Source organism: Chitinophaga sp. CCNWYY40 (assembly GCF_037483205.1).
Classification (GTDB): domain Bacteria; phylum Bacteroidota; class Bacteroidia; order Chitinophagales; family Chitinophagaceae; genus Chitinophaga; species Chitinophaga ginsengisegetis.
This window is the reverse complement of sequence record NZ_JBBHLF010000004.1, coordinates 49,398-164,740: the sequence shown is the minus strand read 5'-3', so window position 1 is coordinate 164,740 and position 115,343 is coordinate 49,398. Positions and strand designations below refer to the sequence as shown.

General features: G+C 47.7%; 94 protein-coding genes, 1 tRNA gene and 1 riboswitch (1 of these 96 only partly in view). Of the genes, 53 read left to right on the top strand and 42 right to left on the bottom strand.

Going from position 1 to position 115,343, the window contains the following annotated elements:
• Window positions 1–1,333, bottom strand: partial view of a TonB-dependent receptor gene (locus V7S65_RS15585; RefSeq protein ID WP_336387201.1) — the 5' portion only. The gene continues 1,043 nt to the left of window position 1, outside the view; the window shows 1,333 of its 2,376 coding nt (coding positions 1–1,333); the start codon lies at window positions 1,331–1,333; its stop codon lies beyond the left edge, outside the window.
• Window positions 1,334–1,572: 239 nt separating this feature from the next.
• On the opposite strand from V7S65_RS15585, the gene V7S65_RS15580 reads away from it, so the two are divergent.
• The 5 genes from V7S65_RS15580 to V7S65_RS15560 all read left to right on the top strand — a co-directional run bounded on the left by V7S65_RS15580 (window position 1,573) and on the right by V7S65_RS15560 (window position 4,825).
• Window positions 1,573–1,980, top strand: coding sequence for a single-stranded DNA-binding protein (locus tag V7S65_RS15580; RefSeq protein WP_079468985.1), 408 nt, complete (start codon window positions 1,573–1,575; stop codon window positions 1,978–1,980).
• A 111-nt stretch (window positions 1,981–2,091) separates the two neighbouring features.
• Window positions 2,092–2,163, top strand: a tRNA-Met gene (locus tag V7S65_RS15575).
• Between the two features lie 113 nt (window positions 2,164–2,276).
• On the top strand, window positions 2,277–3,146 hold the full coding sequence (gene era, locus V7S65_RS15570; RefSeq protein ID WP_336387200.1) for a GTPase Era: 870 nt from the start codon (window positions 2,277–2,279) through the stop codon (window positions 3,144–3,146).
• A 57-nt stretch (window positions 3,147–3,203) separates the two neighbouring features.
• Entirely contained in the window at window positions 3,204–4,517 is a 1,314-nt protein-coding gene (gene der, locus V7S65_RS15565) for a ribosome biogenesis GTPase Der (protein ID WP_079468983.1), read from the top strand.
• An 89-nt stretch (window positions 4,518–4,606) separates the two neighbouring features.
• Window positions 4,607–4,825, top strand: a complete 219-nt coding sequence (locus V7S65_RS15560; protein ID WP_079468982.1) for a hypothetical protein — start codon at window positions 4,607–4,609, stop codon at window positions 4,823–4,825.
• 95 nt (window positions 4,826–4,920) lie between these two features.
• Here V7S65_RS15560 and V7S65_RS15555 read toward each other — a convergent pair whose 3' ends face one another.
• Window positions 4,921–5,793, bottom strand: a complete 873-nt coding sequence (locus V7S65_RS15555) for a transglutaminase-like domain-containing protein (protein WP_079468981.1) — start codon at window positions 5,791–5,793, stop codon at window positions 4,921–4,923.
• A gap of 127 nt (window positions 5,794–5,920) precedes the next feature.
• Window positions 5,921–8,272 carry a type I DNA topoisomerase gene (gene topA, locus V7S65_RS15550; protein WP_079468980.1) on the bottom strand — a complete coding sequence of 784 codons (2,352 nt, stop codon included), beginning with the start codon at window positions 8,270–8,272 and terminating at the stop codon, window positions 5,921–5,923.
• 226 nt (window positions 8,273–8,498) lie between these two features.
• Between topA and V7S65_RS15545 the strand changes: the two genes are divergently transcribed.
• Genes V7S65_RS15545 through V7S65_RS15530 form a run of 4 tightly spaced genes read left to right on the top strand, consistent with a single transcriptional unit; the run spans window position 8,499 to window position 11,356 of the window.
• Window positions 8,499–9,263: a Rossmann-like and DUF2520 domain-containing protein gene (locus V7S65_RS15545; protein WP_079468979.1), complete on the top strand. Its 765-nt coding sequence runs from the start codon at window positions 8,499–8,501 to the stop codon at window positions 9,261–9,263.
• Between the two features lie 43 nt (window positions 9,264–9,306).
• Window positions 9,307–9,828, top strand: coding sequence for a KdsC family phosphatase (locus V7S65_RS15540; RefSeq protein WP_079470014.1), 522 nt, complete (start codon window positions 9,307–9,309; stop codon window positions 9,826–9,828).
• A 14-nt stretch (window positions 9,829–9,842) separates the two neighbouring features.
• Window positions 9,843–10,784 carry a geranylgeranylglycerol-phosphate geranylgeranyltransferase gene (locus tag V7S65_RS15535; RefSeq protein ID WP_111579459.1) on the top strand — a complete coding sequence of 314 codons (942 nt, stop codon included), beginning with the start codon at window positions 9,843–9,845 and terminating at the stop codon, window positions 10,782–10,784.
• 2 nt (window positions 10,785–10,786) lie between these two features.
• Window positions 10,787–11,356: a Maf family protein gene (locus V7S65_RS15530; protein WP_079468977.1), complete on the top strand. Its 570-nt coding sequence runs from the start codon at window positions 10,787–10,789 to the stop codon at window positions 11,354–11,356.
• A 63-nt stretch (window positions 11,357–11,419) separates the two neighbouring features.
• Here the strand turns inward: V7S65_RS15530 and V7S65_RS15525 are convergent, their stop codons facing one another.
• The gene (locus V7S65_RS15525; protein ID WP_111579460.1) at window positions 11,420–12,601 is read right to left on the bottom strand and encodes a homoserine dehydrogenase; all 1,182 of its coding nucleotides are present in this window, start codon (window positions 12,599–12,601) and stop codon (window positions 11,420–11,422) included.
• Window positions 12,602–12,698: 97 nt separating this feature from the next.
• Complete coding sequence (locus V7S65_RS15520; protein WP_079468975.1) at window positions 12,699–13,877, bottom strand: trans-sulfuration enzyme family protein; 1,179 nt, start codon at window positions 13,875–13,877, stop codon at window positions 12,699–12,701.
• Between the two features lie 185 nt (window positions 13,878–14,062).
• A riboswitch (SAM riboswitch) is annotated at window positions 14,063–14,182 on the bottom strand.
• A 127-nt stretch (window positions 14,183–14,309) separates the two neighbouring features.
• On the opposite strand from V7S65_RS15520, the gene V7S65_RS15515 reads away from it, so the two are divergent.
• Window positions 14,310–15,593: a DUF2851 family protein gene (locus tag V7S65_RS15515; RefSeq protein ID WP_336387199.1), complete on the top strand. Its 1,284-nt coding sequence runs from the start codon at window positions 14,310–14,312 to the stop codon at window positions 15,591–15,593.
• Between the two features lie 57 nt (window positions 15,594–15,650).
• Here V7S65_RS15515 and V7S65_RS15510 read toward each other — a convergent pair whose 3' ends face one another.
• Complete coding sequence (locus tag V7S65_RS15510) at window positions 15,651–16,058, bottom strand: OsmC family protein (RefSeq protein ID WP_079468973.1); 408 nt, start codon at window positions 16,056–16,058, stop codon at window positions 15,651–15,653.
• Between the two features lie 166 nt (window positions 16,059–16,224).
• On the opposite strand from V7S65_RS15510, the gene V7S65_RS15505 reads away from it, so the two are divergent.
• The 5 genes from V7S65_RS15505 (at window position 16,225) to V7S65_RS15485 (ending at window position 24,087) form a co-directional block, all read left to right on the top strand.
• Window positions 16,225–17,055: a hypothetical protein gene (locus V7S65_RS15505; protein ID WP_079468972.1), complete on the top strand. Its 831-nt coding sequence runs from the start codon at window positions 16,225–16,227 to the stop codon at window positions 17,053–17,055.
• A 36-nt stretch (window positions 17,056–17,091) separates the two neighbouring features.
• Window positions 17,092–17,991: a lipoyl synthase gene (gene lipA / locus V7S65_RS15500; protein WP_079468971.1), complete on the top strand. Its 900-nt coding sequence runs from the start codon at window positions 17,092–17,094 to the stop codon at window positions 17,989–17,991.
• 397 nt (window positions 17,992–18,388) lie between these two features.
• The gene (locus V7S65_RS15495) at window positions 18,389–19,723 is read left to right on the top strand and encodes a TolC family protein (RefSeq protein ID WP_336387198.1); all 1,335 of its coding nucleotides are present in this window, start codon (window positions 18,389–18,391) and stop codon (window positions 19,721–19,723) included.
• Between the two features lie 27 nt (window positions 19,724–19,750).
• Complete coding sequence (locus V7S65_RS15490; RefSeq protein ID WP_227024652.1) at window positions 19,751–20,875, top strand: efflux RND transporter periplasmic adaptor subunit; 1,125 nt, start codon at window positions 19,751–19,753, stop codon at window positions 20,873–20,875.
• A 29-nt stretch (window positions 20,876–20,904) separates the two neighbouring features.
• The gene (locus V7S65_RS15485; protein ID WP_336387197.1) at window positions 20,905–24,087 is read left to right on the top strand and encodes an efflux RND transporter permease subunit; all 3,183 of its coding nucleotides are present in this window, start codon (window positions 20,905–20,907) and stop codon (window positions 24,085–24,087) included.
• 67 nt (window positions 24,088–24,154) lie between these two features.
• On the opposite strand, the gene V7S65_RS15480 is transcribed toward V7S65_RS15485, so the two are convergent.
• A complete protein-coding gene (locus tag V7S65_RS15480) occupies window positions 24,155–24,538 on the bottom strand; it encodes an SdpI family protein (protein WP_336387196.1) in 384 nt (127 codons plus the stop codon).
• 95 nt (window positions 24,539–24,633) lie between these two features.
• The gene (locus V7S65_RS15475) at window positions 24,634–27,336 is read right to left on the bottom strand and encodes an AsmA family protein (protein WP_336387195.1); all 2,703 of its coding nucleotides are present in this window, start codon (window positions 27,334–27,336) and stop codon (window positions 24,634–24,636) included.
• A gap of 108 nt (window positions 27,337–27,444) precedes the next feature.
• Between V7S65_RS15475 and V7S65_RS15470 the strand changes: the two genes are divergently transcribed.
• Together V7S65_RS15470 and V7S65_RS15465 are read left to right on the top strand one after the other, a co-directional pair.
• Window positions 27,445–28,050 (top strand): TrmH family RNA methyltransferase, encoded by a 606-nt coding sequence (locus tag V7S65_RS15470; RefSeq protein WP_079468965.1) that lies wholly within the window; start codon window positions 27,445–27,447, stop codon window positions 28,048–28,050.
• A gap of 9 nt (window positions 28,051–28,059) precedes the next feature.
• Window positions 28,060–28,878 carry an AraC family transcriptional regulator gene (locus tag V7S65_RS15465; protein WP_336387194.1) on the top strand — a complete coding sequence of 273 codons (819 nt, stop codon included), beginning with the start codon at window positions 28,060–28,062 and terminating at the stop codon, window positions 28,876–28,878.
• A 58-nt stretch (window positions 28,879–28,936) separates the two neighbouring features.
• Here the strand turns inward: V7S65_RS15465 and V7S65_RS15460 are convergent, their stop codons facing one another.
• On the bottom strand, window positions 28,937–31,309 hold the full coding sequence (locus tag V7S65_RS15460; protein WP_336387193.1) for a ribonucleoside-diphosphate reductase subunit alpha: 2,373 nt from the start codon (window positions 31,307–31,309) through the stop codon (window positions 28,937–28,939).
• Window positions 31,310–31,347: 38 nt separating this feature from the next.
• A complete protein-coding gene (locus tag V7S65_RS15455) occupies window positions 31,348–32,322 on the bottom strand; it encodes a ribonucleoside-diphosphate reductase small subunit (protein WP_079468962.1) in 975 nt (324 codons plus the stop codon).
• Between the two features lie 444 nt (window positions 32,323–32,766).
• Here V7S65_RS15455 and V7S65_RS15450 point away from each other — a divergent pair, with 444 nt between their 5' ends.
• Both V7S65_RS15450 and V7S65_RS15445 read left to right on the top strand, forming a co-directional pair.
• Window positions 32,767–33,408 carry an ABC transporter ATP-binding protein gene (locus V7S65_RS15450; protein ID WP_079468961.1) on the top strand — a complete coding sequence of 214 codons (642 nt, stop codon included), beginning with the start codon at window positions 32,767–32,769 and terminating at the stop codon, window positions 33,406–33,408.
• A 1-nt stretch (window position 33,409) separates the two neighbouring features.
• On the top strand, window positions 33,410–34,537 hold the full coding sequence (locus V7S65_RS15445) for a hypothetical protein (RefSeq protein ID WP_079468960.1): 1,128 nt from the start codon (window positions 33,410–33,412) through the stop codon (window positions 34,535–34,537).
• Here V7S65_RS15445 and V7S65_RS15440 read toward each other — a convergent pair.
• Complete coding sequence (locus V7S65_RS15440) at window positions 34,516–35,094, bottom strand: NADPH-dependent FMN reductase (protein WP_336387192.1); 579 nt, start codon at window positions 35,092–35,094, stop codon at window positions 34,516–34,518. The two genes, V7S65_RS15445 and V7S65_RS15440, sit on opposite strands and share 22 nt — an antisense overlap.
• A 16-nt stretch (window positions 35,095–35,110) precedes the next feature.
• Window positions 35,111–36,664, bottom strand: a complete 1,554-nt coding sequence (locus V7S65_RS15435) for a hypothetical protein (RefSeq protein ID WP_336387191.1) — start codon at window positions 36,662–36,664, stop codon at window positions 35,111–35,113.
• Between the two features lie 153 nt (window positions 36,665–36,817).
• Between V7S65_RS15435 and leuC the strand changes: the two genes are divergently transcribed.
• The 6 genes from leuC to V7S65_RS15405 all read left to right on the top strand — a co-directional run bounded on the left by leuC (window position 36,818) and on the right by V7S65_RS15405 (window position 42,741).
• Window positions 36,818–38,221, top strand: coding sequence for a 3-isopropylmalate dehydratase large subunit (leuC, locus tag V7S65_RS15430; RefSeq protein ID WP_111579470.1), 1,404 nt, complete (start codon window positions 36,818–36,820; stop codon window positions 38,219–38,221).
• A 32-nt stretch (window positions 38,222–38,253) separates the two neighbouring features.
• Entirely contained in the window at window positions 38,254–39,003 is a 750-nt protein-coding gene (locus tag V7S65_RS15425) for a methyltransferase domain-containing protein (RefSeq protein ID WP_336387190.1), read from the top strand.
• Between the two features lie 14 nt (window positions 39,004–39,017).
• The gene (gene leuD / locus V7S65_RS15420) at window positions 39,018–39,617 is read left to right on the top strand and encodes a 3-isopropylmalate dehydratase small subunit (protein WP_079468955.1); all 600 of its coding nucleotides are present in this window, start codon (window positions 39,018–39,020) and stop codon (window positions 39,615–39,617) included.
• A 38-nt stretch (window positions 39,618–39,655) separates the two neighbouring features.
• A complete protein-coding gene (leuB, locus tag V7S65_RS15415) occupies window positions 39,656–40,735 on the top strand; it encodes a 3-isopropylmalate dehydrogenase (RefSeq protein WP_079468954.1) in 1,080 nt (359 codons plus the stop codon).
• A gap of 26 nt (window positions 40,736–40,761) precedes the next feature.
• A complete protein-coding gene (locus V7S65_RS15410) occupies window positions 40,762–42,267 on the top strand; it encodes a 2-isopropylmalate synthase (protein WP_079468953.1) in 1,506 nt (501 codons plus the stop codon).
• A gap of 84 nt (window positions 42,268–42,351) precedes the next feature.
• Entirely contained in the window at window positions 42,352–42,741 is a 390-nt protein-coding gene (locus V7S65_RS15405) for a hypothetical protein (RefSeq protein ID WP_336387189.1), read from the top strand.
• A 2-nt stretch (window positions 42,742–42,743) separates the two neighbouring features.
• Here the strand turns inward: V7S65_RS15405 and V7S65_RS15400 are convergent, their stop codons facing one another.
• Window positions 42,744–43,421, bottom strand: a complete 678-nt coding sequence (locus V7S65_RS15400; RefSeq protein WP_111579475.1) for a M15 family metallopeptidase — start codon at window positions 43,419–43,421, stop codon at window positions 42,744–42,746.
• Between the two features lie 147 nt (window positions 43,422–43,568).
• Here V7S65_RS15400 and V7S65_RS15395 point away from each other — a divergent pair, with 147 nt between their 5' ends.
• From V7S65_RS15395 to V7S65_RS15355, 9 genes are all read left to right on the top strand, one after another.
• Entirely contained in the window at window positions 43,569–44,351 is a 783-nt protein-coding gene (locus V7S65_RS15395) for an SDR family NAD(P)-dependent oxidoreductase (protein ID WP_200817216.1), read from the top strand.
• 82 nt (window positions 44,352–44,433) lie between these two features.
• The gene (locus V7S65_RS15390) at window positions 44,434–45,180 is read left to right on the top strand and encodes a hypothetical protein (RefSeq protein WP_079468950.1); all 747 of its coding nucleotides are present in this window, start codon (window positions 44,434–44,436) and stop codon (window positions 45,178–45,180) included.
• Window positions 45,181–45,204: 24 nt separating this feature from the next.
• Complete coding sequence (locus tag V7S65_RS15385; protein WP_336387188.1) at window positions 45,205–46,056, top strand: fumarylacetoacetate hydrolase family protein; 852 nt, start codon at window positions 45,205–45,207, stop codon at window positions 46,054–46,056.
• Between the two features lie 5 nt (window positions 46,057–46,061).
• The gene (locus V7S65_RS15380; protein ID WP_079468948.1) at window positions 46,062–46,391 is read left to right on the top strand and encodes an L-rhamnose mutarotase; all 330 of its coding nucleotides are present in this window, start codon (window positions 46,062–46,064) and stop codon (window positions 46,389–46,391) included.
• A gap of 51 nt (window positions 46,392–46,442) precedes the next feature.
• Window positions 46,443–47,270, top strand: coding sequence for an amidohydrolase family protein (locus V7S65_RS15375; protein WP_336387187.1), 828 nt, complete (start codon window positions 46,443–46,445; stop codon window positions 47,268–47,270).
• Between the two features lie 20 nt (window positions 47,271–47,290).
• The gene (locus V7S65_RS15370) at window positions 47,291–48,073 is read left to right on the top strand and encodes an SDR family oxidoreductase (protein WP_079468946.1); all 783 of its coding nucleotides are present in this window, start codon (window positions 47,291–47,293) and stop codon (window positions 48,071–48,073) included.
• 59 nt (window positions 48,074–48,132) lie between these two features.
• Window positions 48,133–49,371 carry a sugar MFS transporter gene (locus V7S65_RS15365; RefSeq protein ID WP_336387186.1) on the top strand — a complete coding sequence of 413 codons (1,239 nt, stop codon included), beginning with the start codon at window positions 48,133–48,135 and terminating at the stop codon, window positions 49,369–49,371.
• Window positions 49,372–49,439: 68 nt separating this feature from the next.
• Window positions 49,440–50,195 carry an MbnP family protein gene (locus tag V7S65_RS15360; protein ID WP_336387185.1) on the top strand — a complete coding sequence of 252 codons (756 nt, stop codon included), beginning with the start codon at window positions 49,440–49,442 and terminating at the stop codon, window positions 50,193–50,195.
• A gap of 7 nt (window positions 50,196–50,202) precedes the next feature.
• Window positions 50,203–51,252, top strand: a complete 1,050-nt coding sequence (locus V7S65_RS15355; RefSeq protein WP_336387184.1) for a cytochrome-c peroxidase — start codon at window positions 50,203–50,205, stop codon at window positions 51,250–51,252.
• Between the two features lie 28 nt (window positions 51,253–51,280).
• Here the strand turns inward: V7S65_RS15355 and V7S65_RS15350 are convergent, their stop codons facing one another.
• The 4 genes from V7S65_RS15350 to V7S65_RS15335 form a co-directional block, all read right to left on the bottom strand.
• Window positions 51,281–51,856 (bottom strand): DNA-3-methyladenine glycosylase I, encoded by a 576-nt coding sequence (locus V7S65_RS15350; RefSeq protein ID WP_336387183.1) that lies wholly within the window; start codon window positions 51,854–51,856, stop codon window positions 51,281–51,283.
• Window positions 51,844–54,045 carry a DUF4954 family protein gene (locus tag V7S65_RS15345; RefSeq protein WP_079468941.1) on the bottom strand — a complete coding sequence of 734 codons (2,202 nt, stop codon included), beginning with the start codon at window positions 54,043–54,045 and terminating at the stop codon, window positions 51,844–51,846. The genes V7S65_RS15350 and V7S65_RS15345 overlap by 13 nt, the downstream gene beginning before the upstream one ends.
• Window positions 54,046–54,135: 90 nt before the next feature.
• A complete protein-coding gene (glmS, locus tag V7S65_RS15340) occupies window positions 54,136–55,971 on the bottom strand; it encodes a glutamine--fructose-6-phosphate transaminase (isomerizing) (RefSeq protein WP_079468940.1) in 1,836 nt (611 codons plus the stop codon).
• Between the two features lie 263 nt (window positions 55,972–56,234).
• Window positions 56,235–58,607 (bottom strand): S9 family peptidase, encoded by a 2,373-nt coding sequence (locus V7S65_RS15335; RefSeq protein WP_336387182.1) that lies wholly within the window; start codon window positions 58,605–58,607, stop codon window positions 56,235–56,237.
• Between the two features lie 102 nt (window positions 58,608–58,709).
• Here V7S65_RS15335 and V7S65_RS15330 point away from each other — a divergent pair, with 102 nt between their 5' ends.
• Window positions 58,710–59,243, top strand: coding sequence for a histidine phosphatase family protein (locus V7S65_RS15330; RefSeq protein ID WP_079468938.1), 534 nt, complete (start codon window positions 58,710–58,712; stop codon window positions 59,241–59,243).
• A gap of 35 nt (window positions 59,244–59,278) precedes the next feature.
• Here V7S65_RS15330 and mgtE read toward each other — a convergent pair whose 3' ends face one another.
• Together mgtE and V7S65_RS15320 are read right to left on the bottom strand one after the other, a co-directional pair.
• Window positions 59,279–60,655 (bottom strand): magnesium transporter, encoded by a 1,377-nt coding sequence (gene mgtE, locus V7S65_RS15325; protein ID WP_079468937.1) that lies wholly within the window; start codon window positions 60,653–60,655, stop codon window positions 59,279–59,281.
• Between the two features lie 55 nt (window positions 60,656–60,710).
• Complete coding sequence (locus V7S65_RS15320) at window positions 60,711–61,589, bottom strand: bestrophin family ion channel (RefSeq protein WP_111579483.1); 879 nt, start codon at window positions 61,587–61,589, stop codon at window positions 60,711–60,713.
• Between the two features lie 125 nt (window positions 61,590–61,714).
• Between V7S65_RS15320 and V7S65_RS15315 the strand changes: the two genes are divergently transcribed.
• The 6 genes from V7S65_RS15315 (at window position 61,715) to hutG (ending at window position 68,235) form a co-directional block, all read left to right on the top strand.
• A complete protein-coding gene (locus V7S65_RS15315) occupies window positions 61,715–62,119 on the top strand; it encodes an SET domain-containing protein (protein WP_079468935.1) in 405 nt (134 codons plus the stop codon).
• A 131-nt stretch (window positions 62,120–62,250) separates the two neighbouring features.
• Window positions 62,251–62,730 (top strand): MarR family transcriptional regulator, encoded by a 480-nt coding sequence (locus V7S65_RS15310; RefSeq protein ID WP_111579484.1) that lies wholly within the window; start codon window positions 62,251–62,253, stop codon window positions 62,728–62,730.
• Window positions 62,731–62,760: 30 nt separating this feature from the next.
• The gene (gene hutH / locus V7S65_RS15305) at window positions 62,761–64,329 is read left to right on the top strand and encodes a histidine ammonia-lyase (protein ID WP_336387181.1); all 1,569 of its coding nucleotides are present in this window, start codon (window positions 62,761–62,763) and stop codon (window positions 64,327–64,329) included.
• Window positions 64,307–65,977, top strand: a complete 1,671-nt coding sequence (gene hutU, locus V7S65_RS15300) for a urocanate hydratase (protein ID WP_336387180.1) — start codon at window positions 64,307–64,309, stop codon at window positions 65,975–65,977. The genes hutH and hutU overlap by 23 nt, the downstream gene beginning before the upstream one ends.
• Before the next feature lie 30 nt (window positions 65,978–66,007).
• Window positions 66,008–67,234 carry an imidazolonepropionase gene (gene hutI, locus V7S65_RS15295; RefSeq protein ID WP_336387179.1) on the top strand — a complete coding sequence of 409 codons (1,227 nt, stop codon included), beginning with the start codon at window positions 66,008–66,010 and terminating at the stop codon, window positions 67,232–67,234.
• Window positions 67,231–68,235 (top strand): formimidoylglutamase, encoded by a 1,005-nt coding sequence (gene hutG, locus V7S65_RS15290; protein ID WP_111579487.1) that lies wholly within the window; start codon window positions 67,231–67,233, stop codon window positions 68,233–68,235. Before hutI ends, hutG begins: the two co-directional genes overlap by 4 nt.
• A gap of 30 nt (window positions 68,236–68,265) precedes the next feature.
• On the opposite strand, the gene V7S65_RS15285 is transcribed toward hutG, so the two are convergent.
• Both V7S65_RS15285 and purU read right to left on the bottom strand, forming a co-directional pair.
• Window positions 68,266–69,099, bottom strand: a complete 834-nt coding sequence (locus V7S65_RS15285; RefSeq protein WP_336387178.1) for a CHAD domain-containing protein — start codon at window positions 69,097–69,099, stop codon at window positions 68,266–68,268.
• A gap of 33 nt (window positions 69,100–69,132) precedes the next feature.
• Window positions 69,133–70,002 carry a formyltetrahydrofolate deformylase gene (gene purU / locus V7S65_RS15280; protein ID WP_079468928.1) on the bottom strand — a complete coding sequence of 290 codons (870 nt, stop codon included), beginning with the start codon at window positions 70,000–70,002 and terminating at the stop codon, window positions 69,133–69,135.
• A 56-nt stretch (window positions 70,003–70,058) separates the two neighbouring features.
• Here purU and V7S65_RS15275 point away from each other — a divergent pair, with 56 nt between their 5' ends.
• Both V7S65_RS15275 and V7S65_RS15270 read left to right on the top strand, forming a co-directional pair.
• The gene (locus tag V7S65_RS15275) at window positions 70,059–70,529 is read left to right on the top strand and encodes a metallophosphoesterase family protein (protein WP_262488100.1); all 471 of its coding nucleotides are present in this window, start codon (window positions 70,059–70,061) and stop codon (window positions 70,527–70,529) included.
• Between the two features lie 32 nt (window positions 70,530–70,561).
• Entirely contained in the window at window positions 70,562–71,611 is a 1,050-nt protein-coding gene (locus V7S65_RS15270) for a DUF4421 domain-containing protein (RefSeq protein ID WP_079468926.1), read from the top strand.
• On the opposite strand, the gene V7S65_RS15265 is transcribed toward V7S65_RS15270, so the two are convergent.
• The 3 genes from V7S65_RS15265 to V7S65_RS15255 all read right to left on the bottom strand — a co-directional run bounded on the left by V7S65_RS15265 (window position 71,608) and on the right by V7S65_RS15255 (window position 75,170).
• On the bottom strand, window positions 71,608–72,189 hold the full coding sequence (locus V7S65_RS15265) for an LOG family protein (RefSeq protein WP_336387177.1): 582 nt from the start codon (window positions 72,187–72,189) through the stop codon (window positions 71,608–71,610). The genes V7S65_RS15270 and V7S65_RS15265 overlap by 4 nt on opposite strands.
• 9 nt (window positions 72,190–72,198) lie before the next feature.
• Window positions 72,199–72,816: an HD domain-containing protein gene (locus V7S65_RS15260; protein ID WP_336387176.1), complete on the bottom strand. Its 618-nt coding sequence runs from the start codon at window positions 72,814–72,816 to the stop codon at window positions 72,199–72,201.
• An 83-nt stretch (window positions 72,817–72,899) separates the two neighbouring features.
• The gene (locus tag V7S65_RS15255) at window positions 72,900–75,170 is read right to left on the bottom strand and encodes an aconitate hydratase (RefSeq protein WP_079468923.1); all 2,271 of its coding nucleotides are present in this window, start codon (window positions 75,168–75,170) and stop codon (window positions 72,900–72,902) included.
• 210 nt (window positions 75,171–75,380) lie between these two features.
• Here V7S65_RS15255 and V7S65_RS15250 point away from each other — a divergent pair, with 210 nt between their 5' ends.
• A complete protein-coding gene (locus V7S65_RS15250; protein ID WP_079468922.1) occupies window positions 75,381–75,602 on the top strand; it encodes a PspC domain-containing protein in 222 nt (73 codons plus the stop codon).
• Between the two features lie 72 nt (window positions 75,603–75,674).
• Here the strand turns inward: V7S65_RS15250 and V7S65_RS15245 are convergent, their stop codons facing one another.
• Together V7S65_RS15245 and kdsA are read right to left on the bottom strand one after the other, a co-directional pair.
• Complete coding sequence (locus V7S65_RS15245) at window positions 75,675–76,076, bottom strand: hypothetical protein (RefSeq protein ID WP_111579493.1); 402 nt, start codon at window positions 76,074–76,076, stop codon at window positions 75,675–75,677.
• A gap of 118 nt (window positions 76,077–76,194) precedes the next feature.
• Entirely contained in the window at window positions 76,195–77,016 is an 822-nt protein-coding gene (gene kdsA, locus V7S65_RS15240) for a 3-deoxy-8-phosphooctulonate synthase (RefSeq protein ID WP_181785016.1), read from the bottom strand.
• 245 nt (window positions 77,017–77,261) lie between these two features.
• Between kdsA and V7S65_RS15235 the strand changes: the two genes are divergently transcribed.
• Entirely contained in the window at window positions 77,262–78,200 is a 939-nt protein-coding gene (locus V7S65_RS15235) for an NAD-dependent epimerase/dehydratase family protein (RefSeq protein WP_079468920.1), read from the top strand.
• A 71-nt stretch (window positions 78,201–78,271) separates the two neighbouring features.
• Here the strand turns inward: V7S65_RS15235 and V7S65_RS15230 are convergent, their stop codons facing one another.
• The 9 genes from V7S65_RS15230 to V7S65_RS15190 all read right to left on the bottom strand — a co-directional run bounded on the left by V7S65_RS15230 (window position 78,272) and on the right by V7S65_RS15190 (window position 86,149).
• Window positions 78,272–79,519, bottom strand: a complete 1,248-nt coding sequence (locus V7S65_RS15230; protein ID WP_336387175.1) for a sulfate adenylyltransferase subunit 1 — start codon at window positions 79,517–79,519, stop codon at window positions 78,272–78,274.
• 81 nt (window positions 79,520–79,600) lie between these two features.
• Entirely contained in the window at window positions 79,601–80,509 is a 909-nt protein-coding gene (cysD, locus tag V7S65_RS15225; protein ID WP_079468918.1) for a sulfate adenylyltransferase subunit CysD, read from the bottom strand.
• Window positions 80,510–80,544: 35 nt separating this feature from the next.
• Complete coding sequence (locus V7S65_RS15220) at window positions 80,545–81,228, bottom strand: phosphoadenylyl-sulfate reductase (RefSeq protein ID WP_079468917.1); 684 nt, start codon at window positions 81,226–81,228, stop codon at window positions 80,545–80,547.
• Window positions 81,229–81,645: 417 nt separating this feature from the next.
• Window positions 81,646–82,065: an RrF2 family transcriptional regulator gene (locus tag V7S65_RS15215; RefSeq protein ID WP_079468916.1), complete on the bottom strand. Its 420-nt coding sequence runs from the start codon at window positions 82,063–82,065 to the stop codon at window positions 81,646–81,648.
• A 151-nt stretch (window positions 82,066–82,216) separates the two neighbouring features.
• Complete coding sequence (gene dapB / locus V7S65_RS15210; protein ID WP_079468915.1) at window positions 82,217–82,936, bottom strand: 4-hydroxy-tetrahydrodipicolinate reductase; 720 nt, start codon at window positions 82,934–82,936, stop codon at window positions 82,217–82,219.
• A gap of 42 nt (window positions 82,937–82,978) precedes the next feature.
• Window positions 82,979–83,611 (bottom strand): DUF5683 domain-containing protein, encoded by a 633-nt coding sequence (locus tag V7S65_RS15205; RefSeq protein ID WP_079468914.1) that lies wholly within the window; start codon window positions 83,609–83,611, stop codon window positions 82,979–82,981.
• Between the two features lie 67 nt (window positions 83,612–83,678).
• Window positions 83,679–84,596: a ParB/RepB/Spo0J family partition protein gene (locus tag V7S65_RS15200; RefSeq protein WP_079468913.1), complete on the bottom strand. Its 918-nt coding sequence runs from the start codon at window positions 84,594–84,596 to the stop codon at window positions 83,679–83,681.
• Complete coding sequence (locus V7S65_RS15195) at window positions 84,580–85,401, bottom strand: ParA family protein (protein WP_079468912.1); 822 nt, start codon at window positions 85,399–85,401, stop codon at window positions 84,580–84,582. Before V7S65_RS15195 ends, V7S65_RS15200 begins: the two co-directional genes overlap by 17 nt.
• A gap of 67 nt (window positions 85,402–85,468) precedes the next feature.
• Window positions 85,469–86,149 carry a metal-dependent hydrolase gene (locus V7S65_RS15190; RefSeq protein WP_079468911.1) on the bottom strand — a complete coding sequence of 227 codons (681 nt, stop codon included), beginning with the start codon at window positions 86,147–86,149 and terminating at the stop codon, window positions 85,469–85,471.
• A gap of 451 nt (window positions 86,150–86,600) precedes the next feature.
• On the opposite strand from V7S65_RS15190, the gene V7S65_RS15185 reads away from it, so the two are divergent.
• From V7S65_RS15185 to lon, 4 genes are all read left to right on the top strand, one after another.
• Window positions 86,601–87,866 carry a metallophosphoesterase gene (locus V7S65_RS15185; RefSeq protein WP_336387174.1) on the top strand — a complete coding sequence of 422 codons (1,266 nt, stop codon included), beginning with the start codon at window positions 86,601–86,603 and terminating at the stop codon, window positions 87,864–87,866.
• A gap of 124 nt (window positions 87,867–87,990) precedes the next feature.
• A complete protein-coding gene (locus V7S65_RS15180) occupies window positions 87,991–88,899 on the top strand; it encodes a hypothetical protein (protein ID WP_336387173.1) in 909 nt (302 codons plus the stop codon).
• A gap of 113 nt (window positions 88,900–89,012) precedes the next feature.
• Window positions 89,013–89,630: a porin family protein gene (locus V7S65_RS15175; protein WP_079468908.1), complete on the top strand. Its 618-nt coding sequence runs from the start codon at window positions 89,013–89,015 to the stop codon at window positions 89,628–89,630.
• A 222-nt stretch (window positions 89,631–89,852) separates the two neighbouring features.
• Window positions 89,853–92,255, top strand: coding sequence for an endopeptidase La (gene lon / locus V7S65_RS15170; protein WP_079468907.1), 2,403 nt, complete (start codon window positions 89,853–89,855; stop codon window positions 92,253–92,255).
• A gap of 127 nt (window positions 92,256–92,382) precedes the next feature.
• On the opposite strand, the gene V7S65_RS15165 is transcribed toward lon, so the two are convergent.
• Together V7S65_RS15165 and ahcY are read right to left on the bottom strand one after the other, a co-directional pair.
• Window positions 92,383–93,114, bottom strand: coding sequence for a pyridoxine 5'-phosphate synthase (locus tag V7S65_RS15165; RefSeq protein ID WP_079468906.1), 732 nt, complete (start codon window positions 93,112–93,114; stop codon window positions 92,383–92,385).
• A 97-nt stretch (window positions 93,115–93,211) separates the two neighbouring features.
• Window positions 93,212–94,540: an adenosylhomocysteinase gene (ahcY, locus tag V7S65_RS15160; RefSeq protein ID WP_079468905.1), complete on the bottom strand. Its 1,329-nt coding sequence runs from the start codon at window positions 94,538–94,540 to the stop codon at window positions 93,212–93,214.
• Window positions 94,541–95,057: 517 nt separating this feature from the next.
• Between ahcY and V7S65_RS15155 the strand changes: the two genes are divergently transcribed.
• Genes V7S65_RS15155 through V7S65_RS15140 form a run of 4 tightly spaced genes read left to right on the top strand, consistent with a single transcriptional unit; the run spans window position 95,058 to window position 111,044 of the window.
• Entirely contained in the window at window positions 95,058–105,374 is a 10,317-nt protein-coding gene (locus V7S65_RS15155) for a Calx-beta domain-containing protein (protein ID WP_336387172.1), read from the top strand.
• A gap of 58 nt (window positions 105,375–105,432) precedes the next feature.
• A complete protein-coding gene (locus V7S65_RS15150) occupies window positions 105,433–106,347 on the top strand; it encodes a PorP/SprF family type IX secretion system membrane protein (RefSeq protein WP_079468904.1) in 915 nt (304 codons plus the stop codon).
• Window positions 106,348–106,366: 19 nt separating this feature from the next.
• Window positions 106,367–108,517, top strand: coding sequence for an OmpA family protein (locus V7S65_RS15145; RefSeq protein WP_336387171.1), 2,151 nt, complete (start codon window positions 106,367–106,369; stop codon window positions 108,515–108,517).
• A 43-nt stretch (window positions 108,518–108,560) separates the two neighbouring features.
• Window positions 108,561–111,044 (top strand): Calx-beta domain-containing protein, encoded by a 2,484-nt coding sequence (locus tag V7S65_RS15140; protein ID WP_336387170.1) that lies wholly within the window; start codon window positions 108,561–108,563, stop codon window positions 111,042–111,044.
• A 273-nt stretch (window positions 111,045–111,317) separates the two neighbouring features.
• Here the strand turns inward: V7S65_RS15140 and V7S65_RS15135 are convergent, their stop codons facing one another.
• The 5 genes from V7S65_RS15135 to V7S65_RS15115 form a co-directional block, all read right to left on the bottom strand.
• Window positions 111,318–111,812 (bottom strand): GNAT family N-acetyltransferase, encoded by a 495-nt coding sequence (locus V7S65_RS15135; RefSeq protein ID WP_079468901.1) that lies wholly within the window; start codon window positions 111,810–111,812, stop codon window positions 111,318–111,320.
• A 4-nt stretch (window positions 111,813–111,816) separates the two neighbouring features.
• Window positions 111,817–112,452: a DsbA family protein gene (locus V7S65_RS15130; protein ID WP_079468900.1), complete on the bottom strand. Its 636-nt coding sequence runs from the start codon at window positions 112,450–112,452 to the stop codon at window positions 111,817–111,819.
• 60 nt (window positions 112,453–112,512) lie between these two features.
• Window positions 112,513–113,217, bottom strand: coding sequence for a PrsW family intramembrane metalloprotease (locus tag V7S65_RS15125; protein ID WP_336387168.1), 705 nt, complete (start codon window positions 113,215–113,217; stop codon window positions 112,513–112,515).
• Window positions 113,214–114,902, bottom strand: coding sequence for a helix-hairpin-helix domain-containing protein (locus V7S65_RS15120; RefSeq protein ID WP_336387167.1), 1,689 nt, complete (start codon window positions 114,900–114,902; stop codon window positions 113,214–113,216). The genes V7S65_RS15125 and V7S65_RS15120 overlap by 4 nt, the downstream gene beginning before the upstream one ends.
• A 120-nt stretch (window positions 114,903–115,022) precedes the next feature.
• On the bottom strand, window positions 115,023–115,343 hold a 321-nt coding region (locus tag V7S65_RS15115; RefSeq protein ID WP_339545954.1), incomplete at its 5' end, for a hypothetical protein.

The following is a 115,343-nucleotide window of genomic DNA, read 5'->3' as shown; positions in this document are numbered from 1 at the left end:
AGCGGTTCCAGCCGCCGCCCAGGCTCCAGTTGAATTTGTTGCCGGTGCGGTTTACGGAAAATACGGAACCATAGAAGTAATTATCCAGCCACAGCTGCCGGACAAGGTCGGTGGTATCCACCTGTTTACCGTTGATCACTGGTCCTGTCAATCCGTATTCCGAGAAGGCCTGCTGCGCTTTATATTGTTCGTAGTAGCCGCGTCCGCGGGTGAGATGGAAGGCTACGTTAAAGTTGAGATGTGAATTTACTTCCTGGTTCAGGAATAGCTGGTAATGATCCTGTTGATAGTTATCCGTTTCATTATCGTAGGGAGTGCCTGGTTTATCGGTACCGGCAGAATTGTAGGTGCGGTCTGTTTCCAGGAGTGCCTGTGGTACGCCATTCCATGCCTGGTATGTTTTTTCTTTTCCGGAGAAGACATTGAGCCTGATGGCTGTTTTGGCAGAAACATAGGCGGCGGAAGTATAGAAAGAGCGCAGATCGGAAGTGGCGCGGTCGATATACCCGTCTGATGATATTTTGGAGAGGCGGGCATCAATGGTGAAGTGATCGTTGATGAGGCCGGAACCTGCTTTCACCGTATGTTTCCAGCTATTGAAAGAACCGTAGCTGTTGCTGATTTCGCCGTATGCTTTTTCATTGAATTCGTTGGTGCTGAGGTTCAGCGTGGCGCCAAAAGCGGCGGCGCCGTTGGTAGAGGTACCTACGCCGCGTTGCAGCTGAACGCTGCTAACGGACGATGCAAAGTCGGGCATGTTTACAAAAAACGTTCCCTGCGATTCTGCATCGTTTACCGGGATACCATTTACCGTAACGTTGATACGGGTGATATCGGACCCGCGTACACGCATGCCGGTGTAGCCGATACCGGTACCCGCGTCAGAGTTGGTTACCACGCCGGGCTGCTGATCCAGCAGTATGGGCAGATCCTGACCGAGGTTTTGTTTTTTAATATCCGCCGCTGTTAAAGTGGTGTTTACGAAAGGCGAATTTTTACCGGCGCGTAAGCTGCTGATCTCCACCGGCTTTACAAACAGTGCGGTTGTTTCCAGTGCAATGTCCGTCAGTTGCGTGGTATTATTCGCCGTGATGGTAGTAGTAAATGTTTTGAAGCCGATGTAGCTGGCGGTTAAGGGATAGTTTCCTTTTTTAGGAAGATGAATACTGTAGTGGCCTCTGCTGTCGGTAACAGCGCCGGTTTGGTTGACGGAGATGGTAACACCCTCCAGTGGCTGGCCGCTGGCTTTACTGGTAACGGTACCGGTAACCAGGGATTGTGCATGTAAAGCGCCTGCTATAGATAGCAGCACTAATAACATTAGCTGTTTCATTTTAAGTATGTCTGTTTTCTGTTAGTTCATTCCTAACCAGCATTACCTGGTCCAGGTTCATTGGGTGTGATCTCAGCCTGAAAGTAAGGCACCCCATGTGTTGTGTTAATGCAAAGGTATACTTGTATCTATAATAAATCAGAAATTATTTTTTGGGAGAAGGAAAAAGGTGTAATTTTCAGAGATACTTCTCTCAGTCATCTTTTATAAATTTTTAATCATTTAAATCTTTATTTCTGATGATGAAACTTCAGTTTATCGGGCATCTTGGCCGCGATGTAGTGAAAAAAGAAGTCAACGGCGCCACTGTTTTCAATTTTCCGGTAGCGGTAAATGAGCGTTTTAAAAACGCGCAGGGCATACTGGAAGAAAGAACCACCTGGGTGGATTGCTCGCTCTGGGACAAGGCCAATGTAGCTCCTTATTTAACGCAGGGTGTAATGGTGTACGTAGAAGGCGCTCCAAAACTGGAGGCTTATGTGAGTACCGCTACCGGTGCGTTATGCGGGGCCATCAGGCTCCGGGTGTTTTCGCTGCAGTTACTCAGCCGTAAGGATGAGGAAAAGCGGAAGACACCGGTTGCTGAAATGACCGTACCCGAGGCAGAGCCCGTTCAGGAGCAGCCCGCTGACGATCTTCCATTCTAACAATGTATGAAGCATTCCAATATGAAAGCCAACCAGTTACGGTTGGCTTTTTGTGTTTCTTTTAAAAAAGATTTGGAGTGGATTGAAATATTTGTATCTTTGCACCCTCATTGCGAGGTAGAGCAGAGGTAGCTCGTCGGGCTCATAACCCGAAGGTCAGTGGTTCGAATCCGCTCCTCGCTACAAAATAGGACTGAGGAGTCCATAAAAAAGATTAAGAGCCGAAGAAATTCGGCTTTTTTTATTTCGGTAAGTTTGAGTTGTGAAAGCAACATCACCAGGTTTTAAATGTCATCATGCATAAGGCAGGTTTTGTAAATATTTTTGGTAAGCCCAATGCGGGAAAAAGCACGTTGCTGAACGCCATTATCGGCGAGAAGCTGGCTATTATTTCCCCCAAAGTGCAAACCACGCGGCACCGTATTACAGGCGTATTAACGGATCCTGCGTATCAGATCGTTTTTTCTGACACGCCGGGTATCATTGATCCCAAATACAAGCTGCACGAGAAAATGATGGGTGCGGTTAAATCGGCCCTCGAAGATGCGGATGTGGCTTTGCTGATCATGGATTCGAAAGATTCTATGGAAGAAAACCTGGAATTGTTTGATTCACTGAAACTGAAAGTACCGATTGTTCTTATCCTTAATAAAATGGATAATATCCTCAAAGAGGATATGGAAGTTTTAGTAGAACGCGTCAAAGCCTGGGGCAAGGCAGCAGCGGTAGTACCGGTATCTGCCATGCAGAAGAAGGGTATTAAGGAGTTGCTGGCTGAAATAATAAAGCTGCTGCCTGATGGCAACCCGTTCTACCCGGATGATACACTAACGGATAAGTCTACACGCTTTTTAGTAGCAGAAATGATCCGTGAAAAAGTATTCCAGCTGTTTGAAGAAGAGATTCCTTATCACACCACGGTAATTGTTACACAATTCCAGGAGAAGGAAACACTGACGAAGATCACTGCTGAAATCATCGTAACCCGCGACACCCAGAAAGGAATTATCCTCGGTGAAAAGGGCAAATCCATCCGCGAGCTGGGAACATTAGCCCGGCAGGAGATAGAGAAATTTATTGAGCGGAAAGTATTCCTGGAACTGTTTGTGAAGGTACGCGGCAAATGGCGCGACAACGACACTTTCCTGAAGGAATACGGATATTAATCATTGAAAAATTCCTGGATGTATTATCCAGGTTAGTACGACAAAATATAATAAAAAATGGCAGGATTTACAGTAGCTATAGTGGGTCGCCCCAACGTAGGCAAGTCAACGTTGTTCAATCGTTTACTGGAACAACGGAAGGCCATCGTGGATGACCAGAGCGGTGTAACCCGCGATCGTCAATACGGTATTGCCGACTGGAACGGCAAAACCTTCAACGTAATCGATACTGGCGGATTTGTAACCAACAGTGATGATGTATTTGAGCGGGAGATTCGCAAGCAGGCAAAAGTGGCAATGGAAGAGGCCAATGTAATCATCTTCATGTGTGATGTAACCACCGGTATTACCGACCTGGATGCAGACGTGGCAAATATCCTGCGTCGTACTTCCAAACCGGTTTTCCTGGTAGTAAATAAAGTAGATAACAGTCAGCGTCAGCTGGAAGCCACAGAATTTTACAGTATGGGCTTCGATCATATCCACTTCCTTTCTTCCATGACCGGTAGCGGTACCGGCGAATTGCTCGACGACGTGGTAAGCTTTATTACCCCGGAGATGGAAGACGCAAGACTGGATACAGATATTCCTAAAATAGCGATCATTGGTCAGCCTAACGTAGGGAAATCATCCCTGCTGAATGCATTGGTAGGCGTAGAGCGTAATATCGTTTCCGATATTGCCGGTACTACCCGCGATACCATTCACACCCGCTATAATATGTTCCAGAAAGATTTCATGCTGATTGATACCGCAGGTATCCGTCGTAAAACAAAGGTGCATGAAGACCTGGAATTTTATTCCGTGATCCGGGCCATCAAGGCGGTAGATGAATCTGATGTAGTAATGCTGTTGCTGGATGCTGAAAAAGGTATCACTGCACAGGATCTCAGCATTTTCAGTCTCGCTGCCCGTAAAGGCAAAGGCGTAGTGGTACTGGTGAACAAATGGGACCTTGTGGAAAAAGGCACCAACACCGCGAGGGATTATGAAAAAACGCTGAAAGAGCGACTGGCGCCATTCTCTGATGTGCCCATCATCTTCACTTCCGTAACTGAAAAGCAGCGTATTTTCAAGGCTATTGAAACAGCGCTCGATGTATACGAAAACCGTAAACGCCGGATCCAGACTTCCGTACTGAATGATGTGTTGCTGAAAGCGATTGAAGCATATCACCCACCGGTGGTAAGGGGTATTCCTATCCGTATCAAGTACGTAACGCAGATTCCTACGCATACGCCGGCATTTGCCTTTTTCTGTAACCTCCCGGATGATGTGAAAACACCATACCGTAACTACCTGGAGAACCAGATCCGTACGAAATTTAATTTCACGGGTGTGCCTTTGAAAATCTTCTTCAGAAAAAAATAAATACTTACCGGAAAAAAGGAGTGCAGATTTTGTATTTTATAATTTTTGCATACCTTTGCGGCGGTTTTAAAAATAAAACAACCTAAAAAATGAAAAAATTATTCGTATTCGCTGTTGCCGCTGGCATGTTCTTCGTTGCTTGTAACGGTGGTAGCACTCCTGCTACTGATTCTGTTGCAACTGCACCAGTAGACACTATGAACGCTGCTCCAGTAGCAACTGCTCCAGTTGATTCTGCTGCTCACGTTGATTCTGCTGCTGTAACTGCTCCAGTTGATTCTGCTGCTGCTGCAACTCCAGCTAAGTAAGAGATTATTATAACAATAATATCTTTTCTTGCAAGAAATTAAAAAGCCCATCGCTTATGCGGTGGGCTTTTTAGTGATGTATACCGGTAACAGGATTAATCTTCGAGTATGCTTGCCAGGTTGATCAGCTCATCCTGTTTGTAAGCGTCTTTGTCGTCCCGGAAGCATTTGGATAATTCTTCCAGTAAGAACTGCACAATGCGTTTGTTGGATTGTGGTTTGAAGTAAGAAGGCACCGGTGGCACGGATACTCTTTTCAGATAGGTATCCACATCCTGCTGGGTGTAGATCTGGCCCTGTATGGGATCTATAAAGAAGAGGATCCGGTGGTCGTCAGGTTCTACCGGGGTGGAAAAATCAATGTAGCTGTCGAAATACGCCAGGATAAACTGCCGGGGGATATTCACCGCATACACCGGTAAATCCAGCATGGCGCACAGGCTCTGATAGATGATCCCATTAGTAACGGGGTTACCTTTTTTGGATTCTATCACCTGGTTAATAAAAAATTGATTTTTACGCTGGTAGGAAACTTCTTCTCCTTTGAGGCCAAAGTAGTTATAGATCATGCTGTTCAGCACATTGATCTGTTCCAGTGGTGTAAGATAATTGTTGAGTTCCAGCCAGATATTACGTTTGATCCGGTCTATTTCCGCGATGATCTGTGCATCCATGAGATCGGGAAACTGGTACCGGGCGGCCAGTATGGCGCCCTGCATCAGGTCCTGTGTTTCTGAAAGTCCCCATACACGTAACGCCGCCTGCAAATCCTGGTAATGTACCCGGTGAATGAGCAGTTCTATCCTTTCCTGAATAGCCTCGTCAATTGTATTCTCCCACAAATTCTCCAGGTTCGGAATGATATCTTTACCGTACAGTAATATTTTACTGGCAACCGTATCAAATACCTCCAGATCCGGATCATCCAACAGGTGGAACAAAGCGTTTATTTCTCTGTTTTCGTTCATACCATTATTATGATCATGTGGTAATCATTAAATAATGTGATCCTGTCGGCAAATTAAATAATAAGCATACCCTTCACACTGCAGTTATTATCATTGCCCCATTTTTCAGCATATTCTTACCACAGTGTTATTCAGCTTTCTTCTTTCTGGGAGGCGCCTTTTTCTTCGGTGGATTGGCTTTAACGTCTTCAATGATCGCTTTGGCATCTTCCACTGTTAAATCAGCTGCGTTATCTATTTTCTCCTTTGGTATCTTATAGTTCTTCAGGCCTTGCTTAATATAAGGACCATATGGGCCCTTCAGGATCTGAATTTTCTCTTTTTCAAATATCTTAATGGTCCGTTCGTCTTTGGCAGTGCGTTTCTCCGCAATCAGCGGCGCTACTTCATCCAGTTCCACGGTGTAAGGGTCCATTTCCTTTTTCAGGGAATAAAACTTCTTATCGTGCTGTGCATAAGGACCAAAACGGCCAATGTTTACAATTACGTCGGAGTCCTCAAACTGCCCCAGATTACGAGGCAATTTAAACAATTCCATCGCTTCATCCATCGTGATGGTTTCGATACTTTGTGTGGACTTTAATTTGGCAAAGCGTGGCTTTTCCTCATCTTCCACACTGCCTATCTGGATCATCGGGCCATAGCGGCCCATACGGGCTACGATTGGCTTACCGCTGGCGGCATCGGTACCCAGCGGGCGTTCTCCTTTTACACGTTCTGCATTTTCCAGGGTGTTTTCCACATCTTTGTGGAAAGGAGAATAAAATTCGCTGATCATCGTGTTCCACACCTTCTTACCGCTGGCAATTTCATCAAATTCCCCTTCAATTTTGGCGGTAAAGCCGTAGTCCATTACATTATTAAAATACTGGTTCAGGAAGTCGGTTACAATCATTCCCAGATCGGTAGGGAATAATTTTGATTTTTCCGCGCCGGTATTTTCTGCATCGGTTTGTTTAGTGATCTTATCTGCCTTGAGGGTCAGGATACGGAAATCTCTTTTTATTCCTTCCTTATCTCTTTTTTCTACATAATTACGCTTCTGGATAGTGGTAATAGTAGGTGCGTAGGTAGATGGACGGCCAATGCCCAGTTCTTCCAGTTTCTTTACCAGGCTGGCTTCCGTGTAACGTGGAGCCGGGCGGGAGAACCTTTCGGTGGCTTTCATTTCTTTCAGGTCCAGCGATTGTTTTACTGCCAGTGGCGGTAAGGAGCCTTCCTGTTCTTCTTCTGTTTCATCCTCATCGTCGTGGCTCTCCATATATACTTTCAGGAAGCCGTCGAATTTCAGTACTTCCCCGCTGGCGCTCAGCTCTTCGTGGTTGGTAGAGATATCGATTTTGGCGGTGGTTTTTTCCAGTTCCGCATCCGCCATCTGGCTGGCGATGGTACGTTTCCAGATCAGTTCGTACAGTTTGCGGGTATCGCTGTCATCTACCGTGGTGTTTTCCATGTAGGTAGGACGGATGGCCTCATGCGCTTCCTGTGCGGACTCATTTTTATTTTTGAATTTCCGGTGTTGATGGTATTTGTCACCGAAACTGGTTTTAATTGCTTTTTCAATTTCACTGATGGCGGTATCCGACAGGTTTACGGAGTCCGTACGCATGTAGGTGATATTACCGCTTTCATACAGCTTCTGGGCCAGCAACATGGTTTTGGAAACGCTGTAGCCTAATTTGCGGCTGGCTTCCTGTTGCAGGGTGGAAGTGGTAAAAGGCGCTGCGGGCGATTTTTTACCTGGTTTAACCTGTATGTCTTTTACGGTATAGGCAGCTCCAACGCATTGTTCCAGGAATTTCTCCGCATCTTCCGCGGTTTTGAATTTACCGGGGCCATCTGCCTTGAAAGAAATGCTTTTACCATTTATATCCTTACCGGTGAAATAGGCTTCCACTTTAAAGGTGCTCACTGAAGTAAAGGTATTGATCTCTCTTTCCCTTTCTACGATCAGTCGTACTGCCACGGATTGTACGCGGCCGGCGGACAGGGAGTTGCGCATACTCATTTTGCGCCACAGTACCGGGGAGATTTCAAAACCTACGATGCGATCCAGGATACGGCGGGCCTGCTGTGCGTTTACACGGTCCATATCCAGTTTGCGTGGATGCTGTACTGCGTTTTCTATAGCCGGCTTGGTGATTTCATGGAAAACAATACGTTTGGTCGTTTTAGGGTCCAGGTTCAACACCTCACACAGATGCCAGGAAATGGCCTCCCCTTCACGGTCCTCATCCGTTGCCAGCCATACCTCATCGGTATCCTTCGCCAGCTTCTTCAGCTCTTTCACCACCTTTTCCTTATCTTCCGGGATCACATACTTAGGCTTGAAGTTATTTTCAATGTCTATCCCCATGTCATCCTTCTCCAGGTCACGTATGTGACCGAAGCAGGACCTGACTTCGAAGTCTTTGCCCAATATTTTTTCTATGGTCTTGGCTTTCGCCGGGGACTCAACTATAACTAAATTTTTTGCCATGTATGCTTCTTTATTGTGCTGCTAAATACGCAAAATTCTGTAAAATAATTACTTCAATGAATTCCGCAATAATATAAAAGTACCTTCAAATTAAAAAATAAGGCCACTTTTAAACGTTAAAATACGTTGTAATGTAATGAAAAAAACGGGGACCCGCTAAAACACGTATATTAGAAACCACGAATCAGATGGATACCGGCGGTTTGTTATTTTAAAATTAATTATAATGGATGTAGTTATCGTTGGCACTGGCAATGTTGCGCATTGTTTCGGACACCTCTTAAAAATTCATGGTCACCAGGTAAAACAGGTGCTGAGCCGGAACAAGGAACACGCCAGGGAACTGGGAGAAATGCTCCACGCAGGTTATACAGATGATCTGCAGGATATAAATATGGACGCAGATGTGTACCTGCTCGCGGTAAGTGATGCTGCCATCCCCGAACTGAACGACCAGCTGCGCTTAGGAAAGCGTATGGTGGCGCATACAGCAGGGGCTGTACCCCTGGCAGCTATCTCCCGGATATCGTCTAATACCGGCGTGGTATACCCCTTACAATCGATCCGTAAGGAGGTGAAGAGCTATCCGCCTATCCCGGTGATGCTGGAAGCCAGCAACGATGAAGTGCTGCGGCGGCTGCAATCGCTGGCCCAGAGCATTTCCGGCAGCGTTACCATTACTACTTCGGAACAGCGGCTGAAATATCACCTCACGGCTGTATTGTGTAATAATTTTACCAATCACCTGATTGCGCAGGCAAAGGCGTATTGTGAAAAAGAGCAGCTTGACTTTAATTTACTGCAACCTATTATAAAGGAAACTTTCGACCGGCTGGAAAAATTTGCACCGGAGTCGGTACAAACCGGTCCGGCGCTGCGCCAGGATGAAACCACCATGAGCCTCCACCGCGAATTGCTGGCCGGTGATCCCTATCTGCAACTGGTTTACCAGGTGATGTCTGACGCCATTTACCAGTTCCATAATAAATAGAGAATAAGCGATTGTTAATGCGTAATTGGCTATTTTTGGCCCCATGAACGTATTGGCTTTATTTAAATCTATCACCACCTTTGTGCTGGACGTGGATGGTGTACTCACCGATGGCACCCTGCAATTGCTGCCGGGTGGCGAAATGTCCCGCAGAATGAACATTAAGGATGGTTATGCTTTACAGCTGGCGGTAAAAAAGGGTTATCGTGTGGTGATCATCTCCGGAGGAAAATCAGAAAGTGTGGTGAGCAGGTTACAGGGACTTGGTATAAAAGATATCTTCACCGGTGTACACGATAAGCAGGAGAAGCTGCAGGATTATGTTTTTGAAAATGATCTTCGCTGGGAAGAGATATTATATATGGGAGATGATATCCCGGATTATCTGCCTATGCAACTGGTGGCTTTGCCCACCTGCCCCGCAGATGCGGCGGCTGAAATAAAAAGTATTTCCAGGTACGTGTCCCCATTGCCCGGAGGCCACGGCTGCGTGAGGGAAGTCATGGAAAAAGTATTGAAACTGAACGGACATTGGTTAATGGATGAAGGAATAGCATCGAAATAATAAAAGAGAAAACTATGAAGCTCTGGGCTGCATTTTTTAAACTGATCAGGTACCCGAATCTGATATATATTGGCCTCACCCAGTTTTTACTGCAATATTGCGTAGTAGAGCCGGTTTTACGCAGCTCCGGCGAAGAGCCGTCACTGCCGGTTCCCCAATTTATTTTACTGAGCCTGTCTACCGTACTGGTGGCTGCTGCCGGCTATATTATCAACGACTATTTTGATATCAACATAGACATTGTTAATAAGCCGGATAAAATGGTGCTGGACAAAATTATCAGCCGCCGCTGGGCAATGGCCTGGCACACCATGCTTAACCTGGCCGGCGTGTCGCTGGGTTTCCTGGTAGCATGGAAAACAGGACAGTTTTACCTCGGCTTCACCCAGGTGATCTGTTCCCTGCTACTCTGGTTTTATTCTACTTCTTTTAAAAGACAGGTGCTGATCGGAAATGTGGTTATTTCGTTACTAACTGCCCTGGCAGTAGTGGTGGTAGGATTTTATGAAAAACAGATCTATCATAGTTTTGAAGCTATCATGTCGCCCACCGGCAGAAAGCTGATCCAGATCATCGGGGTGTATGCGCTGTTTGCGTTCCTCATTTCTATGGTCAGGGAAATTGTGAAAGACCTGGAAGATATGATGGGCGACAGCAAAGACGGATGCCGCACCCTGCCCATTGCCTGGGGAGTGCTGGCCGCCAAACGTTTTTGTAATGCGCTGCTGCTGGCGCTGATCATTATTATTCTCCTGGTGGAGATCCGCGTATGGATCCTGGGCTGGTATGTTGCTATCGGTTATTTACTGCTGTTTGTACAGGTGCCCTGCGTATATATTTACCTGGTGCTAAAAAAAGCAAACCTCCCGGAACATTATCACAGGGTGAGTTCCCTGGTAAAGGTGATTATGCTCACCGGTATTTTATCCATGATATTTTTTAAACTTTATTTATAAAGATGTATAACCGCGCACCCGTTATCCTGGCCTCGCAGTCGCCGCGCAGAAAGCAGCTGCTGGAGCAGGCCGGCATCCCTTTCCAGGTGAAGGTGGTAGAAACCGCAGAAACTTTTCCTCCCGAACTGGCCATACCGGATATTCCTGTTCATATTGCGCGTCAGAAAGCGGCCGCTGTGCAGGAGCTGTGTGAAGCCGGCGATATTATCATTGCTGCCGATACGGTAGTGGTACTGGATAACAATATTATCGGCAAGCCCAAAGACCGTGAAGACGCCATTGACATTTTATCACGCCTCAGCGGACGTGAACATCGTGTAGTCACCGGCGTTATAATCCAGCAGGGGGAAAAGGAAGTTGCTTTTTCCAAAACAACGGCTGTACATTTCAAGGCGTTAACTACCGGTCAGATCACTTTTTACGTGGATAAGTACAAACCTTTTGATAAAGCCGGCGCTTATGCGATCCAGGAATGGATCGGCGCTGTGGGTATAGACAGTATTAACGGTTGCTTCTATAATGTAATGGGGCTGCCCGTAAGCAGGGTAGTGGAAGAACTGGAAAATTTTTAAGCAACAGGAACGGCGCAGGGAACTGCGCCGTTTTCATGATTGGTTTTTGCTTATTACATTTCTTTATTCCAATACGAGAATATTCACATCTTTATTTTTCAGCCAGCCGGCTTCTCTCAGTTTCTGTAAGTTGATAGTACCTACCACATAACGCCATTCAGTAGATTCATATTTTTCAGAGATATTAAAGAACTCTGCCAGATCTACCTGGTCGGGTGTTTTGTAGCGCAGGTATACTTTCAGTTTTACATCATTGGTAAAGCTGGGCTGATTGTTTTGTTTGATCTTTTTGTACTCGTAGCGGTAGTTGTATAACAGGGCAGAGATATCGGATAATACAGCGCTGCCTGTAGCAGTGCCGCCGGCGCCTTTACCTACAAAGAACTGTTTATCGGTGAATGCGCTTTCCAGCAGGATGCCATTGTATTCGTTATACACATCGTAGAGCAGGTTGTGTTCCTTAATGAGATGCGGCAATACGTATGCAAATACGTGACCGTTCTGACGGCGGCATTGTGCAATCAGTTTGATGGTACAGTTTCTTTGTTTGGCAAACTGTATATCAAAATCATTGAGGTGATGAATCCCGAAGTTGAATACTTCTTCCGGTTTCACAAAGGTGCCGAATGCGTGCAGCAGCAGGATCACTATTTTGAATTTCGGGTCATATCCTTCGATGTCGAGTGTAGGATCTGTTTCCGCGAAACCCAGGTCCTGGGCCTGTTGCAGGGCAGTGGCAAAGCTGAGGTTCTCTTCAAATATTTTAGTAAGAATATAATTCGTAGATCCGTTACAGATACCTTCTACGGCATTGAGCAGGTCGTTGTCATAATATTCTTCCAGGTTGCGGATAATGGGAATACTCGCACAGCTGGACGCTTCATACAGGAATGGCACTTTGTTTTCTGCCTGCAGCTGGTAGAGTGCGGGCAGGTTTTCAGCGATCATACGTTTGCTGGCGCTTACTACGGCTTTGCCGTTGCGGAGCGCTTTGCTCACTATTTCAAAAGCTGCTTCAGTGTCATTGATCAGTTCTACTACTACGTCAATGGTAGGATCTTCGAGGATTTCATTTTTATCTGTCGTAAAGTAACTGCTATCGATAGGTCTTGATTTATTAGGGTCTTTAATACAGATTTTTTTGATCCGTGCATTAATACCTTTTGTTCTGTTCAAAACTTCATAGAGTCCTTGTCCTACGACGCCGAATCCGAAAATGCCTAAATTGATGATCTTGTTTTCCATACTTTTTTTTGAGCTTTCAGCCGTAGTAGTCAGTCTTTCGCTGTGCAGAGATGATCAGGTTCTGAACATTGAAAGGGATGTGCTAACCGCCAGCGGCTTATTGTAAAACAGTAATTTGCTTGCCGGCCGGATGGTTTAATTTATCCAGCGCCTGTTTCAGGTCGTTGATCAGGTCATCGGCATCTTCGATGCCTACTGATAAACGGATGCAGGAGTCCTGCAGACCTGTTTTTCTCCGGAATTCTTCCGGAATGGTACGATGCGTCATGGTGGCTGGATGGGCCAGCATGCTTTTCACGCCGCCAAAGCTTTCTGCCAGTTTAAATAATTTGGTGGCGTTTACGATACGGATCGCATTTTTGATATTGTCGCTTTTCAGGGAAAAGCTCACCAGTGCGCCGTAATTTTTTTGTTGTTTACGGGCAATGTGATGATTTTTATGTGTGGCCAGTCCGGGATAAAACACTTTATCCACCGCGGGATGTGCGGCCAGCCAGTTGGCGATGGCATTGGCGTTGCTGCATTGTTTTTCCAGGCGCAGGTATAATGTTTCAATACCGCGTATGGTGAGCCATGCTTCAAACGGGCTGAGGATACTACCGGAAATATTCTGGTTATACCGGATCTGGTCTGCCAGTGTTTTTGAGTTTACTACTACGAGGCCGGCAATCACATCACAGTGTCCTGCGAGGTATTTGGAAGCGCTGTGGATCACCAGGTCGGCGCCCAGCGTTAACGGCTGTTGCAGTAATGGTGTGCTGAAGGTATTGTCTACCGCCAGCAGGATATTATGTTGTTTAGCGATTTTGCTGATAGATTTGATATCAGAAACGCGTAAAGTAGGATTGGTAGGAGATTCCAGCCAGATGATTTTTGTATTGGGCGTAATGGCGGCCAATACTTTATCGAGGTTGCTGGTATCTACAAAATTTACTTTGATGCCAAAGCGTTCAAACATGTGGTTAAAGATCTGGAAGATGCCACCGTAGGTGTCTTCCACGGCCATGATTTCATCGCCGGTCTTTAACAGCTTCAGCACCGCATCTATGGCCGACATGCCGCTGGCAAACGCAAATCCGGCAAACCCTTCTTCCAGGTTGCAGATGAGGTCTTCCAGCACTTTTCTCGTGGGATTGTTTGCCCGCGAAAACTCAAAGCCTTTATTGATGCCGGGTGATTCCTGCACGAAAGTGGACGTTTGATAGATAGGCACAGAAATGGCGCCTGTCAGTTCGTCTACCGGTATGCTATGAATCAGTTGTGTAGCTGTTTTCATGTTATAAATTATTTTTAATGATGTTCAATGTGCACAATTGCCAACTGCAACGATATCATTAAAGATCAACTTAAACAACAACAAATCCATGAAAGGGGTGGGGAGGGGGCATAAAAAAAGCTCTCCCGATTGTTGGAAGAGCTCCTTTAGAAAGTTATATATATCTGTGAAGTATTATCTCTGCCAACTTATCTTTCCCCGATTTGCACCGGGGCAGGAATTAGCACCTTTTTCCTGATTGTAATAATCAGGAAAGGTTGCTAAGGCATCGCAGGGCCAAGTCCCTCCGCCTTTCTGGATAAGTGATGTGTAAGAACTGGCGCAAAGGTAATATCACTTTGAGCAGATTTCCAAATTGGAGTTGGAATTTATTTATTAATCGATGTTTTATTACCTTTGGATGATATTATTTTGTACCCAACCATATCTCTTATGTTTGTTAACCCGTTGCTCTCAGAAGAGCTGTTCCAGCACATCTGGGCATTCCGGCTATTTAAGCAGGATCATCTAACCACTACCGGCGGAGAATCAGTACAGGTACTGTTTCCCGGTATTCACAACCACAATGGCGGGCCGGATTTTTCGGCCGCAAAAATCAGGATCGGGGCTACCCTGTGGGTAGGCCAGGTGGAGCTGCACCTGCGTACATCCGACTGGTTCCGGCATGGACACCAGCACAATCCCCAATACGGGCGTATCATCCTGCACGTGGTGTTTGTTCACGACATGCCCGCCGTCGGGATCAGGGAGGCGCCCTGCCTGGAACTGCAGCAGCATATTCCCAAGCTGCTCCTGCAGCGGTATGAGGAGCTGCGGCAGTTGGCGCCCTTTGTACCGTGTGCGCCGCATGCTTCCCAGGTGCCGTCGCTTATCTGGCTCAGCTGGAAAGAGCGGTTGCTGGCGGAGCGCTGGGAACGTAAGATCGGCAGCCTGCGGGCCTGGCTGCAGCACAACCGTTACAACTGGGAAGAAGTGTGTTACTGGGCAGTGGCGCAAAGTTATGGTACGCCCGTAAATGCCCTGCCGTTCCTGCAGGTGGCACAGTCGCTGCCCTATAAAATGCTGATGCGGTACCGGCACCTGCTGCTCCAGCTGGAGGCCCTGTTGTTTGGTCAGGCCGGGATGCTGGAAGCGCCCCAAACAGACGGATATGCGTTACAGTTACAGGATGTTTACGGGCACCTGCAACATAAGTTCCGGCTAAGCCCTATGGCCGGTCATCAATGGAACTGGTTGCGGATGCGGCCCGCCGCCTTCCCTACCATGCGGCTGGCTACTTTCGCCGCGTTGTTGCAGCAATCCCCTCACCTGTTTTCCCGGATACTGGACGCCCCCGACGTAACGGCGCTGGAACAGCTGTTCTTCGTACAGCCATCGGCGTACTGGCATACACATTACCGCTTCGGGCATCCCGTAAACCGTACGCAGCGGCCCGGGAAACAGGCCATACAGGGTATCCTGATCAACACTGTGTTACCTTTGCTGTTCCTGTACGGACAGGATAAGAATGGGAAATATTACCAGGAAAAAGCGTTGCATTTCCTGCAGCAGCTGCCGCCGGAAAAGAACCACATCACCAGCAGCTGGAGCCAATTGGGTATTACGCAGGAAAGCGCGATGGAATCACAGGCATTATTGCAGCTGAAGCAGCACTACTGCGATGAGAAAAAGTGCCTGCATTGCGCGATAGGAGTGAAGATTATCGCGGGCACCTGAGCAGGGAGAGCGCAGCGGATTTTGTCTTCTTAAAAAAACAAAATCCGCTGTAATTTCTTACCAGTTAAAAGTTACATCCTGCACAATATCCGGATGCACGCTCTTTGCCACAGGGCAGGTGAGCGCTGCCCTTTCCAGGATGGTTCTTTCCTTTTCGCCGAGGGTGTGGCCCGCAGGGAAATCGAATACGATGGTTACGCCGGTAATACGGCGGGGATCAGAACCCATTATTTTCTGAACGCTTACTTTGGTGCCTTCAATAGCCCAGTTATTGTCCAGCGCCTTGATGCCCATGATGCTGAGCATGCAGGAACCGAGGGCGGTGGCCACCAGATCAGTAGGGGAAAATCTTTCTCCCTTACCACGGTTATCAACAGGTGCATCGGTATCGATAACAGTGCCTGATTGCAGATGGGTGGCGGTTGTACGAAGTTCGCCGGTATAGATAATAGATGCTGTTTGCATGATATCTTTTTAAATGATCAATCCGTAAAATTAAATGTATTTTTATTATAAGTGTATCCCCTGGTAGTGAAGGCCCTGGTAAACTAAAAAAAAATTAGCTACGTTTGTAATATATACATAACAATACCTTTGTTCAAGCGTTTATTTATTATAATAATAGCCCACTGTGAAAAAAATATACTTAATCCTGTTTTTAGCAACAATATCCGGCGGCTTATTTGCGCAATCTACCTCACGGCAGCAGCAAAGCACGAAGAAAAGTGACAAGGAACAGCGTAAGCTGAAGAAGATCTCCATTTTCCGTGAACAGGAAGAGGGGGAGAATGTTTTTCAGCGCGACTTTTCTGCGGGCGCCCGGCTGAATACCGACGGATGGTCTGGTTTTGCGGAACTGGGATACCGGAAAACGAGGAAAAAGGTGAATTATTTCCAGTTTGAGTTTGGAGAGAAGAAAAGTAACAAGGAAGTAAAGATCAACAGCGGTTACGCATTTACCCAACGGCCTTTTATATACGGCAAACAGAATAATTTCTACCAGGCTAAGCTGGGTGTGGGCCAACGGTACCTGATCGGCGGCAAAGCCAATAAAAACGGGGTAGAAGTAGACGCCATCTATTACGGCGGCTTATCCCTGGGGCTGGTGAAACCTTACTACCTGAATGTGCAGGATGAAAACGGTGAGAATGTGGATATCAAATACACCCCGGAAACTGCAGACCTATTCCTGCATAAGGAACAGATTAATGGCGCCGGCGGTTTTGGAAAGGGCTGGAGCAATCTCAGCGTGGTACCGGGTTTACATGCCAAATTGGGCATGCGGTTCGACTGGGCCCACTTTAACGAGGTGGTGAGCGCCCTGGAAATAGGAGTAAACGGTGAATACTACACCAAAAAGATCCCTATTATGGTGGCAGTAGATGGCGTTGACCCAAATAAACAGTTCTTTTTTAATGCATATGTCAGCATCCAATTCGGGAAGCGCTGGAATAAGAGATAAGTATTAACTTTGCTCTTCTAAAGAAAGGAATAAGCGATGCAAGAACTACCCGTAATAGCCGCCGAACCGGCTACAACAAGAGTAAAAAAGCCAGACTGGCTGCGCGTTAAATTACCCATAGGCGAGAACTATAAACAGGTTAGAAACCTGGTAGATACCCATAAATTACATACGATCTGCGAAAGTGGTAACTGTCCCAATATGGGCGAGTGCTGGGGAGCCGGTACCGCCACTTTCATGATCCTGGGAAATATCTGTACCCGTAGCTGCGGTTTTTGTGCCGTAGCCACCGGCCGTCCGGAAGCAGTGGACTTTGATGAACCACAGCGCGTGGCAGAAGCCATTTACCTGATGAAAGTAAAACATGCCGTTATCACCTCTGTAGACAGGGATGAACTGAAAGACGGCGGTTCCATCATCTGGGCCAATACCATCAATGCCGTAAGGGCATTGAACCCGGAAACAACAATGGAAACCCTGATCCCGGATTTCCGTGGTCAGTGGGAAAACCTCCAGCGTATCATTGATGTGGCGCCTGAAATTGTATCACATAACCTGGAAACGGTAGAACGTTTAACCAAACAGGTGAGGATACAGGCCAAATATCACCGCAGCCTGGAAGTGATCCGTCGCCTGAAAGAAGGTGGCATGCGCACCAAGAGCGGTATCATGCTTGGTTTGGGTGAAACAAAAGAAGAAGTGGTACAGGCCATGCAGGATTTGTACGACAACGGTTGTGATGTGGTAACGCTGGGTCAGTATCTCCAGCCAACACCCAAACATTTGCCTGTTGCCCGCTTCGTTCATCCTGATGAATTTGCAGAATTACGCGAGATAGGTTACAACATGGGACTCGACTACGTAGAGTCAGGACCGTTAGTAAGATCCTCCTATCATGCGGAAAAACATATTGTCAGCGGTCGTAATAAAGGATGACCGGAACTGATTTTCACTTATTTGTTAAAATCCACCCAAAGGGTGGATTTTTGTTTTCATAACGTTATCTTAGCGCCCGAATTCGTTTTACCTAAGCAACAGAATCATTTGTTGTTCACCTACTTCGCTGTTATACGTTGTATTCAGATACCTGGAACCATCCTTGAAACCGTGCAGATAAAGTTTCAGAAGATTTTTGAATTCGCAACTCTCTTATCAACCTACCTGTTTGCTGTAACTATTACAGCCTGACATGTTTTTGCGGCAATTAAAAATGTTGTAATGCGCACAGCGTTGCAACAAATACGGGATGATAATGCTATGCCATTAAAGAAGCAATGCATACATTATTTTCTTTCGATTGGTACAATGATGAACTGAATGTCAAAAGCCTTTTATGAAAAGAGCATTTTATTTGTTAGCTGTGGCGTGCGGATTATTTATATCCCCGCAGGTATTTGCACAGCAATCTACGGACTCTCTGTTAACCAGCGCTACCCTGCAGGAATGTGTACGGTATGCCCTTTCCCACCAGCCGGTCATCAGGCAATCGCGCATCGATGAAGCGATTACCGACAGAACAGTGAAAAGTAAGCTGGCCGACTGGTATCCACAGATCAACCTGGATTATAATATCCAGCATTACCTGGAACTGCCTACCTCTGTTTTTGGTGGTAACCCTACTAAAGTAGGTGTGTCCAATACTTCTACCGCGCAGTTCGGGCTGAATCAGAACCTCTTTACCCGCGACCTCTTACTGGCCACTAATACGGCAAGGGATGTACGAAAACAAAGCCGGCAAACCACTGCACGCAACCAGATAGACCTGGTGGCAGATGTGAGCAAGGCTTATTATGATGTACTCCTCACCACAGAACAGATCAAGGTATTGAACGAAGACATTACCCGCCTGGAACGCAGCCTGAAAGATGCGAATAATCAATACGCCAGCGGCATCGTGGACAAAACAGACGCCAAGCGCGCTACCATTTCGCTGAACAATGCCCGCGCACAACAGAAGGCGGCACGCGAACTGCTCACTTCCAAACAGGCATACCTGAAGGAACTGATGGGATATCCGCTGAACAGCGGCGATGTGCCGTTAACGCAGGACTCTTCTGCCGTAGCCGCTGAAGTAACCGGCGCAGATACACTGCTGACAGCCGACTACAAAAACCGCATCGAATACCAGTTACTTGAAACGCAACAAAGTTTGCTGCAGGCTAACCTGAAGTATAATAAATGGAGTTACCTGCCCACCGTATCTGCTTTTGTTAACTACTCTTTTGCTTATCAGAACGAGCAGTTTGGTAAACTATACAGCGAAAATTTTCCTAACTCTTTACTGGGATTAAAATTATCCTTACCCATTTTCCAGGGAGGAAAAAGAGTACATAACATCCGCATGGCCGAACTCCAGATCCAGCGTACACAGTGGGATTTCGCGGCTTTAAGAAGCCAGATCAATTCACAGTATGCGCAGGCGATGGCTACGTATAAAAGTAACTACAACGACTATCTCACGTTGAAAGAGAATGTACAGATGGCACAGGATGTATACGATATGTTGCAATTGCAGTATAAGGAAGGAATCAAAACTTATCTCGATGTACTGGTGTCTGAAACAGAACTGCGCTCTGCGCAACTGAATTTTTATAATTCCATGTACCAGGTGCTGTCCAGCCGGATAGACCTGCAAAAAGCATTAGGAACCTTAACAGCTAATTATTAAATGGTAACCGGAACGGATATGAAAAAAATGAACAACATTGTCTTAATCAGCGCTGCCAGTATCCTGGGCTTTACTGCCTGTAAAGGTCCTGCCCAGAAAGGAGTGCCTGCTATGCCCCCTACACCGGTAAATATTACGGAGGCATCCGTAGCACCGGCCGTTTATTATGATAAATATCCCGCCACGGTAGTAGCGTTGAACCAGGTGGAACTGCGTTCCCAGGTGTCAGGGTTTATTACCGGGATCTTTTTTAAGGAAGGCGAAGTGGTGCAGAAAGGAAAGACCCTGTATGAAATAGACCGCCGTAAATATGAAGCGGCTTATCTGCAGGCGCAGGCGAATGTGGCCAGTGCAAGAGCAAGTTTCGACAGGGCAAAAAAAGATGACGACCGTTACCAGCGGCTGGCCGACCAGGACGCGGTAGCCCGTCAGATCCTGGATAACGCGAAAGCAACCCTGGAAACTTCCCGCAGCCAGCTGGCCGCAGCAGAAGCCAATCTCGCAGCGGTTCGTACTGACCTGGATTATTCCCTGATCAAAGCGCCGTTTACCGGACGTATTGGTATTTCACAGGTAAAGCTGGGTGCACAGGTGAGCCCTGGTACCACGTTGCTGAATACCATCTCCAGCGAAAATCCCATAGGTGTTGATTTCGTGGTAACAGAAAATGATATCTCCCGTTTTGCTGCGATGCAGGGCGGTAAAGCCAGCGACTCTACTTTCCGTTTGCAGTTGTCTGACGGTACAGAATTCGTTCATGCCGGTAAAATCCTCGCGATCGACCGCGGTGTGGATAACCAGACCGGTACCATCCGCGTGCGTATCGAATTCAATAATCCGGACGACCGGCTGAAAGATGGTATGAGCTGCGTATTGCGCGTACTGAATGAACAATCCGGCGAAAGACTGATCATCCCTTATAAAGCGATCACAGAGCAGATGGGTGAATACTTTGTATTCATCGCAAAAGATTCTGTGGCAGCGCAGCAGAAAGTACATCTCGGCCCAAAAATCGGCGACAGGATCGTGATCATGGATGGTGTTCAGGCCGGCGACAAAGTGATTACAGAAGGCTTCCAGCGCTTGCGTGATGGCGGCAAAATACAGATAGGAATACCAGCCGCTCCAACAGGCGCGCCTGCGAAGAAATAGTTTATCAGTAGAATCAACAGCAGAAGATCATGATTGCAGATACTTTTATAAAACGACCCGTAACGGCTATAGTAATATCTATAGTACTGGTACTGGTGGGGATATTGGCGATGATGAACCTGGCCATTGGCCAGTATCCGGAAATTTCGCCGCCCACTGTACAGGTAACAGGTACCTATACCGGTGCGGATGCACAAACGGTAGAACAAACCGTTGCCACACCCGTGGAAGTGCAGGTGAATGGTACGCCGGGCATGACCTATATCAACACCAATAACACCAGCAGTGGTCAGATGAGTATGACGGTGAACTTTGAAGTAGGTACCGACATCAACATTGCCGCACTGGATGTGCAGAACCGTGTGGGTATTGCGCAACCTACCTTGCCGCAGGAAGTACAGCGTTTGGGCTTAACCGTTAGAAAACGTAATCCCAGCATTCTCATGCTGGTGGCCTTGTACTCACCCAAAGGCACACACGATATTACCTTCCTCGATAACTACACCAACGTATACGTAAAGGATGCATTGCTGCGCGCGAAAGGGGTGGGTGATATCTTTACCCGTGCAGATGATTTCAGTATGCGTATCTGGCTGAAGCCCGATAAACTCGCGGAAATGGGCGTAACTGCCGATGATGTCCGCGCAGCGCTGGCAGAACAGAATGCGCAGATCACCGCAGGTTCCGTAGGTGCGCCTCCGCAACAAACCGGGCAAACATTTGAATATAACATCTTCACCAAAGGACGTTTATCTTCTCCGGAAGAATTCGGACAGATAGTGGTGAAAACGCGTCCGTCCGATGGATCACTGGTGTACTTAAAAGATGTGGCCCGCGTACAGCTGGGTAAATTCAACTATGCAGGTAATAACTTTGTGGATGGCAAACGTGCCGCTTACCTGCTGGTATACCAGGCGCCAGGCAGCAATGCCCTTGAAACCGCCGCCAATGTAACTGCCGCGATGGAAGAGCTGAAGAAGCAATTCCCGCAGGATGTGGACTATGTAGTGCCGTTTGAATCCGTATCTGTAGTAAAAGTATCCATTGAAGAGGTGGTACACACCCTCGTGGAAGCATTGATACTGGTAGTGATCGTGGTATTCCTGTTCCTGCAGAGCTGGCGCGCCACACTTATTCCGGTGCTGGCTATCCCGGTATCCATTATCGCTACATTTATTTTCTTTATCCCGCTTGGATTTACCATCAACACCCTCACCTTGTTCGGTTTCGTACTGGCCATTGGTATTGTGGTGGATGATGCCATCGTGGTGGTAGAGGCCGTGCAGCATAATATAGATCATGAGAAGATGTCGCCGAGAGATGCTACCGCATTGGCCATGAAAGAAATATCCGGGCCGGTAATTGCGATTGCACTTATCCTCGCGGCGGTGTTTGTACCGGTAGGGTTTATACCAGGTATCGTAGGCCGCCTGTATCAGCAGTTTGCCATCACCATTGCTATCTCTGTAATGATCTCTGCTTTTGTGGCATTGTCGTTAACACCGGCGTTGTGTATCCTGTTGCTGAAACCGATGCACCTGGACAAAGATTCAAAAGGGCTCAACAGGTTCTTCTTTAAATTCAACCGCTGGTTTGGACATACTACTTCCCGTTATTCAATAGGAGTTAAAAAGAGTATCCGTCTGTTCCGTCTTGTGATAGTGATCCTGGTGTGTATTTTCGTTGGTACGATGATGTTATTCAAGGCGAAACCTACCGGGTTTATTCCTACGGAAGATGAAGGCCGTTTGATCATCACTTTCGATTTGCCGGAATCATCTTCTACTGAACGTACCGTGGATGTAATGACGCATATGATGAAAGACCTGGAAAGTATACCGGGTATTGCCCACTATGCGGCGCTGGGAGGATTGAATGCGGTGAGCTTTGCCACCAAATCCAACAGTGGCACCATCTTCTGTTCACTGGAGCCGTGGAAAAACCGTGAGGCCGATTCCCTGCAAATTACCAACATGGTAGCCAAAGTGAAGAAAACACTCAGTAAATATAAGGAAGCCAACACGGTGGTGATACAACCGCCGGCTATTCCGGGTCTTGGACAAACCGCCGGTTTCTCCTTTGTATTACAGCAAAAGGGTGCAGGTGAAATCAAGGCGTTTGAAGGCGTGTTACAGAACTTCCTGGCCGCCGCCAACAAGCGTCCTGAAATAGCGATGGCATTCTCCTTCTTTACGGCACGCACCCCTGGTTACCAGCTGGACATAGACCGTGAGAAAGCGAAGAAAATGGGTATCAGGATCTCTGATATTGCTACGGCATTGCAAACCTATATGGGTAGTGCGTATATCAACGACTTCACCATTTACGGCCGTAACTTCCGCGTGGTAACGCAGGCAGATTCTACCTACCGGGGAGATATCAAAAACCTGAGCCAGTTATTTGTACGCAATACAGCGGGTTCTATGGTGCCATTGAGTGCGCTCACTTCTTATAAAGTGATAGAAACGGCGCCGGTAATTTCCCACTATAACCTGTTCCGTTCTGCGGAAGTAAATGGTAACCCTGCACCGGGTTACAGCAGTGGTGATGCTATCCAGGCATTAAAAGAAGTAGCAGCAGAAACGTTGCCGGATGGATATGGTTATGAGTTCTCCGGTTTGAGCCGCGAGGAAATCCTGTCCGGTTCCAAAACGGTATACATCTTTGCGCTGTCTATCATCTTTGTGTTCCTGTTCCTGGCAGCTTTGTACGAGAGCTGGTCCGTACCATTCTCCGTACTCCTGGCAGTGCCTATTGGCGCCTTTGGGGCCATTACGGTGCTTACCTTCCTGCCTAAACTGAGCAACAACGTTTATGCACAGATCGGTTTGATTACCCTGATCGGTTTGTCGGCTAAGAATGCGATCCTGATTGTGGAGTTTGCGAAAGAACGTGTGGATAAAGGAATGGACCTGGTAACGGCAGCGGTGGAAGCAGCCAAGCTGCGGTTACGCCCTATTATCATGACTTCCCTGGCCTTCCTGCTGGGTATCCTGCCGTTGGTATTTTCGTCCGGCGCAGGTGCGGAAGCGCGTAAAACAATGGGCTGGACCGTATTGGGTGGTATGTTCACCGCCACGTTCCTGGCCATCTTTATAGTGCCGGTGCTGTACGTGGTGATTACCCGTTTGGCTTATGGTAAAGAGAAACTCCGTAAGATGAAAGAAAATTATCAGTCCGTACCAGAGCACGATGTGCAGGGCAGACTGTAAGAAAAAGAGAAGGGTTTATAATTGTACATACACGAAGAGGCGTTGCGCAAGCAGCGCCTTCTTTGTTTTATTCCGGAAGGATCCGCTTACCGTCTTTATCGAAATGACGGGTTAATTCCCACTCCGTATCTCCCACCAGGTACATGGTACCTGCTACTACGACGCCCACGGTGATATACCAGAACCAATCGGACTGGCTTTGAAAAAGGAGTGCGCATGCAACGCCGGTAACTACCAGTATCACGCCTACACGCCGCGAAATATAAGCGGCATATTCATTGGCGGAACGCCACATTTCAGGAGTTTTGGTAGACAATACGCTGCGGTAACCATACCAGGATTTGGTGCTTTTGGGAGGGAAACGGTGTATGAAATAACCCATGAGATAGAAGACGATGCCCGCAAAAATAGCCGCATTACAATAAGTGGAATGTAGAAAGCGTAACCACATGGTCCGGGGGTTTGGTTACCATAAGTTACGAAAAAAGAAGGACTCCTGTATATTTTATAGGGGGAAGGCTTAGGGAACGCCTTCCCCCTATATAGTTAATGCTTTGTAGTATCCGCTGCCGGTTTCTTCTTTCCAAACAATCCGTTCAGGGTATTCTTCACGGATTCGCCGGCTTGTTTACCCACATTGTCCAGTGGTTTGCCGGTGGCTGGTTTGGTTGAGTCTTTCTTTCCGCTGAGTTGATTTTTCAGTTGATCTTTCAGGGAGTTGACAGCGGTATTTTTGATCTGGTTAAGACTGTCCTTTACCGTATTTTTTACGGTGTCAATTTTGTTCTTTACCAGTTCTGTTGCCTGTGATTTGAGGTTGTTGGCCGTTTCACGCAGGTCTGTTTTCACGCTGGGTTTGAGGATGTTTCCGGCCATCAGTACCTGCAGGTGAACACTGTCGCCCAGGTTAATGGGGATACCTTTGCTTTGTGCCTGCGATGCCAGGTTGTTCACCAGCGTGTTGCCTGCGGCGCCCATCATGCTGCGTGGCAGGGCCAGTTGCAGCGTGTAATCGAGCGACTGGTCAAAGCCGTGGGAACCGGCAATATCCATTCGTATACCGGCCACCGTTACTTTGAACGGGTTTACTTTTACGCGTCCGTTTTCAAAAGAGAAATAGTTTTTGATGTCACGCAGCGAGAGATCTTTCAGCTGTGTTACATTCAGGGTGTTGGCGAGCTGGTCAACCGGGGCAAACTGTTTCAGGAATCCTTGTACAAGCAGCAGGTTGCCATCTCCGGTAAGTGTACTCAGGTCGGGCGACATATCTTTTCCCAGTTTACCGTGCATGGTTAACTGCGAGGTGATTTTACCGGAAAGGAATTTACCGATCGGCATTAATTTCTGTACCGTGTTGAAGGTGTTGAATGTTTGTTGCACATCCAGGTTTTGCACATCATAGGCCAGGTTGATATCCGGGTTTATTTTGCTGGCTTTGGTGCTGTAGCTGCCGTTGATTTCCATAGTACCCTGCAGGGCATTGGCTTTCAGCTGTTGCATGGTCACTGTTTCATCTTTCACCAGCAGCTTGCCGGATACATTGGTAAGATCGGCTTTATCGTAGTGGATTTTATTCACATTGGCCTGAAGTCCTAAGTTCAGGTTGGCCGGTACTGCAAACGGTGTAGCAGCGGCAGAATCTTTTTTGGCAGTGGCCGGATCGGCAGAGGTGGCACTGGTGGTGCCCATCCATTTATCGAGGTTTATTTCATCTGCTTTAAAATTCATTTGCCCGTCCAGCGGTTCGTTTTTAAACGTATAGGCGAGCAGGTTATTCACTTCCCCGTTAGCTTCAAAGTTAGTACCCAGGTATTGTCCGTTGAGGTCTTTTACCGTTACGTTTTTGGGATTGAACTGTAAGAAGAGATTATTCACTTTTACACCATCGGGATAATCTTTACTTTTATAGAGCATATTGCTCAGTTGCAGTGTGCCGGCGGCATAGAAGCGATCGTACTGTTGTTTTTCGATGGCGCTCATGTTGCCTTTGGCGCTGATATCGGCATCCAGCAACCCGGATAAATTGGTGCCTGCTTCGAGTTTTACGAACTGGGTGATTTTAGAAAGATCCAGTTTGCCTTTGGCGGCTGCATCTACATATAAATCAGATACCGGTGTTTTAACGAGCATACGCAGGTCCAGCGGTGTGTTATCCATTTCCAGGTGGCCGGTGGGCATGTCTATCACGGTATGATCCGGTACGCCATCGGGGTTGCTGATCTTCATGGCAATCTGGATATTTTTTACCGGTTTTGGAAGATCAGGATATTGGAAGAAGCCATCTTTTACGGCGAGATCCAGTCCAAATGCGGGCATTTGCACAGGTGAATAGTTGCCTTTTACGAACCCGCCAAAAGCAGCGGTACCACTGGTTTTTATCTTGTCAAAATCTGTTTTATATACCGCAGGTATTAAAGACAACAGGTCTTTAAAATTGGTGGAAGGAGCTTTGAAGCTCATATCCATACCATAGGTAGAATCATTTACCAGTTTGAAGAAGCCTTGCAGCGCCAGTTCCAGGTTGTTGAGCGATGCTTTACCATCTTTAAACGTATAGGTGTTGGTGTTATTATCTACCTGGATACCTGCATCCAGCGTGGTTTTTACCTGCGATAAGTAAGGAACGAGGCCATAGCGGAAGGTAATGCCGCCGGCGGTGGTACTGGTTTGCAGGAGAAACTGATCCTGTGTAAAATCGCCTTTACCCTGGTGGTTCAGGCCAGTAACCAGTAATTCCATGTTGCCCTGGCGATCGTCGTAACTCACCCAGCCATCTTCAATTTTATATTGCTGTAAACTAAGCGCGAAGCTGCTTTTGCCGGTGTCGGCAGGATTTACGGCAGCGGTATCCGGTTTCATGATATCCCAGTTAACAGCGCCGTCTTTATTTACAATAGCGTGTATGCGTGGCTGTAAGAGTGCAATGTTGTAGATATCCATCTTATCTCCCTTTATCACACTCATGAGATTAAGGGCTACATCTATCTGTTTTACAGCGAGAAGGGTGTCGGCGGCAAATTCACCGGTGCCGGTCACCTGTAAGTCTTCCAGGCCAACAGCCAGCCGTGGGAAGTGGCGGAATAAGCTGATATCCACATCTTTAAAATCCACTTTGGCGTTGAGCTGTTTATTCAGCTCTGTTTTTACTTTCGCTATTATCTTGTCTTTAAAGAAATAGGGGATGGCAATAGCGGCCAGTATCAAGACCACCATTGTGATACCCACAATTTTCAGGATCTTTTTGAGCATAGGTTTTTTATATTTTGGGAGTGAAGATAAGCATAATGTGTAAACGAGGAAATGCGGGTGCAGGACCATCTCTGCACTATTTCGTATTTTTGCGTTAATATTCAGCGTATGACACCGGAAAGAAGAGAAAAATTATTAGCTGTACTGGGCAGGCGGCAGGCAAATTTAACCGTAGTGCTGGAGGATGTACAGGACCCTCATAATGTGTCGGCGGTGATGCGTACATGCGATGCCGTAGGGATACAGGATATTTATATCATCACATCAAAAGCGCCGCGGATAAAGAACTGGGGCCACAGAAGCAGCAGCAGTGCCAAACAATGGCTCACAATACATGATTTTGATAATGCAGCAGATTGCTTTGCCGCATTACGCAGTAAGTATGATAAGATATTAACCACACATCTGGCCGCGGATGCGGTGAGTCTTTACGATATTGACTTCAGTGGCTCTGTGGCATTGGTATTTGGTAATGAGCAGAACGGTGTGAGCGATGCCGCCAGGGCAATGGCAGATGGTAATTTTATTATTCCGCAGATGGGTATTATCCGTTCGTTAAATATTTCGGTAGCCTGCGCGGTGAGTATTTATGAGGCCATGCGCCAGAAAACCATTGCAGGGCATTACAACACACAGGGATTGCCGGAAGAACAGTATCAGACGCTATTGACTGAATGGGGATTCAAAGCTGAAGATCTGGAAGAAGAAAATTAAACGTTTCATATGGCATTTGCAGGTACACATTTCGAAGTTTCGCCGCCATTGTCGGACATTGTGAAGCACTTTTACGTGATGCAATCCGGCGGGGATTTCGTTGCCACCACTGCGCACCTGTCGCCCAATTATGAAATGATGCTGCTGTTCAATTTTGGTGCTCCTGTGCGGTTCTCTTTTGCCGCAGATCCGCTAGGCAGTATGCAGATAGATAAAGTGGCTGTTTTAGGACCGTTAAGGAAGATGTTGAACTACGAGTTGCTGCCGGAAACGGATCTGTTGGCCGTGGTGTTTAACCTGGATGGTTTTTACCGGCTGTTCCAGGTACCGGCAGATGCCCTTAATGCCGAACAGTTACATCAGCTGGATGATTTGTGGGAAGTATTGAAAAGAACACCTTCTTCAGCAGAAAGGGTAGACCTGCTAAAGGATTATATCTCCACGGCTACACATGCAGCAGAGGAAGGAGCATTGCCGCTGCTCAACGGGGCTGATTATTTTAATGATCCGTTTATCCAGCCGGCCAAAGCCATAGCGGCGGATGCAGACCTGTCTGAACGTACCGTGCAGCTGCGGTTTAAAAAATATGTAGGCTATTCTCCCAAAGAAATGCTGCGGTTTCTGCGCTTCAAGCAGGTGATTAACAATATAGAGCATAATGCTGCGGATACGATCGACTGGTTTGATCTGATCCATGATTTCGGGTATCACGACCAGAGTCATCTGATCAAGGATTTTCAGCATTACCTGGGAACTTCACCGGAGACGTTTATTAAGCAGATTGCCCGGAAAGAGTTTTGTACAACGAAGCCGGGAAGACGTTATTAATACAAAAAAAATCCCTGGCCATTTGGCCAGGGATTCGCATTTATACTTACATAAACCCTTATGCACTGCAGGTAACGCAACCTTCTTCCATTGTGCAAACTGCACCCACTACTATTTCTTCTTCTGCATTGCCACCGGTAGCAACCATTGGCTGGATTTGCTGACCGCCTTGTTTTTCCACTGTAAACTGAACGGCCTGAGTGGCTGCCTGAGTACGCAGGTAGTACATACCGGTTTTCAGACCTTTCTTCCAGGCGTAGAAGTGCATGGAGGTAAGTTTGCCGGTAGTAGGAGTATCAACGAACAGGTTCAGTGATTGTGACTGGCAGATGAAAGCTCCGCGGTCAGCCGCCATATCAATGAGGTTACGTTGTTTGATTTCCCAAACTGTTTTGTACAGTTCTTTAATATTTGCAGGTATTTCAGCAATGTTCTGGATAGAGCCATTGTGTGAAATAATCTTTGTTTTCATGTCATTATCCCACAGTCCCAGTTCTACCAGGTCTTTCAGCAGGTGTTTGTTTACCACTACAAACTCGCCACTCAGTACACGACGGGTGTAGATGTTGGAAGTGTATGGTTCAAAGCACTCGTTGTTGCCGAGGATCTGTGAAGTGGAAGCGGTAGGCATTGGCGCCAGCAGCAGTGAGTTGCGGATACCGTCTTTCACAATTGATTTTTTCAGGGTTTCCCAATCCCAGCGTGCGGAAGGTTTCACATCCCACATATCAAACTGGAGGATACCTTTGGAAGCAGGGGAGCCTTTGAAGGTTTCGTAGGCGCCGTCTACTTTTGCGAGATCGTTGGAAGCGCTTAAACCTGCGAAGTAGATGGTTTCAAATATTTCGCTGTTCAGTTTTTTAGCTTCATCGCTTTCAAACGGATAGCGCATCAGGATGAACGCATCAGCAAGACCTTGTACACCCAGTCCTACAGGGCGGTGGCGCATGTTACTGCGTCTGGCCTCTTCGATAGGGTAGTAGTTGTTGTCGATGATTTTGTTGAGGTTCAGGGTAGCCTGGTAGGTTACTTCGTATAATTTCTGGTGATCAAATTTACCATCAATTACGAAGCGTGGCAGTGCCAGGGACGCCAGGTTACAAACGGCCACTTCATCTGAATCGGTATACTCGATGATTTCAGTGCACAGGTTGGAACTCTTGATGGTACCCAGGTTCTGCTGGTTGGATTTGCGGTTGGCTGCATCTTTATACAGCAGGTAAGGGTTACCGGTTTCGATTTGCGCATCGAGGATGGCAAACCAGAGATCCTGAGCCTTTACTGTTTTACGGGCGCGTCCTTCCTGTTCGTATTGTGCGTACAGGGCTTCAAACTCATCGCCCCAGCATTCGTGCAGTCCTGGCGCTTCGTGCGGGCAGAACAATGACCAGTCGCCATTGGATTCTACACGTTTCATGAACAGGTCTGGCATCCAGAGGGCGTAGAAGAGGTCGCGGGCGCGCATTTCTTCTTTACCGTGGTTCTTGCGCAGATCCAGGAATTCGTAGATGTCGGCATGCCATGGTTCCAGGTAGATAGCGAAAGCGCCTTTGCGTTTGCCACCGCCCTGATCCACGTAACGTGCAGTATCGTTGAATACGCGCAGCATAGGGATGATACCATTAGAAGTACCGTTGGTACCGCTGATGTAAGATCCTGTAGCGCGGATATTATGAATGCTTAAACCGATACCGCCGGCGCTCTGTGAAATTTTAGCCGTTTGTTTCAGGGTATCGTAAATACCTTCGATGCTGTCGTCCTGCATAGTGAGCAGGAAGCAGGAAGACATCTGCGGTTTTGGAGTGCCTGCGTTGAACAGGGTAGGCGTGGCATGTGTAAACCAGCGCTCACTCATCAGGTTGTATGTTTTGATGGCAGACTCAATATCTTCTTTGTGAATGCCAACAGATACGCGCATCAGCATATGCTGCGGGCGTTCCTGTACTTTACCGTCTGTTTTCAGCAGGTAAGAACGTTCCAGTGTTTTGAAACCGAAGTAGTCAAAAGCAAAGTCGCGGTCGTAGATGATGCTGGAATCCAGGATCTCTGCATTCTTCCTGATGATTTCCCAAACGTCGTCAGACAGCAGTGCTGCATTTTTGCCGGTTTTGGGATCAATATAATCATACAGCTTCTTCATCGTTTTGGAAAACGACTTGATAGTATTCTTATGCAGGTTACTTACTGCTATGCGGGAAGCCAGCAGGGCATAATCCGGGTGTTTCGTAGTAAGGGAGGCGGCCGTTTCGGCAGCCAGGTTGTCGAGTTCGCTGGTGGTTACACCATCGTACAAACCTTGTATCACTTTTTTCGCTACGTCTATGGCATCTACATATTCTGTATTGAAACCATAGCATAGTTTTTCAATACGCGCAGTGATTTTATCGAACTTCACTGCTTCTTTCCTTCCATCTCTTTTGATTACGAACATGGGTTTGCGAATTTAAGAGGTTAGTAATTCAAAATGTTTTAAAAATCTTCTTCCAGGCTGAATGTCTGTGATTCTTTTGTACCACCCATTACGCCGGATTTCTGGTAATCTCCCACACGTTTTTCAAAGAAGTTGGTCTTACCCTGCAAGGAAATCATTTCCATGAAGTCAAACGGATTAGACGCATTAAATATCTTGGTATAGCCCAGTTCACCGATCCATCTGTCTGCCACAAATTCAATGTATTGCGACATCAGTTCGGCGTTCATGCCAATCAGTCCAACCGGCAGGGCTTCTGTGATAAATTCTTTTTCATAGCTCACGGCATCACGGATGATGTTGTGTACCTGTTCTTCACTCAGTTTGTTTTCCAGCATGCTGTAAAGCAGGCACGCGAATTCGCAGTGCAGTCCTTCATCCCGGCTGATCAGCTCATTGGAGAAGGTTAATCCCGGCATCAGTCCTCTTTTCTTTAACCAGAAGATAGAGCAGAAGCTACCGCTGAAGAAAATACCTTCCACGGCGGCAAATGCCACCAGGCGTTCTGCGAAGTTGCCGTTCTCAATCCAGCGCAATGCCCATTCTGCTTTTTTCTTTACCGCAGGTACGGTGTCGATAGCGTGGAACAAACGATCTTTTTCTGCTGCATCTTTTACATAAGTATCAATCAGCAATGCATATGTTTCAGAGTGGATGTTTTCCATCATGATCTGGAAGCCGTAAAAACACCGGGCTTCCGGGATCTGTACTTCACTCATAAAGTTTACTGCCAGGTTCTCATTAACGATCCCGTCGCTGGCGGCGAAGAATGCCAGTACGTGAGAAATAAAATGACGTTCTCCATCATTCAGTCCTGCCCAATCCTTAAGATCACTGCTTAAATCTATTTCTTCTGCTGTCCAGAAACTGGCTTCATGCTTTTTGTATTGCTCCCAGATTTTCGGGTATTTGATCGGCAATAGCACAAAACGGTCCTTGTTCTCTTTTAAAAGAATTTCATTCTCGTTACTCATCTTTAATTATTTTATGGGTACTGTCGAAGGTTTTTGGTTTTTCTTTTGGGGTCAGCATACCGAAATCTCACTTCTCTTGCCCACAAATCCCATTTCCATGTTTCTGTTTCCTAAAAATCCATACGCTCAGGATTACAAATGTAAGCATCCGGGTAAGGCATGCCCGATATAGTTTTCAACAGGTGTGGAAAAGATATACAACTTTAATGGGAGTATAGTGGCAATGCGTGTTTCACGGGTTTTGCACCTTGTGCATATGTAATATGATTAGCATGTGAAAAGGAGAACGCGAAAATCTGGCTTATATGATAATTTTTTAACTGCTACGGCTAAATGTATGATGGTCAGTATAAAAATGTACCCGGAAAATTTTTGTTAAAAAGATAACCTTCTTTAGATATATATGCGAGAATTTTTCATATTTACAGTTTTAAGCTTTTTCATATGCCCGACCCGGTTATTGCCCTTCATGCTGTCAAGAAGAACTACCAGGATGTACCCATCCTGGATATTGCCCGACTGGAGCTGCCTGCCGGCATTTACTGGCTGCAGGGGGAGAACGGCGCCGGCAAAACCACCTGCATGAAGGTAATGGCGGGCTTAATCCCTTTCAAAGGGGAAATATTGCTGCAGGGAAAGGTGAGCAGCCGGGAACACCCGGTACAGTTCCGCCGCCTGATCAACTACGCAGAAGCGGAACCCCTTTATCCCTCTTTCCTCACCGGCCGCGACTTACTGGAGCTTTACCTCAACACAAAAGGAGGGAACCCGGAAGAGATCCGGGCCATCAGCGAAAAGCTGGGGGTACATATCTTTGTGAATAACCCGGTAAGCAGCTATTCGAGCGGCATGCTGAAGAAGTTATCCCTGCTGCTGGCCTTCACCGGCACTCCGGCCCTCATCCTGCTGGACGAACCCCTGATTACCATAGACACCCGCGCACTGGCCGTTTTGTACGACCTGATCCGTGAATACAGCGCCAAAGGCGTTTCTTTTTGTATTACTTCCCACCAGCCACTGGATGAGGAAGAATTAACGGTAACGGGCACACTGAAAGTAGCTCATAAAAACATTACGCTCAGCTAACATGCGTACCACCTCAGCGATACTCAGTAAGATATTCACACAACGGTTCTATATTCAGAATACGGGCTTTTTCCTGGTACTGTTTTACCTGCTGTTCGGTGTGGTAAATGGCGCCAACCTGCTCGCTTATCATAAAGGATTGATGCTCGGGTTCCTGGGCAATTATACGTTCCTGGTCCTGGTGCTCCTGCTGTGGACTTCCTACGCACTCAAATGCGTGGGCTTTATGCTGAAAACCTTTCAGCTGCAGGGATATGATTTCCTGTATCCTACCATGGGCAGCATCGCCAAACCGGCCCGCCGCATCATCTGGCTGCGGCTTCATACCGCCATTTATATGCCGGTACTGGTGTATGTGGCGATTGCACTTGTTATTGCTGTTCAACAGGGATATTATCCACAGGCAGTGATCATCGCCGTTGTTAATATTGCCAATTGCATATGGCCGTTGGCGTTATATGAAAGAAAGCTGGAGCAACCCGATGTGATCTTTTTTACCGGCCACCTGCAACGCTGGATTAACCGCCACTTTACGAAGCCGCCGGTACTGTTTTTCCTGTATGAACTGTTTACCAATTTTCCCCGTCGTATTGTGAGCACGAAACTGTTTTCCGCAGGGGTGTTGTGGCTTACATTCCTTATTATGGCAAGAGGGGATTATTTTGATCTCCGCGGATTGCAGCTGGGCGTTATGATCAGCGTACTGTCGCATATGCAGCTGATGGTGCATCATCGCGCGTTTGATGATACGTACCTCAATTTCATGGAAAATCTTCCTGTTAGTTTATTCACCCACTATATGCGGCTGGTGGGAGTGTATGTGATTACTTTTTTACCGGAGATGATCATCATTACCGCTAATGCATATACGAAAACAACACCGTGGGGACTGATAACCGTTTTCTGCACGGCATTATCATTAATGATCCTGTTCCGTACCCTATTGTTTTTCCCGAAAATGAATCCGGAGGTGCATGTACGTTATACCATGCTTACTTCTTTCATTGTGCTGTTCATGATACTCGGACATTATGAATGGCCGGCTGTACTGTTGTTACAGACAGCATCGGCCATCATCTTCTTTACAAAATATCGTACCTACGAACCTTACATAGAAACAGGTTCATGACCCATTTTGTCGCTCAGCCGCGCCAGTGAAAGCAACAGCTGTGGTATCTGTTTAATGGCCAGTTCATCTGTCAGGTTGCCATCAGTATCAAATTTATGCTGGGCGTTGCCGATCATGATCTCCGGTTTGTTGATCACAAATGCATTCAGGAATACCATTACCTGCCGTAAATGATACTGCATCCTGGCGGTGCCGATCTGCCCCTGCGATGCACCCATAATAGCTACGGCCTTTTCGTTGAAGGGTTTGTCGGGGTGCCTGGAAACCACGTCTATCGCGTTTTTCAGGGCGCCGGGAATAGAGTAGTTGTATTCCGGTGAAACAATGATCACCCCATCCGATTCCTTAATCTTATGTACCAGCGGCACTACTTCTTCCGGTAACTGCTCGGTATGCAGGTCCGCATTGTACATCGGGATTGTATCAAAAAATACCTGCTCTACTGTGATGTTTGAAGGACATAGTTTTTGCAGTGCTTTCAGCGCCATTGTGTTGTAGGAGCCTTTCCGTAAACTGCCGGAAATGGCAACGAAATGATAGTGTTTTTCAGCAGACATATGCTCGTATATTTATTTAAATGCGTTTTTCTTTGTTCACAAATTTCCGGTGAATAACTTCCTGCACCGGTATGCTCTCGATTTTACTTTCCAGCCAGGAAATAATATCCAGGTAAAGAAAGGAACGGCGTTCATACGGATCTTCCGAAATCTGCTCCAGCCGGTCTTTCAGGTCCACGAAAGCATTGCGTAATGCTTTGGGATTGGCGTAAATATAACGGCGGAGGAATTTCATAATTTCTTCCATCACCAAACCAAGATCCTTGTGTTTTGAGATGAAATGGTAAACAGATTTGATCAGGTATTCCACCAGGCTGTAATTCTCCAGTTCGTAATGTGCAATGAGGTGCAGGATTCGCGCAAAACACTGGATATCTGCCCGGAGGTTACCAATTTTTAAATTGATAATTTTATTAAGATAAACAATGGCTTTGTTGTTATCACCGCTACCAAAGTATAAGCAGGCAATCTTATAGTAAAATACCAGCACTCGGTGCTGGTCTATTTTCAGGGTATGCCTGCTGATCTCTGTTTCGAGTTCCGGCACCATCGCCAAACCCTGGCTGAACGTACCTTCCAGGAAGTAGCGGTTTATTTTGGCAGTATACAGGTATACAAAAGCAGAGGTGCGGGTGTTTTCGTGAAAATTATCCTGGTTGTCCCGGATAAATTCTTCCAGGTCCTGCAGGGCGGTCTTGAACTTTTCAAAGTTGGAGGTATAAAAATGCGCGGTCAGTAAATTATGCTGCGCTTTAATATACAGGTCCATATCCGTTTGCTGCAGGGAGGGGTATTTGCGGAACAGGTCCACCCACTTCTGGGTATAGCGGTAATACATGACAAAGTCCTGCAAAATATAGTAGTACCAGCTCGATGCCTGGTACATGTACACCTTTTCATAAAAGCTCATGTGCGCATGTTGTAAAGACGGCAGCTGGCTTTCAAAAAAGGACTTTACCATTTCGGCGTCCCGCTCGTTGCGGGCGTGGCCCAGTTTGAGATACAGGCCATACATCCGCAGGGAAAGGGTAGACAGGCGGCTGATATTGGTGAGCTGCTGCTCTATCTGCCTGGACTCGGCGCTCAGCACTTCTGCCCGGTTCTCCAGGCTCCGCGTGATATGCCGTGATTCAATCAGCTTTTCAAACTCCACAATTTCGTAGGTAAGCATCACCTCTTCCTGCTCCAGCGCCATCGTTTTGGCTTTGGCCAGGATCTTCAGGCTCTGGTTGTACAACCCTTTATTATACAGTACCCGCGCATGATCCAGCTGCTCGCGCAGGTCGATCAGGGGGTCCTTTTGTTTATATAACTGCCGCAAACTGGATAACAGGTGCTTGTAAAGGTGTGCTTTTACATTCGACAGCTGCTGCTTTTTGATATCCGTTATTTTCTTCAGTATCTGCTCTTCATCGTACTCTTTCATTTTGTCCAGCGTGGTGAATAATTGGATAAAGAGTACGTCTTCCTTGGTGTTGTTTTTGTTGAACGCCAGCTGAAAATTGCGTTTTTCTGCTTTTGTTAAGGTTTTTATTAATATGAATAAAGCATCAGTTTGACTGTTGGGCATCGTTATTAAAATCTTGTAAATTATTGATAAACAGTATGTTAATGTATATCAGAGGTGTTTAAAGGTTGTAATTAAAGCAAATTTAGCGATATGGCAATTAATTAAGGACCATTAGATTTGAAGGTATAAACAATTATAAAAGGAAGCAAAAGGATGGGAAAAACGTTATTTGATAAAATCTGGGATGGCCATATAGTGGTGAGCAAGCCGGGGCATCCCGATGCAGTGTACATCAACACGCACTTTATTCACGAGGTGACGAGTCCCCAGGCATTTGACGGACTCCGCAAGCGTGGCATCCCCGTATTCCGTCCGGCTAAAACCAGGGCTACCGCCGATCACAACGTACCTACCTTACACCAGGATCAGCCTATCAAGGAAGCGTTGAGCCGCCGCCAGGTGGAGATGCTGACGAAGAATACTACTGAATTCGGCGTAGAGCTTTATGGCCTGGGCCACCGGTTCCAGGGCATTGTGCATGTGATAGGACCGGAGCTGGGCATCACCCTGCCGGGTATGACCATCGTGTGCGGCGACAGCCACACCAGCACCCACGGGGCTTTTGGCGCCGTTGCCTTTGGTATCGGTACCTCCGAAGTGGAACAGGTACTGGCTACCCAGTGCATTCTGCAATACAAGCCCAAGCGGATGAAGATTGAAGTGAACGGACAACTGGGCAAGGGCGTACTTTCTAAAGACATCATTCTTTATATCATCTCTAAAATATCCGCTTCCGGCGCTACCGGTTACTTTGTGGAATATGCAGGAGAAGCCATCCGGAGCCTCAGTATGGAGGCCCGCATGACCATCTGTAACATGAGCATCGAAATGGGCGCCCGCGGAGGATTGATCGCCCCCGACGAGATCACGTTCGATTATATCAAAGGCCGCGAGTTCGCCCCTAAAGGAGCCGACTGGGATAAATCCCTGGAATACTGGAAAACCCTGTACTCCGACAGCGACGCCGAATTTGACCAGGTGCTCACCTTTGATGCCGCCGATATAGAACCACAGATCACTTATGGTACCAACCCCGGTATGGGCATGGGCGTTACCCGCCACATCCCTTCACTGGAGCAGCTCGACGAGAAAGAAAGGCCTTCTTTCAAAAAATCGCTTGAGTATATGGACCTGCAACCCGGCGCTGAACTGCTGGGCAAAAAAGTGGATTATGTATTCATTGGCAGCTGCACCAACTCCCGTATTGAAGATTTACGCCTTGTAGCAGATTTTGTGAAAGGCAAACATAAAGCAGATGACGTAGTGGTATGGATCGTTCCGGGCTCCAAACAGGTAGAAGCCCAGGCAATGGAAGAAGGCATCGACAAAATATTTGCCGAAGCCGGTTTCCAGCTGCGTGAACCAGGTTGCTCCGCCTGCCTGGCCATGAACGAAGACAAAGTGCCTGCCGGTATGTACTGCATTTCTACCTCCAACCGTAACTTTGAAGGCCGTCAGGGTCCCAACGCCCGCACGTTCCTGGCCAGCCCGCTCACTGCGGCGGCAGCAGCCATTACGGGCAAGGTTACAGATGTAAGGGAATTGTTAGGACAATAGTTAACAAGAAGAACCAGTTAAAGCCGAAAGCAATGGATCAATGGAACGCTGACTTATACAAAGAAAAACACGCCTTCGTGTTTGAATATGGCAACAGCCTGATCGACTGGCTGCAACCACAATCAGGGGAAAGTATCCTGGACCTGGGCTGCGGCACCGGTGAACTCACCGCGCAGCTGGCGCAAAAAGGCGCCACCGTAACCGGGATAGATGCTTCCGCTGCCATGATAACCAGCGCCCGCGAACATTTCCCTGGCATCTCTTTTGAAGTAGGCGACGCAACTACCTTTTTGCTGCCGCAGCAGTTCGATGGTATCTTTTCCAACGCTACCCTCCACTGGGTGCGTGAAAAGGAAAAGGCCATCAGCCGGATGTATGCACAGCTGAAGAAAGGCGGCAGACTGGTGATAGAAATGGGTGGCAAAGGCAATGTGCAGCAAATCCTTACTTACCTGGAAAAAGCCATGCAGCAGCGGGGTTATACCTACGAACCATTCTGGTATTTCCCTTCTCCCGCAGAATATACTACCCTGCTGGAAAAGGAAGGCTTTAAAATAGACAGGGTGCATTTTTTTGACCGCCCTTCCAAACTGGTGGACCCGGAAACGGGTATCAGCGACTGGCTGGAGATGTTTGGCGCTCATTTTTTTGCCGGTGTACCGGAACAGGACAAAGGCGCTATCCTGCAGCAGGTGCAACATGAACTGGCGCCACACCTGATGAAGAACGGCGAATTGTATGCGGATTATGTGCGCCTGAGAGTGGCCGCCACAAAAATTTAAACTGTAAAATCACTATGAGTAAAATATTTCAACACCTCGTTTCATCTGCGGTACCTGTACCCATCGAAAATATAGATACAGACCAGATCATCCCGGCACGCTTTCTGAAAGCTACCACCCGGGAAGGTTTTGGCGAAAACCTGTTCCGCGACTGGCGCTATGAAGCAGATAATACACCCAAGGCGGATTTTGTGATGAACAATCCCATCTACAGTGGCCAGATCCTGGTAGGCGGCAAAAACTTTGGTTGCGGCTCCTCCCGTGAACACGCTGCCTGGGCTATTGCAGACGCCGGGTTTAAAGTAGTGGTGAGCAGCTTCTTCGCGGACATCTTTAAGAATAACGCCCTCAACACCTTCATTTTACCCATCCAGGTATCGGAAGATTTTCTGGACCGGATCTTTAAAGCCATAGAAGCCGATCCTAAAGCCCAACTGGAAGTAGACCTGGAAAACCAGTTCATAAAAATTGTGAGCACCGGCGAAAAAGAAAACTTCGATATCAACCAGTACAAAAAAACATGCCTGCTCAACGGCTATGATGATATCGATTACCTGCTGAGCCTCCGTAAAGAAATTGAACAATACGAAACCACAAGAACATATAATTTCTAATCATCAAAAAAGCTAAATACTAAAAGCTACACACATATATGGGCGTTGAGAAGAAAATACTAGTTATACCCGGAGATGGGATCGGACAGGAAGTGACCGCATGGGGACAAAAAGTGCTGACAACAATAGCCAAAAATTATCATCACACTTTTACCTTCGAAGAAGGAATCATGGGCCACGTAGCCATTGAAGCTACCGGTGATCCGCTGCCTGAAGAAACGCTGCAGAAGGCAAGGAACTCCGATGCTATCCTGTTCGGCGCTATCGGTCATGCTAAATACGATAACGATCCTACCCTGAAAGTAAGACCAGAACAAGGTTTGCTGAAGATCAGGAAAGAACTGGGATTGTATGCCAACCTCCGCCCGATAAAGTTATTTGATGAACTGCTGGAAGCATCCAGCATTAAACCGGAAATTTTACGCGGTTCAGATATTCTCTTTTTCCGTGAGCTGACCGGCGATGTGTACTTCGGTGAAAAGATCAGGACTGCCGACCGTAATACGGCGTCTGACCTGATGATCTACCACCGTTATGAAGTAGAGCGCATTGCCCGTAAAGCCTATGAAGCAGCACGCACCCGCCGCAAAAAGCTATGCTCTGTGGATAAAGCAAACGTACTGGAAGCAAGCCGTCTGTGGAGAGAAGTAGTACAGGAAGTAGCCAAAGAATATCCTGATGTGGAAACAGAACATATGTTTATCGACAACGCGGCCATGCAGCTGATCAAAGATCCTAAACGCTTTGATGTAGTAGTTACCGGTAACCTGTTTGGCGATATCCTTACGGATGAAGCTTCACAGATCGCCGGTTCTATGGGGATGCTGGCATCTGCCTCTATCGGCGACAGCACCGGTTTCTTTGAGCCTATCCACGGATCTGCACATGATATTGCCGGTAAAGGTATTGCCAACCCGCTGGCTTCTATCTTATCTGCTGCCCTCATGCTGGATATTTCCTTTGGTCTGAAAACAGAATCACAGCGCGTGATCAAAGCGGTGGAGGCTACCCTCAGACAAGGTTACAGAACAATGGACATCGCCAACAAACACACCGTGAACGATTTCATTATGGGCACCGACGCTATGGGCGCCAAAGTATTAGAGAATCTGAATTAATCATTCAATAAAATTATTACACTATCATGGATAAAAATCGTGTATACGTCTTTGATACCACCTTGCGTGATGGAGAACAGGTCCCCGGCTGTCAGCTGACAACCGTTGAAAAAATTGAAGTAGCTAAAAAACTCGAAGCATTAGGCGTAGATATCATCGAAGCAGGTTTCCCGATTTCAAGTCCGGGCGACTTCCAGAGCGTGGTGGAAATTTCCAAAGCGGTTACAGAGCCCGTGATCTGCGCACTTACCCGTGCCAATAATAAAGATATCGACGCTGCCGCGGATGCCCTGCGCTTCGCAAAACGCAAGCGTATCCATACCGGTATCGGTTCTTCCGATATGCACATCAAATATAAATTCAACAGCACCCGCGACGAAATTTTACAACGTGCAGTAGCCGCTGTATCCTACGCCCGCAAGTTTACCGATGATGTGGAATTTTATGCAGAAGATGCCGGCCGCGCAGACAATGAATACCTGGCCCGCATGATCGAAGCCGTGATTGCAGCCGGTGCTACCACCGTGAACATCCCCGATACCAACGGTTACTGCCTGCCCGACCAGTATGGCGCAAAAATCAAGTACCTCGTAGACCACGTTTCCAATATCGATAAAGCGATCATCTCCGTTCACTGTCATAACGACCTCGGTTTAGCTACTGCCAATACCATTGCAGGTATTATCAACGGCGCCCGCCAGGTGGAATGTACCATCAATGGTATCGGTGAACGCGCCGGTAACACCTCGCTGGAAGAAGTGGCCATGATCCTGAAAACGCATCATGCGCTGGGCTATCACACCCAGATCAACTCAAAAGGAATCTACGAAATCAGTAATCTCGTGGAAACCATGATGCATATGCCGGTACAGCCCAACAAAGCTATTGTAGGCCGCAACGCATTTGCACACAGCTCCGGCATCCACCAGGATGGCGTACTGAAACACCGCGAAAACTACGAAATCCTGAACCCGGAAGATGTAGGGATCAACTCCAACTCCATTATCCTCACAGCCCGCAGCGGCCGTCATGCCCTGAAGCATCACCTGTCGCGCCTGGGATACAACCTGGAAAGAGTGAACATCGACGAAGTGTACCAACGCTTCCTGCTGATGGCGGATACCAAAAAAGAAATCAACGATGCCGATTTGCTGGAACTGATGGGCGACGGCGATGCCAAAACCTATGGCGACAATGCCATCAAAGTAACCTTACTGCAGGTGGTTTGCGGCGATCCGCTCCGCCCGATGGCTACCGTTAAACTGCGTATCAATGGCGAAGAAAAAGAAGCCAGTGCTGCCGGTAATGGCCCCGTTAATGCCACCATCAACGCTATCCACGATATTATTAAAGATGATATTGAGCTGGATGAATTTAATATTCAATCCATGCGCGGCGGCAGCGACGACGTGAGTAAGGTAAATATGCGCGTAAAACATAACGGGCAGTCGTACTACGGTTTCGGTATCTCCACCGATATCGTAAATGCCTCTGTGCATGCTTATGTAGATGCGTTGAACAAGATATATTAAATATAACAGCGAAGGGGAGCCCTTCCCCTTCGCTTTGTAACTTTTCCTCCGCCCCTTCGTTCTACAGGTGAAACATTTTCCCTGATGAGAACAATTACCCTACTCCTGACCATTTTATTTTTTGCCGGCTGCACCAAAGACGGGGACAATTGCTCCCAGTATGGATGGGCTGATATTGGCGGCGCGAAATACATGGGTAAATCCACTAACGATGCAAGGGGGCAGAATGGTGTTTTTTATGATGTAAGCTGCACTTTCCCTAATTCCTGTTACACTATTAACAAGATTGTGGAGGTAAGGGACAAAGATACTGTACTGCTAAAGGCGGAATACCTGTACAACACCTGCACTGTTTGCACCCAGGCATTCACTACACAAACCAAAACTTATTCTTTTGTACCTGCTGATAACGGCACCTACTATTTAAAGTGGCAGGGGATTCCCAACCGGGTGGATACCGTAACAATTCCATAATTTTAAAAGAAGATATCCATCAGCGGGTATTTTTTATAATCCGGCAGATAGAAGTGCCACCATTCTGTAGAACTTCCTTTAAAGCCATGTTGCTTCATGGTATCTCTTAACAACTTGCGGTTGGCTGCCATTGCCGGGTCCGGCGGGGTGTAGTTTTCATGCGCTTTTGTGGTAAAATCATCAAAGTCCGTAGGCATTGCCACGGGCTTATTTGTTTTCAGGTTTACCATACTGAGGTCTATTGCCACGCCGCGGTTGTGCCCCGATCCTTTGCGGGGATCTGCCGCATAGAGGTCGTTGGGTACTATTTTAAACATCGTTTCCGTTACATGATAAGGACGGTAGGCATCGTAAATGAGCAGGCCGTATCCTTTTTTGCGCAGGGCTTCCTGCACGGCTTTGAGGGCTTTCGCTGCCGGCAGCCGGAGATAAATATCCGTGCGGGTATAGAGTTGTTGTTTGGTGAAGTTATTGGTGGTGGCGTAACGCACATCTTTTTTAATACCCGGTATATACTTTTCCAGGTCAACGAGCAGCTGGTTGCTGTCGGCCTTTACCAGTTGGTCATATTGCTGCCGGGTACTCAATACTGCGAGGCCGTATTTGTTAACCGGTATTTTCTGGGCGGATAGCTGACCGGAAATGGTCCACAGGAGCGCTGATAACAGTATTATTTTCATGTGCTTAAAATTGCAGAAAAAGCCCCGTATTTGGACCTGATTATTGAATTTTGCGAAAATTAGGCAAGAAAGTATGAAATACAGTGAAAATACAATTGCAATCACCTTATATTAATAGGTATTTTAGAACCCTTAAATTTTTAAACGATGGAACTGTTCAGATTAGATAATAAAGTGGCAGTTATCACAGGTGGTGGTAGCGGTATAGGACAGGCAATAGCGCAAACATTCGGGGCACAGGGCGCACAGGTGCATATCCTGGAGCTGAATGAGGAAGGCGGTAAAACCACGGCAGAGGAAATCAGGGCAGCAGGTGGCCAGGCAACTGTGCATGCGTGCAACGTAGCCGACCAGGCAGCGGTGATCGCTGTAATGGATGGTATTGTGCAAACGGCCGGTAAGCTGGACATCCTGGTGAACTGCGCGGGCATTGCTCATGTGGGTAACCTCGAAAACACGGCTGAACAGGACTTCGACAAGGTGTACCAGGTAAATGTAAAGGGCACCTATAACTGCATGTATGCAGTGATCAAACAAATGAAAGCACAGGGCGGCGGTGTGATCCTGAATGTGGCATCCATCGCTTCCAGTGTAGGTATACCGGACAGGCTGGCCTACTCGATGAGTAAAGGCGCGGTACTGACCATGACATTATCCGTGGCGAAAGATTACCTCGGCGCTAATATCCGTTGTAACTGTGTGTCGCCCGCAAGAGTACACACACCGTTTGTAGATGGGTTTATTGCCAAAAACTACCCGGGCAGGGAAGCGGAAATGTTTGAGAAACTGAGTAAAACCCAACCGATCGGCCGTATGGCCAAGCCGGTGGAAGTAGGCAACCTGGCGTTATTCCTGTGTTCCGACGAAGCAGGCTTTATTACCGGAACCGACTACCCGATTGATGGCGGTTTTATCAGACTTAATAATTAATAATTAATGTGATGCGTGTTTTAAAGTGCGGACGATTACCCGTATCTTTCAAGTTATTCATTCATTAATTTTTAGTTATATCATGCAACATTTTCGAATAGGGCTGGCAATAGCAATAGCCGTATTATCTGCCTGTAATTCCGGTAATAACAAAGGCGCTGCCACCGGGGATTCCGCATCGGTGGTAAAGCCGGCCACACCGGATGGCACTGTGTCTGTTACTTTTTCTGATAAGGAAAAAGATACTTCGCTGATCACGATTAAAGTTCAGCTGAAAGAAGGCACAAAGGAAAAAACTTTTGAACAGGCGATCCTGAAAGGCGTGCCGGAATCAGACCTTTATAAAGTGTTGTGGAATGAACCCAACAGCTGTTATATCGGCGTTATGAAAGCGAATCATCAGCCACGTTATTACCACGCTTTTGTAGACAGTAAAAAAGACGTTAAAATATTATGGGCTGCCACGCCGCCTGAGCCTATCTGGGCGTACATGGAAGGTACGCTGGGTCTTGGTAAGGTATCCGCCGGAGGTGAATTGTTGCAGCAGTATAAAAAGAGCATCCAGTCGGGTAATATCCTGGCAGATTTTATCGCAGAGATCAAGCCGGATGCTTCGCCCGACAGCCTGGAGCTGTATGTGGAATTTGGAGGTCTTCGTAAAAGCATGTACATGCCTGTGCCCAGTGGCAGTAAAGGCGTGATCCAGCCAACAGGACAGGATGACCACGTGTATTTCTCTTTTGTAAAAGATGGTAAAGCAGAACCGGTGATTGACCTGCATGTGGAAAACGGAAGGTTACAGATTAAAACACTGAAAGAAATTAAGTAAGACTAATAAATAAATAATATCGATATGAAACTGATCAGGTTTGGTTTACCGGGAGAAGAAAAACCGGGTGTTGCAACCGCAGCGGGAATGTTTGACGTGAGTGCATTTGGTGAAGATTTTGGAGAGAAATTCTTTGAAACCAACGGGCTGGCGCGCTTATCCGAATGGTATGGAACGCATGCAGCGGAATGTCCGCAGGTACCTGCCGGCACACGTTTGGGCTCACCTATCCTTCGTCCTTCCAAAATTATCTGCATCGGTCTTAACTACGCAGATCACGCGCGGGAAACCAATGCAGCCATTCCTGCAGAACCTATCGTGTTCTTTAAAAGTACCAGTGCACTGGTAGGTCCAAACGACGACCTGGTAATTCCGCGCAACAGTCAGAAAACCGACTGGGAAGTGGAACTGGCAGTGGTGATTGGCAAAAAAGCCAGTTATGTGGAAGAAAAAGACGCTTTGGACTATGTGGCCGGTTACTGCCTGCATAACGACTACAGCGAAAGAGCTTTCCAGATTGAAAGAGGCGGACAGTGGGTAAAAGGAAAGAGCTGTGATACATTCGCGCCGTTAGGTCCGTGGCTGGCCACCAAAGATGAAATTGCCGATGTGAATAATCTTCGTTTATGGCTCACCGTTAACGGTCAGAAAATGCAGGATGGCAATACCTCCAATTTCATATTCAATGTAGCGTATGTAGTGGCTTACCTGAGCCAGTTTATGACCCTGCTTCCGGGAGATGTGATTTCTACCGGTACACCGGCTGGTGTGGGCCTGGGCATGAACCCGCAGGTATTCCTCAAAGCAGGCGATGTGATTGAACTGGGCATTGATGGTTTGGGTACTTCCAAACAAACTGCTGTAGCGTATAAATAGTAATTATGAAAAGATATTGTCTGGCGCTGGATCTGGTAGATGATCCGCAGTTGATCAGCGAATATGAGGGGTATCACCGCAACGTATCCGCTGAAATAAAGAAGAGTATCACAGACGCAGGCATTACCGTAATGGATATTTACCGTGCCGGGAACCGCCTGTTTATGATCATGGAAGTGGATGATACTTTCTCCTTTGAACGTAAAGATGCGATGGACGCTGCCAACCCCGCCGTAAAGGTATGGGAACAGCTTATGTGGAAATACCAGCAGGCATTGCCGGTAGCAAAGGAAGGAGAGAAGTGGATTATTATGGACCAGATTTTTGCATTGTAAAGTATACCGGGCAACGGAAGTTCCGGCGCCCGGTATGCAAAAAATATTTACATGGTTATTGACGCACATCAGCATTTCTGGCAATACGATCCAGTCCGCGACGCATGGATCGATGAATCGATGGAAGCAATCCGTCGTGATTTTTACCCGGAAGACCTGGCCCCGGTGCTGGCCGAAAACGGCGTTCACGGCTGTGTAGCGGTACAGGCAGATCAGTCGGCAGATGAAACCGCCTTTTTACTGGCACTGGCAGATAAGCATGATTTTATTAAAGGTGTGGTGGGCTGGACAGACCTCCGCGCTGAAAATATCGATGAACAACTGGCGCAATATGCCACGCATCCGAAGCTGAAAGGCTTCCGGCATATTGTACAGGGGGAACCGGATAACCGGTTTATTCTCGGTGAACATTTCTGCCGCGGTATCAAAGCGCTGGCGAAACATCAATTCACTTATGATATTCTCGTATATCCGAAACAGTTACCTGCGGTAGAAGAATTTGTACAACAGTTCCCGGAGCAGCCGCTGATCATTGATCACCTGGCCAAGCCCGATATCAAAGCCGGTGAACTGGACGCATGGGCAGCACATATGCGCCGCATTGCACAGTCGCCGAATGTATACTGCAAACTGAGCGGCATGGTTACGGAAGCCGACTGGCAGCAGTGGGAACCGGCACACTTCCGGCCGTTCCTGGAAGTAACGCTCGATGCCTTTGGCACCAACAGGCTGGTGTATGGTTCCGACTGGCCCGTATGTCTCGTAGCCGCCAGGTACCATGAAGTGAAGGGCATCGTTACTGATTTCATCAGCACCTTATCAACAAGTGAACAAGAACAGATAATGGGAGGGAATGCCCGCTCATTTTATCATCTATAAAAAATAATATCATACATACTATGGATTTAGGATTACAGGAGAAAGTGATTATCGTTACCGGTGGTGCAAAAGGAATCGGGGAAGCTATTGCAAAGCTGATAGCAGCTGAGGGCGGCATCGCTGTGATTGCCGGCCGGAGTACTGCCGATAATGAAAAAACAATGAACGAAATTATCGCGGTGGGTGGTAAAGCGATGGCCGTTACCGCAGAACTGGGTAAAGTGGAAGATTGTAAAAAAGTGATCTCTGAAACAATAGCAAAGTATGGTAAAATAGATGGCCTGGTAAACAATGCCGGCGCCAATGATGGCGTAGGACTGGAAAATGGCAGCCCGGAGCGGTTTATGCAGTCGCTGCAGAATAACTTATCGCACTACTACAACCTGGCGCATTTTGCACTGCCGTACCTGAAGGCCACCAAAGGGAATATTGTGAACATCGGATCTAAAGTAGCCGATACCGGCCAGGGTAACACCAGTGGTTATGCGGCCTCCAAAGGCGCTATCAATGCGCTCACCCGCGAATGGGCGGTGGAATTGCTGCCTTACTCCATCCGTGTAAATACGGTTATTCCTGCTGAAGTATGGACGCCGCTGTATGAAACCTGGATTAATTCGTTACCCAATCCAAAAGAAAAACTGGCGGCTATCACCGCTAACATTCCATTCGAAAAAAGAATGACCACGTCAACAGAAATTGCCAACAGCACCGTATTCCTGCTGTCACCACGTTCTTCTCATACAACCGGACAAATCGTATACGTAGATGGTGGTTACACTCATCTCGACAGATCCATCAGCTAAGGATAAAGAGCCAATACCGTTACCAATATTCAATCACCTGAAACATTAAATTCTTCGTTATGGCCGGAGGCGCAGTAAGTAATTCCACCTATACCACCAGTAAAGATACAGGCGCAAAGCCTGGCAACTACCTGTTCCCGCTGATCCTGGTTACCAGCCTGTTCTTCTTATGGGGACTGGCATACGGACTGCTGGACGTGTTGAACAAACATTTCCAGGAAGTATTGAGCATCACTACCAAACGTTCTACTTTATTACAGGGCGCTTATTTCGGCGCATATTTCCTCATGGCATTTCCGGCAGGAATGTTTATGAACAAATTTGGCTACAAGAAAGGAATTATCCTGGGTTTACTGTTGTATGCCACCGGTGCTTTTCTCTTTTATCCAGCAGCCAATGCGCTCAATTTTGATTTCTTCCTGCTGGCATTATTTATACTTGCCTGTGGGCTGGCCTGCCTGGAAACGGCCGCCAATCCATATGTAACGGTGTTGGGAGATAAGGCTACTTCTGAGCAACGGTTGAATTTATCACAGTGCTTTAACGGGCTGGGATCTTTTCTCGGACCTATTATTGGTGCTTGGTTATTTCTTGGCACTGGCAAAGGGGATCTCACCACAGTAAAGATAACTTATGTTGCTATTGCTGTTGTAGTATTGTTCATAGCAGCTTTTTTCGTAAGAACTCCCTTGCCGGAAATTGAAGAAGCAAAACAGGAGGGAGAAGAAGTGATGGCAGATACCCGCCCGCTTTTTGCTCACCGGCATTTTGTATTAGGAGTGATAGCACAATTCTTTTATGTGGCGGCTCAGGTAGGCGTAGGCGCTTTGTTTATTAACTATGTAACAGAATACTGGCATGGCACTTCCGCCAAAAATGCTTCTCTTCTGCTATCTATTGGTATGGCACTGTTCACGGGGGGACGTTTTGTAGGCACAGCACTTATGCGCAAAATCGCTCCAAATCAATTGCTTGCCATTTATGCGTTTATCAACGTATTACTCTGCGCTTTTGTAATGACCGGTAACGGAGCTGCTTCTGTGTATGCGCTTATTGCTATTTTCTTCTTCATGTCTATCATGTTCCCAACCATTTTTGCATTGGGCGTAAAAGACCTGGGTGTACATACCAAACGCGGTGCTTCTTTCCAGGTAATGTCTATCGTAGGTGGCGCTTCTGTTCCTTACCTGATGGGTATTGTAACGGAATGGCAGTCGCTGGCCATTTCCTACGGCATTCCTACTTTCTGCTTTGTGGTGGTGTTTTTATACGGCTGGAAAGGATATAAAAGAGTTTAGTCAGCTGATTTCTTTTTAATATTTAATCCGCAAAATCATTGTAACTTTCTTTAACAAAAGAGGATACCATGATTTTGCGGATTTTTGCTTCCTATGCTTGCTGGTTCCTGGTTGTAACCACGTTGTTTGCCGGGATGCCTGCTGATCCCGGGCCTGTACCTTCCCTGCAATTGTCGTTCACCCACGTTATGGGGCAGCAGCCGCTGGTAAGGAAACAGGTTACCTACACCAATGCTTCCGGAGAAGCTTTTACGGTCAGCCGTTTCCGTTATTTCCTCAGCAACTTTTCACTGGAGGCTGCCAATGGCAGCGTTGTTACTTTGCCGCCTGCTTATTTCCTGGTAGATGATGCGATAGACAGTTCAAAAAATATCCGGCTGGATAGTATTCCTGCCGGCGAATATAGAAGTATCCGTTTCCTGATCGGGGTAGATAGTATCCGTAATGTGAGTGGCGTGCAAGCCGGTGCGCTGGCCGTGGAATCCGGTATGTTCTGGACCTGGAACAGCGGGTATATTATGGCGCAGATAGAAGGCCACTCCACAGCGGTGAACACGCCCATGCAGGAGTTCCTGTTTCATTGCGGCGGTTATAAATCGAAAGACGGTGTGCTGAAATATGTGACCCTGCCGCTTCCGCAGCCGCTGACAGTTTCGGCAGATAAGCAACCCCGTATTAATGTTACTGCCGATGTGGAAAAGTGGTTTTTACCTGATACCGTTAGTTTTAAAAAGATAACCGTGATTATGGCGCCGGGTGTAAAAGCAAGACAGGTAGCCGGTAACTATCAGCATATGTTTAACATAACAGGCATCTCTAATTAATCGCTGCGTGAATCATAGAGTGATATATATCGTTGGGGCGTTTTGCCTGTTGCTGGTGTTGGTACAGGCAGGTACAAAGAAGCGCGCGGTAAAAGGGCCGGAGCCCTTTTTATTGCAGTTGCCTGCGCATTTCCCGCGGCCGGTATATGACTTTACCCGTAACCCACTCACCAAGCCGGGTGTGGCATTGGGCCGGTTTATGTTTTATGATTACCGCCTGTCGCAGGACAGCACGGTGTCCTGTGGGTTTTGTCACCAGCAGTTTGCGGCTTTCGGCCATTTTGATCACGCATTGGCGCATGGTGTGGCTGGTCAGCAGGGAATCCGCTCGGTACCGGTGTTGTTTAATATGATCTGGCAAAAGGCGTTTATGTGGGATGGTGGCGTGAATCATCTTGAAATACAGGCCCTCACCCCGTTAACAGACCACAACGAAATGGCGGTAGACCTGAAAGAGCTGATGCAGAAAATGCAGACAGATCCCAAATACAGGGCGATGTTCAAAGCGGCTTTTGGTACGGAGGAGATCACCAGTGAGCGCATGTTCAAAGCATTCACGCAGTTTGTTGCCACGATGGTATCTGCCGGTTCCAAATACGACAGCGTAATGCTTAAATTACCCGGTGTTGCTTTCACTGCTGAAGAGAACGCAGGGTACACCGTTTTTCAGGAGAAGTGTGCGGCCTGTCATAAGGAGCCGTTGTTCACGGATCTTACCTACCGCAGTAATGGCCTGCCATATTTAGCGGCATTGAATGATGTGGGCAGAATGAAGATTACCGGGAGTACAGATGATAATCTTCGTTTTAAGGTGCCTTCCCTGCGCAATATTCTCAAAAGCGCCCCTTATATGCACGATGGGCGTTTCTTCGATATTTTCCAGGTTTTTGACTTCTACGATCATGGTGTGAAGGCAACTCCCACCACCGACCCATTGGTGAAGCAGGGCATCCGGTTATCGGACCAGGAAAAGCGGCAGTTGTATTTCTTTCTGAATACGCTTACGGATTACTCTTTTATCAACAATACTGCGCTCAGTGAAGTGCGGATAGAATAAGGGAAGACCAGCAGTCTTCCCTTATTCATTATTTCTTCTTCTTTTTCCAGCAATCTTCCATATGATCATCCACCATACCTGTAGCCTGCATATAGGCGTAGCAGATAGTGGAACCTACAAATTTAAATCCCCGCTTCAGCAGATCCTTGCTCATGGCATCAGAGATGGCTGTTTTGGCAGGAACGCCAACCATACCGCTGCGGTAATGGTTAACGATCGGTTTGTGGTTTACAAATGACCAGATGTATTTGTCAAAACTGCCAAATTCCTTTTGAACTGCGAGGTATGCCTTTGCATTGCCGATTACGGATTTTATTTTAAGGCGGTTACGGATGATGCCTTCATTCTGCATCAGTTCTTCCACCTTTTCTTCATCGTATTTCGCTATTTTTTTAGCGTCCCAGTTATCAAAGGCTTTGCGGTAGTTCTCTCTTTTGGTAAGTACGGTATACCAGCTAAGACCAGCCTGTGCGCCTTCCAGGCATAACATTTCAAAGAGATGTTTATCCTCATGATTGGGCGTACCCCATTCTTTGTCGTGATAGTCCTGGTAAAGCTTGTCTTTGTTAGACCAGTGGCATCTTACTTTTTCTATAGCTCCCATTCGCTGATGGTTTTATTTACCTGCAATTTATACTTTTCCAGGTCTTCAGCAGTTTGTTTAATGAAACTATTATCTTCCAGGCTGCCTATTACTGCGTTCATTTCTTTTTCGCTTTCATAGGCCAGCTGGCGGAATGGATTTTTGTAATCTTTTTCCCTGGAGCGTTTAATTTGTGCGGTGATCCACTCCATCGTTACAACAGAATCATTCATCCATTGTGCGAGATCGGCGGTGGTCATGTTTTTCAGGGAGCTGTCTTTTATTTCCAGCAAGCAGGCTACGGCATGTTGTAATTTGTCGGCTGCATATTCGTTGCCTATTTCTTCGTAGGCAGTATGCAGTTGCGGCCAGCTGCTGATTTTGTTTTTCCGGATTTTTGTTTTGAGCGTAGCTACTGTTTCCGCTTTCATCAGTTGTCCGCCGATGTTCTGCCAGTCGCCACGTTTGGCGGTTTTTACCGCCGCCTGTAAAGCAAGGAAAGACGGTTTGTCTGCTGCCAGGATATTTTTGACAGCGTATAATACCACCATTTCAATGAACAGGGGATAGGCCCGGTGTACTTTCAGGAGTTCTACTTCACGGGAGCTGTTTTCAAATCCTTTGGAGAGAATGGTGAGCTTTGCTACTTCTTCCGGGTTATTATTTAACAGGTCCTTTCCCTTTTTACGTATGTCCTTTTCCGTTAGTTCTTTCTTCGGTGCATTTTCCGGGAGGGCGTACCATGCTTTCCCGGTAGCAGTTTCCATGATGGCAAGTGCCTGGAATATTTCTTCTACTGAATCGGGCGCGAGGTAGTCGTATTCAATGAGTTGTTGTTTATCGGTGCGTTTATCGCGGTCAACATATTTCCAGGAGTTCCTGGCGATGGCGTACATATTGTACAGGAACCAATAGCCGGGCATTATCTTCAGGCGGTTTTCGTGTTCATCATTTACCACCAGGCTGAATGGGATGGAGATATTCAGCTCCGACATATAATTGCCTTTGGAGATAAGTGTGAAGCTGGCAAAGCGGGAGTTATGTTTCAGGCTTACGCACAGGCCCGGCCAGAATCCTCTGCCGGCGATGATTTCACCATCGGCGCCGCGTGAGTTGTGATTGGAGCCAATAGTGGCGCCTGCCGCCATATTGCTCTGACCCATGATCAGCGCCGCACACAGGAACGAGTTGTTGTGGTGTTGTTCATGTGCCGGGAAGATGAGGGAGTTCAGTACTTCGCAGCAGGAGATAGTGGCGTTGTTACCGAGATAGGAGTTGATGAGCCGGGCGCCATATTTCAGCTGGGAGTGGGAGGCCATTACAAAACGAACCGCCTTCACGCCGTAGAATACGCGGCAGCCGTAGCCGATCACGCCATTTACCATTTCGCAGCCTTCTCCTATTTGTGAGGAAGCTTCGCTGTTGCTGTTGATAGTAAGGTTTTTCAGTTTGTTGGCGCCTTTCAGGTATGCGTCGGTACCAATGGTCACATCTTTGATCATCTTACAGTTTTTAATTACTGTACGATCACCTACCATACCGTAGTAGCCGCGTCTTTTATCAAACTGTTTTTCTGTGAAGGATTTGAATTGCTGTTGCAGTTGTTCATCATCGCGGTAGCGTGTCCACAGGTAAGCATCTCCGGGGAGCATGCCATCAAAGGGCATCACGCTTCTGCCACCGTTTTCGTTGCACAGTTCCATCCAGATGCGGCCGCTTTCGCTTTCTCCTTCTTTCAGGATACCATTTCCGAATTTAGCATAATCGGTAGTAGCCATTTCGTTTACGTTGGCTACAATCACTTCGTTGCCGAGGATATAATGCGATAAATAATTTACGTTGTGTACCACTACATTGTCGCCGAAATCGCAGGCGCAGATGGTACTGTTGTACAATCCTACCGGCATCCGCAGGTTATGGAACTCCAGGTAATAGGGTTCCAGTTTACCGATACGTACCATCCCGAAAAAGTGACAGTGCTGTACCAGTTGCGGATCAAATTCGTTGGAAACAAAAATAATATTCCAGTCGTCGGAGGTGTTATCATTGCGTACCAGCGATTCTATTTCGTGTGCGGTTAATTTCCTGTACTGGTCCTGCCTGCTCCATTGCTCATTGCGGAGGTAATATTCGTCTTTGCCTTTCGGTAACGTGGTTTCAATGAAATTGTACCCCAGATCGGAGAGGGGTCTTTTTTGGATCTTATTCATGAGGATACATCATTTGAGGAGAAATGACTATCTGGTTATTTTATTATGCGTGCAGCTAATAAAATAACCAGATGAGTATCTCCATTGTCTTTATTCTACTGTAACTGATTTCGCCAGGTTCCGGGGTTTGTCAACGTCCAGACCTTTGAGTACACCTATATGATAAGCGAGCAGTTGTAACGGAACTACAGAGATGATGGGTGCAACCATTTCATCTGCCGCAGGCACAAAAATCACATCATCCGCCATTGGGGGAATGGTGTTGTCGCCTTCTGTTACTACTGCGATCACTTTACCTTTACGGGCTTTAATTTCCTGAATGTTAGACACTACTTTTTCGTAGTAGCTGTCTTTGGTGGCTACAATTACTACCGGCAGGTTTTCGTCTACCAGTGCAATGGGGCCATGTTTCATTTCCGCAGCAGGATAACCTTCCGCGTGGATGTAGGAAATTTCTTTCAGTTTGAGCGCTCCTTCCAGGGCTACCGGGAAGTTGTATCCGCGGCCCAGGTAGAGGAAATCACGTGCATCTTTATATTTGGCGGCTACCCGTTTGATCTGGTCATCCAGTTTCAGGGCCGTTGCTACTTTTTCAGGAACCTGTTCCAGTTCATCGAGCAGGTGCTGGAACCTTTGCGGAGTGATGGTGCCTTTATCGGCGGCCAGTTTTAAGCCTACCAGGCAAAGCACTGCCAGCTGGGCAGTAAACGCTTTGGTGCTGGCTACGCCAATTTCCGGACCTGCGTGCGTATAGGCGCCGGCGTGAGACAAGCGGGCAATAGAAGAACCTACCACATTACAAACGCCGAGGATGATGGCGCCTTTTTCTTTGGCGCTTTCAATGGCTACCAGCGTATCAGCCGTTTCCCCGGATTGTGATACAGCAATGATTACATCGCCGGGGCCCACTACCGGGTTGCGGTAACGGAACTCGGAAGCGTATTCCACTTCCACCGGGATGCGGCATAATTCTTCAATCATATATTCGGCTACCAGCCCGGCGTGCCAGGAGGTTCCGCAGGCTACGATGATGATGCGTTTGGCATTGCTGAGTACATCGGCATATTCGCGCATACCGCCCATGGTGAGCGTACCTTTTTTCGCATCTAAACGGCCACGTAAGCTATCAAAGATAGTTTGCGGCTGTTCAAATATTTCCTTCAGCATGAAGTGATCATAGCCTCCTTTTTCGATGGCGGCCAGTTCAATATCCAGCTTCTGAATGTAAGGCGTTTGCCTTTCGTTGGAAATGTTTTTCAGGATCAGTTCATCTGCTTTGATGATGGCAATTTCATAATCATTTACATACACTACTTCTTTTGTGTATTCAATGATCGGGGAGGCATCAGAAGCGAGGAAGTGTTCGCCCTTGCCAACGCCTATTACCAGCGGGCTTCCCTTACGGGCGGCAATGAGGGTATCCGGATTTTCTTCATCAATGAGCACAATCACATAAGCGCCTACTACTCTTTTTAAAGCAATGCGCAGGGCTTCTTCCAGTGAACACTGGTTTTGTTTTTTGATTTCCTCAATGAAGTGAAGGAGTACTTCTGTATCGGTATCACTATGAAAAACATGGCCCTGGTTGACGAGCTCCTGTTTCAGCTGTACATAGTTTTCAATGATGCCATTGTGGATCATGGCCAGTTTACCATCGCCGGATAAATGCGGGTGCGCATTGCGGTCGCAGGGTTCACCGTGGGTAGCCCAGCGGGTATGCCCGATGGCAATATGACTCCGCAGGTCTTTTCCCTCTACGAATGCTTCGAGGGCGGCTACTTTGTCTTTTTTCTTGTATACCTGTAACCCGTTATTGATCAGGGCTACACCCGCGCTGTCGTATCCGCGGTATTCCAGTCTTTTGAGGCCTTTTAATACTACCGGGTAGGCTTCTCTCTGCCCGATATAAGCTACGATTCCACACATAAGGTTTTTGGATTTGTGCTAGGTTTTATCATTGCAATATCGCATTAAATGTTAAAATCACATCAGAAAATGTGAATATTGTTTAAGTAAAGATATGGTCAGCATGCATTCTACAATGGTCCTAATGTAAAATGAAAAAGGGAATACGGGAACGATCGTGGTGAATATTAAGATTCCTTAACATTGACCTGCATCATTCACTGTATCCCCTTTTTATAATTTTTTTATTATGACGGAACTAAATAAAAAAATTTAAAATGCAATCATCTCTTCAAGAGCGTACTCTCGAAGAGCAAAAGTATTCTTTTATATTCATCTGTCCAGCTGCTGGGCGTAGTAAATCCATGATCTTCCACGGGATACACAGCCAGCTCCCAGTTATTCTTCCCTAATTCAATCAGTCGCTGCGACAGCCGCACAATATCCTGGAAATGCACATTGGTATCAACCATGCCATGACACATCAGCAGTTTGCCTTTCAGTCCATCTGCAAAATAGATAGGGGAAGACCTGCGGTAAGCAATACTGTCGGTGAATGGCTCATTCAATATATTGCTCGTGTAGCCATGATTGTAATGCGCCCAGTCCGTTACAGACCTCAGCGCAGCGCCTGATGCAAACACATCTGGCTGGGTGAACAAGGCCATCAGCGTCATAAAGCCGCCATAGCTGCCTCCGTATATACCAATACGACGGGCGTCCACCTGCAATTTTTCTGCCAGATATTTTGCGCCGTCTACTTCATCATCCAGATCCTTGCCGCCCATGTAACGGTAAATGCCTGTACGCCAGTTGCGGCCATAGCCGGCGCTGCCACGGTAGTCCATGTCCAGTACAGTATATCCTTTATCGGTGAGCAGATTATGGAACATGTATTCCCTGAAATAGGAACTCCACCACTTATGTGCATTTTGCAGGTAGCCGGCGCCATGTACAAAGATCACCGCTGCACCGTTGTTTTTTGCGGGATCGGGTGTGTATAAGCGGGCATATACCGGCTGGTTGTCACGCGCGGTAAAAGTAATCACTTGCGGATCGCGCCAGTTGTACGATTTAAATTCATCAGACTGCGCCAGGTTCGTTACCTGTACTGCTTTTGCGCCCGGTGTGTTGGGCTGCACATACAACTCCCACGGCTTGTTGGAATAGGAATAACGGAACGCAATCCATTTGCCATCCGGAGAAACGGTTACTTCATTGGCGCCGGGGAGGGTAGTGATCCGCTCGGCCTTTCCACCGGAAACGGCTATACGATAAAATTGCTTTTCACCGGGGTGTACTTCATTGGTGGTGATGTAAAAATATTTTTTATCGGGAGATAGTTGTGCTTCCTGTACTTCATAGTTGCCACTGGTGATTGGTTTGATGCTACCATCGTTTACATTGGCGGTATACAGATGTGAATAACCGGTGGCTTCCGACTGGAACCAGCACGTGTTTTCATCTATCCAGCCGATGTTGCTGCCACCCATGCTCCAGCCGATGCCGGGGCCGCCTATCCAGGCTTCGTCGCGCTGGCGGTTCAGTGTTTTCACGGTACCGTTTTCGGTGTTGAGCAGTACAATCCAGCGGTCTTTGTTATCCTGTGAACGGATGTCGGCAATGGCGTGTGTGCCTTGCTCCGACCAGTACGGACCGTTCACGATTACTTCCCTTACTTTGGGCGTGTCTTTTTTCGTGTAGTCCTTTACGTAATCGGGCTGGTCTTTGATGCCGGTGAGATCAGTAGTTTTAATGGGTAACACCGTATCACGTTCCCGGTCGTAGATAAAGCTTTCGAAGCTGCCTTGCGGGGCGCCTACTTTGTCGCGGGCGGCAATATCGGTTGTGAAACCGGTGGCGGTTACAAATTCGGGAACGATGGTGTTGCGGGCATCGGTGGGCGCTGTGAAGAGGCTATAGGTAACGAAACGCCCGTTGGGACTGATTTGCAGCTCCCTTAATCTTTTGTTTTGCAGGTACAGGGATCGTAATGGTTTGGGCTCGTAGGCTTTGTCGAAAGCCTCGGCGGCGTCTTTCTTTGCCTTTTTATCACGGATTACCTGTAACAGTTCCAGTTGCTGCGCTTTGAGGAACTTTTCTTCTGCGTTGCCGGTTTTATTTTCGTCTTTTTCGGCGGGCTTGCTGCCTGCTTCAAAGCTGGTAAGCTGACTGATTAAACCGGAGGCTTTGTCCCATCCGTACAGGTCGCGGTTTTGCTGAAACACCACCTGTTTACCACTGAAACTGAAAACCGGGTTAAACTCAACGGCTTTGGTATTGGTGATGCGGGTGGTTTTCCCGCTTTTTATCTCCAGTAAATAAATATCACCTTCATAGGAGTAAGCAAGTAACGATTTATCCGTATTCCAGGTACCGCCGGCTTTGGCGTTGATAAGCGAACGTTCTCCGGCAGCAGTAATACGGGGCGTATTGTTTTTAACGCCGGCATAGTACAGGGAGTCGCTCAGTTGTTTGCCGGGATTCCAGCTGAAATAAACGGTCTGGTTGTCGGTGCCCCAGAAAACGTTATCAGGAGAAGTTCCTATCCATTTGGGATCGCGCATGATCTTTTCTACCGTGAGCGGCACTGCCTGTTGGGCACTGATGCGATTGGCTGATAAAAAAATAATGGCGGGTATAACCCATTTTCTCATAGCGGTTCATTATTTTGTTGGGGAATAAATGTAATGGTTTAATCATAAATTGCCGTAAGTTTTGGATGGACGTAACGCGGTCATCTGCCTTAAATCCGCACTATGCGCATATTACCAATACTTCTTTCCCTCCTGTTCTTTACGGCTTGTAAGCCTAAACATCCCGTCCGGCAACCGGTACCGGTATCTGAAGACACTACTTTTTTAACCGGCACCTTTTACGTGATCAGGCATGCAGAAAGAAACCCGGGACCGGATTCTACTTTGACCGTTGCCGGCCAGGAAAGGGCAGGGGCTTTATACCGGCTGCTAAAGGATTCCGGCCTGAATAAAATTTACTTTACACCTTATAAAAGAACGGTGGCCACCGCCGATAGTTTACGTATGCACCTGCGCATAGATACCTGTTTTTATGCGGCAGATACCAGCGGGGAATCCTTTATTTACCAGGTTACCCGGCATGGCGACTGGGGAAAGCGTTTGCTTGTGATCGGGCATTCCAATACCGTGATCCCTATTTTGCATAGCCTGAAAGCTAAACCACATACGGATTCTATCGGGGAAAACGAATACGACCGGTTGTTTATAGTGCGGAAAACAAGGGAAGGAACGGAGCTTAAAGAGATTTGTTATTAGCGGAGGAAAAGGCTTTCCCCCGCTATCGTTGTGTATTAGAGCAGGATGCCTTTCATGAGTGTATACGCTACGGTGAAGTAGATCAGCAACCCGGTTACATCCACCAGGGTAGCCACAAAAGGCGCGGAAGACGTGGCCGGATCGGCGCCGCACTTCTTCAGTACCAGTGGCAGCATAGAACCGGAGAGGGTTCCCCACAATACCACGCCTACGAGGGAAATGCCTACAGTAGCGCCTATCAGCACGGTGTGTGCGCCATAAGTATTAAACAACGTGTTCCAGAGTAAAATACGCAGGAAGCCGATGGCGCCCAGCGCGCCGCCCAGCAGCAGGCCGGAAAGGATTTCGCGGCGCATTACACGCCACCAGTCGCCCACACTGATTTCACCCAGGGCCATTGCCTGTATGATAAGCGTAGATGCCTGTGAGCCGCTGTTACCGCCACTGGAAATGATGAGCGGTACAAACAGCGCCAGTACTACGGCCTTTGCAATTTCATCTTCAAAAAAGCCCATGGCGGTAGCAGTGAGCATTTCACCGATAAACAATACTACCAGCCAGCCTACCCGTTTTTTTACCAGTTTGAGCAGGGGCATATCGAGATAGGGCTCGTCCAGGGCTTCGGTACCACCAATCTTCTGGATATCCTCTGTATGTTCTTCATTGGCGATCCACAACATATCGTCGATGGTTACAATGCCCAGCAGAACACCCTGGTCGTCTACCACGGGCAAGGCTACCCTGTTTTCCATCCGGAAAACCTGGATGGCCTCTTCCTGGTTGTCGTTGGCGTGGAGCGATACAAAGCGGTCGTCCATGAGGGTATGCACTACGGTTTCGGGCGATACAAGCAGGAACTCGCGGATCCGGAAGTCATCCAGCAGCTGGCCTTTTTCATCGATCACATAAATTACGTCGATGGTTTCACTGTCTTTGCCATGTTCCCGGATATAGTCCAGTACTTCCTTCACAGTCCATTCTTCCCTGACGGCAATGTAGTCGGGCGTCATGATACGGCCCACACTGTTCTCCTTGTAGCCGAGGAGGGAGAGGGTAATGCGTCGTTCTTCGGGGTCGAGCAGTTTGATCAGTTCTTTTACCGCTTCGCTGGGAAGCTCTTCCAGGAAGGCGGTACGGTCATCCGCCGGCAGCTCATTCATGAGCTCTGCTATTTTCGCGGGCGATAAAGTGCGTATTACATCTTCCTGTAAAGGAAAGTCCAGGATACGGAAAGCCGCTGCCGCTCTGCCGATCGACAGGTGATTGATGATTATTCCGGCATCTTCGGGGTCCTCGTGAATCAGTTCGGCTATATCCGTTATCAGCTGGTCGTCCAGGTATACTGACAGTTCGCGGTAGTTTCTTTCTTTTGTCAGTGTCTGGAATTTTTCCAGTAAAGCTTCATTTTCCATACAATTGCCTCTATCTGCGAAATTAAGTTAAAATAGCACGCTGCCGGGGCAGTCGTTATAATAATTCTGATACGTGCAGGCGGATGTTGCTGCAAATGCTATCCAGCGGCAAATCGTTGGCGTCTTTGCCAAACGGGTCTTCAATTTCTTCTGCAATAAGCTCAAGGCTTGCCAGCACAAAGAATACGAATACGATCATGGGGATAATGAGGTAACCCAAACTGAACACGTATCCAAAGGGCATGGACATGACGTAGAAGAATATGAACTTCTTGATAAATACGCTGTAGGAAAAAGGGATGGGGGTGTTTTTGATCCGTTCGCAGGCGCCGCATACATCTGCAAACGACTGCAGTTCGTTGTTCAGCACAATGAGCTGATCCCCGGTGAGCTGCCCGTTGCGGTACAGGTCCATCGTTTTAGTCATGATGAGCTGCGACAGCTGGTTAGGTACATGCTTACTGATATCAGTATGAAGTGGCTCCTGTCCTGGTATGGCTTCCATCTCGTCATGCACATAAGTTTTACGCAGGTGGTTTTTCAGGCCGTAAGCGAAGTTCGGGATCATTACTTTGAAGAACTCCCTGTCGGCCTTGTTCTCCAGCGGCAGCATGGCCTGGATCTTTATGGCCAGGTTGCGGCTGCTGTTCACGAGGGCGCCCCATTGCCGGCGGCCTTCCCACCAGCGGTCGTACGCCGTGTTGGTGCGGAACACCAGCAACAGGGAAATCACAAAGCCCAGCAGACCATACATCAGCGTTATATTTTTTAACTCACTCTTGTCAGACATCTTCCATACCTCCAGTTCCAGCCAGGCTACAATGGCGGAATAGATGGAGAGGGCAATAAACATGGGAAACAGCTTCCTTACCGTATCCGCTTTATGAATACGGAAAATGAACGTAAACCACTCCTTTGGATTATAATTGATCATATATACTGGTTAATGAAAGGCAAAAAAAATATTTTCCGGGCGGCAAACCTAAATTTTTTAAACATGATTTTGATAACTTCCTGCTTTAACTTTACTTTACGTCTTCTTTTATTTGAAATTGCGCTATGATAAAGCCGTATTTGTACATTGATAAGTCGAAAGGAAAAGGCCGGGGAGTTTATACCAAAGAAAAAATCCCTGCCGGAACAAGAATCGAGACTTCACCGGTGCTCGTTCTCACTTACGACGATACCGAGATTGTGGATCAGACAAGACTCCATAATTATATTTTTCTCTGGGGCGCAAAAGAAACCCGTTCCTGCGTGGCACTGGGCTTTTGCTCTATCTACAACCATGATTACAATCCCAACTGTGAGTATGAAATGGACTTCAAGGAAGAAACCATGAGTATCATCACCCGTCGTGATATCAAGAAAGGAGAAGAGCTTTTTATCAACTACAATGGTGATGTAACGGATAGCTCCCCCCTTTGGTTTGATACCAAAAAGAAACAAACCGTAAAGAAGTAACAAACAGTACGAATAGTACCGTTGCAGGCGGATGACAGTGAATAATAATTCCTGCCCGGCAACTATATTATTCGTATTTCTTTCGTAATATTGTATAAGCGCTTATATAATATTAACGTCAACCTTTTCATATGTCATTCTATCCATCACTCGGCTACCTCGTTTTTGGCAGCCGCCTGCGCAGGCTGAGCGAATACTTCCTCATGGAAGTAAATAAAGTATACGAACAGGCAGGCATACCCTTTGACGCCAGCTGGTTCCCGGTGTTTTACCTCTTGTCAAAACAACAGCCGGTACCCATGATAGATATTGCCGAACAGCTGGAAATATCCCACTCCGCCGTAAGCCAGATGGTGACCAACCTGAAAAAGAAAGGACTCCTGAAAACAACGCCGTGTAAGGAAGATGGCCGCCGGCAACTGGTAGCCTTCTCCAAAAAAGGCGAAGAGCTGCTGCAACAGATCCAACCCGTATGGGAAGCCATCACCAGCGCTATGGAAACACTGGTAACGGAAAACAAACAAAGCCAGCAGATACTGGCGGCCATCGCCCAGATTGAACAATCGGTACAGCAAAAGCCTTTGTCAGAAAGAATCAGACAACAGTTATAACTACTTCATACACCAGAAAAATCTATTGACATGAGTGATATTTTTAAGTACGGTATTGACCAGCTCACCGTTGCCCGCGCTATTGATATTGCCGCCGGCAAGGTGAAAGGCATACTGGTACCGGAAGTCATTACGCGTGTACAAACCAGCTTCGGCTATGTACAAACCATTGTGGCGCAACATACCACGGTATATGGGATCAACACCGGCTTCGGCCCCCTGTGCGACACCAAGATTTCGGAAGCAGATACCCGCGCCCTGCAATACAATATCCTGCAAAGCCATAGCGTAGGCGTAGGAGAAAATATCCCGGAAGAAATTGCCCGCATTATGCTCATCACCAAAGTGCAGGCGCTGGCACAGGGTTACTCAGGCGTGGCATTGTCCACCCTCGAAAGGATCATCTGGCATATTGAGCATAAGGTAACGCCATTGGTGCCTGAAAAGGGCTCTGTGGGCGCTTCCGGCGACCTCGCGCCTTTATCGCACCTGTTCCTGCCACTGATCGGGCTGGGGCATGTGATGTACCGTGGCGTGAAAACAGATACGGCTTCCATGATGCAGCAGGAAGGGATACAGCCGGTAGTGCTGGGCCCTAAGGAAGGACTGGCACTCATCAACGGCACACAGTTCATCCTGTCGTTTGCGGTTAAAGCCGTGCAACGCCTGCACAACGCACTCGAGGCAGCAGACATCATCGGCGCATTGTCACTCGAAGGACTGATGGGCACCGCCAAACCTTTTGATCCCCGCTTACACGCCATCCGTCCGTATCCCGGCAACCAGCTGGTAGCACACCGTTTGAAGGCGTTGCTGGATAACTCGGAGATCATGTCGTCGCATGTGGACTGCGGCCGTGTGCAGGACCCTTATTCACTGCGTTGTATGCCACAGGTACATGGCGCCTCCCGCACCGCCTGGCAGCATCTGCAGGAACTCACTACTATAGAGCTGAACGCTGTTACGGATAACCCCATCATCTTCAGCGCAGAAGATACCATCAGTGGCGGCAACTTCCACGGCCAGCCAATGGCATTGCCCCTGGATTACGCCACCGTAGCCGCTGCAGAACTGGGTAACATCTCCGACAGGCGTTGTTATATGATGATTGAAGGAAGATACGGGCTACCAAAATTACTGATCCAGGACGCCGGGCTTAACTCCGGTTTCATGATACCACAATATACCACCGCCGCCCTGGTAACAGAAAACAAGACACTGTGTTTCCCCGCCAGCGCCGACAGCGTGCCTACTTCACTGGGTCAGGAAGACCATGTATCAATGGGTTCTATCAGTGGCCGCAAATTAAACCAGGTGATCGGCAACCTCGAATACATCCTCGCTATTGAACTGTTGTATGCCGCGCAGGCAGTGGATTTCCGCCGGCCGCTGAAATCAGGTCCGGTATTGGAAGCCGTGCATCAGTATACCCGTAAGCATGTAACCTTTGCAGATAAAGACCGCATCTTCGCCAATGATATTGCCGCTTTGCATTGCATCGTTACCGATCAGTCGCTTGTACGTGTAGCCAATGAGGCTGCCGCTAATCATCAACTTAACTTAAACGGACTTTATAATGACCAGTTTGGACTTTATTAAAACATATGCAGCTCACCCGCATTATAAAGCGCCGCGTGGTGCACAGCTGCACGCCAGATCCTGGCAAACCGAAGCGCCCCTGCGTATGTTGCTCAACAACCTCGATGCAGAAGTAGCCGAAAACCCCGATGAGCTGGTGGTGTACGGCGGCATCGGCCAGGCAGCGCGTAACCGTGAATCTCTTCAGAAAATTATCGAAATATTATTAACGCTGGACGACGAGCATTCCCTGCTGGTGCAATCCGGTAAACCTGTTGGTATTGTACGCACGCATCCGCAGGCGCCAAGAGTAATGCTGGCCAACAGCAACCTGGTGCCGAAATGGGCCACCTGGGAGCATTTCAACGAACTGCGTTCAAAGGGCCTCATGATGTACGGACAAATGACCGCGGGCAGCTGGATCTATATCGGTACACAAGGTATCCTGCAAGGGACCTATGAAACCTTTATGGAATGCGGCCGGCAGCATTTCAACGGCAGCCTGGCCGGCAAACTGCTGGTAACAGCGGGTATTGGCGGTATGGGCGGCGCACAGCCACTGGCGGCCACTATGGCCGGTGCGGTGTTTATTGGCGCCGACATTGATCCTACACGCATTCAGAAAAGACTGGATACCCGCTACATCGACCGTATGACCTATTCCTACGAAGAGGCCATCCAATGGGCGAAGGAAGCACAGGCCAAAGGCGAGGCATTGTCTATCGGGTTGGTAAGCGATGCCGGTGATATGCTGGAAAGGATGTTGAAAGACAATATCATACCGGACATTCTCACAGATCAAACTTCTGCGCATGACCCGCTGAACGGGTATGTGCCCAACGGCATCACGCTGCAGGCCGCACTGGAACTGCGTAAGAGCGATGCGGCAAAGTACCGGGAGCTGTCGCTGAAAAGCATGGCTCGTCATGTAGGCTTTATGTTGCAGTTGCAGCAGAAGGGCGCCGTTACGTTTGATTATGGTAATAACATCCGCGAATTTGCGCGGGAAGGCGGAGAGCCCAATGCCTTCAACTTCCCCGGATTTACGCCGGCATATATCCGTCCGCTTTTCTGTGAAGGGAAAGGCCCCTTCCGCTGGGTAGCCCTTTCCGGTGATCCGGAAGATATTTATACCACCGATCGCGCGCTGATGGACGCATTCCCTGAAAACACGCATCTGATCAACTGGCTGAAACAGGCGCAGGAGAAAGTGGCGTTCCAGGGATTGCCTGCCCGCATCTGCTGGCTGGGCCTGGGCGAACGCGAAAAGGCGGGTCTTATTTTTAATGAGCTGGTGAGAACAGGAAAAGTGAAAGCGCCGATTGTAATTGGCCGTGATCATCTCGACTGTGGCTCTGTGGCTTCCCCCAACCGGGAAACAGAATCCATGAAAGATGGCTCCGATGCCGTGAGCGACTGGACCCTGCTCAACCTCATGGCCAACACCGGCGGCGGCGCTACCTGGGTTTCTTTCCATCATGGCGGCGGCGTAGGCATGGGGTATTCACAACACGCCGGTATGGTAGTACTGGCAGATGGTACTGACCGTGCAGCGGATTGCTTACGTCGTGTGCTCTTCAATGATCCGGCGCTGGGTATTTTCCGTCATGCGGATGCCGGTTATGAAAAGGCACAGGAATGGGGACAGAAATTTAATATCAGCATTTAATAACAGCGGTCAACCGCTCAATCATTGCCCATGAAAACATTAATCGGTCCTTTTGCCCAGATCCTGCCAATGACGGGCCTGTCGCTGAAAGGCGCCCTGCACGATGAACAGTTAACCGTGATAGAGAAAGGCGGGGTAGTGGTGGAAAACGGGGAGATCATTGCCATAGCAGGGTATAAATCGTTGTTGCAGAAATACCCGGATTGTGAAATTGCTTTCCAGGATACACCGCTGGTTTTATTGCCGGGATTTATTGATTGTCATACACACATTTGTTACGATGGTAGCCGTAACCGCGATTATGCCATGCGCATTGCCGGTAAAAGCTACCTGGAAATAGCCCGTGCCGGCGGCGGTATATGGGACTCTGTTACCAAAACACGTATAGCCGACCTCGTTACCCTCACGGAAAATACGGTGGCCCGCGCTAACCGGCATCTGAAAGAAGGCGTTACCACCATTGAAGTAAAAAGTGGTTACGGTCTGAACCTGGAAAGTGAATTAAAGATGCTGCGCGCCATACAACAGGCGGGCATGCACACGCCTGCCACGCTCATCTCCACCTGTTTGGCCGCGCATATGAAACCGCGCGATTATACCGGCAGTGAAGAAGCTTACCTGCAATGGATTTTAACGGAATTGTTGCCGGTAATACAGCAGGAGCAATTGAGTAACCGGGTGGATATTTTTATAGAAGAAACTGCTTTTTCTGCAAAGGCTGCTGCCGGTTTCCTGCAACAGGTCATGCAGCAGGGGTTTGTGGCAACGGTGCATGCGGATCAGTTTAGTGCAGGCGGCGCGGAAGTAGCGGTGAATGCGCAGGCGTTATCTGCCGACCACCTGGAGGCCAGCACGGAAAAAGAAATTGCTTTACTCGCTAATTCTGACACGGTTGCAGTAGTTTTGCCGGGTGCTTCACTGGGATTGGGGATGTTATATGCACCGGCGCGCAGGTTGCTGAATGCAGGCGCCTGTGTGGCTATTGCGAGCGACTGGAACCCGGGATCGGCCCCTATGGGCGATTTGCTGGTACAGGCTGCCGTAATGAGCGCCGCGGAAAAGTTATCCACCGCAGAAGTGCTGGCCGCGCTGACCGTAAGAGCAGCGCCCGCATTGCAACTGAAAGATGCAGGCCAGCTGCTGGCAGGTTACGCCGCTGATATGCAGGCCTATCCCACCGCTGATTACCGTGATATACTTTATTACCAGGGCAAGATGAAGCCTGCACTGGTATGGAAGAAAGGAGTTTTAGTATGATAACAAAAGAAAGCTATCAGCCCACTGTAGCGGGTTCCTGGACCGGTCGTATTGATGGTACCGACCCCGACCTGCTGCGCTGGCACCAGGTGATCACTGTAACGGACCTGTTACAGTCGCCCTTACCTGCATTGCAGCCAGGCCAGAAAGGTATTGCCTTGCTGGGCTTCGCCTGCGATGAAGGGGTGCGCCGTAATAAAGGCCGGGCAGGTGCTGCAAAAGGACCAGCGGCCATACGGAAGGTGATTGCCAACTTCCCGGTTCACTTTTCCACACAAACGATTTTACTGGATGCAGGGGATATCCTTTGCCCCAATGGCGAGCTGGAAAATGCACAGCTGGTACTCAGCGAAGCCGTGAACGCAATCCTTACAGCGGGTTACCTGCCGCTGTTACTGGGTGGCGGTCATGAAATTACGTATGGGCATGCCAGTGGTATCCGCCGGTTTGCCGGAAAGCAATCCGTAGGCTATATCAACTTTGATGCGCACTTTGATATCCGTGTTCCCGGTGCAGAAGGCGTCAGCTCCGGCACCGGTTTCTGGCAACTGGCGCAGGACGCCAAACAATCCGGTACGCCTTTTCATTACCTGGCCCTGGGCATCCAGAAGAATGGTAATACCCGCCAGCTTTTTAATATTGCGGGAGAAGAAGAAGCTACTTATGTAAGCGCAGATGCTTTTCATTTACAGGATAAAGACACGCTGTTTGCGGCCATCCAGCATTTTCTCAGCCAGGTAGATAAAGTATACCTGACCACCTGCCTCGATGTATTTGCGGCGCCATTTGCACCTGGAGTAAGCGCTACCGCCTATAACGGTATTATGCCGGGAGGTTTGTTCCTGCAGTGTTTCCGCAAAATACTGGAAAGCGGGAAAGTGGCAGGCGCCGATATTGCAGAATTGAATCCTTCACTGGATACAGATAACCGTACTGCGAAACTGGCCGCAGCCCTGGTTTTTGAGATTGTGATGGCATATAGCGGGGAAGAGGCGTTTTAGCGTGTAGCCGTTACCTTTAACGGGTATACGCTAAAAGCCGGCTACGGCTTTTAGTTCCTTTACCTGCCAGGCGCATTGCGCCAGTTGTTCTTTCATATCCATTTGCAACAGCTGTATGAGCTGTTGCGCATTCACGGGCAGCGTTACCTTTTCTTTCTTCAGCTGCGCTACCGTTGCCTTTACAAACAATAATAATACGCTGGTATCATGCCATTGCCCGAGCAGCTCACCCGCTTTACGGGTAGGCGTGGCAAGGTTTTCTGTGAAAACAGCGGGGAGTACCTGTTCCAGTATATTAAGCTGGTAGTATAATGCTTTTACTTCTTTCCTGACCTCATGCCACACGGTATGATGCGCCCTGCTGGCGGGCACCGTAATTTTTTTATGTTGCACTTCCAGGTAGCTGATCAATGCGGCCGTAGCGGCTTTGGGGTCGGTATCCGCAATTGCTTCTTTGAATTGTTCCGGTAGTGAGTCCAGTTTTTTCAGGGAGCAGTACTTCAGGGTGGCGGCCAGCATTTCACTGGCGGTAGCGGCTTTGTTTTGCAGTAGCAGGTGCGCAACTGAAAAGCGCCAGGATACCTTTTTTTCATAGCGGCGCAGGTTTTTTTCCTGCAGGTGCGCATCCCGTGAAGCGCCGCCTATCGACTGTATAAGCCTGGCGGTGCGCAGATGTTTACCTGATCCGAATGAATAGTCCGGTAGTTGTTTTACCAGTGAAAAAAATGCTTTCAGCTTTTTTACGCCTACCCGCATGGCATGTATGGCATCGGCATCGCCGGGAGCCTCCTGCAGCGTGGCATATGCGGCGGTTACCGTATCGCATTCTTTACGGAGATAATGATATAGCGCTGTTTGTAGCATGCTTCTTAAAGTTAACGAAATACGCTGAAACCATCAGAACACAATGGTTTTGTTGCCGTGCAGGATCACGCGGTTGTCGATATGCGCTTTCACCGCACGGGTGAGCACCTGCCGTTCAATGTCGCGTCCCAGCATCACCAGGTCTTCCACGGTATGTTTATGGCTAACCCTGGCCACATCCTGCTCAATAATCGGGCCTTCATCCAGTTCGTTGGTAACGTAGTGGGCGGTGGCGCCAATCAGTTTTACGCCTCTCGTATAGGCGTTGAGGTAGGGCCGTGCGCCGGCGAAGGCGGGCAGGAAAGAGTGATGGATATTGATAATGCGCTGCGGATAATGGCTTACAAACTGTGGCGACAGGATTTGCATGTACCTGGCCAGCACCGTGAAATCCACCCCATGTTCTTCCAGCAGCCGGATAGCGGCGCGCTCCTGCAGTTCTTTGGTGGCGCTGCTTACCGGGAGGTAATGAAAAGGGATGCCTAATGCGGTGCATTCTTTTTCCAGGGAAGCGTGATTCGAGATCACGAGCGGGATATCTACCGCCAGCTCACCGCTTTTCCATCTCCATAATAATTCCAGCAAACAATGATCATACGCTGATACCATGATAGCCATACGTTTGCGGCGATCGCTGTAATCTATTTTCCATTCCATTTGCAGCGGGGTAGCTACCTGTTGCTGGAAAGCCGCTTCCAGGGAGGCTTTATCGAGACGCTCCAGCTGGAATTCCATGCGCATAAAAAATAATCCTTCCCGGGGGTCGGTACTGTGTTGACTTGCATCCAGTATATTTGCACCCAACAGGTACAGGAACTGTGATACACCGGCTACTATGCCTGGCCGGTCCGGACAGCAAATAAGCAAACAGGCGGTGATATGAGGGACTTCTTGTTTTAACATATGACTACCAAAATATAAAATATTAATACAATTCTCCGTTGAAAAAGATAGGACTAATGTCGGATACCCACAGCTATTTGCATCCACAGGTATTCAAATATTTTGAAGAAGTAGATGAAATCTGGCATGCCGGCGACATCGGTAATGTGGATCTGGCCGATAAACTGGAAAAATTCAAGCCTTTCAGGGCTGTTTTTGGGAATATCGACGGGGCAGATATCCGTATCCGTTATCCCGAAACCCTCCGTTTCAACCTGGAAGGAGTAGAGGTGATGATGACACATATTGGCGGATATCCGGGGAAATATGCCCCCGGCGTGAAGGAACAACTAAAACAGCATCCGGCCAAACTGTTTATCTGCGGGCATTCGCACATCCTGAAAGTAATGCCGGATGCGGCACTTCATTTGTTGCATATGAACCCGGGAGCATGCGGACAACAAGGATGGCATAAGGTAAAAACACTGCTGCGTTTTCAGCTGGAGGCTGGCAATATTCAACAACTGGAGGTGATAGAGCTTCCCTGATCAATCAACATTGCTTACAACCTACAACACTTATGAACCTACGAATTTTAGCATGGCTGGTAATATTGGGACTGGGAACTGCACAGGCAAGGGCGCAGGGAAAATTCCTGAAATGGCTGAAAACAGAAAATGATACGGCGTATATCGAAGATCATACGGAAGATATCACTTTCCGGCTGTATGGCTCCCGTAAGTACACCAAGTACGATATCATGGACCGGAAAACAAAAACCGATATCCTCTACAGACCCAATACCCCTTTCAACGTAGGATTTGGCGCCAACTACCGGTTCATAGGACTTAACATCGGGTTTAACCTGCCGTTTATTAACAGTACGGAGCGGTATGGTAAAACAAAATACCTCGATCTGCAATCGCATGTGTACCTCCGCAAAATTGTGGTAGACATCTACGCCCAATACTATAAAGGCTACTATGTAGCCAACCCGGAGAAAGTATACGGCAAAGCCTATACCGCGCTGAATCCTTATCCGCAGCGGCCTGATATCAGGAATACCGACTTTGGCCTGAATGTGGGCTACATCTTCAACGACAAACGTTTTTCTTACCGCGCTCCCAACCTGCAGAATGAATATCAGAAGAAAAGCGCCGGTTCATTGATTGTGGGTGGGGAAGTGTTCCTGGCCCGTATCAAAGGCGATTCTTCCCTCATTCCTACCAACATGGCAGATACCGCATTTCTGCGGGATGAGCATTATTATAAAACCGGTATTAATTCATTGGCCGCTAATGTAGGATACGCCTACACTTTTGTGCTGAAGGAGCATTTCTTTTTATCCTTATCGCTCACAGGCGGGCTGGGAGGAAATATCACCACCCTGTTCCTGGAAAACGGGGATGTGAGCCGTAAAGCGGGACTGCAATTCAGCAATACTGTGCGGGCTTCGCTGGGGTATAATTCCAGCCGTTATTTTGCAGGGATACATTACGTAGGCATGAACACCCGCAGCGGAATGTCCATACCGCATACCTATCAAACTTTTGGTACGGGCAATTTCAGGGTGAGCCTGGTGCGCCGTTTCACCCTGGAAAAGCCGTTGTGGCGGTCAAAGACGATCTAGCTTTGCGCCGGTGAAATCCATTTGGACCTGGCCGGTGGCTGGTATCTTTCCATTTGTAACAACAGGTCGCTGATATCATTGCTGCATAACAGCATATCGCGGTTCTCTGCCGTGAGGAAACCCTTTTCAGACATGGTTTTCGACAGAGCCATGAGGGCATCGTAGAAACCATTTACATTGAGCAGGCCGATCGGTTTTTTATGCAGGCCCAGTTGTCCCCAGGTGAGCATTTCAAATAATTCTTCCATGGTGCCGAAGCCTCCGGGCAGCGCGATTACGCCATCACACAATTCATTCATCTTTGTTTTACGTTCGTGCATGGTATCTACCAGGATCAGTTCTGTGAGGCCGGTATGCGCCAGTTCTTTCTGTTGCAGGAAGTGCGGCAGTACGCCAATGGCTTTGCCGCCGGCATTTAAGGCGCCATCGGCCACAGCACCCATCAGTCCTACTTTAGCGCCACCATACACCAGTGTAAGGTTGCGTTGGGCCAGTGCGGCGCCCAGGTGGGTGGCCTGTTCCATATAAACGGGATCATGTCCGGCGCTGGAGCCACAATAAACAACAATTCGATTCATATCCTTGGATTATAAAGTGTTCAATTCGGCCTGGATGTTTGTCCGGGCGGCGGTTTCATATAATTCACGGAACGCCGGTGTTACGTAAATAGCGGGCATTTCCAGGAAATGCTGCAATACTTTTTTGCGTCCGGGAATATACACATCATCCGGGTAAACCTGGTATTCCTGGCGGATCTGCTGTGCGTAGGCCCGGTATGTTTCCGGGGAGGCGCCGAGAATCTGCAGGTCGAAGTCGAGGAAGTAATCCAGGTCCGGATCGTGATGGGTATTGATATGTGTTTTGGTAGCGATAATGAAATCGCTGATTTTGGCGGTTTTTTCCACCGGGTAATTAATTTTATGAAGATGGGTTACTGCGGCGGCAGCACTGCGTTCTTCATTATCGGGTTGCAGCGGGTTATAAATGATATCATGAAAGAAGATGGCAAAAAGTACGGCCTCCGGATCTGTGAGCTGATGCACATATGCCTGGTGCAGGCTTACCAGCTGCTGTATATGCGACCAGTTGTGATAGTACCTTCCGTGGGACTGATACGCATCCACCAGGGCCGTGTAGGAGCTGTTAACCAGCGTGGCGTCTGTGTTGGGATGAAGGGAAGACCAGATGACATTTAATGCAGACATATGGGTTCTTTTTCGGGTCGTCATGTAAAAAGAAAACGGGCAGAAACTCTTTCTGCCCGTTCCTTGTATGTTAAAGCTTTGAATTAAGCTTTTTTCGCAGCTTCTGCACGGATTACGTTCAGTGCACCACCTGCTTTAAACCACTCGATCTGTTGTTCGTTGTACGTGTGGTTTACAGGGAACTCGCTGGTGCTGCCATCTTTATGATGAAGCACAACGGTGAGTTGTTTACCGGGAGCGAAGGTAGTAAGACCGAGGATGTCGATGGTATCATCTTCCTGGATCAGGTCATAATCTTCTTTGTTGGCGAAGGTCAGACCCAGCATACCTTGTTTTTTCAGGTTGGTTTCGTGGATACGGGCGAAAGATTTCACCAGGATAGCACGAACGCCGAGGTGACGGGGTTCCATTGCAGCGTGTTCGCGGCTGGAGCCTTCACCGTAGTTTTCATCCCCTACTACTACTGCACCGAAGCCGTGTGCTTTGTAGTCGCGCATGGTAGCAGGTACTGCACCATATTCGCCGGTGATGGAGTTTTTAACGGTATCGCTTTTATCGTTGAATGCGTTGATCGCACCAATGAGCATGTTGTTGGAGATGTTATCCAGGTGACCGCGGTATTTCAGCCATGGACCAGCCATAGAGATGTGATCCGTAGTACATTTACCTTTTGCTTTGATGAGCAGTTTCAATCCTTTCAGATCGGTGCCTTCCCATGCAGCAAATGGGGCGAGGAGTTGTAAACGGTCGGAGGTAGGGGATACTTTCACCTGAACACCGCTACCATCGGCAGCAGGGGCCTGGTAACCGGCATCTTCTACGGCAAAGCCTTTTGGAGGCAGTTCAAAACCTACCGGTTCGTCCAGCATTACTTCTTCACCGTTTTTGTTTTTCAGTTTGTCAGTCAGCGGGTTGAAGGTAAGATCACCTGCGATGGCCAGTGCTGTTACAATTTCCGGAGAAGCTACAAATGCGTGGGTAGAAGCGTTACCATCATTTCTCTTCGCAAAGTTACGGTTGAAGGAAGTGATGATAGAGTTTTTGCGGGTAGGGTCGTCGATATGACGGGCCCACTGACCGATACACGGACCGCAGGCGTTTGCCAGTACCACACCGCCTACCTGGTCAAAAGTATTCAGTAAACCGTCTCTTTCGATGGTAAAACGTACCAGTTCAGAGCCGGGAGTGATGGTGTATTCAGATTTCATTTCCAGTTGCTTGTCGATGGCCTGTTGTGCCAGGGAAGCAGAGCGGGAAATATCTTCGTAGGAAGAGTTGGTGCAGGAACCGATGAGGGCTACTTCCAGTTTTTCAGGCCAGTTGTTTTCTTTTACTGCCTGTGCAAATTTGGAGATAGGCCATGCCAGATCCGGTGTGAACGGACCGTTTACATATGGTTCCAGTTCGTCCAGGTTGATTTCAATTACCTGGTCGTAGTATTTGGAAGGATCTGCGTATACATCAGCATCCGGACGGAGATGGTCTCTTACTTCATCAGCCAGGGCAGCTACTTCTGCACGACCGGTGATTTTCAGGTAGTCAGCCATTTTGCTGTCGTATGCAAACAGGGAACAGGTAGCGCCGATTTCAGCACCCATGTTACAGATGGTTGCCTTACCGGTAGCGCTGAAGCTATCCGCACCTTCGCCGAAATATTCCACGATAGCGCCGGTACCACCTTTTACGGTGAGGATACCTGCAACTTTCAGGATAATATCTTTGGCAGAAGTCCAGCCGCTCATTTTACCTGTCAGTTTCACACCGATCAGTTTCGGCATTTTCAGCTCCCAGGGTAAACCAGCCATTACGTCAACAGCGTCGGCACCACCAACACCAATCGCCACCATGCCTAAACCGCCGGCATTAGGGGTGTGGGAGTCAGTACCGATCATCATACCACCCGGAAACGCGTAGTTTTCCAGCACTACCTGGTGAATGATACCAGCGCCTGGTTTCCAGAAACCAATGCCGTACTTATCAGAAATTGAGGAAAGGAAATCGTAAACTTCTTTATTGGTGTCAATAGCAGTTGCCAGATCTTCTGTAGCGCCTACTTTTGCCTGAATGAGGTGATCACAATGAACAGTGGAGGGAACCGCAACTTTATCACGACCGCAGGTCATAAACTGGAGCAATGCCATCTGGGCGGTTGCATCCTGCATAGCTACGCGATCCGGCGCAAATTCAACATAGGATTTGCCTCTTTCGTAGGGCGTGGTAGTAGGTGCATACAAGTGTGCGTACAAAATCTTCTCAGCCAGTGTCAGCGGGCGACCCAGCATTTTACGGGTAGCTTCCACCTTACCCGGGAGTGCCGCATACACTTTTTTAATCATGTCAATATCAAACACCATGGGAAAAAAATTATTTAAGAGCGGTTAAAAATTGCTCGCAAAATTAACTAAAATCGGCAAGTTTTTAAATTAAATACTTAACATCCGGCCAACTGTGTGTAAACTTTTGGTACTTTAACGGTTCCCGTGATATTCAGCCGGTTATGGCGGAATAGCCTTACCAGCCGTTTTTTCCTTGTTTTTCCAGCCGGAATTTGATAAATTTGATTTATGAACCGGATAAAAGACTTTGTGGAATGGAAGGCGTTCGGTGTATGTGCTGCTATAGGAGATAAACTTGGGGTAGCCACATCCCGTATACGCATCTTTTTCATTTATGCCACTTTTCTTACAATGGGCTCCCCGCTCATTGTATACATGATTCTTGCCTTCTGGGTAAATATGAAGAATTATATTCTGAATGCCCGGAGAAATCCACTGCGTTACTTATAAGTTATTGATATAAAGAAAAAGAGGTGGTTCGCGTTATCCGTGAACCACCTCTTTTATTTGGTATATTTTTGTTTATTCCAGATGAAACAGCGTCATGCCGTGATAATGGTTTTGCAACTCATTTAACGTGATCGGCTCTACGAGATTCCTGGTTTCGTCCCGGTAGTGCAGCTGCAAAAGCGGGTTATGGCCTTCCTCAAACCAGCGGATGGAGAACGGGCCTCTCACATACAATGTTCCTCCTGCCTTCGACGATGCCGCTTCATCTTTATGAAACTGCAGTTTCAGCAGGGTGGCCTCGGTCAGAAGAACAGGTTCCAGGTTATCAAGATCGTACCAGAACTCATTTTCATCTGTAGCCACCAACACTTTCTTGTCCTCATGATCTACCTGCAAAATCTTCCCTTCCTTTTCTGTCCCGCCATAATTTGTGATAATGGTATCACCTGATTTTAATTCGTGGATATTAATCATAGTGAACTGTGTTTTATGTGTTTCATGAATTTACTGAAAAAACTGCAAAGCTTCGTGTAAAGAAAAAAGCGATTATCACCTTCCGGTGGTAATCGCTTTTTTCTTTATGTGGTGCGGATTAAAACTTTCTCACTACCTGGCGGAGTTCCACCAGTTGTTCCAGCAATGGTTCCAGTAAATCCAGGCGGAGCATATTGGCGCCGTCAGATTTTGCACAGGAAGGATCGGGGTGTGTTTCAATGAACAGGCCATCGGCGCCGGTTGCAATAGCTGCTTTGGCAATGGTGCTGATCATTTGCGGGTTACCACCGGTTACGCCGCTGGTTTGATTGGGCTGTTGTAAGGAGTGGGTACAATCCATTACCACGGGCTCACCCAGGTGTTTCATAATGGGAATGTTGCGGTAATCCACTACCAGGTCCTGGTAGCCAAAGGTGGTACCGCGTTCGGTGAGGATGATATGATCATTACCGGCTCCCTTGATCTTTTCCACAGCGAATTTCATGGATTCGCCGCTGAGGAACTGTCCTTTCTTTACATTTACTACTTTACCTGTTTCGGCAGCGGCCAGCAGGATATCTGTTTGGCGGCACAGGAAAGCGGGAATCTGTAACACATCCACGTAAGCGGCTGCCATAGCAGCTTCTGCAGCGGAGTGAATATCTGAAGTAACGGGAACATTAAAAGTTTTACCTATCTTCTGCAGCAGCTCCAGTCCTTCCACATCTCCGATTCCGGTAAAGGAATGCACACTGGTACGGTTGGCTTTACGGTAGGAAGCTTTGAAAATATAAGGGATCGCTAATCTTTTACAGATGGTGGTCACTTTTTCAGCCACTTCCATCAGTATGGATTCTTCTTCAATCACACACGGACCAGCAATCAGGAAGAAATTTTCGGGGTTGTATTGCTCTTTGAATAAAGATTTTAAATGCTTCATATCTTGAAAAAATTGTGTCATTTAATTGAAGGTGCAAAGATAGGCATTCTCAGGCAAAGGGAGGCTATGAAGCCGCTTCGTTTGAGCTAATTGTCATAACATTGTAATCCGAAAACCATGTGCATAACCCGGCGTTCATTTTATTGTTATAGCATTGTCATGCGCTGGGAAGGGGTGAGCGGAAATAGCGGCGAAGCTGTTAATATTACGGTCCGATTTAAAATAGCTTACAATTATATTTTTGTATGAAGAAAGATAAGATACTGGTTATAGGCGCCTGCGGACAAATTGGCGTGGAGCTGACCCTGGCTTTAAGAAAGATGTATGGAGATGCGAATGTGCTGGCTTCCGATTTGCGGGAAGAGCATGATTTGCTGAAGGGAACCGGTCCGTATGTGTCGCTGGATGTAATGAACAAGGAGATGCTGCATGTGCTGGTGATCCGTCATAATATCACCCAGATCTATCTGCTGGCGGCGATCCTGTCGGCCACCGGTGAAAAAAATCCATTGCTGGCGTGGCATATCAATATGCAGAGCCTGTTGAATGTACTGGATATTGCGAAAGAAGAAAATCTTGATAAAATATACTGGCCAAGTTCCATTGCGGTATTTGGTCCTAACTCACCGGCGCAGGAAACGCCCCAGCACACTATCATTGAGCCTACCACCATTTATGGTATCAGCAAATTTGCGGGTGAGCGCTGGTGCGAATACTACAACCACCGCTTTGGTGTGGATGTAAGAAGTTTGCGCTACCCCGGCCTGATCAGCTACAAATCAGCGCCCGGCGGCGGTACTACGGATTATGCCATTGAAATTTTCCATGAGGCCAAAGAGCATCAGAAATATACGAGCTTCCTGTCTGAAAATACTTATCTCCCGATGATGTACATGCCGGATGCTATCCGCGCTACCATTGAACTGATGGAAGCCGACGCATCTAAAATAGCGGTACGTTCTGCCTATAACCTGGGTGCGATGAGTTTTTCCCCGAAAGAAATAGGTGCGGAAATACAGAAACATATTCCTGCTTTCACGATGGCTTATGAGCCGGATTACCGCCAGCAGATTGCAGACGGCTGGCCAAACAGTATCGACGACAGCCAGGCGCGTGCAGATTGGGGCTGGAAGCCTGAATTTGACCTGGCCGCAATGACAAAAGATATGCTTCAACATATTTAATTTAACCATTCCATGAAAACAAAAAAAGCAGCGGAGATCCGCTGCTTTCTTGTTTTTATAAAGAGGTACTGCTATTCAATGAAACCCACAGCCACCGTGGTGTTATTAAACTCATCGATGAGAATAAAGGCGCCGTTGGCAGGATTGCTCTGATAAGGATCTGCAAATATAGGCGCCGCTGTTTTCAGCGTAATTCTGCCGATATCATTCAGCGTCATGGATGCTTTATCTGTTACCTGCACATGATTGGTTACATCTGTTATGTAATTGATCTGCTGCACCTTTGCTTTCACGCGGTTAACGCCGTGCTGTAACAGGTAGGTTTTGCTCGGAGTAAGCGGCAGCTGGTCCATCCAGCAGATGTTGGCGCTTATTTCCTTCAGTTGCGGCGGCACTTCGTTTGTTTTCACGAGCATGTTACCGCGACTGCTGTCTATTTCGCCTTCCAGGGTAATCACCACACTTTCGCGTGCATGCGCCACCGGTAGTTGCTTTTCAAATTGCTCAATGGTTTTGATGCGGCTCTTTTGCCCGGAGGGCAGGGAGATTACTTCATCGCCTACAGAGAAATGACCGCTGGCCACTTTGCCCGCAAAGCCGCGGAAATCGTGGTATTCGGTGGTTCTCGGACGGATCACGCTTTGAATAGGGAAACGGGCAGGGTGGTTACGGTCTTCATGATCGAACGACACCTGTTCCAGGTATTCCAGCAGGGTGCTGCCGTTGTACCAGTTGATGGAGCCTGTGCGGCTGGCTACGTTTTCGCCATACAAGGAGGAGATGGGAATGAACTTTACTTCCTGTCCTTTAAACCCGGCGTTATCGAGCATTTGCTGGAAATCTTCCACTATCTGGTTAAAACGGGCTTCGCTGTAATCTACCAGGTCCATTTTATTTACGCAAACCACCAGGTACGGAATACGCAGGAGGTTAGCGATAAAGAAGTGGCGGTGTGTTTGTTCCACGATGCCTCTGCGTGCGTCGATGAGGATCAGCGACACCTGTGCATTGGAGGCGCCGGTTACCATGTTGCGGGTATATTCAATATGCCCGGGGGTATCGGCAATGATGTATTTGCGGGTAGGGGTGGAGAAGTAGATGTGTGCCACATCTATCGTAATTCCCTGCTCACGTTCTGCTACCAGTCCGTCGGTAAGCAACGACAGGTCTGTAAAATCCAGTCCTTTGCGTTTGCTGGCAGCGTGGAGCGCTTCCATTTTATCTTGCGGAATAGAATTGGTATCGTATAATAAACGGCCTATTAAGGTACTTTTACCATCGTCTACACTACCGGAAGTGGCTATACGTAAAACCTCCATTATTTTTATTTTTTTGCTTTTAGCGACTGGCGTTAAAAGATGTGTTCAATTAAGTTAAAGTGTGTGTTACAGGAAGCGCTGTTAAAAGTACCCTGCCTGTTTTCTCTTTTCCATAGCGGCTTCAGAGCGTTTATCGTCTATACGTGCGCCACGTTCGGAGATCTTTGCTTCCATGATTTCAGCAATGATATCTTCCAGTTTATCGGCTTCCGATAATACGGCGGCGGTACAGGTCATATCGCCTACGGTACGGAAGCGTACTTTCTGGCGGAACGGTACTTCGTCGGCGGTGGTGTTGAGGAAAGAGGAGTAAGGCCAGTAAAGACCGTCGCGTTCTATGATTTCTCTTTCATGGGAGAAGTAGATAGAAGGTATTTCCAGTTTTTCACGAACGATATAATTCCACACGTCCAGTTCAGTCCAGTTGGAGATGGGGAATACGCGTACGTTTTCACCGATATTGATTTTACCGTTGAGGATATCGAACAGTTCGGGGCGTTGCATTTTGGCGTTCCACTGACCGAATTCGTCTCTTACGGAGAAGATTCTTTCTTTGGCGCGGGCTTTTTCTTCATCCCTGCGGGCGCCGCCGATGCAGGCGTCAAACTTTCCTTCTTCGATGGCATCGAGGAGGGTAACGGTTTGGAGGGCGTTTCTGCTGGCGTATTTGCCGGTTTCTTCCTGGGCTTTACCCTGGTCGATGCTGTCCTGTACATTTCTTACGATGATGTCCAGTCCGAGTGTATTCACGAGCCAGTCGCGGAATTCGATGGTTTCGGGGAAGTTGTGGCCGGTATCCACATGCAGCAGGGAGAAAGGTATTTTACCGGGGTAAAATGCTTTCTGTGCCAGTCGCACGAGTGTAATTGAATCCTTGCCGCCGGAGAACAGCAGCACTGGTTTTTCGAACTGTGCTACTGTTTCACGAAGTATATAGATGGCTTCATCTTCCAGTGCCTGAGGAAATTCCCAATTTATTTGATTAGTCATGGACTATAATAATTTATTCTAAAAGCTAATATTTGTTATCCGTGCAGGCCGCATTCTTTCTGCGACTGTTCCCACCACCACCGGCCGGCGCGGGGATTTTCCCCCGGCTCAATGGCGCGTGTACAGGGTGCGCAGCCAATGCTGATGAAGCCTTTATCGTGCAGTTTGTTGTAGGGCACGTTATGTTGTTCCAGGTAGGCCAGTACTTCGTCGTAGCCCCAGTGGATCAGCGGATTAAATTTATAGAGGTGGCGGTGTTCGTCCCATTCGAGGATTTCCATGCCCTGCCGGTTTTCGGACTGTTCAGCCCGGAGACCGGTGATCCATACTTTTACGCCTTCCAGCGCCCTGTTGAGGGGTACAATTTTGCGGATGCCGCAACATTCCTTGCGGTTTTCCACTGATTCGTAAAAGCTGTTGGGTCCTTTGGTGGAAACCAGTTTTTCTACTGCGGTGGTGTCCGGGTAATAAACTTCTACAGGTTGTTTATAACGGGCCATAGTGAGGTCCATTACATCGTATGTTTCCTGAAAGAGGCGGCCCGTGTCCAGGGTAAAAACTCTAACCGGCAATTGGTTACGCCAGATAATATCTGATATTACCTGGTCTTCCTGGCCAAAAGAGGTAGAGAATGCTACAGCGCCGGGGTATTGTTCCAGCAGGTACTGTATGGCCTCCTCCACTGATTTGTTGACCAGCGCGGTGGTAATGTCTGTCATGTAGATCTTCCTTATTGAATTGATATGTCTAGTGCCAGCGGAGCGATTACGGTCACTCCTCTTACAAAAATACATAAAACCTATAAAAAAGATAGACTAATAGGATAAAAAATTATTTCTTTCCTGTAAAGGGGCTGTGGTGGCGGGGAGAAAATGGGCGGAGGTGGGGGAACCTGTTAAGATGGGGCATAGAAAGCAGCGTGGGAGTGGCCGAACCGGGGGAATGGGCAAAAGGCGGTATACCTGCTTTGAACATAGGGAGGATTCGCTGTGGAGTGGGATAGGAGTTACTTAGCACTGGGAGTATACGTGCTGTTAACCCGGAGGTGACGTGGAGGGAACGTGGACTTGATCCTGAAACCCTTTACTGTAGCGGAAAAGCCGGCACGTGGCCGGCTCGGATATTTTACACCCTGATTAGCTATTTCGGGTCAGGATATCTTTCAATGTTTTGTTCTCGAGGATTTTCAGGGCGGAATCCCTCACTTTGCCCATTACTTCATTGAGGCCACAAACGGCTTCATCGCGGCAGTTTTCGCAGCGTTCGTAGTAATTGAGGCTTACGCAGGGAAGCAGCGCAATAGGTCCGTCGAGCAGGCGGATGATTTTCGCCAGCGCGATCTCTTTGGGAGGTCGCATGAGGTAATAACCGCCTCCTTTTCCTTTTTTACTGCCGAGGATGCCGGCATTCTTCAACTCCAGCAAAATATTTTCCAGGAATTTGATAGAGATATTTTTTTCCTGTGCAATTTCGGATATAAGGATGGGTCCTTTATCTACATTCTCTGCCAGGTGTACTAATGCGTGAAATGCGTATTGCGTTTTTTTCGATAACATACTGACTTTTTTGCATCCCTCCACGGATGAACTAATAGTGCGGTGCACACTTTATATTCCTGCAAAGATAAGCAGTTTTTAGCTGCCAGCAGTGAGTGGCTGGCTTTTAGCCACCGGAGCGGGGTCCGGCGGCTAACGCATTTAGCTGCTGCTATCCTAAATTCAATACATCCCGCATGGTGAACACGCCGGTTTTGCCTTTCAGCCATTCTGCCGCCACTACGGCGCCGGCTGCAAAGCCTTCCCGGGAGTGGGCGGTGTGTGTGATGGAAATATCGTCGATGGCGGAAGTATACGTTACGGTGTGTGTGCCCGGCGCCGGATCAATCCTTTTAGAGATGATGGGGAGTGCTTCCGGTTGATTGCTTTCTTCGTTTACCCAGCCGGTTTTGCGAGGCACTGCGGCCAGTACCTGTTCTGCCAGTGTGATGGCGGTACCGCTTGGCGCGTCTTTTTTATGGGTATGATGGATCTCTTCCATCTTTACGTTGTATTGTGGCTGGCCGGCCATGAGGGCAGCCAGTTTCTTATTCAGTTCAAAGAAGATATTTACGCCGATGCTGAAATTGGTGGCGTGGATGAAAGCCTGGTTTTTTTCCAGGCAAAGCGCTTTTACTTCCGGCAGTTTATCCAGCCAGCCGGTGGTACCGGATACCACGGGAACATTTGCATCGAAGCACTTTAAGATGTTGTGGTAGGCTGTTTCAGGTGTGGTAAACTCGATGGCTACATCTGCCTGGCCGAGGTGTTCTTTTTCCAGCAGGTGTTTGCTGCCAACGTCTACCCGGAGTATTATTTCGTGTCCTTTGGCAGTGGCAATTGCATCTATTGCCTGTCCCATTTTACCATATCCGATGAGCGCTATTTTCATGACCCTTGCAAGTTGTATTTAAAGTTGATGTATTAATGATGATCAGCGGCCGGCGAAGTACCGGCTTTTGCCTTTTTTACCGCCAAAAGAAATATTTACGCCGATGCCCAGTGTACGGTTGTTGATGATGGTGGGGGACACGCGCATGCTCAGGTCGTCCGACATATCGAAATTGCGGAGATGTGCAAATACGGTAGCGTCTATAATGTTTACGCCATAGGCCAGGATGAAGAACAGCACGGAGTAATCCACATATTGCCGGAACTGGTCGCGGCCCACCTTCAGTGATTCGGTATCGTAAGGTTTGGTATCCGGGCTGGTGTCGTTGGTATCCGGGTTGCCATCTACCCGGAGGCGGTAAGCATCGCGGTACAGCTTGTAGGTCTTCATGTTATCCACAAAGAAATAAACGCAGGTACCAATGGCGGCATATGCAATTGGAATTTTCCAGTATTCTTTATTGTATGCCTGTCCGAGCCCCGGCACCACGGCAGAGTAAAGGGCTGCTTTACGCGGGCTGTGGGGGAGTTTGGAATCAGGAATATAAGCGCTGTCTGTGAAGATGGCTTTGTTTGCTTTTACGGTATCCGTACCTGGTGCAGGTATAGGCCGGATGATAGTATCCATTGTTTTAGCAATGGGGCGCAGGGTATCCTGCTGTGCGTGCACTGGCATAACCACTACAACCGCAATTAAAAACAACAAAAAGTATCGTAGTGAATGAAATATGTATTGAGCCTTATTAGCCACCGTATATATCTATTTTTTCCAGGATACTATCCAGCTCTTCATCCGAATAGAATTCAATTAAAATGCTGCCTTTACCGCTTTTTCCTCTATCCAGTTTTACTTTGGTAGAGAAGTGAGTGGCGAGTTTGTCCTGTATTTTCTGAAAAGCAGGAGGTAGTTTTGCTTTGGCAGCCTTTTGCTGATGATTTTTATCGGCCTGATTGATGTTGCGGGCCAGTTCTTCTGTTTGGCGTACAGACAATCCGTTTTTCAGGATTTCATTATACAGGAAGAGTTGGTTTTCCACATTTTCCACGCCGGTGAGTACGCGGGCGTGGCCCATGCTGAGCTGGCCGTTGCGTACGGCCACCTGGATATCCGGGGGGAGTTTCAGCAGGCGTATATAGTTGGTAACGGTACTTCTTTCTTTGCCCATGCGGTCGGCCACCTGTTCCTGGGTGAGACTGCATTCGTCCATGAGTCTTTTGTAGCTGAGGCCCACTTCAATGGCGTTCAGGTTTTCCCTTTGCAGGTTTTCCAGCAGGGCGAGTTCCAGGAGTTCCTGGTCGTTTACCTGGCGGATATATGCGGGAATGTCTTTGAGGCCGGCGAGTTTGCTGGCTCTCAGGCGTCTTTCACCGGCGATCAGCTGGAATTTTTTGGCGCTGATCCTGGATACGGTGATAGGCTGGATAACATCGTGCAGTTTGATCGACTGGCTTAACTCCTGTAAAGAAACCTCATCAAAGTCACGACGCGGCTGTTTCGGATTGGTAGCAATCAGATCCAGTGATATGCGTTCTATACCGGTAGCAGCAGCTACTACCTTATCACCCAGGGCGCCGGCAGTTTGCTTCAGATCTGTATCGATGTTTTGAAGCAGTGAGCGGATGCCTTTACCCAACGCCTCTTTCTTACTTGGATTGGTCATCGTTAATAGCTAGGATTTTGTCTTTGGATTTAATTTTGGTGAAATTATGTTTCTGCAGGATTTCCTTTGCCAGGTTGAGGTAGTTGATAGCACCTGTGCTGGCTGCATCATACATAATAACGGATTTACCGAAACTGGGAGCTTCTCCCAGTTTGGTATTGCGGTGGATGATGGTATTGAACACACTTTCTTCAAAATGTTGTTTTACTTCATCCACTACCTGGTTGCTCAGGCGCAGGCGACCATCGTACATGGTCATCAGAATGCCTTCAATTTCCAGTTCTATATTCAGGCGGCTTTGTACAATTTTGATGGTATTGAGCAGTTTGCCGAGTCCTTCCAGTGCAAAAAACTCACATTGAACGGGTATGATCACGGAGTTGGAGGCTACGAGGGCATTTACGGTGATAAGACCGAGGGAAGGGGAGCAGTCTACAATTACAAAGTCGTAATCCGCTTCCACGGTATCGATCACCTGTTTCATCACTCTTTCCCGGGTGGGATGATTGATGAGTTCCAGTTCAGCGCCTACCAGGTCTATATGAGAAGGCAAAACCTTCAGGTTGGGAGTATCTGATTCCAGGATAACATCTTTGGCCAGCACGTCGTTCACCATACAATCGTACAAGCTCTGCTGCACATTGCGCAGGTCGAAACCCAGTCCTGTGGTGCTGTTTGCCTGCGGGTCGGCGTCAACCAGCAGTGTCTTAAATTCCAGCACAGCCAGGCTGCTTGCCAGGTTTATTGCACTTGTAGTTTTTCCTACGCCACCTTTCTGGTTAGCGATTGCGATTATTCTAGCCATTGTGTAATTTAAAAATTCAAAGGTTATTTATAGGATAAAGGATAAATCAGCAATGATCACTTCTTCCTCAAACCTCTATGGTACTACCTATTTCGGGTAGTAACAGTTCAAGCCCGGCATCAATAAACTGCATCTTTGCTTCGTCTGTATCAATCTTAACGTAGCCGAAAGTGTTGTAGTGTACCCCGATTATCTTCTCACATTCTATCATTTCAGCGGCAGCAATGGCATCTTCGATGCCCATTGTGAAATTATCGCCAATTGGCAGTACTGCAAAATCCAGGGAGGTAACAGCTGGTATCAGCTCCATATCCACAGTGAGCGCAGTATCGCCGGCATAGTAAAAGTTCCCTTCTTCCGTCATAAATATAAAACCCATCGGATTACCGCCGTAGGTTCCATCGGGTAAACTGCTGGAGTGCTGTGCCACCACACATTTTACCGTACCAAATTCAAATTTCCATTTACCGCCGGTATTCATGGGATGCAGCTTTTCGATCCCCTGTTTACCAGCCCAGGTCACAATCTCAAAATTGGATACTACTGTTGCATTTGTCCGTTTTGCCAGGTCTAACAGGTCGGCCGTATGATCTTCATGTCCGTGGGAAACAAAAATATAGTCCGCCGTTATGGCATGGATGTCTACCTTAGCCGCCAATTCATTATGGGTGATGAAAGGATCAAACAAGATCTTTTTCCCCATAATTTCCACCGCAAAACAGGAATGTCCATAGCAAGTATACTTCATAATCAATCCATTTGAATCCATCACGACAACTTCCGGGGAAATTTACTCTCCGTAATCCGTGATTAATCTACACCTTATATTTAAAAGTAACTCTATTAAAAGTAGCGTAATCGGACAAAAATACAACGATTACGTAAAATTCGGGTGCTGCAGTATATTTATTTATACACAAACTGTTCGCAGAACAAGCCCCGTAACCTGTTAACGGGTTAATTTTTAGCCAGTTTCAGCAGGCGTAAGATTAATATATTAATAAAATATTAAAATTATTTATTGTGTACCGGTCAGCCAGCAAATGTACTGTTTCTCCTTTCTTAATAAAAAAAATAAAAACATACAATTCTTCGCGTTGTTATTCGTCTTGTAGGTACAACCACCGGTTTTAACTTTTCAGACCCGGTTAGTTATGTTAAATTGCTTTATTATTACATATCTATATTAAATTTCTATAATGCGACCCGGACTTAATTCCGTAATACTCATCGTTTTCCTTTTGTTACTGGACCTTTATGTTTTCCAGGCCATCAGGGCTATGGTGTATATGTCTACTCCCAAAGTAAGGAACATCACTTATTCCGTATACTGGCTTATATCCATTTCTGTTGTGCTGATGATAGCCTTGTTGCCCTATATCAACTGGCATAACTGGCCGCCTACGCTGAAATCCTACCTGATGGCTGTTTTCATGGGCCTGGTACTGGCGAAGCTGCTGGTAACGGTATTCCTGCTGATAGACGATGTGAGAAGGGGTGTACTGTGGCTGATCCGTAAATTCAGCAGTGCGCCGGCGGTGGCTGCAACTCCGGCCACGGGCGGATTATCAAGGTCGCAGTTTATTAACCGGCTGGGACTCATCACCGGCGGCGCTTTTTTTGGAACGCTGCTGTACGGATTTTCCAATAAGTACAACTACCGGGTACATAAAATAAAAATGGCTTTCAAGCATCTGCCGGCCTCCTTTAAGGGGTTGCGGATTGTACAGATCTCCGATATCCATTCCGGCAGCTTTGCTAACCGGGACGCGGTAATGAAAGGCATTAAGATGATCAATGACCAGAAGGCCGACCTGGTGCTGTTTACCGGCGACCTGGTAAACGACCGGGCGGTGGAAATGGCCGAATGGCTGGATGTGTTCCGCGAGGTGAAAGCCCCGATGGGCGTGTATTCTACCCTGGGTAACCACGACTATGGCGATTATTACCCCTGGCCGGATAAAAACGCCAACGGTTACAGTGCGTTGCAGCACCAGAACCTGGAGGATTTAAAAGCGGTGCATGGAAAGCTGGGCTGGAAACTCATGATGAATGAGAACGTGGTGCTGGACCGCAACGGAGAGCAGATTGCGCTGATTGGTATTGAAAACTGGAGCGCTATTAAACGTTTCCCCCGTTATGGCGACCTGAAAAGGGCGTACGAGGGGGCAGAACATATACCGTTTAAAATTTTACTATCGCACGATCCCACCCACTGGGATGCCCAGGTGCGCACAGAATATCCCGATATTGCCCTGATGCTGGCGGGCCATACCCACGGTATGCAGTTTGGCGTGGAAATACCCGGTTTGAAATGGAGTCCTGCCCAATATTTTTATAAAGAATGGGCGGGGTTATATAAGAAAGGGGAACAGTTCCTGTATGTAAACAGGGGCTTCGGGTTTCTCGGCTATCCCGGAAGAGTGGGTATCCTGCCGGAAATTACGGTGATAGACCTGGTATAAAAAGGCATCGTACGCATTGACCGATAGAAAAGCTTTGTTTAACCACATATTCGTCCTGTTCGCGGATATAGGGTTAAACGATACTGATTTACGCTTATCTTGCAGGCGACGTACTTTTTAAAACATGCGCCTATACTTCTTTACCTTCCTGTTGTTATGTAGCCGTGTAGCATCGGGACAAAGCCTGGCAGAGCTGGAGCGACAGCTGGATTCGTTGTTACAGAAACAGCAGAAAAGCGAAGTAGTGGCCGGTATCGGGTATGGGAACAATCCTGCCTATGGCAGTAAAGTGGCCAATTTCGAATATCCTCTTGTATTAAAAACATTTGTAGCGCCTTCTTTAAGTTATTATCATAAAAGCGGCCTGTATGCAGGTGTTAGCGCTTATTATCTTTTTAATTCCGTGAATAAGCCCTGGTTTGAATGGGACTTTACCGCCGGTTACGACTATACGAAAAACAGGGATTTTCTTAGCGGCATCTCCTATACGAAATATATTTTTGCCGATTCTTCAGACGTTCCTTCCACTCCAATCAAGAATGAAATTTTTGCCTACTTCTATTACCGGAAATGGTGGGTACAACCCGGTTTGAGCCTGGACTACGGCTGGGGAAAGCATGTGTCAGAAGGTTTATACACCAAAGAAACGTTGCATGGTAATGATTTTAATATTATCGCATCTGTAAGGCATCCTTTTATTTTTTCCGGCGTTATAGGACGGTTTGATGTATTGATGGTGACGCCTTCTGTGAACATGACGCTGGGAACGGCTAACTACTACAGCAATCTCAAAGCGGCTCAATATATCACCCGGTCGCCCCATATGGTGAAACTCAGAAATCCCCCGGGACCTGAACTTAATTTTGAAGATCATACCGAATTTGAACCCCGCGCGATAGATGTTACTATGAATATATCCTATTTTATTGGCCGGGTAAACCTGGCGCCATCCTACACGGTTTTTAAGTCCTTAACCGGTACAGATCAGGGTATTATGAGTTATTTCACGGCCCGTATTTTATACAGTTTCTGATTTCATTAACAAATAGCACGGAATTTGTAATTACTGGAAATGTAATTACAACATAGGGGTATTTTTTACTCCGGGCGTCTATATTTTAACCATTACTAACAATACATAGATTTATGAAAAAACTGTTTTTCGCCGTAGCAGTGCTGATGATAGCTGCTGTTTCAACCGTGTCAACTGTTAATGCACAATCAAAATTCCTTCGCTTTGGTGTGAAAGGTGGTGCTAATCTTGGAAAGCTTGATGGTACCGGTTTTCAGGATGGATTTAAGTTAGGTTATCACATCGGTGGGTTTGCCCAGGTGAATCTTGTGAAAGGATTCGGGGTTCAGGGTGAGTTGATCTTCTCTTCTACCAAAACAAAAACTACAGACGATTTCAGTGAAATTTATAATACTGGAAACCTGGAAGATAATGGTAAGAAGATCACCATGAGCTACCTGAGTATTCCGTTGCTGGCTAACATTGATCTGGGAACACCACGTCTGAAACTCCAGGTAGGACCTCAGTTCAGCGCATTGGTAAGCGACAAAAAAGTATTGGGTGCTGCCAAGGAAGCTTTCAAAGGCGGCGACATTTCCGGTGTAGCCGGTTTGTGGCTGCAACTGCCGATTGTTAATGTGAGTGCCCGTTATGTTATTGGCTTTAATGATGTAAACAATTACAAAGACGTAGCTAACACCAGCAACTGGAAAAACCAGAGCATCCAGCTGGGTGTAGGTGTAACTTTCTAGTATTTCGCGTTTAGCGTTAACTTTTGATGAAGCAGCAAAGATTAAAGTGTATACTTTATCTTTGCTGCTTTTTTTGCGAGAAAAGGAAGCTGCTACGCATTCTTCCGTTCCTGCCAGAGCGTCACTTGGCATCAAACTTGACTATATAGGGATACATAAAAAAAAGAGGACTTTTGCCGGGTTGTATGACAGAATGTCCTCATGAGGCTTTAAATATCTCAGATGAACAGATTTTATTTAGGAAATTCGGAAGATGAAATGGAGTTCATGCCTATTATCCCTTTGAACGAAGACGGGGAAGGACAGGAGGATGAAAAGATTCCCGATGAACTGGCATTATTACCATTACGAAATACAGTATTGTTTCCGGGTGTTGTGCTGCCGATTACGGTGGGCCGGGATAAATCTATAAAAGCGGTGAATGACGCCTACAAAACCGACAAATCGATCGGGGTGGTAGCGCAGAAAGACAGTACGATAGAAGATCCGGCTGTAGCGGATCTGAGTGAAGTGGGTACAGTGGCGCGTATTGTAAAGCTCATCAAAATGCCTGATGGCGGCACTACCATCATCATACAGGGCCGCAAGCGCTTTAAGATAGATGAAATAGTGACGGAAGATCCCTATTTCAAAGCAAAGATCAGCGTGCTGCACGATGAAGCGGCGGAAGATGATTCAGAATTTGAAGCGTATATCTCTTCCATCAAAGACCTGGCAGCGCAAATCATTCAGCTTTCTCCCAACCTGCCTTCAGAAGCGAGCATCATCCTGAAGAACATAGAGAATCCTTCTTTCCTGGTGCATTTTGTTTCTTCCAACCTGAACTCCGACCTGAAAGAAAAGCAGCAGTTGCTGGAGATCAATAACCTGCGTACCCGTGCAGAACTGCTGATGAAGCTGTTGCAAACGGAATTACAGCTGGCAGAACTGAAGAACAAGATCACCAACAAAACGAAGGCCGACCTGGACAAGCAGCAGCGGGATTATTTCCTGCAGCAGCAGATGAAGTCGATCAAGGAGGAGCTTGGAGGAGACGCCAACGACCGGGAGCTGAAGGAAATGAAGCGGAAGGCAGAAGAAAAGAAATGGCCGGCTGCCGCTGCGGAAGCTTTTTCAAAAGGGATCGAGAAACTGGAGCGCATGCATCCGAGCACACCGGATTACAGCGTGGTATACAATCACCTGGATCTTTTGCTGGACCTGCCCTGGGGCGAGTATACCACCGATAGCTATGACCTGAAAAAGGCAAAGAAGATATTAGACCATGACCACTACGGCATGGAAAAAATAAAGGAACGTATCCTGGAATACCTGGCTGTGCTGAAACTGAAAGGGGATATGAAGTCGCCCATTCTGTGTTTCGTAGGCCCTCCGGGTATTGGTAAAACCTCATTGGGACGATCTATAGCCAACGCTGTTGGCCGTAAATATGTTCGCCTGAGTTTGGGTGGTTTGCATGATGAAAGTGAGATCCGCGGGCACCGTAAAACCTATATCGGCGCCATGCCGGGTAGAGTGGTACAGTCGATCCGTAAAATCAAATCATCAAACCCGGTGATGATCCTTGATGAAATTGATAAGATCGGTAATGACATGCGCGGCGATCCGAGTTCTGCATTGCTGGAGGTACTGGACCCTGAACAAAACAGCACCTTCTACGATAATTACCTGGAGCTGGAATACGACCTGAGCAAGGTATTATTTATTGCTACCGCCAACAACATCAACTCTATTCATCCGGCGCTGCGCGACAGGCTGGAGATCATTGATCTGAGCGGGTATTCCATCGAAGAAAAAGTAGAGATCGCCAAAAGGCACCTGTTGCCCAAGCAAAAGGATGCGCATGGTTTGAAGGATACAAAAGTAAAGATCAGCAATACGGTGATTGAGCAGTTGATTGCCGATTACACCCGTGAGAGCGGTGTACGTGAGCTGGACAGGCAGTTTGCCGCTATTATGCGTAACCTGGCCAAACAGGTAGCGATGGATGAGAAATTACCGGATGCATTAACCGAAGAAGGGCTTCAGAAAATACTGGGTAAACCCCGTTATTCCAATGAGATTTATAAGGTTGGTAATCCGCCGGGAGTAGCCGTGGGGCTTGCCTGGACTTATGTAGGCGGCGATATCCTGTTTATAGAAAGCAGTTTGAGCGAGGGTAAGGGTGATCTGAAGCTGACGGGTAACCTCGGTAATGTGATGAAGGAATCTGCTGTTACGGCGCTGACCTATTTGCAATCCCATGCGGAGGAATCGGGTATTGATCCGAAGAAGTTTACGCAGAAGAGTGTGCATGTGCATGTGCCGGAAGGGGCTGTTCCAAAGGATGGTCCGAGTGCGGGTATAACCATGCTTACTGCATTGGCTTCTGTATTTACAGGCCGGAGGGTAAAATCCTACCTGGCAATGACGGGTGAGATCACGCTTCGCGGGCAGGTATTACCGGTAGGAGGTATTAAGGAAAAAATACTGGCCGCCAAAAGGGCAGGTATCCGTGAGATTATTCTTTGCTGGCAAAATGAAAAAGATATTAAGGATATCAATCCGTCTTATATTAAGGGGATGAAGTTTCATTATGTGAAGCAAATGAACCAAGTACTGGAAATAGCGTTATTAAAGAAGTAAGCACGCGTAACATATATACTGTTCATACCGGTTTAGTTGTGACTCCGCTATGAACTTCATGTTGATTGTTTTAAGGGTTGATAAAGCCATTCCATTAATCCGGAATGGCTTTATTGTTTTGTGTAAGTTAGTCGGCCAGTTGTCTTTTATACATCTGGATAGTATTTTCCAGTCCGAAGTAAAGTGCATCGGCTACGAGTGCGTGACCGATGGATACTTCTTTCAGCTGTGGTATATGCAGTTTAAAGAAGCGGAGGTTATCGAGGTTGAGATCGTGGCCGGCGTTGAGGTCCAGGCCAATAGCGGTGGCTTCTCTGGCGGTATTTTTATAGTCGTTGAACAGCTGCAGGTTTTGCGGCTGTGTGCGTGCGTTCGTATATTCTTCTGCGTAAGGGCCGGTATAGAGTTCTATACGGTCGGCGCCGGCGGTTTTAGCGCCTTCTACTTTTGTAACGTCTGCATTGAGGAAGATGGAAACCCTGATCCCTGCTTTTTTGAGGGTAGAGATCACGTCTTTCAGTTGCGACTGGCAGGCGATGGTATCCCATCCGGTATTGGAGGTGATGGCATCCGGCGGATCGGGCACCAGTGTGCATTGGTGAGGTTTAACGGCCAGCACGAGGTCCATAAAATCCTGGGAAGGATATCCTTCAATATTGAACTCTGTGGTGACCAGTGGTTTCAGGTCTCTTACGTCCTGGTAGCGGATATGGCGTTCATCGGGGCGGGGGTGAACGGTGATTCCATCGGCGCCGAAGCGTTCACAATCCTGGGCCACTTTTAATATATCCGGTAGATTGCCTCCACGTGCGTTGCGCAGGGTAGCAAACTTATTGATGTTTACACTCAGCTTTGTCATGCGGCAAAATTACGGCTTTTAGCTTTTACAAAAAATGCAGCGGAGAAAAAGTAGTGACTTCTTCTCCGCTGCATTTGTATTTGTTAGTTGTAAAAAACTAGTATCTGTAGTAGTCTGGTTTGAATGGACCTTCTGCAGGAATACCGAGGTATTCAGATTGTGCGGTGGTCAGTACATCCAGTTCCACGCCTACTTTTTTCAGGTGGAGACGGGCAACTTTTTCATCCAGGTGTTTAGGCAGTACGTATACTTTGTTTTCGTAGTTTTCTGAGTGCAGCCACAGTTCCAGCTGAGCCAGTACCTGGTTGGTGAAGGAGTTACTCATTACGAAAGAAGGGTGGCCGGTAGCGCAACCGAGGTTTACCAGGCGGCCTTCAGCCAGCAGGATGATATCTTTACCATCGATGGTGTATTTATCTACCTGTGGTTTGATTTCAACTTTAGTATTGCCGTAGTTTTTGTTTAACCACGCTACATCGATTTCGATATCGAAGTGACCGATATTGGAAACGATGCATTTATCTTTCATCAGTTTGAAGTGTTCGCCGGTGATGATATCGCGGCAACCGGTAGTGGTTACGATGATATCGGCTTCTTTAACGGCATCGTTCATTTTCTTTACTTCATAACCTTCCATTGCAGCCTGTAAAGCGCAGATAGGGTCAATTTCAGTAACGATAACGCGGGCGCCTGCACCTCTCAGTGATTCAGCGGAACCTTTACCTACGTCGCCAAAACCGGCAACAACGGCTACTTTACCGGCAATCATTACGTCAGTAGCGCGACGGATCGCATCTACGCAGGATTCGCGGCAACCGTATTTGTTATCGAATTTGGATTTGGTAACGGAGTCGTTGATATTGATAGCGGGCATTGGTAAAGTACCAGCTTTCATGCGATCGTATAAACGGTGAACGCCGGTAGTGGTTTCTTCACTTAAACCTTTGATGTGCTGGATCAGCTCAGGGTATTTATCAAACACCATGTTGGTGAGGTCACCACCATCGTCCAGGATCATATTCAGCGGACGGTCGGGGCTGCCAAAGAACAGGGTTTGTTCAATACACCAGTCGAAGTCTGCTTCATTCAGACCTTTCCAGGCAAATACGGGTACTCCTGCAGCGGCGATAGCGGCGGCGGCGTGGTCCTGCGTAGAGAATATATTGCAGGAGCTCCAGCGCACCTCGGCTCCGAGGGCTACCAGGGTTTCTATTAATACGGCAGTTTGGATAGTCATATGCAAACAACCAGCAACACGTGCACCTTGCAATGGTTTGCTGTTACCATATTCTTCTCTCAGTGACATCAGTCCGGGCATTTCGGCTTCTGCCAGTTCTATCTCTTTACGACCCCAGGCCGCGAGAGACATGTCTTTTACCTTGTATCCGAGGCTAAAGTCAATGTTTGATTTTGCAATTGTTGACATTCTGAATTGTTTTTTGCAAATCTAGGGTTATTTTAACTTTTAACATAACCCCCTGCATATATAAGGCGTTATAAAGCCCTAAAAATTTGTTAATCGCCGTTTCCTGCTACCCCGACTTATGGTTAGATAAATTAATTTGATTTAATATAAATATTATTATAGATTTGCTAATTAAAATATATGATTTTATATTTAATTGTTTGAAGATGGGTGACAAGTGGAAGGGTATAGCATAATTGTAGAAATCATAAAAAACGCCCATGAGCGCGTCTCAGGCACCCACCAACACACGATTAAGAGATATATAATTGCCGGCGGGGCTGGTTTTTCAGTTTCATCAGAAAAAAAGAAGGAACAATATAGAAGCCTGCCGGGAGAGCCAATTACAGAGATTCGCATATAGGGTTTTACAAAGGACTGTTTTATCATTTTTGACTTAAAATCTATATGTATAAATAGAAATTTACACGCTTATATGTTACTCCTTTCCTATCCTACGAAATTAATTAAGCAAGGTATGCCCCATCGTATCCACGTGTTCCTGTGCCAGGCGTTATTCCTGACAGCCGCTTTTTTCCTGGTCAGCACGGGTGTACAGGCACAGGTAACCATCAACCCGCTTGGAGGTAATACGCTTACCGATGGATTAAGGATAAAGATCAATACGGATGGTACCTATGAGGTAACAAGGAACGGGAGATCAGAATCCAGGAAGGAGAATTCAAGTTCAGTGATGGGGATCCGGTCGAATTTCAAGATGCAGAATACCACCGGTTTTGTTACTCCTACTCCGTTTGACATTAACTTTGAGAAAATATCCGAGGTAATGGGTTCCGGCACAGTTGCGGACCCTTATAAGGTTTGTTTGGTTGATTCCCTCTCGTATTTTGAAAATGCAGGAAGGGGACCGTTTGTAGCCACCGTGCTGATGACTATTACCTACGTTGTACCTAACAGTTATTTTGTACTGGATTACACCTTTTATAACGACAGGCCCTCTACCACTTTTTACCTGTACCTGAGTGAATTTCCTACCATGCAGGATGATCCGCTGGGTCCCATACTGGATAATAACAGAAGCGCTACGGGGTTTATGAATCCTCCAGGCGGTGGTCCCAATCCGGATATTATAGGTTTTATAAGGCCGCCGGGTTTTAATGCTGATTATCCCAATGCTACCGTAGGAGAATTTTCACATACCTATCATGCCTATACGACGTTTTCTTCCTATGTGGCCAAGTCGGCAGGAGACAGGCAGGTCTTTAACAACTTCCAGCTGGTAAACGCAATCGATGAAGGAGGCGTAAATACGGCTCCTAAAGGACTGGCGGCAGCGATCACCCTCGGTGTGAAACCAACCACCAAAGCTATTGGTACCCGCGTGGCAGTAGACTATGGATATAACAATACACCGGTTCATATTAATCTACAGGGATCGCCCCTCAGTACGGGCACTGATCCTATTTCCGTGTCGTTTGAGAAAGATTCCGCCACCGGCGCTGAAGGAAACAACGGGGATCTCAACTTACCTAACCTGTACCTGGTAGTGAACAATAACGCTACCATTACTTCGGAGATGTATGTGAAAGTAGCGCTGGTACCTCCGTCCGGAGGGTTGCACAATGCAGTGCAGGGTACTGACTTTACTTTTTACGGCGGGTTTATGATTCCTGCAAAGGCTTATGTTGCGGGTGATAAAATACAGTTAAGTAACATAAAGATCATCGGGAACAACGCCCTGGAATACAGCCGGCATATGACTTTCCAGCTGGTACCTGTTACCGAAAATAAACTGGTAAACATTACCGGTCAAACCACCTGCGTATACACCATCCAGGATGATGAACCGAAACACATCACCTTGTCGGCTCCGGCAAAGATCCGCGAAGGCGTTATTGATTCCGTGCGGGTAACACTTCCTCCCGGGGTGCTGGCATCCGAAAGAACCCAGGTGGATTTATCGGTGGTAGCGGCAGGTACAGAGGCTATTGCATCAGATTTTACCTATGATAATGTTGCTTATATAGAGATAGGTTCCAACGGGGTAAGTATCCCGGTAAGACCTGTAAAAGACAGTATCCTGGAAAAAGACGAGCTGGTGAATTTCAAGGCGGATGCGGTGGTGATGGGGCAGCCCCAAAGCGCTTCCAAATCCCTGCATATTGAAGATGCGACCCGCCTTGATCCTACATTAACAGTGCTGTCTTTTGTAACCGATGATCCGGCATCGCTGAAAGAGCCTTACAACGGAATGGTAACGATTTCTTTGCCGGACGGTGTTACTACGGATCTGCCGATTGATGTGATCATCAATAAAAAAAGCACCTCTACTGCCACAGATGTTACGGACTATGAACTCGCCGGTCCTGTTACCATTCCACAGGGCGCCGGTCGCATCACCCTCCCTTTTAAAATTAACAGTGATAATGCGATAGAAGGCACAGAGAAAATAGAGATTGAACTTGCTGCGTCAGATCCTATTCCTTCCACAACTTACACCACAACTGTTACTCCTTTTGCAGTGAATATTACAGATGCGCAGCTGCCTATGACAACTCCCATCATCTTACATATTTCTGCCAACAGCATTAATGAAGGTACTTCCCCGGGAGTATGGGCAGAACTGCCTGCAGGGCTTACCACTGAAATTCCGATCCAGGTTAACTTTACACCCGGCGGCTCCTCCACGGCAGCAGCGGGTACCTATACTTTCCCTTCCGGCACAGTAACGATACCTGCTGCCAGAACCCTTTCTGATACAGTAATAGTTGGCACCGCTGCCAACCAGGTGTTTGATGACACCCGCAAACTGGTATTAGTGGGAAGCACTGCGGACGCAGGGATCCTGGTAAAGGATAGTTTAACGCTTACTATCAATGACGCCACCTCTCCGGCCCAGAAGAAATTAACCATTGCCCCGCTAACGTATCATCTGCCAGAAGGCGATAGTACCCGTTTTACTATTGCGCTGCCTGCCGGGTATACTTCTGCAAAAGATATTGTCGTTGCGCTGAAAAGAAACGTGGCCGGCTCTGACGCCGGTGTTACAGACTTTGGCTGGATAACAGAAGACAGCATCCGGTTACCGGCCAACACGCCTTCTCCTTATACCACCACCTATACCATTATAAAAGCAGTGGGTGATGATCATATTATTGAGAAAGATGAACGACTGGGGCTGACTGGCAGCGTATTTGGTTTAACCGGATACACCGTGTCGGATACGGCCATTATCATTGATGATGCCACGCGTAGAGATGCCAACGCCACAAAGATTACCTTCACATTGCCATCTGCTGCGGTGAATGAAAACAGCACTAACAATATCGGCTTCAGCTTACCTGCCGGTGTAACCACGGAGATACCAATTAAGATTACACTGGGTGGCGCTACCGGTACGGCTATACGTAATACAGATTATTACCTGCCTGCGGATACCTCCTTTACCGGTGCATCCGGCGTGGCGCTACTAAAAGTAGCATCGGATATTTTAGTAGAAGATGCAGAAGATATACATGTTACACCTGTAGTGAGTGATGCGCTGAGTACAGTATACACCTTCCTGCCGGCTACAATGGATATGAGCATTAAAGATGCGCAGTATCCTTTCCCTGCGGGCGACTCCGTGTTGCTGACCAGCACACCTAACCCGGTAACAGAAGGCGGCTCCGCTATTATTACTGCTACTTTCCCGCATGGCTGGAAGGCCGGCAAAGCCTGGACCATCAACCTGGCAAAAGATGCGGTGCGGTCAACAACGGCTGATACCAGTCATGGTACCATCCCGGGTTCCGTGACCATTGCGGCCAACGCATCGTCCGGCACCACTACGGCCATCACCACTAAAACCAATAATGTATTTGACGACGGTGGATTTATAAAAGTAGATGGTAACGCAGGCAACACCAACATGCCGGCTACCAGCGCGATCATCAATATCACGGATGGCACTGATCCTGCGCAGAAGAAGCTGACCTTAACCGCAGTAACTTCTCCGCTTGCAGAAGGCAGCAGCACTGCTTTCACGGTATCGTTACCTGCTGGTTATGCTGCCGCCAAAGATGTGACGATTGCACTGAGTACCAATCCAACCGGCACCGATGCGGCTGCGGGCGATTACGTAACATTGCAACCCGGCATTGTATTCCCGAAAAACAACAATACCTTCACCACCACTGCACCGGTTATCAAAGCAGCTGCGGATGAAGTGATAGAAAACGATAAGCAACTGAAGATAAAGGGTACCGCTACCGGCTATACGATTACCGATGCAAGTATCCAGCTCAATGACGCCACCCGCAGGGATGCCAATAAAACAAAGATCACGTTCACACTGCCATCTGCGGCGGTGAATGAAAACAGCACCAACAATATCGGCTTCAGTTTACCTGCCGGTGTAACCACGGAGATACCCATTAAGATTACACTGGGTGGTGCTACTGGTACGGCTACACGTAATACTGATTACTACCTGCCCGCGGATACTACCTTTACCGGTGCATCCGGCGTGGCGCTATTAAAAGTAGCATCGGATATTTTAGTAGAAGATGCAGAAGATATACATGTTACACCAGTAGTGAGTGATGCACTCAGCACGGTGTACACCTTCCTGCCGGCTACAATGGATCTGAGCATCAAAGATGCGCAGTATCCTTTCCCTGCGGGCGACTCCGTGTTGCTGACCAGCACGCCTAACCCGGTAACGGAAGGCGGCTCCGCTATCATTACCGCCACTTTCCCGCATGGCTGGAAGGCCGGCAAAGCCTGGACCATCAACCTGGCGAAAGATGCGGTGCGGTCAACAACAGCTGATACCAGTCATGGTACCATCCCGGGTTCCGTGACTATTGCAGCCAACGCATCGTCCGGCACCACTGCAGCCATCACCACTAAAACCAATAATGTATTTGACGACGGCGGATTTATAAAAGTAGATGGCAATGCAGGCAACACCAACATGCCGGCTACCAGCGCAATCATTAACATCACGGATGGTACTGATCCTGCACAGAAGAAGCTGACCTTAACCGCAGTAACCTCCCCGCTTGCAGAAGGCAGCAGCACTGCTTTCACGGTATCGTTACCTGCTGGTTATGCCGCCGCCAAAGATGTGACGATTGCACTGAGTACCAATCCAACCGGCACCGATGCGGCTGCGGGCGACTATGTAACATTGCAGCCCGGCATTGTATTCCCGAAAAACAGCAACATCTTCACCACCACAGCACCGGTTATTAAAGCTGCTGCGGATGAAGTGATAGAAAACGATAAGCAATTGAAGATACGCGGTACTGCTACCGGCTATACGATTACCGATGCAAGTATCCAACTGAATGACGCCACCCGCAGGGATGCCAATAAAACAAAGATCATTTTCACGCTGCCATCAGGCGCGGTGAATGAAAACAGCACCAACAATATCGGCTTCAGTTTACCTGCCGGTGTAACTACGGAGATACCAATTAAGATTACACTGGGTGGCGCTACTGGCACGGCTATACGTAATACAGATTACTACCTGCCTGCGGATACCACCTTTACCGGTGCATCCGGCGTGGCTTTGTTAAAAGTAGCATCAGATATTTTAGTAGAAGATGCAGAAGATATACATGTTACACCTGTAGTGAGTGATGCACTCAGCACGGTGTACACCTTCCTGCCGGCTACAATGGATATGAGCATTAAAGATGCGCAGTATCCTTTCCCTGCGGGCGACTCCGTGTTGCTGACCAGCACACCTAACCCGGTAACGGAAGGCGGCTCCGCTATTATTACCGCCACTTTCCCGCATGGCTGGAAGGCCGGTAAAGCCTGGACCATCAACCTGGCGAAAGATGCGGTGCGGTCAACAACGGCAGATACAAGTCATGGTACCATCCCGGGTTCCGTGACCATTGCGGCCAACGCATCGTCCGGCACCACTGCGGCCATCACCACTAAAACCAACAATGTATTCGACGACGGCGGATTTATAAAAGTAGATGGCAACGCAGGCAACACCAACATGCCGGCTACCAGCGCAATCATTAACATCACGGATGGCACTGATCCTGCGCAGAAGAAGCTGACCTTAACCGCAGTAACTTCTCCGCTTGCAGAAGGCAGCAGCACTGCTTTCACGGTATCGTTACCTGCTGGTTATGCTGCCGCCAAAGATGTGACGATTGCACTGAGTACCAATCCAACCGGCACCGATGCGGCCGCCGGCGATTACGTAACATTGCAGCCCGGCATTGTATTCCCGAAAAACAGCAACACCTTCACCACCACTGCACCGGTTATCAAAGCTGCTGCGGATGAAGTGATAGAAAACGATAAACAACTGAAGATACGCGGTACCGCTACCGGCTATACGATTACCGATGCAAGTATCCAACTCAATGACGCCACCCGCAGGGATGTCAATAAAACAAAGATCACATTCACATTGCCATCTGCGGCGGTGAATGAGAACAGCACCAACAATATCGGCTTCAGTTTACCTGCCGGTGTAACCACGGAGATACCCATTAAGATTACACTGGGTGGCGCTACCGGCACGGCTACACGTAATACTGATTACTACCTGCCTGCGGATACTACCTTTACCGGTGCATCCGGCGTGGCGCTATTAAAAGTAGCATCGGATATTTTAGTAGAAGATGCAGAAGATATACATGTTACACCAGTAGTGAGTGATGCACTCAGCACAGTGTACACCTTCCTGCCGGCTACAATGGATCTTAGCATTAAGGATGCGCAGTATCCTTTCCCTGCCGGTGATTCTATCATTCTGAGCAGCACACCTGATAGTATTTATGAAGGAAGCAGCGCCGTTATTACCGCTACCTTCCCGCATGGCTGGAAAGCCGGTAAAGACTGGGTAATTAACCTGGCGAAGGATGCTGTGTCTTCTACGGTGGCAGATGCCCGCCACACGGCAGTACCAGCCAGCGTTACTATCCTCAAAACTACATCAGCTGCGGCTACTTCAGCCATCACCGCAAGTACTAATGCGATACTGGACGATGAAGGCATGTTGATCATTGATGGCAACAAGGGGAATGTTAACATGCCGGCCACCAGTGCAGACGTGTACATAAAGGATTACACCGAAAAACAACCCAACGCAAGAAAGATGACGCTTACCCCGGATGCCACACTGGTTCCGGAAGGAAATAAAGTGATGGTGACCGCAACGGTGCCTTATGCATCTACAAAAGATGTAAGCATCCAACTGGCGGTAGACAATGCGCTTACTACGGCTAAAAACGTTGACGACTATACGCTGTCGGCTACTTCCTATGTGTTACCGCACGGCCAAACCACCGCTACCTTTGAACTGCTGAAAACAGTGGCTGATAAGGTGCTGGAAAAGAATGAAGCCCTGGTGGTGAATGCTACCGTTAACGGATATACGGTGAATAACCTCCCGCTGGCGATACAGGATCTTACCCGCAACGATGCCGCTAACCTGGCATTAAACATTACGGCCTGGAAAACACCACTGACAGAAGGAGATAGCGGCGCTGTAACGCTTAGTTTGCCTGCCGGCGTTACCACTGATGTACCTGTTCATATATTACTGCCACAATCGGCAGGCAGCGCAGAAGCCGGACTGGATTATGCACTGGCGCCTGATGTGTATCTGAACACGGGCAACAGTATCGCCACCGGTTTGAAGATTAAGAAAGATAACTTCACAGAAGGTCCGGAGAACTTTACCATTAACGCCAGCGCTACCGATGGCATCAGTACTTACACCATTAATAAACCGGTGTTCACCATCGATGACGATCCAACACAGTATCCGTTGCCGACGCCTGTTGTGCTCAAGAGTACACTGGCTGCTATTGATGAAAACGGTTCCGGTGCAGTGCTGAGTGCGCAGCTGCCAAACAACCTGCAGGCAGGTAAAGACATCACCATACATGTAACTAAAGACAACATACTGAGTACCGCGGTAAATGCAGATCATAATGCTTTACCATCTCCTTATGATATTATTATTAAAAAAGGACAAAACACAGGTACCCACACATTTGCGCTGAAAGCGTTGAAAGACCTGGTGCTGGAAGATGATGAAACCGTGGTGTTTAAAGGCAGTATTACAGACGCCATTTTTAACACCGCTGTTGTAAAAGATACCACCATTACGATTAAAGACAGAACACACGATGATCCGGTTACCGGCTTCATACATCTTACTGCCGTAACTGCGGGGACTAAAGTACTGGAAGGAAATGCCTACCAGGTGAAAGTAAGCCTGGCGCCGAGTGTTACTGCCAGCAAGGATATCATTGTTACCTTAAACAGGGATGCAGCATCGGTGGCAACAGCAGGGGATATCGACAACCTGCCGGCTAGTGTAACCATTCCTGCAGGTACACCTGATGTTACTTTCTCCTTTACTGCTAAAACAGACTTTATACTGGAGAAACCGGAATTGTTGTGGATAGCTGCAACGCCACAGGGTTTTGCAGGTATGAAAGGTGATAAATTATCTGTAACAATTGATGATGCTACACGCTTGAATCCTGATAACCTGAAATTAGAAATGCGTATAGACTCCTCCGTTATACACGAAGGCAGCAGCAGTGATGTAACCATTGGGTTTGTGAACAGCCAGATCACTTCTTCTGAAGATGTGGTGATCAATATCAGCAGAAACGCCGTGTCTACTGCAGATGATGCGGACTATACCGGTGTTCCTGCGAAGGTAACGCTGGCGGCCGGAGAACATAATAAAGTATACCAGTTGAAATTAACAGGAGATAATATACTGGAAGGAGATGAACAACTGCAGTTTACCGCGCAACTGGCAACAACAGGTTATACACTTTCCCAGCCAGGTATGGTGCTGATTCCTGAAACCGGCGACATGCGCGTGGTATTACAAAAGAATAAAGACGCCGCTGAACCGGCTACACACGGTGCTTACACGGTGAAATTGCCAGGTAGCAGCACCGCAGCCGCCGATGTGAAAGTAGTGTTCTATGTAAGCAGCATTGCAGGCACTACCAATATTGCGCCGGTGCAAACATCCGCAGTAATCCCGGCCGGACAAAACAGTATATCCGTTCCCGTGAATGTGATCGATAATAAAGTGATAGAAGGAGATGAGCAGGTGAAATTGTCGCTGATGCTGGCACAGATGAAACGGTTTAACAAGAACATCGCACTGGATGTAGATGATAAAGACACCGTTACACTGATCGTACATGATGATGAAAGCACCGCCCCTGGCCGTGAGATGATGATCGCAAAAACAGCAGATGCCACCGAACCGGATGTCCCCGGATCTTTCCGCGTGCGGTTCTCGGATACACAGTTATCTGCCGTGAAAGATGTGAGTGTAGCCTATACCGTTAGCGGTACTGCCGTAGCAGACACCCGTTACCGTAAACTGAGCGGCACGGTGCTGATCCCTGCAGGCCAGAATGGTGCAGACATTAAAGTACTACCCATCGATAATAACATAGTAGAGGGAGATGAAGATGTGAAAGTACAGCTGGGAGCGGTGAGCAGTAGCATGGCAGGTATTACCTGGCCGTTATCTGCCAGTGCAGCGGCTGATGTAATCATTCATGACAACGATACGCTGGTGGTGGAAATATCAGCGGAAGCAGCTACTGCTGCAGAAGGAAGCGGCGTGAAGTTTACATTGAAATCGCCTGCCTCAGCAGCCTACGATGTGCCGGTACGCCTCCGCATTACACAGGATGCCGCCCGCACGTTTACTGCTGCGGAAGGTACGGTGAGTGGTAACATCTTAACGATTAATATGCCGGCACTCACGAAACAACATTCGTTTATTATCACCACCGGCGACAATGACATCAATGATGATGACGGGTTCCTGAAAGCAGCTATACTGCCATACATTGGCGGTAGCAGCACCCTGGTATACAAAGCCGGCGCCATTGATACCGCGAGGGTGGCCATAACAGATAACGATCCGCTCACGCTCTCCTTTGCTGCCGATAAATTCAGCGTGAAAGAAGGCAATACCGGCGAGAACACACCGCTGCGCTTTAACGTACAACTGAGCAGGCAAAGTTCCCGCCCGATTACGATTAATTATGATTTTGAAGCGTCCGTAGATGGAGTGTCTTATCCTTATATGGATTTCAAAGCCACGCCGGGTGTTGATTTCGACAACGCTGTTACACAAACGGTGATCCCTGCGCTGCAGACTATCGGACAGGTAACGGTGAATATTAAAGGTGATACTACGTTTGAACAGAATGAAACCTTTATCCTGAAGATGACCACGGTATCGGTGCCTTCTGGTCAGCATACGCCAACTTTAGGCGAGCCATCCAAGGCTACCGGTGTGATCCTGAACGATGATCCGATGTGTGGCAGTTGTGATACCGATGGTGATGGCTTAACGGACAAGCAGGAAGATATCAATGGCAATGGTGATCCGTTTGATGACGATACAGATGGAGATGGCATTCCTAATTTCCTTGACCTGGATTCTGATGGAGACGGTGTAGCGGATTCTGTAGAGAAGTATAGTACAGACGGCCGTCAGATCAATAACAACAGTGGTAAGATCCGGGTGCATCCGGCGCTTTCCCCTAACAACGATGGTATGGGAAATGACGTGATGTACATTGAGAATATCGACAAGTATCCGAATAATGAGGTGGTGATCTTTAATCGTTGGGGCGGCACCGTATTTAAGTTGCAACACTACGATAACAAGTCGAAGAACTTCCGTGGTAAAGCGAATGCGGGTGGTAGTTCAGGAAATGATGTGCCGGACGGTTCTTACTTCTACAATATTGAAGTAGAGATAGATGGTAAGAAAGAGCGATATACCGGGTTTATTGTGATAAAACGTTAACGGGCATACGAATTTAAAGCAGGATGCATCTGACAAAAAAATATTTAAGCTGATACCTATGAAAAAGCATCTTATGAAAGCTTTAGGGGTTACTATCTTATGCTGGTGTTGTTGTTTACAGGTTGCTGCGCAGCAGGAACCCTTGTACTCGCAGTATATGTTCAACGGCATGATCATCAATCCGGCTTATCCTTCTATGGATGAATCTTCCAGTCTTACGGCAGTGGGCCGTAACCAGTGGGTGGGTGTGGAAGGGGCTCCTAAAACGGCCACGGCTTCATTTTATACTCCTATAAAGGCCACCAATACAAGTTTTGGCGTGTCGCTGATGAATGAAAAGATCACTGTGAATTCGCAGACGGCGGTGAACCTGAATGTTTCCCAACGGGTAAAGCTCAATGAGAAGATTTACCTGGCCCTGGGATTGAAGGGCGGCATGTCGCATTTCAGGGAAGATAATAGTTCCCTGACTACCACCGACCCGGTGTTTGCACAAAACCAGAGTTACTGGAAAACGGATGTGGGATTCGGTTTCATGTTGTTTACCGACCGGTTCTTTATCGGGTTGTCGTCGCCTACTTTCAAGAGTTTCGACCTCGGCAACAGTGTGAATAAAGTAGTGGTGGAATCGCACTATTACCTGCAAACGGGTTACCTGATCAATATTAATGATGATGTGAAGCTGAAGCCGAATGTGTTGTTGCGGCAGGTGAAGGGCGCGGGTTTTCAGTATGATCTGAATGCGAATATTCTCCTGAAGAACCTGATATGGCTGGGTGCATCGTGGCGTTCTGAAAAAACGATGACTGGATTGGTGCAGGTGCAGGCAACGAAGAACCTGCAGATCGGTTATTCTTATGATACGCCTATGCAGTCGAATCTGAAAGGCGCGCAAACGGTGTCGCATGAAGTGATGATTAATTACCGCTTCTCCTGGTCGAAGTGGAAAGTGGTGGCGCCGCGTTATTTCTAATTTTAAAATCAAGAATGGTATGCGAAAATACAATTTCTCTTCCCTCATACTTTTTCTGAGCATTGTTTCCCTGTTTGTTTCCTGCAGTTTTGTAAAAGACCGAGTGCAAATAGGCGGCTTGGGAAGTATGGCTAAGGTAAAGCGTGCGGAACGGCTTTACAAAAGACAAGAATACGAAAGGGCGATCTCGCTGTGTAATGAAGTAATTAATAATGGCGGCAGCGAAGAAGTTTTACGCCGGGCTAAGCTACAGCTGGCGCGGGTGTACTTTGAAACCAGGCAGTTTGAGAAAACGATCAGTTTGTACGATGAGCTGTTGTACAAGCCGGAAAAAGATGTGCTGGTAACAGATGTAACCAACTACATTGATCTGCTGAAGCGCACCGGGAGGGTGGTGAAAGCCCAGGAGATCAGCGCCGTGTATGCCAATAACTATAAGAATAATGCGCGTTTTACCAACCTGAAAGAATCGCTGGTGAATTACTACGGTTTCTTTAACCGTGATTCTATGGAGAATATACGGGTGGACAGTCTTCGCCTGAACCTGCCCGGGTATCAGTATGGACTGGCGCTCTACCGTAATAACATTGTATTTCTTTCCAATGATATCCGGAAAAACGAGCAGCAATCTTTTTATACGAATTCCAAACTATACCAGATTTCAGAAGATGGCGTAGAGCCTTTTAATAATAGCTTGCGGGGTGTATTACAGGTAGGACCTGCTTCTTTCTTTGATAACGGGCAAAAGGTGATCTATACTTCCAACCGGTTTACCGATGTGAAGAACGACAAGAATTCTTATATTAATTATAACAATGGTACGCAGTTGTTATCTGCTGTTTATCAACCGGATCATGATGTATGGAGTAAACCACTGCCGGTGAAGCTGGGGAAAAACCTGGAAACTTATTCTTTCCTGCACCCATCAGTTGCACCTAATGGTAAACGTTTGTACTTTGCGTCCGATATGCCTGGTGGTCAGGGTGGTACAGATATTTACTACACCGACTGGGACAAAGAAGCCAAACGGTGGAAAGCGCCGGTGAACCTGGGTCCGCAGGTAAATACCAATGGAAATGAACTGTATCCTTTTGTGGTGGGTGATAAGTTGTTCTTTTCGTCGAATGGCCTCCGGGGATTTGGTGGACTGGATATCTTTGTAATAAATATAAAAAAACCGGAAGAAGGAACTGTACATTTGCCGTATCCTGTGAATACACAGTTTGATGATCTGAATCCTGTATTGGATGAAGGCAAGCTGTTATTATATTTTACATCAGACCGTTCAGGCGCGCATGATAACGATCATATTTATGTGTTAAACCTGAAGAAAAATCCTTTGAAACAACTGGACCTGCCTTATCCCGGCAAGCCGGTAAAAGAAGATGACCGAGTGCCTTATACCATGAACCAGACGGATACCCGTCAACAGCTGACTTTAGTAGGAACCAAACAATACGATAACCTCCCCGTGCAACCGCCGGTGGTGGATAAAGTGGTATTGAAACCCGTTCCCGCAGCAGCCGTTGCCGTTAGTCCCGAGCGCAAAATGGTGGATTACGCCAATGATGTAACAGACAGTTCTCCCGAAATTATTCCCTGGCAAAACGATCACCCCGGTAACAGCAATACCCAACCGGTAGTTGTTGCTACTGCTACCGTGCAACCGGCATATACCGGTCAGGCTGCCTACAGCAGCCCGGAAATGGTATCCTGGCAACAGCAAGCCAGTGGCCCAAATGCCACTACTAACGGTGTGGGTTATACGCTGGTAAGAGACAGTGCGGTGAAAGCGCTGGAAGCGTTGTGGAAAGTTCCCGGTGTGATTTACTACGATCTGAATTCTTTTGTTCCGCAGGACCAGGAATGGCGTAAGCTGGATTCTATTTTCCGGATATGGAAGTCGAACCCGCACCGGATCATACTGGTGAACGGGCATACCGATATTATTGGTACCGAGCGGTATAACTTGTCGCTGTCGAAGAACCGTGCTGTATACATCCAGGAGTGCCTGCTGAGCAGGGGTGTTACTCCTGATAAAATAAGGATCAATTATTTCGGGTCTACCCGCCCGGTATGGATTGCGGGGAGCCAGCGACCGGAGGCCGACAGGGAGTATTTTATACAACTGCAGGGCGTAAACAGAAGGTGCGAGATTAAGATTCAATAAACTATTTATCGGTTATTTTTTAGCGTATATCAAACTAATACAAATGAACAAATTTTCCTCACTAATGCTATTACTGGCGGTAGGCACACAGGCCTTCGCACAGGAGATGCCTGTTGTGTTTAACAAGAGCTTCAGTGCTCCCAAAAACCAGTATAAGAAACTGGCTATTGCGGAGAACAATGCTATTGTTGCCATCGGAGGCGGAACAGATAATGGTTGCATTACCAAATTATCTGCAACGGGTACTCTTATTTACAATGCCAAACTGAATAAAGGCGGACTGGTAGCATACCAGGACCTGATTTTACTGCCGAAGAATGAACTGGTGGCTGTAGGTGGCGGTACCATTGCTTATGGTAATGCCCGTATTACCAAATTATCTGCTACCGGCGAAGTAGTGTTTGACAAGAGCATCGGTAATGGTCAGGGTGGTTATTTTACCCGGATCATTACAGACCGTCATGGCAATTACATTACCGTTGGAGTGGATGGAAGCAAGCCTGCGCAGGCCCGCATCACCAAGATGACGCCCGATGGTAAAGTAGAATTTGACAAAGGTTTTGGCGCACACAATGTTTTTACCAATGTGCTGATAGATGAAGATGAAAACATTGTTGCTGTAGGTGGCGACGTGGGTGATGGACAGGGAAAGGCTTACATGGTGAAAGTAGATGGAAAGGGAGAAAAACAATTTGAACTTTCTTTTGGTAAACCCGGCGCTACCTTTGAAAAGATGTTGCTGCTGGAAGACGGCGCAGTACTGGCTATGGGCGGTGGCGCTTATGGTACCGGCAACGCCAGCCGCATTGCTAAAGTGAATGCCGAAGGCCAGGTAGTATTTGATAAAGAATACAGCACCGCAGATGGTAAGTTCAATGCCATCAAAGTAAACGACCTGGGGCAGATCTTCGCCTGCGCAGAGGAAAAAGACCGTGGCCGCATTGTTAAGCTGCGTCCTGATGGAACTGAGTTATTCAATAAAGAAACGGATGCCGCTTTATACGCACTGGAAGTAGGCAAGAACGGAAAAGTAGTAGCGGCAGGGGGTAACGTGAGCAACAACACCGGTAAGATCGTGAAATTGCTCCCTGATGGCACTGTTTCCATTGATAAAAACCTGGGTTCTGTATTCCAGCACCTGTTACTCACCGAAGACGATGAGATCTGCGTAGTGGCAAAAGAAGGCTACCGCATGATTAAGCTGAGTCCTGATGGTGAAATGATGTTCGACAAGCAGCTGGGCAAGTATGATGCAAAAACCACACTGGCTTCTTTGCTGATGAGCCCTTCCGGAGAAATCCTGGCAGCAGGCGGCGGCGATGAAGATGGTAACCGTATTATTAAGATCAGTCATGGCGTATCTATCAATGACATCGCTGTTTCCGAGCCATTGAACGGATTATCTAACGCTACACTCACCATTACCTTATCCGGGTTTTTAAGAAGCAATGGTGTTCGTACACCCGTTAACGTTCATTACAAAACTATTCCGCATAAAGGTGGCGCCGGTTCAACCGACTTTGATGTTACCGAAGGAACAATTTCCTTTGTGCCTTCTGAGTTTGCAGCAGGCGCTATCATCTCCAAGTCTATCCAGATCCCTGTAAAGAGTGATAACCTGCTGGAAGGTAAAGAAGCTTTCCATGTAGAAGTACTGGATGCGTCGGAGCTGTATCTTACCAAGTCGAAAGGCGAGGTAACCATCCTGGATCAGCCGGCTATGGTGAAGTTCATTGGCGGTAACAATGGTGCAGAGCCGGCTACTGATGTAGTGTTTTCTGCCGGTTTGTTTAAACGGGATAATACCCCGCTGATCAATGCCACATCCAAACCAGTTAGGTTAACTTACAAATTTGGAAATGGTACCGCGCTGCCGGGAGCCGACTTTGTAAGCAGCATCAAGGCGCCTTTTGTAATTGACAGCGGCGCTACCACTGCCAGTTTGAATGTAAAGATCAAAGACGATAACCGCTTCGAACTGGCCGAAACCGTTGTGCTGGTATTAAGCGAAATTAAAGCGGAGAATGAAGCGGTAGTGGGTTATAACGGCGATGTAACTTCCATTTCTGCTTCCCAATACATACAGGATCAGCCGGCTTACATCACCCTGGTAAAACTGACAGATGCCAATGAATCTGCCACTGCACCTGTGAGTATGTTTAAATGTATCCTGGTAAAGGCTTCAGACCAGAGCGTACAAACCAATTGTACCGGTAGTGATATCAACATCTTCTTTGGTGTGGACTCTTCCAGTACAGCTGCTTATGGTAAGGACTATGTGATCATGAACGGCGACATGGTAAAGATTACCGGCGATTGCGCTTTCAGCGAAACCGATATACAGGTGGCGTTGGTAAACGACCGTGTAAAAGAGATAGATGCCCTGGTATCCGTGAAACTGCGTGATGCCACTGCTGCAGCAAATGCAGGGGTATTGAAAATTTCTCCTGAGCTGAAACTGAATAAGGCGGTAGCTGTTATCCATGACGATGATAACGACGAAGGCACCGTGCTTACAGCCAAATAATAACGGCTTGGATCAATAACCGATATACGCGCTTCAGGCACACCTGCATTCCCGCATAGTTAGCTATGCGGGAATTTTTTTAGAGAGATATTAAACTTAAAAGCAGCATCTTTTATATTAAAATATAAAAGATGCTGCTTTTTTATGTATGGATAAATCCGCTTATCAGCCGTTCTCGTACATAACGTTAGATTAACATTATTTTTTAAAAAAGAGTTGTGTCTTTTAATGGTTAACTTGGGAATAGCCTGGTATCTCCTTACCGGGCTTTTTTTATAGCGGTTTACGCATTACATAGTCGTCCATGATATAGCCGCTGCCGATGTCGGTTTTCTTTTCCTTATAAACGCTGAATCCCTGTTTTTCATAGAACTGCTTTGCTTTGTTGAAGCGGTTTACGTCGAGTTCGAGGATGTTTGCGCCGCGTTCTTTTACCTGTTGGGCCACCTGTTCCAATAGGAATTTACCGACTCCTTTTCCCTGGTAATTTCCATCGAGATAGATCTTTTGCAGTTTGAAGATGCCGGGTGTACCGGTGGTGCTGTAGGAGGCAAACCCGATGGGAGTGCTATCGTCCTGCAGGATGAGAAACTGATGTTGCAGCTCCGTGATCTGTTTGTTCAGGGAGGCGGTGCTGTACATCATGTCTATCATATATTCTATTTGTTCCGGTGTCAGAATAGGCTGATAGGTAGGTCTCCAAATCTTTTCTGTGAGGTCCTGTATAACAGGAATATCGTTTACGGTAGCTGTTTTGACGTGGTACATAAAGTTATAAGCTGTTATTTTCTCTCAGTATATTTTCTATGGTTTCTTCCAGTTTATCAAGGGGCGTGTATCCCCGTGCGCAAAGGTAAAGTTGTTTACCGGTATCGAGGATGGCCGCGGGGAACCCGGTGATGCCCCAGTTCTGGATCAGCTGGAATTCCTGTTGGGTTTCGTAGCGGTAATTTTCATCGTGCAGGCGGCTGATGAATTCATCTTCCGGCAGGCTGAATTTTTTGATCAGCGAGCGGTAGGTGCTGTCGTTGTTCAGGCTCTGGCCATTATAGTTGAGCGCTACCTGCATATCGTGCGCAAAGGTGATGGCATTTTCCGGCTGGTATTGTTTAAATACTGTGAGGGCGATGCTGGGCTTTTCTGAATCCATAATTTCTTCCGAGGGGAGTAGTTTCTCCAGGAAGGCGGCGCCAAATTTCACACCTGTTGCGTTTTCCACATTGGTATGTTCGCGCTGGATGTATGCCTTCATGGAAGAGAAAGGATGGCGGTTATCGCCGGTGATCATTCCGCCGGAGAGGATATCGAATTCCATGTTCCCATTGCTGCGTTCCTGCAGTTGCTGTACTACGGGGGTGAAGCCATAGCACCAGCCACACAGCGGATCGTAAATATAAATGAATCTCATAGCAGTTGGCTTTTAGCGCCTTACAAAGGTAACTAAAAGCTGACTGCAAAACAGGTGACCTCAGGTGTTCTCTTCTTCAAAAAAGTGTTCCTCGTGCAGTTTTTTGGAGAGGGCGCTATCCTTTCGTATAGCCTTGATGGATAGACGTACTGCAAAGATGAGGGTGATTACCGAAGCTCCCATGAGGAAGATATTATTACCGAGAAAAAGGAAAAAATCGAATGTTCCGTGAAAGAAAACGGCGATCATGAGTGCTTTGAACAGGAGTGAGCTGCTTCTATGCGGCACAAATTTAGCCAGGCCGGCATAATACCCCATGAGTACTGCAAAGGCGCCGTGGGCGGGCACGGAGAGGAACATGCGGGCTATCCCGGTGCCTACGCCGAACCTGCTTACATACGCAATATTTTCAAGCGTGGCGAAGCCCATCCCGATCATTACTGCGTATACAATGCCATCCAGTGGTTCGTTGAATGCTTTTTTGGGATAGGCGAACAGCAGGAGTACCAGGAACTTGGCCAGTTCCTCCGAGATGCCGACTACGCCATAGGCGAATGCCGCGGTTCCGAGGAGCGTGCCATTATTTTCGCGGAGGCCCAGCTCTACTGCGAGGCCCTGTACTGCCAGTGGCAGGGCTACGCAGAGCATGCCCAGCAGGAAACTTTTTACCAGGAGGCTGGTGGGTTCCCGGTCGTATTTGTCTATCAGGTAAATAAAAAGACAGATGGCAAAACCCGGCGCCACAGCCAATGCCAATAGCATCATGGAAGGATATTTTTTTGTTGCTTACGTTGAAGCAGGTAATTATTCAGCATGTCAACAGTGTAACTGCTAAGATTGTTTGTTTTTGTGATGCCTCCTTTTTGAGCGGCGAGGGTACCGTACCTGATATCCTGGAATCCGTGGATGCTGTGGGCATCGGGATCTATGGAGATGAGCACCTTTTTTTCCAATGCATAATGCAGCCAGGTCCAGTCGATATCCAGCCGGCGCGGATGTGCGTTGAGTTCTATTATCACGTTATGTGCGGCACAGGCGTCGATGATGGCTTTATGATCTACAGGGTAACCGTTGCGGCTGAGAAGCAGGCGGCCGGTCATATGTCCGAGGATGGTAGTGTATGGATTTTCGATGGCTTTCAGTAGCCGGGCCATTGCTTTTTCTTCTGTCATTTTGAGATTGGAATGCACAGATGCAATTACGAGGTCAAATTTTGCCAGGATTTCATCCGGGTAATCCAGTGATCCATCGTTGAGGATATCGGACTCTATGCTTTTAAAAATGCGGAAAGGCGCCAGTTTTTTATTCAGCTCGTCAATCTCCGCGTGTTGTGCCAGGATCCTTTCTATATGGAGGCCGTTGGCATAAAAAGCGGAGCGGGAGTGATCGCTGATCACGAGGTATTCGAAGCCCTGTGCTTTGGCGGCGGTGGCCATTTCTTCCAGGGAAGATTCGCCGTCGCTCCAGTTGCTGTGGGAGTGGATGATGCCTTTGATATCGGAAGCAACGATGGTTTCCGGCAGTTGGTGGTTGCGGGCCAGCGTTAATTCGTTGATGCCTTCCCGTAGGAACGGCGGTATATAGTCCATTCCTGCCGCGCTGAAGATAGCATCTTCGGAAGTGGCGTTGTGAAGGAGGGCGGCGCCGCCTGCGGCGTTGAATTTATCGATAAAGGCAGGGGAGCCGGTAGTGGTAAATAAAGTAGCGGCGAAGCTGTCGGCAGTGCAGCTATGCGTGATTACTTTGAGTTTTTCGTTCAGCTGCCACACCAGGTTATCTGCGTTGGCGGTGGTAAGTGAAAAACCGGGGAGTGCGGCGAGTTGTTGTTGCACTACATCTACCGGTGCGGCGATGAGCAGTTCTATTTCATCGATGATGATGCTGTGGCGGCGGAAGGCGCCGGTGAGTGAAACGGCTGCGGGGGCCAGGAGCTGCTGTAGTTGTTTTTCCAGTTCCTGCCCGGTGGCGGCTACCTCTGCGAAGAGGAAGCGGTGGCGGTTGGAGAGATAGAATTCGATGTTCTGGCGAACGCTTTCCTGTGTTTTGGCGCCGAAGCCTTTGAGGAGCATCAGGCGGTTTTCGTTACAGGCATAGAGGAGTTCGCCCATGGATTCTATTTCCAGTTCTTTCCAGATGGTGGCTATTTTTTTTGGTCCCAGTCCTTTGATCTTCATGATTTCGAGGATCCCGGCGGGGGTAATTTCTATATAATGATTGAGCAGGGAGCATTGTTGGGTATCCAGCATTTCGAGGATATTTTTCCCGGTAGATTCCCCGATGCCTTTGATCCGGAATATTTCATCGCGGGGGGTATCTTTCAGGGGTGTGGGCAGCTTTTCTATGGTGAATGCTGCGCTGGCGAAGGATTTGGCTTTGAAGCTGTTTTCTCCGTGGATGTCCATCAGTTTGGACAGGAGGGAGAAGTTATCTGAGATTGAATAATTATCCATGCCGTAAAAATACGGAGTTACGTGGAAATTGCGGAGGGGGATTGTGTTGGGGGATGGGTATAAAAAAAGATCCCGGCATAGATGCCAGGATCCTTATAACTACATTTTGTAATTCCGATCTTAGTTAGCCGGAGCTGGAGGAACTGTTGGTGCAGCAGCAGGTGCTTTTTTAGGAGCAGCTTTCTTCTTTGCAACAGCTTTCTTAGCAGGAGCGGCTTTCTTAGCAGCAGCTTTCTTCTTAGGAGCAGCTTTCTTAGCAGCAGCTTTTTTAGGAGCGGCTTTCTTAGCAGCAGCTTTCTTTTTAGGAGCAGCTTTCTTAGCAGCAGCTTTTTTAGGAGCAGCTTTCTTAGCAGCAGCTTTCTTTTTAGGAGCAGCTTTCTTAGCAGCAGCTTTTTTAGGAGCGGCTTTCTTAGCAGCAGCTTTCTTTTTAGGAGCAGCTTT

Coding starts and splice junctions, on each gene's coding strand:
- leuD (WP_079468955.1), top strand. CDS start 39,018: ATGAGTAAAATATTTCAACACCTCGTTTCATCTGCGGTACCTGTACCC.
- V7S65_RS15215 (WP_079468916.1), bottom strand. CDS start 82,065: ATGTTATCGAAAAAAACGCAATACGCATTTCACGCATTAGTACACCTG.
- kdsA (WP_181785016.1), bottom strand. CDS start 77,016: ATGAAGCATTTAAAATCTTTATTCAAAGAGCAATACAACCCCGAAAAT.
- V7S65_RS15370 (WP_079468946.1), top strand. CDS start 47,291: ATGGATTTAGGATTACAGGAGAAAGTGATTATCGTTACCGGTGGTGCA.
- V7S65_RS15345 (WP_079468941.1), bottom strand. CDS start 54,045: ATGAATAAGATCCAAAAAAGACCCCTCTCCGATCTGGGGTACAATTTC.
- V7S65_RS15135 (WP_079468901.1), bottom strand. CDS start 111,812: ATGTACCACGTCAAAACAGCTACCGTAAACGATATTCCTGTTATACAG.
- V7S65_RS15285 (WP_336387178.1), bottom strand. CDS start 69,099: ATGCTACAAACAGCGCTATATCATTATCTCCGTAAAGAATGCGATACG.
- V7S65_RS15440 (WP_336387192.1), bottom strand. CDS start 35,094: ATGTCTGCTGAAAAACACTATCATTTCGTTGCCATTTCCGGCAGTTTA.
- V7S65_RS15360 (WP_336387185.1), top strand. CDS start 49,440: ATGATTTTGCGGATTTTTGCTTCCTATGCTTGCTGGTTCCTGGTTGTA.
- V7S65_RS15140 (WP_336387170.1), top strand. CDS start 108,561: ATGAACAAATTTTCCTCACTAATGCTATTACTGGCGGTAGGCACACAG.
- lon (WP_079468907.1), top strand. CDS start 89,853: ATGAACAGATTTTATTTAGGAAATTCGGAAGATGAAATGGAGTTCATG.
- V7S65_RS15230 (WP_336387175.1), bottom strand. CDS start 79,519: ATGGAGGTTTTACGTATAGCCACTTCCGGTAGTGTAGACGATGGTAAA.
- V7S65_RS15425 (WP_336387190.1), top strand. CDS start 38,254: ATGGATCAATGGAACGCTGACTTATACAAAGAAAAACACGCCTTCGTG.
- V7S65_RS15165 (WP_079468906.1), bottom strand. CDS start 93,114: ATGACAAAGCTGAGTGTAAACATCAATAAGTTTGCTACCCTGCGCAAC.
- ahcY (WP_079468905.1), bottom strand. CDS start 94,540: ATGTCAACAATTGCAAAATCAAACATTGACTTTAGCCTCGGATACAAG.
- cysD (WP_079468918.1), bottom strand. CDS start 80,509: ATGACTAATCAAATAAATTGGGAATTTCCTCAGGCACTGGAAGATGAA.
- mgtE (WP_079468937.1), bottom strand. CDS start 60,655: ATGGAAAATGAAGCTTTACTGGAAAAATTCCAGACACTGACAAAAGAA.
- era (WP_336387200.1), top strand. CDS start 2,277: ATGCATAAGGCAGGTTTTGTAAATATTTTTGGTAAGCCCAATGCGGGA.
- V7S65_RS15405 (WP_336387189.1), top strand. CDS start 42,352: ATGAGAACAATTACCCTACTCCTGACCATTTTATTTTTTGCCGGCTGC.
- V7S65_RS15525 (WP_111579460.1), bottom strand. CDS start 12,601: ATGGAAAACAAGATCATCAATTTAGGCATTTTCGGATTCGGCGTCGTA.
- V7S65_RS15470 (WP_079468965.1), top strand. CDS start 27,445: ATGACACCGGAAAGAAGAGAAAAATTATTAGCTGTACTGGGCAGGCGG.
- V7S65_RS15555 (WP_079468981.1), bottom strand. CDS start 5,793: ATGAACGAAAACAGAGAAATAAACGCTTTGTTCCACCTGTTGGATGAT.
- V7S65_RS15485 (WP_336387197.1), top strand. CDS start 20,905: ATGATTGCAGATACTTTTATAAAACGACCCGTAACGGCTATAGTAATA.
- V7S65_RS15130 (WP_079468900.1), bottom strand. CDS start 112,452: ATGAGATTCATTTATATTTACGATCCGCTGTGTGGCTGGTGCTATGGC.
- V7S65_RS15335 (WP_336387182.1), bottom strand. CDS start 58,607: ATGAGAAAATGGGTTATACCCGCCATTATTTTTTTATCAGCCAATCGC.
- V7S65_RS15560 (WP_079468982.1), top strand. CDS start 4,607: ATGAAAAAATTATTCGTATTCGCTGTTGCCGCTGGCATGTTCTTCGTT.
- dapB (WP_079468915.1), bottom strand. CDS start 82,936: ATGAAAATAGCGCTCATCGGATATGGTAAAATGGGACAGGCAATAGAT.
- V7S65_RS15260 (WP_336387176.1), bottom strand. CDS start 72,816: ATGTCTGCATTAAATGTCATCTGGTCTTCCCTTCATCCCAACACAGAC.
- V7S65_RS15350 (WP_336387183.1), bottom strand. CDS start 51,856: ATGGGAGCTATAGAAAAAGTAAGATGCCACTGGTCTAACAAAGACAAG.
- V7S65_RS15330 (WP_079468938.1), top strand. CDS start 58,710: ATGCGCATATTACCAATACTTCTTTCCCTCCTGTTCTTTACGGCTTGT.
- hutU (WP_336387180.1), top strand. CDS start 64,307: ATGACCAGTTTGGACTTTATTAAAACATATGCAGCTCACCCGCATTAT.
- V7S65_RS15510 (WP_079468973.1), bottom strand. CDS start 16,058: ATGCAAACAGCATCTATTATCTATACCGGCGAACTTCGTACAACCGCC.
- V7S65_RS15250 (WP_079468922.1), top strand. CDS start 75,381: ATGAACCGGATAAAAGACTTTGTGGAATGGAAGGCGTTCGGTGTATGT.
- V7S65_RS15445 (WP_079468960.1), top strand. CDS start 33,410: ATGCGTACCACCTCAGCGATACTCAGTAAGATATTCACACAACGGTTC.
- V7S65_RS15365 (WP_336387186.1), top strand. CDS start 48,133: ATGGCCGGAGGCGCAGTAAGTAATTCCACCTATACCACCAGTAAAGAT.
- V7S65_RS15380 (WP_079468948.1), top strand. CDS start 46,062: ATGAAAAGATATTGTCTGGCGCTGGATCTGGTAGATGATCCGCAGTTG.
- V7S65_RS15265 (WP_336387177.1), bottom strand. CDS start 72,189: ATGAATCGAATTGTTGTTTATTGTGGCTCCAGCGCCGGACATGATCCC.
- V7S65_RS15390 (WP_079468950.1), top strand. CDS start 44,434: ATGCAACATTTTCGAATAGGGCTGGCAATAGCAATAGCCGTATTATCT.
- V7S65_RS15125 (WP_336387168.1), bottom strand. CDS start 113,217: ATGATGCTATTGGCATTGGCTGTGGCGCCGGGTTTTGCCATCTGTCTT.
- V7S65_RS15180 (WP_336387173.1), top strand. CDS start 87,991: ATGCGCCTATACTTCTTTACCTTCCTGTTGTTATGTAGCCGTGTAGCA.
- V7S65_RS15395 (WP_200817216.1), top strand. CDS start 43,569: ATGGAACTGTTCAGATTAGATAATAAAGTGGCAGTTATCACAGGTGGT.
- V7S65_RS15270 (WP_079468926.1), top strand. CDS start 70,562: ATGAACCTACGAATTTTAGCATGGCTGGTAATATTGGGACTGGGAACT.
- leuB (WP_079468954.1), top strand. CDS start 39,656: ATGGGCGTTGAGAAGAAAATACTAGTTATACCCGGAGATGGGATCGGA.
- V7S65_RS15475 (WP_336387195.1), bottom strand. CDS start 27,336: ATGCTCAAAAAGATCCTGAAAATTGTGGGTATCACAATGGTGGTCTTG.
- hutI (WP_336387179.1), top strand. CDS start 66,008: ATGAAAACATTAATCGGTCCTTTTGCCCAGATCCTGCCAATGACGGGC.
- V7S65_RS15235 (WP_079468920.1), top strand. CDS start 77,262: ATGAAGAAAGATAAGATACTGGTTATAGGCGCCTGCGGACAAATTGGC.
- purU (WP_079468928.1), bottom strand. CDS start 70,002: ATGTTAAAACAAGAAGTCCCTCATATCACCGCCTGTTTGCTTATTTGC.
- V7S65_RS15150 (WP_079468904.1), top strand. CDS start 105,433: ATGAAAAAGCATCTTATGAAAGCTTTAGGGGTTACTATCTTATGCTGG.
- V7S65_RS15450 (WP_079468961.1), top strand. CDS start 32,767: ATGCCCGACCCGGTTATTGCCCTTCATGCTGTCAAGAAGAACTACCAG.
- V7S65_RS15200 (WP_079468913.1), bottom strand. CDS start 84,596: ATGACCAATCCAAGTAAGAAAGAGGCGTTGGGTAAAGGCATCCGCTCA.
- glmS (WP_079468940.1), bottom strand. CDS start 55,971: ATGTGTGGAATCGTAGCTTATATCGGGCAGAGAGAAGCCTACCCGGTA.
- V7S65_RS15385 (WP_336387188.1), top strand. CDS start 45,205: ATGAAACTGATCAGGTTTGGTTTACCGGGAGAAGAAAAACCGGGTGTT.
- V7S65_RS15540 (WP_079470014.1), top strand. CDS start 9,307: ATGAACGTATTGGCTTTATTTAAATCTATCACCACCTTTGTGCTGGAC.
- V7S65_RS15220 (WP_079468917.1), bottom strand. CDS start 81,228: ATGACAGACATTACCACCGCGCTGGTCAACAAATCAGTGGAGGAGGCC.
- V7S65_RS15275 (WP_262488100.1), top strand. CDS start 70,059: ATGTCGGATACCCACAGCTATTTGCATCCACAGGTATTCAAATATTTT.
- V7S65_RS15580 (WP_079468985.1), top strand. CDS start 1,573: ATGATGAAACTTCAGTTTATCGGGCATCTTGGCCGCGATGTAGTGAAA.
- V7S65_RS15310 (WP_111579484.1), top strand. CDS start 62,251: ATGTCATTCTATCCATCACTCGGCTACCTCGTTTTTGGCAGCCGCCTG.
- V7S65_RS15480 (WP_336387196.1), bottom strand. CDS start 24,538: ATGTGGTTACGCTTTCTACATTCCACTTATTGTAATGCGGCTATTTTT.
- V7S65_RS15185 (WP_336387174.1), top strand. CDS start 86,601: ATGCGACCCGGACTTAATTCCGTAATACTCATCGTTTTCCTTTTGTTA.
- V7S65_RS15530 (WP_079468977.1), top strand. CDS start 10,787: ATGTATAACCGCGCACCCGTTATCCTGGCCTCGCAGTCGCCGCGCAGA.
- V7S65_RS15120 (WP_336387167.1), bottom strand. CDS start 114,902: ATGGATAATTATTCAATCTCAGATAACTTCTCCCTCCTGTCCAAACTG.
- leuC (WP_111579470.1), top strand. CDS start 36,818: ATGGGAAAAACGTTATTTGATAAAATCTGGGATGGCCATATAGTGGTG.
- V7S65_RS15400 (WP_111579475.1), bottom strand. CDS start 43,421: ATGAAAATAATACTGTTATCAGCGCTCCTGTGGACCATTTCCGGTCAG.
- V7S65_RS15190 (WP_079468911.1), bottom strand. CDS start 86,149: ATGAAGTATACTTGCTATGGACATTCCTGTTTTGCGGTGGAAATTATG.
- V7S65_RS15155 (WP_336387172.1), top strand. CDS start 95,058: ATGCCCCATCGTATCCACGTGTTCCTGTGCCAGGCGTTATTCCTGACA.
- V7S65_RS15175 (WP_079468908.1), top strand. CDS start 89,013: ATGAAAAAACTGTTTTTCGCCGTAGCAGTGCTGATGATAGCTGCTGTT.
- topA (WP_079468980.1), bottom strand. CDS start 8,272: ATGGCAAAAAATTTAGTTATAGTTGAGTCCCCGGCGAAAGCCAAGACC.
- V7S65_RS15195 (WP_079468912.1), bottom strand. CDS start 85,401: ATGGCTAGAATAATCGCAATCGCTAACCAGAAAGGTGGCGTAGGAAAA.
- V7S65_RS15145 (WP_336387171.1), top strand. CDS start 106,367: ATGCGAAAATACAATTTCTCTTCCCTCATACTTTTTCTGAGCATTGTT.
- V7S65_RS15375 (WP_336387187.1), top strand. CDS start 46,443: ATGGTTATTGACGCACATCAGCATTTCTGGCAATACGATCCAGTCCGC.
- lipA (WP_079468971.1), top strand. CDS start 17,092: ATGCAAGAACTACCCGTAATAGCCGCCGAACCGGCTACAACAAGAGTA.
- V7S65_RS15245 (WP_111579493.1), bottom strand. CDS start 76,076: ATGATTAATATCCACGAATTAAAATCAGGTGATACCATTATCACAAAT.
- V7S65_RS15495 (WP_336387198.1), top strand. CDS start 18,389: ATGAAAAGAGCATTTTATTTGTTAGCTGTGGCGTGCGGATTATTTATA.
- V7S65_RS15410 (WP_079468953.1), top strand. CDS start 40,762: ATGGATAAAAATCGTGTATACGTCTTTGATACCACCTTGCGTGATGGA.
- V7S65_RS15545 (WP_079468979.1), top strand. CDS start 8,499: ATGGATGTAGTTATCGTTGGCACTGGCAATGTTGCGCATTGTTTCGGA.
- V7S65_RS15515 (WP_336387199.1), top strand. CDS start 14,310: ATGTTTGTTAACCCGTTGCTCTCAGAAGAGCTGTTCCAGCACATCTGG.
- V7S65_RS15535 (WP_111579459.1), top strand. CDS start 9,843: ATGAAGCTCTGGGCTGCATTTTTTAAACTGATCAGGTACCCGAATCTG.
- V7S65_RS15435 (WP_336387191.1), bottom strand. CDS start 36,664: ATGCCCAACAGTCAAACTGATGCTTTATTCATATTAATAAAAACCTTA.
- V7S65_RS15520 (WP_079468975.1), bottom strand. CDS start 13,877: ATGAAAACAGCTACACAACTGATTCATAGCATACCGGTAGACGAACTG.
- V7S65_RS15460 (WP_336387193.1), bottom strand. CDS start 31,309: ATGTTCGTAATCAAAAGAGATGGAAGGAAAGAAGCAGTGAAGTTCGAT.
- V7S65_RS15205 (WP_079468914.1), bottom strand. CDS start 83,611: ATGCCAGTGCACGCACAGCAGGATACCCTGCGCCCCATTGCTAAAACA.
- V7S65_RS15255 (WP_079468923.1), bottom strand. CDS start 75,170: ATGGTGTTTGATATTGACATGATTAAAAAAGTGTATGCGGCACTCCCG.
- der (WP_079468983.1), top strand. CDS start 3,204: ATGGCAGGATTTACAGTAGCTATAGTGGGTCGCCCCAACGTAGGCAAG.
- V7S65_RS15465 (WP_336387194.1), top strand. CDS start 28,060: ATGGCATTTGCAGGTACACATTTCGAAGTTTCGCCGCCATTGTCGGAC.
- V7S65_RS15490 (WP_227024652.1), top strand. CDS start 19,751: ATGAACAACATTGTCTTAATCAGCGCTGCCAGTATCCTGGGCTTTACT.
- hutG (WP_111579487.1), top strand. CDS start 67,231: ATGATAACAAAAGAAAGCTATCAGCCCACTGTAGCGGGTTCCTGGACC.
- V7S65_RS15315 (WP_079468935.1), top strand. CDS start 61,715: ATGATAAAGCCGTATTTGTACATTGATAAGTCGAAAGGAAAAGGCCGG.
- V7S65_RS15320 (WP_111579483.1), bottom strand. CDS start 61,589: ATGATCAATTATAATCCAAAGGAGTGGTTTACGTTCATTTTCCGTATT.
- V7S65_RS15455 (WP_079468962.1), bottom strand. CDS start 32,322: ATGAGTAACGAGAATGAAATTCTTTTAAAAGAGAACAAGGACCGTTTT.
- hutH (WP_336387181.1), top strand. CDS start 62,761: ATGAGTGATATTTTTAAGTACGGTATTGACCAGCTCACCGTTGCCCGC.